Origin of the sequence: Sphaerotilus montanus, assembly GCF_013410775.1 — a bacterium.
Taxonomy (GTDB): Bacteria; Pseudomonadota; Gammaproteobacteria; order Burkholderiales; family Burkholderiaceae_C; genus Sphaerotilus; species Sphaerotilus montanus.
The window spans coordinates 3,039,840-3,151,759 of sequence record NZ_JACCFH010000001.1 but is presented as its reverse complement, the minus strand read 5'-3'; the positions used below and the strand labels follow the sequence as shown (position 1 = coordinate 3,151,759).

Sequence of the window (111,920 nt, the reverse complement as noted above, 5' to 3'; positions counted from 1 at the left end):
CGCGGTCGTCGCCGAAGCTGTTGCGCGCTTCGTTGCGGCACGACGAGAAACCTTCGAACGCTTCCTTGTCGTTGAACGCGACGCGCAGGCCCTTGCCGCCGCCGCCCGCCGAGGCCTTGATCATCACCGGGTAGCCGATGCCCTTGGCGATCTCGACCGCCTGCTCGGGCGTGTCGATGGCGTTGTTGTAGCCGGGGATGGTGTTGACCTTGGCTTCCAGCGCGAGCTTCTTCGAGGCGATCTTGTCGCCCATGGCCGCGATGGAATAGTGCTTCGGGCCGATGAAGGCGATGCCCTCCTCTTCGAGCCGCTGCGCGAACGCGGCGTTCTCGGACAGGAAGCCGTAGCCGGGGTGAACCGCCTGCGCGCCCGTGGCCTTGCACGCGGCGATGATCTTGTCCGCGACGAGGTAGGACTCGCGCGACGGCGCCGGGCCGAGCAGCACGGCCTCGTCGGCCAGCTCGACGTGGCGCGCTTCCTTGTCGGCCTCGGAGTAGACGGCGACCGTCTTGCGGGCGGTCTGGATGACGCGGCAGGCGATTTCGCCGCGGTTGGCGATCAGGATCTTGGTGAACATGTGCGTATCTCCTTGCCGACTCAGAGCGGGATGTTCCCGTGCTTGCGCCACGGGTTGTCGAGCTTCTTGTCCTTGAGCATCACGAGCGAGCGGCAGATGCGCTTGCGGGTCTCGTGCGGCTGGATGACGTCGTCGATGAAGCCACGCGCGCCAGCCACGAACGGGTTGGCGAAGCGGGCCTTGTATTCGGCTTCCTTGGCGGCGAGCTTCTCGGGATCGCCCTTGTCCTCGCGGAAGATGATCTCCACCGCGCCCTTGGCGCCCATCACGGCGATCTCGGCGTTCGGCCACGAGAAGTTCACGTCGCCGCGCAGGTGTTTGGACGACATCACGTCATACGCGCCGCCGTAGGCCTTGCGGGTGATGACGGTGACCTTCGGCACGGTGCATTCGGCATACGCGTAGAGCAGCTTGGCGCCGTGCTTGATGATGCCGCTCCACTCCTGCGAGGTGCCGGGCATGAAGCCGGGCACGTCCACGAAGGTGACCACGGGGATGTTGAACGCATCGCAGAAGCGCACGAAACGCGCCGCCTTGATCGACGACTTGATGTCGAGGCAGCCGGCCAGCACCTGCGGGTTGTTGGCCACGAGGCCGATCGTCTGGCCTTCCATGCGGGCGAAGCCGATGACGATGTTCTTGGCGTAGTCAGGCTGGATCTCGAAGAAGTCGCCGTCGTCGACGACCTTCAGGATCAGCTCCTTCATGTCGTAGGGCTTGTTCGGGTTCTCCGGCACCAGCGTGTCGAGCGAGTAGTCCAGCCGCGTGCCCGGGTCACCGCTCGGGCGCACCGGCGGCTTTTCCTTGTTGTTCAGCGGCAGGTAGTTGAAGAAGCGGCGCAGCATCAGCAGCGCTTCCACGTCGTTGTCGAACGCCACATCCGCCACGCCACTCTTGGTCGTGTGCGTGATCGCGCCGCCCAGTTCTTCAGCGGTGACTTCCTCGTGCGTCACGGTCTTCACCACCTCGGGGCCGGTGACGAACATGTAGGACGAGTCCTTCACCATGAAGATGAAGTCGGTCATCGACGGCGAGTACACCGCGCCACCCGCGCACGGGCCCATGATCATCGAGATCTGCGGCACCACGCCCGAGGCCATCACGTTGCGCTGGAACACTTCCGCGTAACCGCCGAGCGACGCGACCCCTTCCTGGATGCGCGCGCCGCCCGAGTCGTTCAGGCCGATCACCGGGGCGCCGACCTTCATCGCCTGGTCCATCACCTTGCAGATCTTCTCGGCGTGGGCTTCCGACAGCGCACCGCCGAACACGGTGAAGTCCTGGCTGAACGAGAAGGCCAGACGGCCGTTGATCATGCCGTAGCCGATCACGACGCCGTCGCCGGGGATCTTGTTATCGGCCATGCCGAAGTCCGAGCAACGGTGCTCGACGAACATGTCCCATTCTTCGAAGGTGCCTTCGTCGAACAGCAGTTCGAGCCGCTCGCGGGCGGTCAGCTTGCCCTTGGCGTGCTGGGCGTCGATGCGCTTTTGCCCACCGCCGAGGCGGGCCTTCGCGCGCTTGGCTTCGAGCATCTGTTGGATGTCATGCATGGAGCATCTCCTCGGTGATCAGGTCGGAAATCGGTTGGAAATTGGCTGGAAATCAGTTCAGCAGGTCGAGCAGGCGGCGCGCCGCGACGGACGCGGCCAGCCGGCCCGCGCGCACCTGTTCGGTGGTGTCGGCCAATTGGCCGCGCACCTCGGGATGGGCACGGAAGCGCGCACGCAGGCCCGCCTCGATGCGCTCCCACATCCACGCCAGGCTCTGCTGCTGGCGGCGCTGGTCGAGCCGGCCGCTGGCGGCCTGCAGTTCGCGGAAGCGGGTGACGGCCGCCCAGAACTCGGGCAGCCCGGCACCCTTGAGCGCGCTGAGCTGGAGCACCTGCGGCTGCCACAGCAGGTCACCGCCATGACCGTGTGCATCGCCATGGCCGCCGCCGTGGTGCTGGTGCATGCCGAGCAGGCGCAGCGCGCTGGTGATCTGGGCGCGGGCGCGGGTGGCGGCGTTCGGGTCGATGTCGGCCTTGTTGATGACGACCAGATCGGCCAGCTCCATCACGCCCTTCTTGATCGCCTGCAGGTCATCGCCGGCGTTGGGCAACTGCAGCAGGCAGAACATGTCGGTCATGCCGGACACCGCCGTCTCGCTCTGGCCGACGCCGACCGTCTCGATGACGACGACGTCGTAGCCGGCAGCCTCGGCGATCAGCATGGCTTCGCGGGTCTTCTCGGCCACGCCGCCCAGCGTGCCGGACGAGGGGCTCGGGCGGATGTAGGCATTCGGGTGCACCGACAGGTGTTCCATCCGGGTCTTGTCGCCCAGGATCGAGCCGCCGGAGACACTCGACGACGGATCGACCGCCAGCACCGCGACCCGGTGGCCTTGGCCGATCAGGTACAGGCCCAGCGCCTCGATGAAGGTCGACTTGCCCACGCCCGGCACACCCGAGATGCCCAGACGGAAGGCGTGGCCCGTGTGCGGCAGCAGCGCGTTCAGCAGCGCGTCGGCGCGCAGGCGGTGGTCCGGCCGGGTCGATTCGAGCAGCGTGATGGCCTTGGCCATCGCGCGCCGCTGCACGGTGGGCTGGTCGCCGACGATGCCCGCGGCCAGTGCCTGCTCGGCAGCCGGCAGGTGGGAAAAGTCTTCAGTCATCGCCACTAGTGGCCGGTCAGGGCCTGCGTCGTCAGTCGGAGTCGCTCGGCGGGTGGGCCGGGCGGCGGAAGTAGAGATCCCATTCGCCTTCGGCTTCCAGGATGAAGCCGTGGCGCTGGTAGAAACGGGTCGCGTCGGTGTGTTTCAGTGCCGTGACCGACATCGGCATGGCCTGCACATCGGCCTCGGCCAGCACCTGGCGCATCACCCAGGCACCGATGCCCTCGCCCTGCGCACTGGGGTGGATGTAGAGGTGGTCCAGCAGCAGGTCATGCGGCCGGGGAATCACCACCACGAAGCCCACCAGTTCCCCGTCACGCAGGATGTGCCGGGTGTGCGCCGGGTTGTAGCCGCGGCTCAGGCGCTCGCGCGCCCGTTGTGGATCGAAATGCCCCAGCCGGGTCAGACTCTCCCGCATCGCCGCCATCCGCAACGCCAGCAAGGCTTCGAAATCGCCTTCGCTGGCGGGAGTGAGTTGCAGTCGTGGTCGTGCAGCAGCAGGAGTGTTCATGGTCACCGAGGTGTCTGAGGGGGTACCTCAGGCCGCGGACACATGGGCGCGTATCTGCTCCAGAACATCCTTGGCCGAGGCCGGAATCGGCGTGCCGGGACCGTAGATCCCCTTCACGCCGGCTTCGAACAGGGCATCGTAATCCTGTTGCGGGATTACCCCACCCACGAAGACGATGATGTCGTCGGCGCCCTGCTTCTTCAGCTCGGCGATGATGGCCGGCACCAGGGTCTTGTGCCCGGCGGCCAGCGTCGAGACACCGACCGCGTGCACATCGTTCTCGATCGCCTGGCGCGCGCATTCTTCCGGCGTCTGGAACAGCGGGCCCATGTCCACGTCGAAGCCGAGGTCGGCGTAGGCGGTGGCCACGACCTTGGCGCCGCGGTCATGGCCGTCCTGGCCGAGCTTGGCGATCATCACGCGGGGGCGGCGGCCGTAGGTCTCGGCGAAATCGGCGATCTCGGTCTGCAGCTTTTCCCAGCCTTCGGCCGAGTCGTAGGCCGCGGCATAGACGCCGGTGACCTTCTGGATGTCGGCGCGGTGGCGGCCGTAGACGGCTTCGAGCGCATCGCTGACCTCGCCCACCGTGGCGCGCAGGCGCACGGCCTGGATCGCCAGGTCGAGCAGGTTGCCGGTGCCAGCGCGGGCGGCGTCGGTCATCGCGGCCAGCGCGGCCTGCACCGCCGCGGTGTCGCGGGTGGCGCGGATCTGCTGCAACCGGGCGACCTGACCATCGCGCACCATGACGTTGTCCACGTCGAGGGTGTCGATCGGGTCTTCCTTGGCCAGCTTGTACTTGTTGACGCCGACGATGACGTCCTTGCCGGAGTCGATGCGGGCCTGCTTCTCGGCGGCGCTGGCTTCGATCTTCAGCTTGGCCCAGCCGGAATCGACCGCCTTGGTCATGCCGCCCATCGCCTCGACTTCCTCGATGATGGCCCAGGCCTTGTCGACCATCTCCTGCGTCAGCGACTCCATCATGTAGGAGCCGGCCCACGGATCGACCACGCTGGTGATGTGGGTCTCTTCCTGGATGATGAGCTGCGTGTTGCGGGCGATGCGCGAGGAGAACGCCGTCGGCAGCGCGATGGCTTCGTCAAGCGCGTTGGTGTGCAGCGACTGCGTGCCGCCGAAGACCGCGGCCATCGCCTCGACCGTCGTGCGCACGATGTTGTTGTACGGGTCCTGCTCGGTCAGCGACCAGCCCGAGGTCTGGCAGTGCGTGCGCAGCATCAGGCTCTTGGGGTTCTTCGCGTCGAAGCCCTTCATGATCCGGCACCACAGCAGACGCGCCGCGCGCATCTTGGCGATCTCCAGATAGAAGTTCATGCCGATCGCCCAGAAGAACGACAGGCGGCCGGCGAAGGCATCCACGTCCATGCCCTTGGCGATGGCGGTCTTGACGTATTCCTTGCCGTCGGCGAGCGTGAAGGCGAGTTCCAGCGCCTGGTTCGCGCCCGCTTCCTGCATGTGGTAGCCGGAAATCGAGATCGAGTTGAACTTCGGCATGTGCTTGGCCGTGTACTCGATGATGTCGCCGATGATCCGCATCGATGGTTCGGGACCATAGATGTAGGTGTTGCGGACCATGAACTCCTTGAGGATGTCGTTCTGGATGGTGCCGCTGAGCTTGTCCTGCGAGACACCCTGCTCTTCCGCCGCGACGACATAGCCCGCCAGCACCGGCAGCACGGCGCCGTTCATCGTCATCGAGACCGAGACCTTGTCGAGCGGGATCTCGTTGAAGAGGATCTTCATGTCCTCGACCGAGTCGATCGCGACACCGGCCTTGCCCACGTCGCCGGTCACGCGCGGGTGGTCGGAGTCATAGCCGCGGTGCGTGGCCAAGTCGAACGCGACCGAGACGCCCTGACCGCCGGCGGCCAGCGCCTTGCGGTAGAAGGCGTTCGATTCCTCGGCAGTCGAGAAGCCGGCGTATTGGCGGATGGTCCACGGGCGCACCGCGTACATCGTCGCCTGCGGGCCGCGCAGGAAGGGCTCGAAGCCGGGCAGCGTGTTGGTGTTCGGCAAGCCCTGCACGTCTTCGGCGGTGTAGAGCGGCTTGACGGTGATGCCGTCCGGCGTGACCCAGTTCAGCGCGTCGACCTGGCCACCAGGGGCGGACTTGGCGGCGGCCTTGGTCCACTGGGCGAGCGAGGCGGGCTGGAATTCGGGGTTGTTCGAGGTGCTGTTCGACATGTTGTGTTCCTGGCGCTGGTTCGCTCATGATACATGATGCATAATTATGAATTCAATGTTGACGTTGCCCTGACACTCTTCTGACACACCGCCCGTGAACACTCCCGCCCTCGACACGGCTCTGGCCCCACGCGCCCTTTACCAGGACGTGGCCGAGCGCCTGCGCGAACAGATCTTCAACCGCGAGCTGGAGCCCGGCAGCTGGATCGACGAGCAGAAGCTCACCGCCGAACTCGGCATCAGCCGCACGCCGCTGCGCGAGGCGCTGAAGGTGCTGGCGGTCGAGGGGCTGGTGACGATGAAGGTGCGCCGCGGCGCCTACGTCACCGAGGTGTCCACCGACGATGTGCGCCAGGTCTACCACCTGCTCGCCCTGCTGGAGAGCGACGCGGCCGGTGACGTCGCCCGCAACGCCTCGCCCGAAGAGCTGGCCCAGTTGCGCAGCCTGCACAACCGGCTGGAGCTGGAGGTGCACCAGCGCGAGTTCTTCTTCGCCACCAACGAGGCCTTCCACATCCAGTTGCTGTCGATCGCCGGCAACCGCTGGCGCCAGCAGATCGTGGCCGACCTGCGCAAGGTGATGAAGCTCAACCGCCACCACTCGCTGTTCAAGCAAGGGCGGCCCGAAGAATCCCTCAACGAACACCGCGCCCTGATGGACGCGCTGGAGCGGCGCGACGGCGCGCTGGCCACGCGGCTCATGCGCGCCCATTTCGACAACGGCCTCGCCGCTGCTGCAGGCTGAGACAGGCTGTCGCAGCAGAACGGTGTGACATGTCTCAGCTTGAGGTCAGTTTGAAGTCGCAGAGTCCGCCCGCGCGTCACACTCCGCATCCCCAGTCCCCCGGTTTCAACACCCCGAAACTCTCCGCCATCCCGAGGAGCAAACCCCGATGAAGATCCACGAATACCAAGGCAAGGAAGTCCTGCGCCAGTTCGACGTGCCGGTGCCGCGCGGCTACCCGGCGTTCACGGTGCAGGAGGCGGTGGAAGCCGCACAGAAGCTGGGCGGCCCGGTGTGGGTCGTGAAGGCGCAGATCCACGCGGGTGGCCGCGGCAAGGGCGGCGGCGTGAAGGTCGCCAAGAGCCTGGACGACGTGCGTCGTCTGGCCGAGCAGATCCTGGGCATGCAGCTCGTGACGCACCAGACCGGCCCGGAAGGCCAGAAGGTGCGCCGCCTGTACATCGAGGACGGTGCGGACATCCAGAAGGAGTTCTACGTCTCGCTGGTGACCGACCGCCAGTCGCAGAAGGTGGCGTTCATCGCGTCTTCTGAAGGCGGCATGGACATCGAAGAGGTTGCGCATTCGACGCCCGAGAAGATCATCACCGAGGTGATCGATCCGCTGACAGGTCTGGGTGCCGAGCAGGCCGAGAAGATCGCCCGCGCGATCGGGCTGGAAGACGTGTCGATGGCGCAAGCCGTGGGTCTGTTCCAGAACCTGTACCGCTGCTACATGGACACGGACGCCTCGCTGGTCGAGATCAACCCGCTGAACCGCGACGGCAAGGGCAACCTGATCGCGCTGGACGCGAAGTTCAACTTCGACGCCAACGCGCTGTTCCGCCATCCGGAGATCGTGGCCTACCGCGATCTGGACGAAGAGGATCCGGCGGAAGTCGAGGCTTCGAAGTTCGATCTGGCCTACATCAGCCTGGACGGCAACATCGGCTGCCTGGTGAACGGCGCCGGTCTGGCAATGGCGACGATGGACACCATCAAGCTGTTCGGCGGCGAGCCGGCGAACTTCCTGGACGTGGGCGGTGGCGCCACGGCCGAGAAGGTCACGGAAGCGTTCAAGATCATGCTGAAGAACCCGGAGGTCAAGGGCATCCTGGTGAACATCTTCGGCGGCATCATGAAGTGCGACACCATCGCCGAAGGCGTGATCACGGCGTGCAAGGCGGTGAACCTGTCGGTGCCGCTGGTGGTGCGCATGAAGGGCACGAACGAGGACCTGGGCAAGAAGATGCTGGCCGAGAGCGGTCTGCCGATCATCGCCGCCGACACGATGGCCGAAGCGGCCACCGCCATCGTTGCAGCCGTCAAGTAAGGAACACAAGACATGAGCATCCTGATCAACAAGGACACCCGCGTCATCACCCAGGGCATCACGGGCAAGACGGGCCAGTTCCACACGCTGGGCTGCCAGGCGTACGCGAATGGCAAGAACGCGTTCGTGGCGGGTGTGAACCCGAAGAAGGCGGGCGAGAAGTTCTCGGACATCCCCATCTACGCCAGCGTCAAGGAAGCCGCGCAGCAGCAAGGCGCCACCGTCAGCGTGATCTACGTGCCGCCGGCCGGCGCCGCTGCGGCGATCTGGGAAGCGGTGGAAGCCGACCTGGATCTGGCGATCTGCATCACCGAAGGCATCCCCGTGCGGGACATGCTGATGGTGCGCAACAAGATGAAGGCCAAGGAAGCGGCCGGCGGCAAGAAGACGCTGCTGCTGGGCCCGAACTGCCCCGGCCTGATCACGCCGGAAGAGATCAAGATCGGCATCATGCCGGGTCACATCCACCGCAAGGGCCGCATCGGCGTGGTGTCCCGTTCGGGCACGCTGACGTACGAAGCCGTGGCGCAACTGACCGAGATCGGTCTGGGCCAATCCAGCGCGGTCGGCATTGGCGGCGACCCGATCAACGGGCTGAAGCACATCGACGTGATGCGCGCGTTCAACGACGATCCGGACACGGACGCCGTGATCATGATCGGCGAGATCGGTGGTCCGGACGAGGCCGAAGCGGCGATGTGGTGCAAGGTGAACATGACCAAGCCGATCGTGGGCTTCATCGCCGGCGTGACGGCGCCGGCCGGCAAGCGCATGGGCCACGCCGGTGCGCTGATCTCGGGTGGTGCGGACACGGCCGACGCCAAGCTCGCCATCATGGAAGAGTGTGGCTTCACCGTCACGCGCAATCCGTCCGAGATGGGCAAGCTGCTCAAGGCGCTGCTGAAGTGATCTGATCTGATGCCGTCACCGTCACGCCCGTCGGCGTGACGCCGCGACGAAGAAGGCCACCCGCGAGGTGGCCTTTTTTCATCCGTGCTCAAGGCGGATCCCGGACGGTCGATAGACCGGATCATGCCGCTCGCTCAACTGCTCAGAACCTTCACCATCCGCACACGGATGAACGCGGCCATCGCGCTCGTCGTGCTGCTGTTCATGTTCGTCGGCGCCATCGGCACCCTCGGAGGACGCCAGTTGCAGCAGCTCAACAGCGCGTTCACGGCGACCACGCTGCGCGATGTGCACCGGCTCGGCGACATCCACACCGCCATCGGCGCGCTGCTGCCCCACGAGAAGCAGGCCATCATCGACTACGAGGACGGTGTGTCCGTGCTCAAGGAACGCGAAGCCTGGAACGCGGCTGTCGCGACGACACGCAGCGCCCTGGTCGCACTGCAGGCGGATGCCTCCCCCGACATGGCACGCCTGTGCGGTCAGGCCCTTGAGCAGCTGGACCAGTACGCCCGGCTGACCAGGTCGGTGCTCGACCAGATCCAGGACGGCGGTTTCCAGACCGCCCGGGACGCCGACAAGGCCATGGCCCCGGCCAAGACCGCCATCCAGGCCATCGACCGGCACCTGGGCGACATCAGCCGGCTGGTCGACGACGAAGCCAGTCAGGGCAAGCTGAACTTCGACACCGCCATGCAGCACACGCTGTGGCTGTACCTGGGCACACTCGGCCTCATCATTGCCCTGCTGGCCCCGCTGACCTGGCTCAACGCGCGCTCCATCGTGCTGCCGATCGAGCAGGCACGGGCCGTTGCCGAGTCCATCACCCGCGGCGATCTGACACACCCGGTTCCTGTGCAGGGACGCGACGAAGCCTCGGCACTGACCGGCTCGCTGCGCGACATGCAGCAGTCCCTGCGGAACCTGGTGGGTCAGGTCCGCGGGACGGCTGACGACATCCGTCTGGCCAGCCACGAGATCGCCACCGGCAACCAGCACCTGAGCACACGCACCGAGCAGACCGCAGGCAACCTGCAGCAGACGGCCTCCTCCATGGAGGAACTCACCACCACTGTCACGCACTCTGCCGAATCGGCGCGGCACGCCAGCCAGCTGGCGGCCTCCGCGGGCGAAGTGGCCGGACGTGGCGGCAGCGTGGTGGCCCACGTGGTCACCACCATGGACGAGATCCAGGCCTCGTCCCGGAAGATCGCCGAGATCACGGGCGTGATCGACGACATCGCCTTGCAGACCAACATCCTCGCCCTGAATGCTGCTGTCGAGGCGGCACGTGCGGGCGAACAGGGCCGCGGCTTTGCCGTCGTGGCCAGCGAGGTGCGCAACCTGGCCAAGCGCTCGGCGGATGCGGCAAAGCAGATCAAGGGACTCATCGACCACAGCGTGGAGCAGGTCCGCGCCGGCTCGCGCCTCGTCGGGGACGCAGGCCGCACCATGACCGAGATCGTGACGTCGGTCCAGCGCGTCACCGAGATCGTCGACGCCATCACCGTGACCAGCACCCAGCAGGCCGGCGGCATCGCGCTGGTGAACGCGGCCGTGGTGGAGCTGGACCAGATGACGCAGCAGAACGCGGCCATGGTCGAGCAGTCCGCCGCCGCCGCCCAGGGCCTCCAGGAACAGTCGGAGCGGCTGGCCCAGGTCGTCGGAACCTTCCGGATCGATGCGGCGACTTGATCGGACTCAGCGGCCGTAGGTCGCCGTGAACGAGGCCTTGCCGAGCAGCTTGTCGCCCAGGCCCTTGTTCAGCACGAAGCCGTGCAACGCGGCGGTGCCGGTCTTCGGGATGCCCGCGGCCGCGTGCAGGTTGTCCACGCCCAGCGCGAAGACGGTGAAGATGTAGCGGTGCGGCTTGTCGCCCACCGGCGGGCACGGGCCACCCCAGTTGCCGTTGGCACCGGTCGCGCCGGTGTCGTGGAAATCCGTCATGCCGCCGCTGGCTCCGCCCGGCAGCCGCGACAACGAATTGCCCGCGCCCTGTGCCAGCGAGGTCACCGCGGCCGGGATGTTGTAGACGCCCCAGTGCCAGAAGCCGCTGCCGGTCGGTGCATCCGGATCGTAGACCTGGACCGCATAGGACTTGGTGCCTGCTGGCGGATTGGTCCAGACCAGCGCCGGGGACACGTTCTCGCCCTTGCAGCCGAAGCCGTTGAGCACGAACTTGTTGGCGATGGTGCTGCCCTCGGCGATGTCGGGGCTGGACAGCGTGAAGCTGCTGGCCGGCCTGGCCAGTGGCGAGAGCGACGGCATCGAACCCGAGCAGCCGGCCAGCAGCGCAGCAGCGGCGGCGGTGGCAAGCAGGACGGGCGAGAAATGGGTGCGTTGGCGTTGCATCGTGCAGAGTCTCCAGAGGCTGAAATCGGTTGCCGCGCATGGGCGTGGACATTCTGTCAGTCCCTGGCCGCCTGGCTCACCCCATGAACCCGAGGTCCTGCAGGGAGATTGATCAGGCACGGCCTGGCACGGAGGCATGGCAGGACAATGCAGCGCATGCATTACCTCCACACCATGGTCCGCATCACCGATGTCGATGCCTCGCTCCGCTTCTACCGCGACGCCCTCGGGCTGGAAGTGCTCTCGCGCCGCGACGTGCCGCAGGGGCGCTTCACGCTGATTTTCCTGGCCGCGCCGGGCAACGAGACGGCGCAGGTCGAACTCACCCACAACTGGGATCCCGAGGCCTACACCGGCGGGCGCAACTTCGGGCACCTCGCCTATGCGGTGGACGACATCTACGCCACCTGCCAGCGCCTGATGGACCACGGCGTGACGATCAACCGGCCGCCGCGGGATGGGCGGATGGCGTTCGTGCGCTCGCCGGACGGGATCTCGGTCGAGCTGCTGCAGCATGGGGCGGCGCTGGCGGTGGAGGAGCCCTGGGCGTCGATGCCGAATGTGGGGGTGTGGTGACCGGCTGATCGACAAGGGATTTGACTTTTGCTCGGTGATCAGACTGACGCACTACGCGTGGCCAACCACTCGCCATAGACAAACGCCACCCGAGCATCCGCCGCCAGCGCATCCAGCCGTGCCGCGTCCTCCATCACCGGACGCGCAGCTGCCCTCAGCATCGGCTCCCAGTGGTCCGCCACCAGAGCCGCCGTGTCCCGCAGCCAGACCCGCGCCGCGTCCGGCTCCAACCCCAGATGACCGGCCGCCGCCAGCAACTGCACGACGCTGGTACGCGCCGACCCATCCACACCTGTGGCCATCGACAACAGCGGCCCGTCCTCCGTCGGACCGGACAGGGTGGCCACAGCGGGCGTGATGTCGAACGCAGGCGCCAGCCGCCAGACCTCGCGCAGTTGCCCCGGCAGATCACCGCTTTCACGCGCCCAGATCCGCAGACGGTCGCCCAGGTTCAGATAGGAGCGTTGCGGATCGCCTCGAACTGCCTGCGGAGCCAATCGGAGCACGGTGTGCGCGCTTGCATAGAGGCGGCGCTGCGGCTGTTGGGGGTCACCCGCCCGGTCGAATCGCTCGACCAGCAGCACCTGGTGCGCGCCAAAAGTGTGCAGTTCCACCTCGGCCACCGACAGCCCGGCCATGCGCGCCAGCCGCATGGTGACGAACTCGCGTGCGGGCAGCGCAGGCCGGTCACCGCGTGACTGGATCTTGGCCAGCCACAGGCGCCCGTCATGCACGAGCGTGGCTTTCGGGCGCTCGCCGCCAGCGCTGGTGTCGAGATCCTCGTCGAGCCGGCGCAAAGCCCGGCTGGCCGGGGCCGCCGCGTCCAGTTCCTGCGCCAGCGATTGCAACTGGTCCAGCGCCTTGGGTTGCCAGTCCAGCTTCGCCGTGATGTCGGTGCAGACCTCGATGGCGCCCACACCGTCCGGCACACCGCGCTCCAGCAGTTCCAGCGGCGTGAGTGCCCTGCCAGCCTGGGCCTCCAGCCGATCGGCGCCATAGCCCGCCGGCTTGGCATCCCGGACGACGCCCGGCAATCCATCCGACGCCCCGAGCACCATGCCCCGCTTCTTGCGCGTCAGGCGCAGTTCGACCGGATCGAGCGCCACGGCATCGGGGCGCCCGAGGTAGTCCGGCAGATAGGCGAAGCGCGCACCGGGCCCGACGCCCGCCAGCTCGCCCGCCTGCACCGGCTCAGCGCGGCCCGGCAGCCAGACCCAGACCGGCACCGCGCCCATCACCCGCCCCCGAGCCGGCGCTCGACGAAGTTCACCGTTTCCGGATCACGCCGAGGGTCCAGCCAGTCCTCGACCTGATCGAGCAGGTTCAAGCCCTGCAGCACCTTGAGGAAGTTGCCCAACGCCACCCCGTCAGCGCCGGCTTCCAGCGCCCGCAGCGTGGACAGCGACACATCGGACAGGTGCGCCAGATCCTCCTGCGTCAGCTCGCGCAGCTTGCGGGCGCGGACCAGGCGCTTGCCCAGGCGATCAAGGCTGGCTTGAACCAGGATCGGGTGGGCTTCGGGGTGCGGGCTCGCGGGGTTGTCATGCCGACAATCTAAGGCAGGATGTGTGTCATCACAACGATTCAATGCATCAAACAGCTTGGATTCACCACATAAGAGAAGCCCGACCGGCTTGCGCTGATCGGGCTTCCTGTCGCAGGCGTTGACGCGCTGCGTGGGTACCCGCTTTCGCGGGTATGACGGGAATCGCCTTACTTCTTGCCCGGCGGCAGGTCCGTGTCCTCGGTCAGCCCGGCCCACGCCAGTTCCTTGTTGCCCTGCAGCGTGCCGGCGATGACTTCTGCCGCAACGTGTGCCTGTCGAATGATTATTCCCATTTAGGTATAGTTGTCCGATGATGACAATCCCCCGACGACTGCGATGGGTCGGCTCCGCGCACAAGGATCTGTGCGCCATGCCGGCCGATGTGCAGGACACCTTCGGCTTCGCGCTACATCTGGCGCAAGCGGGCGGCAAGCACACGCAGTCGAAGCCGATGAAAGGGTTCGGCGGCGGCGCCGGGGTGCTGGAGGTGGTCGAGGATCATCAGGGCGACACCTACCGGGCGGTCTACACGGTTCGATTCGCCTCCGCTGTCTACGTTCTGCACTGTTTCCAGAAGAAATCCGTGTCCGGCATCGCCACCCCGAAGCCGGATCTGGCGCTGATCGAAGCGCGACTGAAGGCCGTCATGGCTGCTGAAAAGGATGCCAAGCGATGAGCATGAACACCACACCCACTGAGACACACCCCATCATCGCCGACGATCTCGCCATCCAGGACGGCAGCACCAACGTGTACGCCGACCTCGGCTATCCCGACGACAAGGACATGCTCGTCAAGGCCGGTCTGGCGCAGGAGATCGCCCAGATCATCCGCAGCCGCCACCTGACCCAGCAACGCGCCGCCGACCTGCTGGGCATGACGCAGCCCAAGCTCTCGGACATGCTCAGAGGTCGGTTTCGCGGCATCAGTCAGGCCAAGATGATGGACTGCCTGAACCGGCTTGGGCGGGATGTGGACATCGTGGTCCGAAAATCGCCCCAGCGCGGGGTGCTGGGGCAGACGCACGTCGTGGTCGGTTGATGGGGTAAGCCGTGAAGCCCTGAGCTGTCGTTCACGTCAGCCATTCGCAGTCGCCACAGGACGGCCGTCGCTAGAGGGCACTTCTAGAAACCGGCCCGGCAGCCCTGAACCTGGTCTGAGCCTGCACAAATCCAGCTCAGACGAGCAGTGGATGACGGCGGCGAGCCCCTGTCCCCACCGTCGCGGTACCCCGCGACGGGGTTTTTCCCCTCACGCGGGCTGTGCGGACGCACCTGCGCTCTTGACCAGCCACACCAGCCTGCGCGCGTTGTAGGCCGCGCACTGCAGCGTGATCGCCAGCGCATTGCGCGCCAGCGTCATCGCCCGCACGCACTTGCCGCCCTGCTGGCTCAGCGCCGCAAAGACGTGCTCGACCCGTGCCCGCGTGCGGTTGATCGTCTTGTTGCGCTGCTTGAGCCGAACCTTGGCCGTCTGCCCTGGCTTGGCGCGACGTGCGATGCCGTCGGCCAGTCCGTGCTGCTGCAGCGTCTGACGGTTGGCCGCGCTGTCGTAGCCCCGGTCGGCCAGCAGCCGCTTGCGCGTGTTCGCCACCTGCAGCACGTCGGGCAGTTGCTGTCCGTCGTCCGCGTTGGCCGCCGTGATCTTCATCTGGCGGATCAGCTTGTAGCGTGCGTCCACGTTGCCGTGCAGCTTGTAGCCGTAGTACGCCTTGCCGTGCTTTTGCGTCCAGCGCGCGTCCCGGTCGGTGTGCGCCAGGCGCTTCTTGCTCCAGCCCTCGGGCGCCTCCCCCTTGTTCAGCGCCTCGCGCTCCCGGGCGTTGGCCTGCGTGATCGGCGCCTGCACGATGCTGGCGTCCACGATCTGCCCGCCCCTCGGGATGAAGCCGTGCCGCTGCAACTGCTGGCTCAACGCCTCGAAAATCGCCCGGCCTCCCAGCCCGCCTTCGGCCAGCCGCTGCCGGAAGTTCCACAGCGTGCGCGCGTCCGGAATGTTCAGCGCGCCGTCCAGCCGGCAGAACCGCTGGAAGCTCAGCCTGTCCAGCACCTGGTGCTCGCACTGCTCGTCCGACAGGTTGTACAGCCCTTGCAGGAACACCATGCGCACCAGCGCCTCGGTCGGGTACGGCGGGCGTCCGCCCTTGCTGCGGTCAGCGCGAGGGCAAGCCTTGTCCACCGCCGAGGCCATCGCCGCGAAGTCGATCAGTTCGTCCATCGCCGCCAGCGTCTGCACGTAGCCCTCCAGCTTGGCCTTGCGCTGCTGCACCACGAACAGGTCGTCCGCGGCCTCCTCAGGAAAGAAGCTCGATGGCTTGGTGCGGGGCGTGATCATGGGGCGGCATCTTGCCGCAGCGCGCGGCTCAGGTGGCGGTCAGGGTCGGTTTCTAGAAGTGCCCCATTGGCTGGTCCATGGGCAGTCGAATAGATACAGACTTGGTGCTCAATGCACTCTTGATGGCGCTGTGGCGCAGACAACCCCACGAATCAGTACTGGTGCATTCGGATCAGGGGTGCCAGTTCACGGGACATGCCTGGCAAACCTTTTCCTGATTAGCAACGATCCTCAGCATTCCCCCGAACGACCCGCTGAGCCCGAGGCTTGCACCGCGCGACATCGATGATGAGCCGAGCCACCAGCCCGCGCAGGTCGAACCGGCGGTTGAAGCGGTAGGCGAACGCTGCCAGATAGCTGCTGGCGTACTTGGGGTACTTGAACGCATGGAACGCACCCGACAACGTCGTCTTCAGGTTGCCCAGCACCGTGTTGACCCAGGTGAACTCGGGCAGCTCGCGCGGCTTGCGCTGGCCCACCACGATCGGCGTGTGCAGGCAGCCCGCGCTGGTGACCGCGGCGAAGCACCCCAGCCCGTCGCTGACCACCCGCGTTCCCGGCATCAGCGCCGCCTGCGCCCACTGGCCCACCGCCTCCAGCGTGAAGCCGCTCACCGGCGCGAGCTTGACGTACTGCGGATGCCCCTGGTCATCGACCGAGACCGCCGCCACGAACGGCACCTTGTTCTCCGAACCCCGGCCCGCCTTGCCGCCGCTGCGCTCTCCGCCAAGGTAGGCATCGTCGAGCTGCACCGTGCCGTCGAGTCGGTACTGGTCCACCCGCTCGGCCATCGCGTGCATGATCTTCTGGTGCATCAGCCACGCCGTCGGGTAGCTCACGCCCACCTGCCGCTTGAGCGCCAGCGCCGACAGTCCCGTCTTGGCCTGGCTGAGCAGGTAGATCGCCAGGAACCACGTCTTCAGTGGCAGCTTGGTGCTGGCGAACAGGCTGCCCGCGGTCAGCGATGTCTGGTGGCGGCAGCCGTTGCACTGGAACAGCTTGCGCGCCCCGTGGCCCACCACGTAGTGCGCCGCACTGCCGCAGCGCGGGCACTCGAAGCCCTGCGGCCAGCGCGCCTGCTTGACCGCCTCGGCGCATTGCTCTTCCGTGCCGAAGCTGGCCATGAACTCTGGCAGCGACATCCCCTGCTGGAACTGGATTCGGTTCATCGGCATGTGCTCGCTCCTGCGCTTGGTCTGTCTTCTACGCTACGCCTGATCGTCAGTTGGCACCTTGCTGAGAATCATTGCTAATCAGGTTGTTCCTTGCGGCAACGCGTTTATGAAGATTTTTTCACGGAGCAACATGCACAAACGCTCGTAAAGTGGTCCAGGACCCTCTGGCAGGCGCCACTCCATTAAGTCCGTCCAATTTTGGTCAGGGAAGTAAGCAGTCTGTGTAAGGACCCCGAGGTCAGTTTTACGATTGCGGCGTAACAACTTGCTCATGGCTCGGATTTACTGTGAAGAGTTCGTTTAGCTGGGCTCCCGACGGGATATTCGCGAAACCGTCAAATCGACCATTCTCCGCTATCAATCTTGCAGCTTCTAGAAGCCCGCCCCACGCTACACGTGACAACGCACCACCCAAGCTGATACGCCTCACGCCCAAATCAGCCAGTTCCTGAACCGAAAGATCGCTGTTCCATCCGACAAGCACATTTACAGGTTTGGGAGCTACCGCTGCGACAACAGCTCTAATTTCCGCACGTGTTTTGATACCCGGAGCATATAGACAGTCGGCACCAGCTTCTGAGTAGGCCCTTAGTCGGGCGATGGTGTCCTCCAAGTCAGGTTTACCGACGAAGAATTTTTCAGCTCGTCCGATGAGCATTGTCTGTCCCCCAGTCTCATCAATCGTTGCGCGAGCGACCATCATTCGCTGAACAGCTTCATTGAGATCTAGGACCGGCGTCGCAGCTTCACCGGTAGAGTCCTCTATTGATATCGCAGCTACTCCCGTCTGGACAGCCATACGAATATTCTCTGCCAACTTATCTAGCGTCTCAGCAAAACCGCTTTCGAAGTCAGCATTAACTGGCAAATTTGTGCTCTCAGCCATGTGACGCATGTGCCGTAGAACATCACTCAACTCTAACTGCCCATCGGTTAGGCCTTGTGACCACGCATAGCCCGCGCTGGTGGTTGCTATGGCTTTGAATCCAATCCTTTCGAGAGCTTTGGCTCCCCCGACATCCCAAGGGTTAGGCACTACAAAGCATCCTGACTTATGCATCTCGCGGAACAGTGTCCGCTTTTCTGAAGTGGTACGCGAAATCATCAAAGCTCCTTTTTGCGGTTTATTGATCTCGGCAGCCAGCGATCACGGAGTCTTGACGTCCAGCCGCTGGCTCCAATACACAGCGCAATTCCAACAAGTCGTGGATTCCGCGCAAGGTGATCGGCTTTACAACATAGCCTCGGCGCGATCATGCGGGGATTGTGGATCCGGATTCGGCGGGCGGTACCAGCGCGCCTCAAGACCAGAAGCACTTAGCACATGTTTGCTCAACCTGCCATCTGGCATCGACAGCGCGTCGCCCTGATCAGGGGTCATCCGTGTGGGAATAGGCGGCGTGTTCATATCAGCTTTCGGTACTGGACAAAGCCGCTCTTGTCGGCGATCTTGTCGTAGAGGTGCATGGCATCGGTGTTGGTCTCGTGCGTAAGCCAATGCACGCGGCTTGCTCCTTTCGCCTCGGCTGCGGCATAAACATAATCAATCAGAGCCCGTCCCACGCCCTTACCACGCAGTTCTGGCGAAGCAAACAGGTCTTGTAGGTATACGTAATCTCCCGCTGTCCAGCAACTACGGTGAAAGATGTAATGGACCATGCCGACCAGCACACAGTCTTGCTCGGCCACGGCGCAGTGCATGGGTTCTGCGGGATCGAGAAACCGGGCCCAAGTTGTCTGAGTCACAGCCTCAGTGAGGCTCGTCTTGTAAAAGGTTTGGTAACCCTGCCACAAGGGAAGCCACTGCGCATAGTCTTGTTCTGTTGCAATACGGATGTTCATGGTTTTCGTTCAGAGTAGGTCGAGTGGACTTACTGCCGTGCTGTCGGAAGGCCAGTGGGAACGCGAGATACCAGCCTCTGGCGGATGTCTACCAATGACATACATTGCATGCCATCCGGCTCAAAATTGTCTTCCGAGAGCCAGGTTTCCAATGCGGCTTTGATGACGGGCCACTCACTATCAATGATGGAGAACCACGCCGTGTCGCGTGAACGGCTCTTGTAGATCACTGCTTGACGGAAGATGCCCTCAAACGTGAAACCGAGACGCAGTGCTGCGCTGCGCGAAGGTGCGTTGAAGCTGTCGCACTTCCACTCAAAACGGCGGTAGCCGAGTGTCTCGAACACATGCTTCATCAACATGTATTGCACTTCAGTGGCGGCTGGAGTCCGTTGCAACAGGGGCGAGTAATAGACGTTGCCAACTTCCACCACGCCAGAGTTTGGATCGACACGCATCAAGGTGAGGTAACCCACGGCAGACTGGGTCTTACTGTCAACGATGGCAAAGAACAGAGGGTCTCGGCTTGATTGTATGGATTCCAGATATGCCATTAGAGCCCCCATTGTGGCGAAGGGTTCACTGAAGAGGTACGTCCAGTCGCGATCATCAGGAGCGGTCGAGAGGGCGGCAAACAGTTCGGGACCATGGCGCTTGGCGTTGATAGGCTCAAGGTGGCAGAACTGCCCTTGCAGGGTGGTGGGTGTTGGTGCCTGACGGGGCGTCCATTGGAGTAATGGATCACCGATCGACTGGTTGAATTCATTGAGGCGTGGCATGGTTTGGAAGCTTTGCAGAAGTGAGAAGAACATACTATAAGCACATCATGGCATGATATAAAGTGCCATAAACAATGCTTTTTATAGCGCCACGAACCATGAACTCTCAGCCTTCGCTGTTGGAAGCGCCTCTCGAGAAAAGCAGCACCGAGCCTTTGCAGCGACAACTATGTGCTCGCATCAAGAGTGCCATCGTGGATGGGCGCCTACCTGCGGGTGTGCGCTTGCCGGCCACACGGGTTCTCGCACAAACTCTAGCCATATCTCGCAATACTGTCAGCATTGCATATGAACAGTTACTGACTGAAGGCTATGTGTTGTCCGATCGCCAAGGCACGGTAGTCGCAACGCTACGCCCTTCTGTGTTCCCACACGCGCGTCGTCATGACCTGCCCCGCAGCGAGGCACTACTTTCCCATCCAAATCTGGCCGATCGTCTTAAGAGCCTGCGTCCCACAGCATCAGTGGCGGCCGACCTGACCGCCATGCGCCCGGGCGTGCCTGCACTCAACCAGTTTCCGCTGGCGCAATGGCGCAAGGCTTTGGACAACGTCACCCGCACTGACACACCCTACATGCTCAATTACGGTGACCCGTTGGGGCAAAGTGCACTGCGCTCTGCGATTGCCGAACATTTGGCGCTTACTCGGGGCGTGCACTGTGAAGCAGCGCAGGTGGTCATAACCGAAGGCGCGCAAGAAGCACTGGCGTTGTGCGTGCGCTTGCTTACCAATCCGGGTGACACGGTTTGGATGGAGGACCCTGGCTATCGGGGTGCTAAGTCCGCTTTCTACGCTGGTGATGTTCGCGTACGTCCCATGCGACTGGACACTGAGGGCTTGCAGTTCACCAGCAGTGACTGGCGCAATCACACGCCGCGGGTGGTCTACACAACGCCATCGCATCAATACCCTCTGGGCAACGTGATGTCGGTGGCGCGCAGACTTGCACTGATAGCAGCAGCGCAAGCGCACAACGCATGGATTATTGAAGACGACTACGACAGCGAGTTTCGGTTGGAGGGCGCACCCATAGGTGCCATGCAAGGTCTGGTGGATGACGCCCCAGTGCTATACGTGGGCACGTTTTCGAAAACTATGTTCCCCGCCTTGCGCTTAGGATTTTTGGTCTTACCCACCCGATTGCTCGCAAGGTTGGAATCGCCTTTGCGCGAACTGCTTCGTGGTGGCCACAACCACGAACAGTTAGCGATGGCGCAGTTCATCACATCCGGCCAATTTGCGCGCCATCTGGCCCGCATGCGCCGCTTGTACAGAGAGCGCCAGCAAGTCCTTCGGCATGCGCTTACACAACACTTGAGTGCGCCGCACAGTCTAGAGGGAGGACGTTGCGGATTGCATCTTTGCGTACGATTTGATGCGAAGTACCCTGATACAGCTGTCGCTGAAGCCGCTCGGCGCTACGGTATGGCGCCGCAAGCTCTGTCTGCCTTCGCGCTCTCAGCCACACCAGAAGACAACGGGCTGGTTTTAGGCTACGGCAACACGCCGATTGAGACCATGGGCTCGTTGGTATCTTGCTTGCGACGAATTCTTCACAGTGTCGAATTGAAGCCAAATTTCACTGGCTAGAAGCACGCAACCACACTGGAATTGAGCCGTCATCGTCCTCAAACACGTCCCAGATGCTGCTCTGCGGGGCCGATTTCGCAGCGGCCACCAACGTCTTCGCGAGTTCGCGCCGGGCAATGGTTCGCTTCATGTCTAGACGGTGCGTTGCCGGGGTGACTGCGATTGCACGTGCCTGACCCGTGGTGTCATCCGCGTTGACCAGCCGTGCCGCTCTCACAATGACGTAAGGCAGTCCACTTTGAGCCAGCGCGGCTTCGCGATCCACCACGTTTTTCTGCATTCCTCGCTTGGCAAGGTTGAGCAAATGCCAGACCCATGAAGGCTTGTTCGGTCCAATGACGGACAGCAGCACGATCTTGGGATGTTTGGTGTGTTGTTTGGCTGCATGGATTGAATTCATGAATCCGTCGAACATCAAGGATCGAACTTCCTGCCGGGATGCAAACCGCTTGTGAATGTCCGCCGTAAAGAAGACAGCATCGAAGTCTCCATCCAACGCTCGTGCTATAGCATTTGGATCGGTCACATCGGCGCTGTACGGTTCGATAATTTCTGTTGCGGGTAGCGGCTGTTGACGCCGACCGAAATTTGACAGTCTAGAACCGGAAGTGCCGATCCAAAATTGACAGGGGTGTTCCACTGTCCTGCTGAAACTTTCAGCAGGGGTTTTACAGGTGATCACCATGGACATGATTGGCAAGGTGCGGCGCATGAAGTTGCGCGACCAACTCTCTGACGGAGAGATTTGCAGACGAACGGGACTGGCCAGAAACACGATCAAGAAGTGGCTGAAGGCTCCCGGCGACATAACTCCGAAATACGAACGCAAGAAGGCTCAAGGCAAGCTCACACCGTTTGAGCCAGTGCTGGACCAAGCCTTGCGCACGGACGCGCACAGGGCCAAGCATGCGCGGCGCAGTGGCAAGGCGCTGTTTGCGCAAATTCAGGCGCAGGGATACCGGGGTGGCTACAGCGCCGTTACCGATTTCATCCGTGCATGGCGAGAAGAACGTGTCAAGGACCCCACCAAGGCTTTTGTGCCGCTGAGCTTCGAGCTCGGCGAGGCATTCCAGTTCGATTGGAGTGAGGAGGGCCTGTTGGTTGGTGGGGTGTTTTACAAGAGTATCCGTCCGGCCAAGTCACATTGAATGGTGAGGGCCGTGCGAGGATGCTTGTGTCCACGAACAAATGCGTGGACACATGGACACTTCTCAAATCGGAACCCAAGACGTTGCTGCAGCGGCCAAGCGACGCTGGCGGCGGCATTCTCCGGAATTCAAGGCGCGAGTGATCGAGCTGGCGCGGCAGCCTGGCGCATCGGTGGCGGCCGTAGCGCTGGCCAACGGCCTGAACGCCAACATGCTGCGCCGCTGGGTCCATGAAGCGGCGGCCGGCGGTGGCGCCTCGAAGGCCACAGCCACCAGCGTTGCGCCGGCGTTGGCGGGCTTCGTGCAGTTGCCGATGCGCGAAGCCGAGCATCACGCCGTGCTCGATGCCCAGCCGGTGCCGCCGACGGTACCCCGGCCCCCCGACATCACGGTGGAGATCCACCGCGGGGGCACCACGGTGAACGCCAGGCTGCCCATGGATGAGCGCAGCGCCGCGTGGCTGCGCGAGGTGCTGGGATGATCCGCGTCGATGCGGTGTGGCTGGCCGTGCAACCCCTGGACATGCGCCTGGGCACTGAAGCCGCGCTGGCCCGTGTGGTCGGCGTCTTCGGCGCCGCACACCCGAACCATGCCTACCTCTTCGCCAACCGGCGCGCCAACCGCATGAAGGTGCTGGTACACGATGGCATCGGGGTGTGGCTGGCGGCCCGGCGGCTGAACGCCGGCAAGTTCGTCTGGCCTGCCGACGCCGCGAGTACGCTGCAACTGACGCGTCCGCAGCTCGATGCCCTGGTGCTGGGTCTGCCTTGGCAGCGCCTGGGCGATGCGGGAATCATCCGCGTGATCTGAGCGGTTGCTGGCGTCATCGGCAATTGCCGAATGTGCCGATGCGCGAGGCACTCGGGCGCGGCAAGATGGCCGCCCATGATCAGCGCACAGCAACTGGACGCACTGGACCCGCCCACGCGGCAGGCGATGCTGTCGCTGTTGTCCGAACTGAAGGCCGAACTCAGCGCCAAGGACGCCCTGATCGCGCAACGCGACCGCGAAGCCGCCTTCAAGCAGGCGCTGATCGACAAGCTCACGCACGAGATGGCGGTGCTCAAGCGGCTGAAGTTCGCCGCCACCAGCGAGCGCTTCGCCAGCACCCTGGCGCCCGAGCAGAAGAGCCTGCTGGAGGAGACGCTGGACACCGACCTGGCCGAACTCGAACGGGAGATCGAGCGCGAGCAAGGCCTGGGTGACGACAAGGCCAAGGACAAGACCGGGAAGAAGACCCCCAAGCGCACCCCTCTGCCACCGCACCTGCCGCGCCACGACGTGCCGCACGAGCCGGCCGACACCCACTGTGGCTGCGGCCAGCCGATGCAGCGCTTCGGCGAGGACGTGGCCGAACGGCTGGACTACCAGCCCGGCGTGTTCAGCGTGGAGCGCCATGTGCGCGGCAAGTGGGCGTGCCGCTGCTGCGAGAAGATCGTGCAGGCGCCAGTGCCGGCCCACGTCATCGACAAGGGCATCCCCACGGCCGGTCTGCTGGCACACCTGCTGGTGGCCAAGTTCATGGACCATCTCCCGCTGTACCGGCAAGAGCACATCTTCGAGCGCGCCGGCCACCTGATCTCGCGCTCGACCCTGGCGCAGTGGATCGGCGAGTGCGGCGCGCAACTGCAGCCGCTGGTGCAGGCACTGGCCGACGAACTGCGCCGCCATGTCGTGCTGCACGCTGACGAGACGCCGGTGGCGATGCTCAAGCCGGCGCACCTGCGCGACGGCAAGACCCATCGTGCCTACATCTGGTCGTACTGCACCACGAGCGCGAACCCGACCAAGGCGGTGGTGTTCGAGTTCAGCGAGGGCCGCGGCGGCGAGAACGTGCGCGCATTCCTCCAGCTCGATACCCCGCAGGCCTGGCAGGGCACGCTGGTCACCGACGGCTTCAGCGGCTACACCGCCTGCTTCGACAAAGGAGTGACCTCGGCGCAATGCATGGCGCACGCCCGCAGGAAGTTCAACGACCTGTGGGCCAACCACCGCAGCCAGGTGGGCCGCAAGGCGTTGCGCTACTACCAGTGCCTGTTCAGGATCGAGCGCGAGATCGAAGCCCTGCCCAGCGGCGAGCGGCGACGCATCCGGCAACGCAAGTCACGCCGGGTGTTGGCCCTTTTCCACCGCTGGCTGCTGGCGCAGCGGCAACTGGTGCCGCCCGGTTCGGCCACGATGAAGGCCATCGACTACAGCCTCAAGCGCTGGAAGGAACTCACCCGCTTCGTCGAGGACGGCGACGTGCCGATCTCGAACAACTGGGTGGAGAACCACATCCGGCCGATTGCCATCGGCAGGTCGAACTGGTTGTTCGCCGGCAGCCTGCGGGCGGGCAAGCGGGCCGCGGCCATCATGAGCCTGCTGCACTCGGCGCGCATCAACGGGCATGAGCCCTATGCGTACTTCAAGGATGTGCTCGAACGGCTGCCAACGCATCCGGCCAGCCGGATCCGGGAGCTGCTGCCACATCGCTGGTCGCCTGCTTCCTGAACGGGGGTGTCGCTTCGTGTTGGCTGTCAGGGATGACTTGGCCGGACGGATACTTACAAGATGCAGGTGGCGCATCTAAAGCTGTGTGCCAGTCGTGCCTTCTGGCTGGTGGCCTACCCCGGTCAGGGGCACGAGATGCTGTTCGATGCGCACACCCGGTCATTCCATGCATTGGGCGGGGTTGCCAGGCGTGGCATCTACGACAACATGAAGACAGCAGTGGACAAGGTAAAGAAGGGCAAGGGCCGCATTGTCAACGCGCGCTTCTCGGCCATGTGCAGCCACTACCTGTTTGACCCGGATTTCTGCAACGTTGCTTCCGGCTGGGAGAAGGGCGTGGTGGAGAAGAACGTTCAGGACAGTCGCAGGCGAATCTGGATTGAGGCGGGCACCAGACGCTTTGGATCATTCGCCGAACTCAACGCCTGGCTTGGGGAGCGGTGCCACTCCATCTGGGCGGATACGGTACATCCGATCCACAAGCAGTTCACGGTGGCGGAGATGCTGGAACTGGAGCGGCCGCACCTCATGTCGATGCCTGTTCTGTTCGATGGCTATGTGGAGAAGCCTGCGCGAGTCAGTAGCACCTGCTTGGTCGCGGTGGCACGTAACCGTTACTCAGTCCCTTGTGAATGGGCCGGACACCTGGTGAGCACGCGGCTGTATCCAAACCGTGTAGATGTTGCCTGCGCAGAAACCATCATCGTATCCGTCCGGCCAAGTCATCCCTGACAGCCGACACGAAGCGGATGCTCCCGTTCAGGAAGCAGGCGACCAGCGATGCGGCAGCAACTCCCGGATCCGGCTGGCCGGATGCGTTGGCAGCCGTTCGAGCACATCCTTGAAGTACGCATAGGGCTCATGCCCGTTGATGCGCGCCGAGTGCAGCAGGCTCATGATGGCCGCGGCCCGCTTGCCCGCCCGCAGGCTGCCGGCGAACAACCAGTTCGACCTGCCGATGGCAATCGGCCGGATGTGGTTCTCCACCCAGTTGTTCGAGATCGGCACGTCGCCGTCCTCGACGAAGCGGGTGAGTTCCTTCCAGCGCTTGAGGCTGTAGTCGATGGCCTTCATCGTGGCCGAACCGGGCGGCACCAGTTGCCGCTGCGCCAGCAGCCAGCGGTGGAAAAGGGCCAACACCCGGCGTGACTTGCGTTGCCGGATGCGTCGCCGCTCGCCGCTGGGCAGGGCTTCGATCTCGCGCTCGATCCTGAACAGGCACTGGTAGTAGCGCAACGCCTTGCGGCCCACCTGGCTGCGGTGGTTGGCCCACAGGTCGTTGAACTTCCTGCGGGCGTGCGCCATGCATTGCGCCGAGGTCACTCCTTTGTCGAAGCAGGCGGTGTAGCCGCTGAAGCCGTCGGTGACCAGCGTGCCCTGCCAGGCCTGCGGGGTATCGAGCTGGAGGAATGCGCGCACGTTCTCGCCGCCGCGGCCCTCGCTGAACTCGAACACCACCGCCTTGGTCGGGTTCGCGCTCGTGGTGCAGTACGACCAGATGTAGGCACGATGGGTCTTGCCGTCGCGCAGGTGCGCCGGCTTGAGCATCGCCACCGGCGTCTCGTCAGCGTGCAGCACGACATGGCGGCGCAGTTCGTCGGCCAGTGCCTGCACCAGCGGCTGCAGTTGCGCGCCGCACTCGCCGATCCACTGCGCCAGGGTCGAGCGCGAGATCAGGTGGCCGGCGCGCTCGAAGATGTGCTCTTGCCGGTACAGCGGGAGATGGTCCATGAACTTGGCCACCAGCAGGTGTGCCAGCAGACCGGCCGTGGGGATGCCCTTGTCGATGACGTGGGCCGGCACTGGCGCCTGCACGATCTTCTCGCAGCAGCGGCACGCCCACTTGCCGCGCACATGGCGCTCCACGCTGAACACGCCGGGCTGGTAGTCCAGCCGTTCGGCCACGTCCTCGCCGAAGCGCTGCATCGGCTGGCCGCAGCCACAGTGGGTGTCGGCCGGCTCGTGCGGCACGTCGTGGCGCGGCAGGTGCGGTGGCAGAGGGGTGCGCTTGGGGGTCTTCTTCCCGGTCTTGTCCTTGGCCTTGTCGTCACCCAGGCCTTGCTCGCGCTCGATCTCCCGTTCGAGTTCGGCCAGGTCGGTGTCCAGCGTCTCCTCCAGCAGGCTCTTCTGCTCGGGCGCCAGGGTGCTGGCGAAGCGCTCGCTGGTGGCGGCGAACTTCAGCCGCTTGAGCACCGCCATCTCGTGCGTGAGCTTGTCGATCAGCGCCTGCTTGAAGGCGGCTTCGCGGTCGCGTTGCGCGATCAGGGCGTCCTTGGCGCTGAGTTCGGCCTTCAGTTCGGACAACAGCGACAGCATCGCCTGCCGCGTGGGCGGGTCCAGTGCGTCCAGTTGCTGTGCGCTGATCATGGGCGGCCATCTTGCCGCGCCCGAGTGCCTCGCGCATCGGCACATTCGGCAATTGCCGATGACGCCAGCAACCGCTCAGATCACGCGGATGATTCCCGCATCGCCCAGGCGCTGCCAAGGCAGACCCAGCACCAGGGCATCGAGCTGCGGACGCGTCAGTTGCAGCGTACTCGCGGCGTCGGCAGGCCAGACGAACTTGCCGGCGTTCAGCCGCCGGGCCGCCAGCCACACCCCGATGCCATCGTGTACCAGCACCTTCATGCGGTTGGCGCGCCGGTTGGCGAAGAGGTAGGCATGGTTCGGGTGTGCGGCGCCGAAGACGCCGACCACACGGGCCAGCGCGGCTTCAGTGCCCAGGCGCATGTCCAGGGGTTGCACGGCCAGCCACACCGCATCGACGCGGATCATCCCAGCACCTCGCGCAGCCACGCGGCGCTGCGCTCATCCATGGGCAGCCTGGCGTTCACCGTGGTGCCCCCGCGGTGGATCTCCACCGTGATGTCGGGGGGCCGGGGTACCGTCGGCGGCACCGGCTGGGCATCGAGCACGGCGTGATGCTCGGCTTCGCGCATCGGCAACTGCACGAAGCCCGCCAACGCCGGCGCAACGCTGGTGGCTGTGGCCTTCGAGGCGCCACCGCCGGCCGCCGCTTCATGGACCCAGCGGCGCAGCATGTTGGCGTTCAGGCCGTTGGCCAGCGCTACGGCCGCCACCGATGCGCCAGGCTGCCGCGCCAGCTCGATCACTCGCGCCTTGAATTCCGGAGAATGCCGCCGCCAGCGTCGCTTGGCCGCTGCAGCAACGTCTTGGGTTCCGATTTGAGAAGTGTCCATGTGTCCACGCATTTGTTCGTGGACACAAGCATCCTCGCACGGCCCTCACCATTCAATGTGACTTGGCCGGACGGATACGTTTCGAAGGCTATTTGTTCGTTCACAGGATCTCCCTTGGTGTTGCGGCGGCTGATGCAGAAAAGTGTACCTACGCACGATCTTGGCTCTGCACGCCGATTCAGTACAGAAATGGCAAAAAGCCCGACCGGCTCACACCGATCGGGCTTTTCTTCGCAGACGTTGAAGCGCTGCGTGGGTACCCGCTTTCGCGGGTATGACGGATCGCCTTACTTCTTGCTCGGCGGCAGATCCGTACAACTGCCGTGCGCGACCTCAGCCGCCATCCCGATCGACTCACCCAGCGTCGGATGCGGATGAATCGTCTTCCCGATGTCCACCGCGTCCGCGCCCATCTCGATCGCCAGCGCGATCTCGCCGATCATGTCGCCCGCGTGCGTGCCGACGATGCCGCCGCCGAGGATCTTGCCGTGGCCGTGGGCCTCGGGTGAATCGTCGAACAGCAGCTTCGTGAAGCCTTCGTCGCGGCCGTTGGCGATCGCGCGACCGGACGCCGTCCACGGGAACAGGCCCTTCTTGACCTTGATCCCCTGCGCCTTCGCCTGGTCCTCGGTCAGCCCGACCCACGCCACTTCCGGATCGGTGTAGGCCACGCTCGGGATCACGCGGGCGTTGAACGCAGCCGAGGCCAGTTCCTTGTTGCCCTGCAGCGTGCCGGCGATGACTTCCGCCGCGACGTGCGCCTCATGCACCGCCTTGTGCGCCAGCATCGGCTGCCCGACGATGTCGCCGATGGCGAAGATGTGCGGCACGTTGGTGCGCATCTGGATGTCGACGTTGATGAAGCCGCGATCGGTCACGGCCACACCCGCCTTGTCAGCCGCGAGCTTCTTGCCATTGGGCGTGCGGCCCACAGCTTGCAGCACCAGGTCGTAGACGCCTTCCGACTTCGTGCCGTCCAGCCCCTCGAACTGCACCTTGATGCCTTCGGGGGAGGCTTCGGCGCCGACGGTCTTCGTCTTCAACAGGATGTTGTCGAAGCGCTTGGCGTTCATCTTCTGCCAGACCTTGACGAGGTCGCGGTCCGCGCCCTGCATCAGCCCGTCGAGCATCTCCACCACGTCCAGGCGGGCGCCCAGCGTGCTGTAGACGGTGCCCATTTCGAGGCCGATGATGCCGCCGCCGACGATGAGCATCTTCTTCGGCACGGCCTTGAGCGCGAGCGCCCCGGTCGAGTCGACGATGCGCTCATCCTGCGGGAAGAACGGCAGGCGCACGGCTTGCGAGCCCGCCGCGATGATGGCGTGCTTGAACTTGACGACCTTGGCACCGCCCGCGCGCTCCGTGCCCGCGCCCGTGGTCTCTTCGACCTGGACGTGGTACGGGTCGAGGAACTGGCCGACGCCGCGCACGGTGGTGACCTTGCGCATCTTGGCCATCGCGGCGAGGCCGCCGGTCAGCTTGCCGATGACCTTGTCCTTGTGGCCACGCAGCTTGTCGATGTTCAGGCTCGGGGCACCGAACTCGACGCCCAGGTCACCCAGGTGCGACACCTCGTCCATCACGGCCGCGACGTGCAGCAGCGCCTTCGACGGGATGCAGCCGACGTTCAGGCAGACACCACCCAGCGTCGCATAACGCTCGACGATGACGACCTTCAGGCCCAGGTCGGCCGCGCGGAACGCCGCCGAGTAGCCGCCGGGGCCGGCGCCGAGCACGAGCAAATCGCACTCGACATCGGCCGCGCCGCTGTAGCTGCCGGCAGGACCAGCGGCGACCGCCACCGGAGCCGGCGCCGCGACCGGAGCCGCTGCAGCAGGTGCCGGGGCCGGCGCTGCGGCAGCAGCCGCCGCATCCGCGCTGTCCAGCACCAGGATCACGCTGCCCTGGTTCATCTTGTCGCCGATGGCAACCTTCAGCTCCTTGACCACGCCCGCATGGCTCGACGGAATTTCCATCGACGCCTTGTCGGATTCGACCGTGATCAGGCTCTGCTCGGCCTTCACCGTGTCGCCGGGTTTCACCAGCAGCTCGATGATCGCCACGTCCTTGAAGTCGCCGATGTCGGGGACTTGTACTTCGATCAATGCCATGTCAGTTCCTTCCGATCACAGCACGATGCGGCGGAAGTCCGCCAGCAGCGATGCGAAGTAGACGTTGAAGCGGGCGGCAGACGCGCCGTCGATGACACGGTGGTCCCATGACAGCGACAGCGGGAGCATCAGGCGCGGCTGGAACTGCTTGCCGTCCCACTTCGGCTCGATCTGGCTCTTGCAGACGCCCATGATCGCGACTTCCGGCGCGTTGATGATCGGCGTGAAGTACCGGCCACCGATGCCGCCCAGCGACGAGATCGTGAAGCAGGCGCCGCTCATGTCGGCCGGACCCAGCTTGCCGTCGCGTGCCTTCTTGGCCAGGTCGCCCATCTCCTGGCTGATCTGGACAATGCCCTTCTTGTCGCAGTCCTTGATGACCGGGACCACCAGGCCGTTGGGCGTGTCCGCCGCGAAGCCGATGTGGAAGTAGTTCTTCAGCACCAGCTGCTCGCCGTCGAGCGAGGAGTTGAACTCGGGGAACTTCTTCAGTGCCGCGACCGCCGCCTTGATCATGAAGGCCAGCATCGTGACCTTGACGCCGGACTTCTCGTTTTCCTTGTTCGTCGCCACGCGGAAGGCTTCGAGGTCGGTGATGTCCGCGTCGTCGTGGTTGGTGACGTGCGGGATGACGACCCAGTTGCGGTGCAGGTTGGCGCCCGAGATCTTCTTGATGCGCGAGAGGTCCTTGCGCTCGACCGGGCCGAACTTGGCGAAGTCCACCTTCGGCCAGGCCAGCAGGCCCGGGAAGGCGCCACCAGCCGCCGCGGCCGGAGCCGGTGCGGGCGCTGCAGCCTTCTGGGCCGCCGTCTGCACGGCACCCGCCATCACGCCCTTCACGAAGCCCTGGATGTCGGCCTCGGTGATGCGGCCCTTCGGACCGGAGCCCTTGACCTCGGCCAGCGGCACGCCCAGTTCGCGGGCGAACTTGCGCATCGACGGCGAGGCGTGCGGGAGGTCGAACTTCTGCACGGTCGGGTCGTGCGCCGGCACCGCCGCCACGGCAGCAGCGGGAGCCGCCACCGGTGCGGCAGCGGGCACGGCCGCGGCAACCGCCGGCGCGGCCACCGGCGCCGGCGCCGCCGCCGGAGCGGCCGGTGCAGCCGCACCCGCCACGCCGTCGAGCACGACGATCAGCGAGCCCTTCTTCACCTTGTCGCCCAGCGCGACCTTCAGTGCGCGCACCACGCCCGCGTGGCTCGACGGAATCTCCATCGACGCCTTGTCGGACTCGACCGTGATCAGGCTCTGCTCGGCCTTGACCGTGTCGCCGACCTTGACCATCAGCTCGATGACCGCGACTTCGTCGAAGTCACCGATGTCGGGCACGAACACCTCGACCGGACCCGCGGCAGCCACCGCCGCCACGGCCGGAGCCGGTGCGGGTGCTGCCACCGGAGCGGCGGCAGGCGCTGCCACCGGCGCAGCAGCGGGAGCGGGCGCCGCAGCGGCCGCGCCGGCCACCTCCAGCATCACCACCACGCTGCCTTCGTTCACCTTGTCGCCCAGCGCGACCTTGAGTTCCTTCACCACGCCGGCGTGCGACGAGGGAATCTCCATCGAGGCCTTGTCCGACTCCACCGTCAGCAGGCTCTGCTCCGCCTTGATGGTGTCACCCACCTTGACGAGCACCTCGATGATCGCCACGTCCTTGAAGTCGCCGATGTCCGGGACTTTCACTTCGATCAATGCCATGTCGTGTCTCCGTGTACTGGAAATGCTGGCGTACGGTCAGGCGTACAGCGGGTTGATCTTGTCGGCCTTGATGCCGTACTTGGCAATCGCTTCGGCGACCTTGGCGACCGGCACCGTGCCTTCATCGGCCAGCGCACGCAGGGCAGCGACGACGATGTAGTGGCGGTTGATCTCGAAGTGCTCGCGCAGCTTGGAGCGGAAGTCGCTGCGACCGAAACCGTCGGTGCCCAGCACCTTGTAGGCGCGGCCCTTCGGGACGAAGGCGCGGATCTGCTCGGCGTAGGCCTTCATGTAGTCGGTCGAGGCGATGACCGGACCGGCGTGCGGCTGCAGCTGCTGCGTGACGAAGGGCACCTGCGCCGGCTCCATCGGGTGCAGCAGGTTGTAGCGCTCGGCGGCCTGGCCGTCGCGGCCCAGCTCGTTGAAGCTCGGGCAGCTCCAGACGTTGGCGGCCACGCCCCACTCTTCTTCCAGCAGCTTCTTCGCGGCGATCGATTCACGCAGGATCGTGCCCGAGCCCAGCAGGTTGACACGCGGCGTCACCGCCTCGGCACCCTCTTCGAGCAGGTACATGCCCTTGATGATCTGCGCCTCGGTGCCGGCGGTCAGGCCGGGCATCGGGTAGTTCTCGTTCAGCAGCGTCAGGTAGTAGAAGACGTTTTCCTGCTTCTCGACCATGCGCTTCAGGCCGTCCTGCATGATCACCGCGACTTCGTGGGCGAAGGTCGGGTCGTAGCTGATGCAGTTCGGGATGGTGCCGGCGAGGATGTGGCTGTGGCCGTCCTCGTGCTGCAGGCCTTCGCCGTTCAGCGTGGTCCGACCGGACGTGCCGCCCAGCAGGAAGCCGCGCGCCTGCATGTCGCCCGCCGCCCAGGCCAGGTCGCCGATGCGCTGGAAGCCGAACATCGAGTAGTAGACGTAGAACGGGACCATGATCCGGTTCGACGTGCTGTAGCTGGTGGCCGCGGCGATCCAGCTCGACATGCCGCCGGCCTCGTTGATGCCTTCCTGCAGGATCTGGCCGGCCTTGTCCTCGCGGTAGTACATCACCTGGTCCTTGTCGACCGGGGTGTAGTTCTGACCAGCGGGGTTGTAGATGCCGACCTGGCGGAACAGGCCTTCCATGCCGAAGGTGCGCGCCTCGTCGACGAGGATCGGCACCACGCGCGGGCCGAGGGCCTTGTCGCGCAGCAGCTGCGTCAGGAAGCGGACATAGGCCTGGGTCGTCGAGATCTCGCGGCCTTCGGCGGTCGGCTCGATCACGGCCTTGAAGGTCTCCAGCGAGGGCACGGTGAAGCTCTCGTCGGCCTTGGTGCGGCGGTGCGGCAGGTAGCCGCCCAGCGCCTTGCGGCGGGCGTGCAGGTACTGCATCTCCGGGGTGTCGTCGGCGGGCTTGTAGAACGGGATGTTCGCCAGCTCGCTGTCCGGCACGGGGATGTTGAAGCGGTCGCGGAAGGCCTTGATGTCCTCGTCGATCAGCTTCTTGGTCTGGTGGACGGTGTTCTTGCCCTCGCCGACCTTGCCCATGCCGAAGCCCTTGACGGTCTTGATCAGCAGCACCGTCGGCTGGCCCTTGTGGTGGACCGCAGCGTGGTAGGCCGCGTAGACCTTCTGCGGATCATGGCCGCCGCGCTTGAGGTTCCAGATGTCGTCGTCGGACATCTTGGCGACCATTTCCAGCGTGCGCGGGTCCTTGCCGAAGAAGTTCTTGCGCACGTAGGCGCCGTCGTTGGCCTTGAAGGACTGGTAGTCGCCGTCCAGCGTGTCCATCATCAGCTTGCGCAGCGCGCCGTCCTTGTCACGGGCCAGCAGCGCGTCCCACTCCTTGCCCCACAGCAGCTTGATGACGTTCCAGCCGGCGCCTCGGAACTCGCCTTCGAGTTCCTGGACGATCTTGCCGTTGCCGCGCACCGGGCCGTCCAGGCGCTGCAGGTTGCAGTTGATGACGAACACCAGGTTGTCGAGGTTCTCGCGGGCCGCCAGGCCGATCGCGCCGAGCGACTCGACCTCGTCCATTTCGCCGTCGCCGCAGAAGACCCAGACCTTGCGGTTCTCGGTGTTGGCGATGCCGCGGGCGTGCAGGTACTTCAGGAAGCGGGCCTGGTAGATCGCCATCAGCGGGCCCAGGCCCATCGAGACGGTCGGGAACTGCCAGAACTCGGGCATCAGCTTCGGGTGCGGGTAGCTGGAGAGGCCCTTGCCGTCGACTTCCTGGCGGAAGTTGAGCAGCTGCTCTTCGGTCAGGCGGCCTTCCAGGTAGGCGCGGGCGTAGACGCCGGGCGACACATGGCCCTGGATGTAGAGGCAGTCACCGCCGTGGTTCTCGCTCTCGGCGTGCCAGAAGTGGTTGAAGCCGGCACCGAACATGTGGGCCAGCGACGCGAACGAGCCAATGTGGCCGCCGAGGTCGCCGCCGTCTTCCGGGTTGTGGCGGTTGGCCTTCACGACCATCGCCATCGCGTTCCAGCGCATGTAGGCGCGCAGACGCTCCTCGATCTCGATGTTGCCGGGGCAGCGCTCTTCCTGGTCCGCCTCGATGGTGTTCACGTAGCCGGTGTTGGCCGAGAACGGCATGTCGATGCTGCTCTCTCGCGCGTGTTCCAGCAGCTGCTCCAGCAGCTGGTGGGCGCGCTCGCCACCTTCGGCCTGGATGACCGCGGACAGGGCATCCAGCCACTCGCGGGTTTCCTGGGGATCGGAGTCGGGGTTGGCTGCACCGGGCAGGCCTTGGGGAATTGCAGACATGGTGTCTCCTCGTTCTGCAGCGTCAGGGGGTTGAGCGTCGATTCCCATCTGAATCGGCGTCCAGTTGCACCCCTCCATCGGGGTATGGGGCGGAAGTCTCGCACATTGGGCGACAGATTTCAAATGGCGCGCAACGTTTTCATTATGTGAAATACGCAGGGGCATTTACGGCAATTCAGCCGCAGGCTGGCCGCAACGATAATTCCCGGATGCCTCTGTCTCTTCCCAACCGTCCGCCCGCGCTGGGCGGCCGAACCCGACCGCTGCGGCGCCTGTGGTCCTGGTGGCGCCGCCAGTCACCTTCGCGTCAGGATCGCATGGCCACGCTGGGGCCCCTGCTGTCGGTGCTGCTCTTTCTCGCGGCCATCATCGCGGCATTCTGGTATTTGCGGACTGAAGAAATCGACCGGGAGGTCGAGTCCGTCAAGCGCGATGCCGAACTGGTGCAGCAGCAGATCCGCCTGCGCCTGATCGACAACCAGGAGCAGCTCGTGCGGCTGGCGCGCGAGGTGGTCACGCACACGATCGACCGGGATCAGCTGCTCGGTCAGGCCGAGGCCCTCGTGCGCGAGCGCCCGGAAATGGTCAGCCTGACCTGGCTGTCGCAGAACCGGCAGGTCGTGGCCCGCCACGTCTCGCCCGATCTGGTGGCAGCCATGCCGCGCCTGGGCACACCCGGCACCAGCGACCAGACCGAGGAGCCGCGCCAGCGCGCCACGCTGGACGCCTTCACCGACGCCAGAGAAACGCGCCTGCCGGTGTATTCGCGCCCCTTCCGGCACGCGGACCGCCTGATCGTCTTCCAGGTGCACGTGCCGCTGATCGACCACGGCAACTTCGCCGGCACGCTGGTGGCCGAATACGCCATCGATTCGCTGCTGCGCTACTTCGTGCCGGCCGAGGTGTCGCGCCGCCGGGTCATCTCGCTGCTGGATGCCGAGGACGAGGTGATGGTCAGCACCGTGAGCGGCCGGCCCGGCCGACCCAGCCCGGGCCTGACCTACACCGTGCCCTTCGCCCCGGTGGACCACGGCGTGACGCTGCGTGGCGAGGGCTACCGGACCTCGGTGGGCCTGGTCGGCAACACGCTGTTCTGGATGGTGCTGGCCCTGTCGGCGCTGACCTTGTGGATGCTGTTCGGCACCTGGCGCCACATGCGCCGGCGGCTGCAGATCCAGGGCGCGCTGGTGCAGGAGACCAACTTCCGCCGGGCGATGGAGAACTCCATGCTCACCGGCATGCGCGCGATGGACAAGGACGGCCGCATCACCTATGTCAACCCCGCCTTCTGCGCCATGACCGGCTTCACCGAGGCGGAGCTGATCGGCCGGATGCCCCCCTATCCGCACTGGCCGCCCGAGCGCATGGAAGAAAGCTCGCGCCTGCTCCAGCAGGAACTGGCCGGCCGCAGCCCCGCGGGCGGCATCGAGGTGCGGGTGCAGCGCAAGGACGGCACGCAGTTCGATTCGCGCATGTACGTCTCGCCGCTGATCGACTCGCGCGGCCACCAGACCGGCTGGATGACCTCGATGACCAACATCACCGAGGCCAAGCGCATCCGCGACCAGCTCACCGCCTCGCACGAGCGCTTCACCACCGTGCTCGAAGGGCTGGACGCGGCCGTGTCGGTGCTGTCGGTGCAGACCGGCGAGCTGCTGTTCGCCAACCGCACCTACCGGCTCTGGTTCGGCGGCGACGCCCACTGGCACACCCTGCTGGCCGGACGCCCGCCCAAGTCCGTGGACGAGCTCGGCGACGCCATCGACGGCATGACCGGCCTGCCCACCGCCGACCTGGAAGATGCGGGCGCCGATGCGCGCGAGGTCTTCATCGACCTGCAGCAGAAGTGGTTCGACGTGCGCGCCCGCTACCTGCAATGGACCGACGGCCGGCTGGCGCAGATGCTCATCGCCACCGACATCACCGCGCGCCGGCGCATGGAAGAGCAGACCGCCCACCAGATCGAGCGCGCCCAGGCCACCAGCCGGCTGGTGACGATGGGCGAGATGGCCTCCTCGGTGGCCCACGAGCTGAACCAGCCGCTGGCCGCCATCAACAACTACTGCAGCGGCATGCTGACGCGGCTGCGCGCCGGAACGCTGAAAGAGGAAGACCTCGTCTCCGCGCTGGAAAAGACCTCGAAGCAGGCCCAGCGCGCCGGCCAGATCATCCACCGCATCCGGCAGTTCGTGAAACGCAGCGAGCCCCAGCGCCAGGCCACCCGCGCCGCCGACATCGTCGACGACACGCTGGAGCTGGCCGGGCTGGAGCTGCGCCGGCGCAACGTGGCGATCCACAGCTATGTGGCGCAGCGCCTGCCGGTGCTGCAGGTCGATCCGATCCTGATCGAGCAGGTGCTGCTGAACCTGCTGAAGAACGCCGCCGAGGCCATCGACAACGCCCAGATGCCGCCCAAGCGGCGCACGATCGAGCTGCGTGTCGTGCCGCGGCACACCCCGGAAATGGGGGGCGTGATCGAGTTCAGCGTGACCGATGCGGGCCCGGGTCTGAAAGACGACGTCAACCACCGGCTCTACGAGGCCTTCTTCTCCACCAAGGCCGATGGCATGGGCATCGGGCTGTCGCTGTGCCGCGCGATCATCGAGTCCCACCAGGGCAGGATCAAGGCGGAGAACCTCTACAATGCCGAGAGCATCACAGGGTGTCGTTTCTCCTTCATGCTGCCCGTCGGCACCGCCGGCGATCCCTCCAAAACCTCAGAAATCCACTGAACCCGCATGAGCCTGATCCCCAAAAAAGGCACCGTCTACGTCGTTGACGACGATGAAGCAGTGCGCGATTCGCTGCAGTGGTTGCTCGAAGGCAAGGACTACCGCGTCAAGTGCTTCGACTCCGCCGAAGCCTTCCTGTCGCGCTTCGATCCCCGCGAAGTGGCCTGTCTGGTCGCTGACATCCGCATGGACGGCATGAGCGGCCTGGAGCTGCAGGACCGCCTGCTGGAGCGCCGCAGCCCGCTGCCCATCGTCTTCATCACCGGCCACGGCGACGTGCCGATGGCAGTGACGACGATGAAGAAAGGGGCTGAAGACTTCATCGAGAAGCCCTTCAAGGAAGACGAGCTGGTCGGCCTCGTCGAGCGCATGCTCGACCGCGCCCGCAGCGCCTTCTCGACGCACCAGGAGCAAGCCAGCCGCGACGCCCTGCTCGCCCGCCTGACGACCCGCGAAGCGCAGGTGCTGGAGCGCATCGTCGCCGGCCGCCTGAACAAGCAGATCGCCGACGACCTGGGCATCAGCATCAAGACGGTGGAGGCGCACCGCGCCAACATCATGGAAAAGCTCAACGCCAACACCGTGGCCGATCTGCTGAAGATCGCCCTCGGCGCCACGGCCGCGGCAGCCAAGGCCTGACCCGGCCGATCCCGCGTCGCACCACCCCGCACTGCAAGGCCGCTGTCCAGCGGCCTTTTTCATTCCAAGGAAACTTGTGCCCATGACCGCCCCCGCCCAGCTCATCGACGGCAACGCGCTGTCCAAGCAACTCCGCGCCGAAGTGGCGCAACGCGCCGCCGCCCTGACGGCCCGCGGCACGACGCCCGGCCTGGCCGTGGTCCTCGTCGGCGAGAACCCGGCCAGCGCCGTCTACGTGCGCAACAAGGTCAAGGCCTGCGCCGACAGCGGCCTGCACTCGGTGCTGGAGAAGTACGACGCGACGATGACCGAGGCCGAGCTGCTCGCCCGCATCGACGCGCTGAACAACGACCCGAGCATCCACGGCATCCTCGTCCAGCTGCCCCTGCCGAAGCACATCGACGACCACAAGGTCATCGAGGCCATCTCGCCGCTGAAGGACGTGGACGGTTTCCACATCGCCTCGGCCGGCGCGCTGATGGTGGGCGAGGTCGGCTTCAAGGCCTGCACGCCCTACGGCTGCATGAAGATGCTGGAGTCGATCGGCATGAAGGACCTGCGCGGCCAGCACGCGGTGGTGATCGGCCGCTCGAACATCGTCGGCAAGCCGATGGCCATGATGCTGCTGGCCGCCAACGCCACCGTCACCGTCACCCACAGCGGGACCAAGGATCTGGCCTTCCACACGCGCCAGGCCGACATCGTGGTCGCCGCGGTCGGCAAGCGCAATGTGCTGACGGCCGACATGGTCAAGCCGGGCGCGGTGGTGATCGACGTGGGCATGAACCGCAACGACGAAGGCAAGCTCTGCGGCGACGTGGACTTCGACGGCGTTCGGCAAGTGGCGGGCTGGATCACCCCGGTGCCGGGTGGGGTCGGGCCGATGACCATTACGATGCTGCTGGTCAACACGATCGAAGCCGCGGAACGCGCTGCTGCCAGCGCCGCCTGAGGCACACCGCCCAACGCACTCCATAACCATGACCGACACGACCTCCACGAACCCCCTGCTCTGCGCCCAACCGCTGCCCCTGTTCGACGCCATCCGGCCCGAGCACGTCACGCCGGCCCTCGATGTGCTGCTGACCGACGCCGAGGCGGCGCTCGAAACCGCCGTGGCACCCGACACCCTGGCCGACTACGACACGCTGTCGAAGGTGCTGTCGGTGGCGACCGAGCGGCTGGGCTGTGCGTGGGGGGCGGTCGGTCACCTGAAGGGGGTCGCGGACACGCCAGAACTGCGCGCCGCGTTCAACGAGAACCTGCCGCGCATCACCGAGTTCTATACGCGCCAGGGCGCGGACGAGCGGCTCTACGCCAAGTACAAGGCGATCGCCGCCAGCCCGTCGGCCGCGACGCTGAGCGCCCCGCGCCAGCAGGCGCTGTCGCACTGGCTGCGCGACTTCGTGCTGTCCGGTGCCGAGCTGCAGGGCGAAGCCAAGGCCCGCTTCGCCGCGCTCCAGGAGCAGATGGCCGACCTGGGCCAGAAGTTCTCCGAGCATGTGCTGGACGCGACCGACAGCTTCACGCACTACGCCACGACCGACGAGCTGGCCGGCGTGCCCGACGACGTGAAGGCCGCCACCCGCGCCGCCGCTGAAGCCGAAGGCAAGGACGGCCACAAGCTGACGCTGCACATGCCGGTCTACCTGCCGGTGATGCAGTACGCCGACAACCGGCTCTTGCGCGAACAGCTCTACACCGCCTACGTCACCCGCGCCTGCGAAGCCGGCCCCGCCGAGCGCGACAACGGCCCGGTGATGGCCGAACTCCTGCGCCTGCGCCAGGAAGAGGCGACGCTGCTGGGCTACCCGAGCTACGCCGACGTGTCGCTGGTGCCCAAGATGGCCGAAAGCCCGGCGCAGGTGCTGACCTTCCTGCGCGACCTCGCCCGCCGTGCCCGTCCGTATGCCGAGCGCGATCTGGCCGAGCTGCGCGAGTTCGCGGCGACCGAGCTGGGGCTGACGGACCTGCAATCCTGGGATTCCGCCTACGCCAGCGAGAAGCTCAAGGAAGCCCGCTACGCCTTCAGCGACCAGGAAGTGAAGCAGTACTTCACCGAGCCGAAGGTGCTCGACGGCCTGTTCCGCATCATCGAGACGCTGTTCGAGGTGGCGATCCGCCCGGACACGGCGCCGGTCTGGCACCCGTCGGTGCGCTTCTACCGCATCGAGCGCGCTGGGCAACTCATCGGCCAGTTCTACCTCGACCCGTATGCCCGCCCCGGCAAGCGCCCGGGCGCCTGGATGGACGACGTCAAGGGCCGCTGGCTGCGCCCGGACACCGGTGTGCTGCAGACGCCGGTCGCGCACCTCGTCTGCAACTTCTCGACGCCGGTCGGCGACAAGCCCGCGCTGCTCACGCACGACGAGGTGCAGACCCTGTTCCACGAGTTCGGCCACGGCCTGCACCACCTGCTGACGCAGGTCAGCGAGCTGGGCGTGTCGGGCATCTCGGGCGTGGAGTGGGACGCGGTCGAGCTGCCGAGCCAGTTCATGGAGAACTTCTGCTGGGAGTGGGAGGTGCTCAAGCACATGACCGCCCATGTGGAGACGGGCGAGCCGCTGCCGCGCGTGCTGTTCGACAAGATGACGGCGGCCAAGAACTTCCAGAGCGGGATGATGACGCTGCGCCAGGTGGAGTTCTCGCTGCTCGACATGCGCCTGCACGCCGAACCGGGCAGCGACGCGCGTGTCCAGCAGATCGTGGACGAGGTGCGCGGCGAGGTGGCGGTGATGAAGCCGCCCGCGTTCAACCGTTTCCAGCACACCTTCTCGCACATCTTCGCGGGCGGCTACTCGGCCGGCTACTACAGCTACAAGTGGGCCGAGCTGCTGAGCGCGGACGCCTGGAGCGCGTTCGAGGAAGAAGGCGTACTGAACCCGGAAACGGGCCGCCGCTACCGGCGCGAGATCCTGGAAGCAGGCGGCGCGCGGGATGCGATCGACAACTTCAAGGCGTTCCGTGGGCGCGAGCCGAACATCGACGCCTTGCTCCGACACCAAGGGATGGCAGGATGAACCAGCACATGAAGCGCTTCGCTGCACTGACCGCCGGGGTGGCACTGGCCACGCTGGCCAGTTGCGCCTCAACCCCCAGCACCCCGCTGCCCACCGTCCCCGCCGTCGATCTGGCCCGCTACGCCGGCGCCTGGTACGAAGTCGCTTCGCTGCCCAACCGCTTCCAGAAGCAGTGCGTGGCCGACACCCAGGCCCGCTACCGCCAGACCGGCGCCGACATCGAGGTCGTCAACCGCTGCCGCACCGCCGATGGCAAGGTCGACGACATCACCGGCGTCGCCAAAGTCGTCCCCGACAGTGGCAACGCCAAGCTGCGGGTGAGCTTCTTCCGGCCGTTCTACGGCGACTACTGGATCCTCGCGCTGGGCGGGGGTGCGGACTACGGCTGGGTGCTGGTGGGCGAGCCGACGCGCAAGTTCGGCTGGGTGCTCTCGCGCACACCCACCATCGCGCCGGCCGATCTGGAAGCCGCCCTGGCCCGCGCCGAAGCACTCGGCTACGCGCGGTCGGCGTTCAAGAACACGCCGCAGACCCGTCCGCTGGATTGACGTGGACGGCGGTACCAGGCAGTTCGAACTTACGATGGCGGCAGCCTGCGTTTCACGCACGACACGCACTTCACGAGGATCGACATGTCTGCCTTGATGCACCTGATCTACAGCAGCGCCGCCACCCAGGTCTTCACCCCGGAAGACCTCGCGGCGCTGCTCGCGCTGGCCCGAAAGAAGAACGCCTCGCTGGCCGTCACCGGCATGCTGCTGCACATCGACGGCAGCTTCCTGCAGGTGCTGGAAGGTGAGCCGGAGGCCGTGGACGGCATCTTCCGCACCATCTCGGCCGACCCGCGCCACACCCAGATCGTCACCATCATCCGCGAGCCCATCCCGCGCCGCGCCTTCAGCGACTGGAGCATGGGCTTCGCCGAGGTCACGGCCGAGGAGCTGGCCGATCTGGACGGCGCCAACGACTTCTTCACCGGTGGCGCCTGCCTGACCCGGCTCAACTCGGGCCGCACCAAGAAGCTGCTGGGCGCGTTCAAGGAGGGCCGCTGGCGCAGTCGCCTGTCGAGCGCCTCGATGGCGGCATCGGCCGCCCGCCGCGAGCCGGCCCTGCGCGAGCGCCCACCGATCTCGTTCGCCTTCCAGCCCGTCTACGACGCCAGCGAGCACACCATCGTCTCGCACGAGGCCATCGTCTGCGGACCGGATGGCGGCCCACCCGACGCTGCCCTGAACCAGTGCCACACCGCCCAGGACCGCGCGCGGCTCGACATGGAAGCCCGCGTGCTCGCCATCGGTCTGGCGGCCCGGCTGGCCCTGCCCACCGGCCTGACGCTGAGCCTGCGCGCCCACCACGCCGACCAGGCGGCCCAGGCGCTGCGCTCGGTGCTCGACACCGCCACGCAGTGCGGCATCGAGGCCGACCGCATCACCATCGCCATCGACCAGGACCAGCTGATCGGCGATCCGATCGCCTTCGCGTCGATCATCCAGCAGTACCGCGGTGCCGGCCTGAAGATCTGCGTCGACCACTTCGGCGCCGGCCGCTCGGGCCTGAGCCAGGTCGAGACCTACCAGCCCGACAGCATCGCGCTGGACGAGAACCTGGTGCGCGACATCGCCTCGAACGGACCGCGCCAGGCCATTGCGCGGGGCATCATCCAGACCTGCGACGACCTGGGCATCGACGTGATTGCCCGGCACGTGTGCATCCCGGCCGAATACGACTGGTTCCGGCAGGAAGGCGTGTCGCTCTTCCAGGGGCCGCTGATCGGCGCGCCGAAGTTCGAGACACTGACGCGCGATCTGCCCTCGCCGGCACAGTGGCTGCCATGACCCGCCTGCCGCAGTTCACGTTTGCCTTCCAGCCGATCGTCAACGTGGTCAGCGGCGAGATCGCGTCCTACGAGGCCCTTGTGCGCGGCCCGAATGGCGAGCCGGCGTGGCAGGTGCTGACCCAGGTGGGGCCGCTGGACCTGCATGTGCTCGACCTGCAGCTGCGCATCGAGGCCATCCGGCTGGCGTCGATGCTCGGTGGTCCGTGCAACCTGAACCTGAACCTCATGCCGCGCAGCCTGGACCTGTCGGCAGAAGCCATCACCTCCACGCTGGAGATGGCCGAACGCTGCGGCATGCGCGCCGACCACATCACGCTGGAGATCACCGAGGGCGAGATAATCGACGACCTGAAGCGGTTCGCCGAGATGGTCAACAACCACCGCAGCTCCGGCGTCCACTTCGCGATCGACGACTTCGGGGCCGGCTACGCGGGCCTGAACCTGCTGGCCGAGTTCCAGCCGGACTCGATCAAGCTGGACATGTCGCTGGTGCGCGGCATCGAGAGCCGCGGCCCGCGCCAGGCCATCGTGCGCGGCATCCACCGCACCTGCACCGACCTGGGCATCGACGTCATCGCCGAAGGCGTGGAAACCGAGGCCGAGTACTGGTGGTTCCGCCAGGAAGGCATCGAGCTGTTCCAGGGCTACCTGTTCGCCCGGCCGGGCCTGCGGCAGATGCCCCTGGCCTTCTACCCGCCGTCGGCCTGAGCCACTCAGCGCCTGCGCGCGCCGCGGGCCACCTGCTCGCACACCGCCAGCGTCTCCACCGCCACATCGTCCCAGGTGCGGCTCATCGCCGCGGCGATCGCCGGGCGGTCCCACGGCTGGTCGAGCGCCTGCCGCAGCGCCTTGGCCAGCGCCTCGGCGTTCTTCGGCGGGATCAGGATGCCGTTGTCCGCATGCAGGATCTCGCGCGTGCCGCCCACGTCGGTCGCCACCACGGGACGCCCGCACGCCACGCCCTCCACCACCACGTTCGGATAGCCCTCGCTCCAGCTCGGCAGCGTCAGCACGTCGGCAGCGTTGATCCACTCGGCGACCTGCTCGGGCGCCTGACCACCCGGCAGATGGACGCGCTCGGTCAGCCCGGTCGACGCCACCAGCGCCATCAGCTCCGCCTTCATCACGCCGTCGCCGACGAGGGCGAGCGTCACCTTCGGGTCGTCCTTGGCGAGTTGCTGGAAGGCGGTGATCAGCTCGCGCATGCCCTTGGCTTCGACGAAGCGGCCGACGTAGACGATCATCTTCTCGTCCGGCTTCACGCCCCACTTCGCGCGCAGCGACGGCTGGTCGAGCGGCTTGAAGACGGCGGTGTTGAAGCCGTTGATGATGGTGTGGACCCGCTCGGCTGGCGCGCCGAACTCGCGGATCGCGTACTGGCGCATCGCCTCGCTCACCGTCAGCAGCGCGTCGATGCCGCCGATGGTGCGGCGTGTCATCTTCTCGTTCACGCCCGAGCGGACATGGATGTCCGAGCCCAGCGCGCCGACGATGCACGGCACCCCCAGCGCCCGCGCCGTGCGCATCGCAGCGAATCCGTCCGGATAGACCCAATAGGCCAGCACCAGATCCGGCTTGAAGCGGCGCACCCGCGGCGTCAGCGCCAGGCTGGCGATGTGGCCGTTGTAGCCGCGGCTGACCACCGGCACGCCGGGAAAGGTGAAGGCCTCGACATCGCAGCCGTCCAGCGTGTAGTCCGGGCCGACCGAGCCGTAGATGAAGCTGCGCGGCTTGAACCCGGGGATGCGCGGGTACTGCATCGTCTGGAAGAAGGTCTTCACCGTGGCGAGCTTGCCCAGCGAGCGGGCGGTTTCGTGGATGTAGCGGCCCCGCGTCTGGTCGTGCGGAACGGGCAGCATGGGAGTGACGAGGGCTATGCGCAGCATCTTGGGCTCAGGCAGCAGAGGAATCGGACAGGCGGAGATTGTCGGGGCAAACCATGACAGCGCTCGCCGGACACGCTCAGCGGCGCAGCGTCGGACTGTCGAGGACCAGGGCGGAGGCCTCCAGCCGGACGGCACCCGGGGGCGGCGCCGTCGCCGCGAACACGCGATCGAGGGGGCCGACGATGACCGTGCGCAGGCGCTCCGGCGTCCAGTGCCGCCGGGCAAACGCCTGGACCTGGACCGGAGTGACCGCCTCCAGCCGCTGCGACCAGCGGGCGAGGTGGCCGGAGGCGACGCCCAGGGCCCAGTCGTCGCCGATGCGGGCGACCATGCCGCTGGTGGTGTCGAGCTGCCGGGCGAACTCCCCGATCAGCGCGGCCCGGCGTGCCGCCAGTTCGGCCGGGGTGACCGGCTGCTGCGCCAGACCGAGGAGCTGGCGCTGCATCAGCGCGGCCACTGCGGCGGCATGGACGTGCCCGGTCTGTGCCGCCGCGATGAACAGGCCCGTCAGGCGCTGCTGCTCGACCCGCCCGCTCACCCCGTAGGACAGGCCGCGCCGGATGCGCACCTCCTGGTTGAGCCGGGCCGAGTAGCCGGCGCCCATCACGGCGACCGCCAGGGTTCCGATGGCGTGGTCGGGCGCCTCGGTGCCGACGAACGGGGTGCACAGCAGCACGCTGCTCTGGGCCGCAGCAGGCAGGTGGACCAGCAGGGTCGGTGCCAGTACCGGGGCCGGCGCCTCCGATGGGGCCTCGCGGGGTTCGGCCGGCGGTGGCTCCGTGCCCAGGCGCCAGTCCTCCAGCACCGGTCCGACCACCGCCCGCGCGCCGGCCAGATCAATGTCCCCCGCCAGCACCACGGCCACCCGGTCCGGCCGCACCCAGCGGCGGTGCAGCGCCACGACATCCTCGCGCCGGACGGCCATCACGCTGTCCGCCGTGGTGACCTCGCCCCGGGCATCGGGCCCCCAGGCCGTGCGGTGCGCGACCATCGCCGCGAGTGCCGCCGGATCCTGCCGCCGCAGGGCCAGCGCATCGCGCATCTGCGACCGCACGCTCTGCAGGTCCGCCGCGGCCAGCAGCGGGTGGCGCAGCAGATCGGCCAGCAGCGCCAGCGCGGCCGGGATCCGGGGCGTGAGCACCGTCATCTCCAGCGCGATCAGCCGTTCCTCGACGCGCACGGAGACAGCCCCGCCCAGCGCCTCGGCCTGCCGGGACAGCCCCACGCCATCGACCGCGCGGCCGTGCCGCAGCGCCCCCCGGGTCAGCAGTTGCGCCAGCAGCTCGGCACAACCCCGGCGACCGGGTGGATCGAACGCCGGTCCGCAGCGCACCAGCAGCGCCACGCTGGCCAGCGGCAAGCCTGGCCGTGGCGAGACGATCAGCGTCAGACCGTTGTCGCCCGCCACCTCCTCGAAACGCGCAGGCACCTGCAGCGACAAGGCCGGGCCGGGCTCCGGCAGCGGTGGCGGCGGCGGGGCAGCCGGCCGGTCGATGGCCCGTGTGGCCGGCGGTCCGGCCGCAGCCGTCGGACGGGGACGCGCCACCGGTGCAGCGCATCCGCTGGCAGCCGAACCCAGTGCCACCGCGCCACCACGCACCAGCCAGCCCCCGAAGGTGCGCCGCTTCATGCCGGACCGCCGGACACGGCCGCAGACGGCCCCTGCACGTAGCGCAGCGCCACCGCGTGCGCGGCCAGCACGTGGGTGCGCAGCACGCGCTGCACGTCCTCGGCACGGACCGCCTGCAGCTGCGCCAGCTCCACATCCACCGCACCCGCGTCCTGCCGCCGCACGATGGACCAGCCGACCGCCAGCGCACGGCCCTCGGCCGTCTGCCTCGCCACCAGCGCCTCAGTGAGCAACTGCGTGCGCACCTTGTCGAGTTCGCCGATCGGGATGCTGCCGTGGGCCAGCCGGTGCACCGCCCGCAGCAGCGCGGCTTCCAGCTGCGGCAGCCGGGGATCGCTGCGCGCATCGCCACCGACCACGGACGGGCCCGCGGCGATCGCCCAGGCGCTGAGCATGCCGGCGTCGGCGTGGAGATCGACACCGAAGCCCGCACTCTGCGCCAGCCGGCCCTGCTCGACCAGCCCGACCGAGAGGCGGGACGAATCCCCCTGCCCCAGCAAGGCGCCCGCCACGCGCAGCGGCGCGGCATCCGGATGCGCCGCGGCCGGGGCCTGCCACAGCAGCGCCAGCGCCGGCGCGGGCACCTGGGGCGCGGACAGGGTGAGCCCCTGCCCGCGCTCGCGGCGCGGCTCCCGCAGCGACACCCGCGGCACGGGGGTGTCCGGTGCGGTGAGCGGGCCGAAGTACCGGTCCACCCAGGCGTGGATCCGGGACGGGTCGATGTCGCCCGCCACGATCAGCGTGGCGTTGTCGGGCCGGTAGTAGGTGGCGTGGAAGCGCTGCACATCGCCGAGGGTGGCCGCGTTCAGGTCCTCGACCCGGCCGATCACCGGGTTGCGGTAGGGATGGACCCGCCACAGCGCGGGCGCCATGGCGTTGAAGAGCCGGCCGTAGGGATCGACCAGCACCCGCTGGCGGAACTCCGACGCCACCACCGCCCGCTCGCTGAGGAACTGCGGCTCGGTGACCAGCAGCTGCGCCATGCGCTCGGCCTCGGCCCAGAGCAGGCGCTCGACGTGGTTGGCCGGCACGACGTTGAGGTAGGCGGTCGCGTCCTCGGTGGTGAAGGCGTTGTTCTGGCCGCCCACATCCTCGGTCAGGCGGTCGAACGCCTCGTCCGCGAGGTGGCGGGTGCGCTTGAACATCATGTGCTCGAACAGGTGCGCGAAGCCCGAGCGGCCGGGCGGGTCGTCCTTGCCCCCGACCCGGTACCAGACCTGGAGCGCGGCTGTGCCCGACCCGGCGCGCCCGGCGACCGGCTCGTCCGGCAGCAGCACCACCTGCAACCCGTTGCGCAGCACCCGCACCTGCGGCGACAGCGGCGGCACCCGCACCGTGGCCAGCGGCGCCTGCGCCTGCACACCCGCCAGCCCGCCACTGGCCAGCAGGACTGCCCCCTGCCGCAGCAGGCGACGCCGCCCCGCCGGCCGGGCGTCAGGGTGCGCCAAGACCGGTGTCCAGTGCATGGTGGAAACGCAGCCCGTTGCGGCCATCGCGCTTGGCCTGGTACATGGCGGTGTCAGCGCGGCGCATCAGCGTGGCCTCGTCCTCGCCATCGTCGGGGAAGACGGCGATGCCGATGCTGAAGGAGACGTGCAGACTCGCCCCACCGATCCGGTACGGCTGCGCCACCCCCCCCAGGATGTGGCGCGCCACCTCGGCCGCGTCTTCGGCCGTGCCGATCTGCGGCAGCAGCACCACGAACTCGTCGCCACCCAGCCGGCAGACCGTGTCGCTGGCCCGCACGGCACCCAGCACGCTGCCGGCGACCTGGCGCAGCAGCTCGTCGCCCACGTCATGGCCCTGCCGGTCGTTGATCTGCTTGAAGTGGTCGAGGTCCAGGAACATCAGCGCCAGACAGCCCCCGCTGCGCCGGGCGAGTTGCAGCGCCTGCTGCAGGCGGTCCTGCAGCAGCAGGCGGTTGGGCAGACCGGTCAGCGCGTCGTGCTGGGCCTGGCGCGCCAGCGTGCGGGCGAGTTCGTGCGCGGTGGTCGTGTCCTGGAAGGTCGCGACCGCGCCGATCAGGGCGCCGCTGTCCGGATCCCGCATCGGGGTGATCGTCTCGCGAATGACGCGGCTGCTGCCGTCCCGGTGCTGCAGCCGGGCGGCCTGGCCATTGACGCAGTGCCCGTCACTCAGACAGGACAGCACCGGATCAAGCAGCGGCTCCCCGCTGTCCAGATCGCGCCGGTGCACGACCGTGCCATAGAACTGGCCCACCACCTGCGTGGCGGACCAGCCGGTCATCGCCACCGCGGCGGGGTTGAAGCTGACGATGCAGCCCCGCTCGTCGGTACCGATCACCGCGTCCCCGATGCTGGCCAGCATCACCGACATGCGCTGGAACTGCACCGCCAGCTGCTCGGCGAGCCGCTTGCGGGTGACGTCCTCGACGATGGCCAGCGAGCGGACCACGCGCCCGCGCGCGTCGCGCTCGCCGGTCGAGGACAGCAGCACATCGACCAGCTGGCCGTCCCGGCACACCATGCGCAACTCGATGTCGCGGATCTCGCCGGTGCGCATCAGGACCGGCCAGGCCTGCTGCAGCATCCGCTGGCGCGACGGTCCATCCAGGAATTCGGTGGCCTGGCGCCCCACCACCTCGTCGACCGGATAGCCCAGGCGCTCCAGCCAGCGCTGGCTGACGGCCACGATGCGGCCCTCCGTGTCGATCGAATGCAGCATCGCGGGCGTGTGCTCGTAGAGCTGTCGCAGGCGCTCGCGTTCACGTTCCAGCGCGCGCTGGCGTCCGCGGGCCGACTCCATCGCCGCGGCCAGCAGCAGCGGCGGCAGCAGCGCGGCGAGCAGGGGCACGTGCAGCAGCAGGGTCTGCCAGTCGCCATGGACCGGGGGCAGCGTCAGACCACCGCGGGCAATGGTGGCCCCGACGGTCAGCGAGACCAGCCAGACCTGCAGCACGACGTCCAGATAGCGCAGGCGCATGGCCGCCCCCAGCATCGGCAGCCCCAGGTAGACAAACGGGAACGGCAGATGCGGCAGGGCCAGCACCACGGTACCGACGGACAGTCCCATCAGGGCCACCGTCTCCCCGGTCACCAGATGCCTGGCCAGCGACCGCACGCCCTCGCCGCCTTCCCGGTGCACGAGCAGCGACAGCCCCAGCGGCAGCAGTGCCGTGGTACCGATCAGGCTGCCCTCGAACCAGGTCAGCCAGAGCTGCGTGGCGGACTGCGGAGTCACCCCGGTGCCCCCCAGCAGCAGCACGGCCAGCGTCGCACCGGACAGCGCCGGCAGCAGCACGGCCCGCCACCAGACCCGCCAGCCCGCCAGCGGGCTGCGGTGGATCTGGCGCCAGTCCGGGCTGCGGGTCAGCAGCCAGCCACCAAGCACCATCTCGCCCAGATTGGGTGCGGCATACAGCACGGCCGCGCGCAGGTCCGCCCCGGCCAGGCCATTGGCGAAGAGCAGTCCACCGGTCAGTGCAGCCAGCGTCGCCCACCAGCCCCGGCGGCCCGACTGCAGCAGGCAGCACGCCCCGAAGGCATTCGCATACCAGAGCGTGGCCATGCCGACCTCCCGGCACGACAGCGCGATCGACAGGCCCGCCAGCGCCGCACAGCCAGCCGCCACCACCAGCCCGCGCCACCAAGGCTGCAGTCCAGTGTCGCGATCTGCCGTGATCTGCGGCTCTTCTTTCCATTCCGACATGACCCGACGCCCCCCGACGCGTGCACGATTCAGCGACGAACCCGGCCGCGCCGGTCGGGCAGCCGCGTCGGCGGCCCCTCGACTGGTGCGGCAGGGGCCGGTGATTCTGGCGCCTGCGGCGTGTGTCCGGCGGCATCGCGCAACGCCAATGCGTGTTCATACAACGCATTGCGCGCACTGCCCGTCACCTGGGCCGTCAGCGACACCGCCTGTTTGAGGGGCAACTCGGCCATCAGCGTGCGCAGCAGGTGGTCGGTGGAGACGGCGCTGGCGTCGTCCGGGGCCGCCTCGGTGGCTCCACGCGCGTGCAGCACCAGCACGAACTCGCCGCGCCGGTGGTCCGCGTCCGCCGCCAGCCAGGCCGGGAACGCGGCGCAGTCCAGCGTGTGGATGTCCTCGAACTGCTTGGTGAGTTCGCGGCAGACGGTCAGGCGGCGGGTCGGCAGCACCTCGGCCAGCGCATCGGCCAGGGCTTCGATGCGGTGCGGCGCCTCGAACAGCACGCAGGTCCCCGGATCACCGCCGAGCGCGCGCAGTTCCTGCACGCGTGCCGCGGCCTTGGGCGACACGAAGCCGACAAAGCGGAACCCGCCGCCCGCCACATCGCCCGCCGCGCTGAGCGCCGTCACCACGCTGCTCGCACCCGGCAGCGGCACCACGCGGAATCCCGCCGCCCGCACCGCAGCCACCAGCCGCGCGCCCGGATCGGAGATGGCCGGCGTGCCCGCATCGCTGACATAGGCCACGCGCTCGCCGCGGGCCAGGCGCTCGATGACCTGCGGTGCGGCCGACTCCTCGTTGTGCTCGTGCAGCGCGATCAGCGGCCGGTGCAGCCCCAGGCGCTGCAGCAGCCCGGCGCTGACGCGCGTGTCCTCGCAGGCGACGGCATCCACGAGCGACAGCACGTGGATGGCGCGCAGGCTCATGTCGGCCATGTTGCCGATGGGGGTGGCGACGACATACAGTGCCGAGGCAGGGTGCTGCTGGTGCCCCGCGGCCGCGCTGGCAGCTTGCAGGATCAGGGGGGAAACGATGGTGTCGAGACTCACGGGCAGCAATCGCGAAGAACGCAGGGACAGGAAGGACGTCGGCGATGCCGGCGAGGACCGCGCCTTGGCGCATCTGCAACAGCAGGGACTCGTGCTGTTGCAGCGCAATTATCGGGTCGCCGCCGGGCCATCTGCCCGTGCCGGTGAAGTGGACCTGATCATGCGTGACCGGGACCGTGACGGCACGCTGGTGTTCGTCGAGGTCCGTCGGCGCGGCAGCTTCGACCACGGCGGCGCGGCCGCCAGCGTGACACGGTCCAAGCAGATGCGGATCATCTTTGCCGCACGCCACTACCTGCAGCGCCATTGCCGGGTCTGGCCGCCGTGCCGGTTCGACGTGGTCGCCATCGACGGCGACACGCTGACGTGGCTGATCGCGGCCTTCGATGCCGGTTGATGGCGGTTGATGCACATGGATCAGACGCTGAAATCGAACGTGCATCCGGCTGGAATATCATCGGCCATGCTTGAGCAACGCATACAGCAACAGTTTTTCGACAGCGCCGACCTGAAATACGCCGCCGCGGAGGTGCTCACGCGCCCCGTGAGCGATGCGGCCCAGGTCCTGCTGAACGCCATCACCTCGGGGGGCAAGGTCCTCGCGTGCGGCAACGGCGGCTCCGCGGGGGATGCACAGCATTTCGCCGCCGAGTTCGTCGGCCGCTTCGAGCGCGAGCGCCCGGGGCTGGCCGCACTGTCGATGTCCACCGACACCTCCATCCTGACGGCGATCGGCAACGACTACGCCTTCGACCAGATCTACGCCAAGCAGGTGCAGGCGCTGGGCCAGCCGGGGGACGTGCTGCTGGCCATCACCACCAGCGGCAATTCGGCCAACATCCTCGAAGCCATCGACGCGGCGCACCAGAAGGACATGGTCGTCGTGGCCCTCACGGGCAAGGGCGGCGGCAAGGTGCCCGGCGCGCTGAACGAAGGGGACATCCACATCTGCGTCCCGCACGACCGCACGGCCCGCATCCAGGAGGTGCACCTGCTGGTGATCCACTGCCTGTGCGATGCGGTCGATGTTTCACTGCTTGGAGAATGACCTGATGGCATTGCCGCTGAACCACACCCGCCTGTCCCGCCCCCTGTCGACGCTGATCGCCGCAGCAGCCCTGTGCACCTCGCTGGCCGGCTGCGCGCCGCTGCTGGTCGGGGGCGCGGCCGTCGGCGGGGCGATGGTGGTGACCGATCGGCGCAGCTCGGGCGTGCAGCTGGAAGACGAGACGATCGAGCTCAAGGCCGGACAGCGCATCCGTTCCGTGGCCGGGGAACGCTCGCACGTCAATGTGACCAGCTACCAGCGCCAGGTGCTGCTGACCGGCGAGGTCTACAACGAAGCCGACAAGGCTGCCATCGAGGCCGCCATCGGCAAGATCGACGGCGTGAAGTCGGTGGTCAACGATCTGGCCGTGATGTGGCCCAGCTCCACCAGCGAGCGCTCGCGCGACCTGCTGCTCGTCGGCAAGATCAAGGCCACCTTCGTCGACGCGGCCGGGCTGGCATCGAACGCCTTCACGGTGGTCGCCGAGCGGGGAGTCGTCTACCTGATGGGCCGCGTGACCGAGGAAGAGGCCACCCGGGCCATCGAACTGGCCCGCGCCGTGCCCGGCACCGTGAAAGTGGTGCGGCTGGTCGACGTGATCACGCCCGAGCAGCTCAGGAACATCAAGGGCCGCTGAACAGCGACCCGAAGCGCCCGCTCAGCGCAGGCGCCGGACCAGGCTGGAGGTGTCCCAGCGCCGGCCGCCCATGGCCTGCACCTCGGCGTAGAACTGGTCGACCAGCGCCGTCACCGGCAGGCGTGATCCATTGCGGCGCGCCTCGTCCAGCACCAGACCCAGGTCCTTGCGCATCCAGTCGACGGCAAAGCCGAAGTCGAACTGGTCGTCGACCATGGTCTTGCCGCGGTTGTCCATCTGCCAGCTCTGTGCCGCGCCCTTGCCGATGACGTCGAGCACCTGCTTCATGTCGAGGCCGGCGTTCTGGCCGAAGGCGATGGCTTCCGACAGGCCCTGCACCAGCCCGGCGATGCAGATCTGGTTGACCATCTTGGCGAGCTGGCCGGCACCACTCTCGCCCAGCAGCGCGATGGCGCGCGAAAACGCCATCGCCACCGGCCGCATCGTCTCGAACGCTGCTGCGTCACCGCCGCACATGACGGTCAGCACGCCATTGACCGCGCCCGCCTGGCCACCAGACACCGGCGCGTCGATGAACTGCCCGCCCTGTGCCACCGCCAGTGCCGACAGCTCGCGCGCCACATCCGCCGAGGCGGTGGTGTGGTCGACCAGCAGTCCGCCCGGGCGCAGGCCCGCCAGCGCGCCGTCCGCACCCAGGACGACCGAGCGCAGATCGTCGTCGTTGCCGACACACAGGAAGACGATGTCCGCCTGCTGCGCCGCTTCGCGCGGCGTCAGAGCCATCGCGGCGGACAGGCCTTCGCCGGCGTGCTGCGCCACCCAGACTTCGGCGCGGGCCGCGGTGCGGTTGTAGACGGTCACGCGGTGGCCAGCGCGGGCGAGGTGGCCGGCCATCGGGCCACCCATCACGCCCAGGCCGATGAAGGCCACGGTCTGGGGAGGGACAGAGTCGTAGAGTTTGGTCATGTCGGGTCAATAGCGGCGTTCTTCAGCGATGCTCAGGCCGCCGGTGTCGGTGGACTTGCCGGCGCGGGCACGCATGCTGTTGAGCTTGATCTGCAGCCGCAGGTCATTGACCGAGTCGGCGTTGCGCAGGGCATCTGCCTCGGTAATGTAATAGCCTTCGTAGAGGTCGAAGAGGGCCTGGTCGAAGGTCTGCATGCCGTGCTCGCGGCCCTTCTTCATCACCTCCTTGATCGCCGAGACCTCGCCCTTGAAGATCAGGTCGGAAATGAAGGGCGTGTTGAGCAGGATCTCGACCGCAGCGATGCGCCCGGCTCCGTCCTCGCGCGGGATCAGGCGCTGCGAGACCATCGCCTTCAGGTTCAGCGACAGGTCCATCAGCAGCTGGTCGCGGCGCTCTTCGGGAAAGAAGTTGACGATGCGGTCGAGCGCCTGGTTGGCGCTGTTGGCGTGCAGCGTGGCCATGCAGAGGTGACCGGTCTCGGCGAAGGCGACGGCATGCTGCATCGTCTCGCGGTCGCGGATCTCGCCCATCAGGATCACGTCGGGGGCCTGGCGCAGCGTGTTCTTCAGCGCGGCGTCCCAGGTCAGCGTGTCGATGCCGACCTCGCGCTGCGTGATGATGCAGTTCTTGTGCGGGTGCACGAACTCGACCGGGTCCTCGATGGTGATGATGTGGTCGCAGGCCGCCTCGTTGCGGTGGTCGACCATCGAGGCCAGCGTCGTGCTCTTGCCCGAGCCGGTGGCGCCGACCAGGATGACCAGCCCGCGCTTGACCATCGTGATGTCCTTCAGGATGCTGGGCAGCCCGAGCTTGTCGATGCTGGGCAGGTCTTTCGGGATGGTCCGCAGCACCATGCCGACCTGCCCCTGCTGGACAAACGCATTGACGCGGAAGCGCCCGATGCCCTGTGGCGAGATCGCGAAGTTGCATTCCTTGGTGCGCTCGAACTCGGCCGACTGCTTGTCGTTCATGACCGAGCGGGCCAGCGCCATCGTGTGCTGGCTCGACAGCGGCTGCGGCGAGACCTTGACGACCTTGCCGTCGACCTTGACGGCCGGCGGAAAGTCGCAGGTGAGGAACAGATCCGATCCGCCGCGCGAAACGAGCAGACGCAGCAGATCATTGATGAATTTGGAGGCCTGGTCGCGTTCCATGGTGGAGTTCGTCGGGGGGGGTGGAACGGCGTCAGCCGGGGAAGTTCTCGGGCGAACGGGCCTTGGCACGCGCTTCGGCAGGCAGGATCTGGCCGCGCCGCAGCAGGTCGGCGAGGTTCTGGTCGAGCGTCTGCATGCCCTGGCCCTGGCCGGTCTGGATGACGGAGTACATCTGCGCCACCTTGGCCTCGCGGATCAGGTTGCGGATGGCGGGGGTGCCCAGCATGATCTCGTGGGCCGCGATCCGGCCGGTGCCATCGCGGTTCTTGCACAGGGTCTGCGAGATCACCGCCATCAGCGACTCCGACAGCATCGCGCGCACCATGTCCTTCTCGTCGCCAGGGAAGACGTCGATGATCCGGTCGATGGTCTTGGCCGCACTCGACGTGTGCAGCGTGCCGAAGACCAGGTGGCCGGTTTCCGCGGCGGTGAGCGCCAGACGGATCGTCTCCAGGTCGCGCAACTCGCCCACCAGGATCGCGTCGGGATCTTCACGCAAGGCCGAGCGCAGCGCCGCGGCGAACGACTTGGTCTGCGTGAACACCTCGCGCTGGTTCACCAGACATTTCTTGGATTCGTGGACAAACTCGATCGGATCCTCGACCGTCAGAATATGGCCATACTCCGATTCGTTGAGGTGATTCACCATCGCCGCCAGCGTCGTGGACTTGCCGGAACCCGTCGGACCCGTCACCAGCACCAGCCCGCGGGGTTTCAGCGCCAGCTCGCCAAACACCTTGGGCGCATTGAGGTCTTCCAGCGTCAGAATCTTGCTCGGGATGGTCCGGAACACCGCTCCAGCCCCGCGGTTCTGGTTGAACGCATTGACCCGGAAGCGCGAAAGGCCTTGAATCTCAAAGGAAAAATCGCACTCCATGCTCTCCTCGTAGCTCTTGCGCTGCGAGTCGTTCATGACGTCGTAGACCATCTCGTGGATGCGCTTGTGCGGCAGCGGATCGACGTTGAGCCGGCGCACGTCGCCATGAACGCGGATCATGGGCGGCATGCCGGCCGACAGATGCAAGTCTGACGCCTTGTTACGAACCGCGAACGTCAGCAGCTGTGTGATATCCATGCATTTGCTCCTACGGACCAGACGGCCAGTTTGCCGACTTTTCCGAAGGGAAAAGTGACGAAAAATGAAAACTTCGATCCGGACGATTATGACGACCATCACGAGCAACGTACAAGCCACACAAGTGCGGCTAAATCAGGCTTGTTTCACGGCCGGGCGACACCCTGAAACAGTACACCTTCTGGCCGTGAGCAAGTTGCATCCGGCCGAGGCGGTCCGCCAGGCCCACGCGGCCGGACTCTGCGCCTTCGGCGAGAACTACGTCCAGGAAGGCCTCGACAAGATCGCCGTGCTGGCGGACCTGCGCCCCGTGCTGGCGTGGCACCTGATCGGGCCGCTGCAGAGCAACAAGACCCGCGCCGTGGCCGAGGCCTTCGACTGGGTCCACAGCATCGACCGCCTGAAGACCGCCCAGCGCCTGAGCGAGCAGCGCCCCGACCACATGCCACCGCTGAACGTGTGCCTGCAGGTCAACATCAGCGGCGAGGACAGCAAGAGCGGCGCCGCACCGGCCGAGGTACCCGCGCTGGCCCGCGCCGTGGCCGCCCTGCCCCGGCTGCGGCTGCGCGGACTGATGTCGATCCCCGAACCCGAGCGCGACCTGGAAGCGCAGCGCCGCCCGCACCGGGCGCTGCGGGAGCTGTTCGACCAGCTCAACGCCGAAGGCCTCGGCCTGGACACGCTGTCGATGGGCATGAGCGCCGATCTGGAGGCCGCCATCCTCGAAGGCGCCACGCTGGTGCGCATCGGCACGGCGATCTTCGGTGCCCGCACGCCTTGAGCGGCTCTTGAACTTGGCGTGAACGACCGCACGTTCGAGCGGCCGGGAGGTACTGTATCCGCCTCTGCGGCGTTCGCAGCGCCTGCTGCCTTGCAGTCTGGAAAGGAAGGTTGTCCATGATCAAGATCGATGAACTGCGCGAGGGCTTCGGCTCGTTCTGGGGCTCGGTGTCCGAGGGCTGGGACCGGCTGCGCCACACGGCGGCCGGCGCGCTGACCCGCTTCAAGCCGGGCGAGCAGACCGCCCTGCCCGACCGCGGCCAGATCGACGACCCGCTGCACTTCCCGGCGCAATCGTGGTCGATGCTCGGCGGCGACGTGTTCGAGGACGAGCAGCGACTGGTCGTGCGCATCGAGGCGCCGGGCATGGAGAAGGACAACTTCGCCATCGAGATCAGCGGTGACACGCTGGTGGTGCGCGGCGAGAAGCGTTTCGAGGGCGAGACGACCGAGGGCCGCTGGCGCGTGCTGCAGTGCGCCTACGGGGCGTTCCAGCGCACCGTGCCGCTGCCGGCCGCGGTGCGCGGCGACGAGGCCAAGGCCAGCTACCGCAACGGGGTGCTGAAGATCGACCTGCCCAAGGTGCAACCCGGCAAGCCGACCTCGGTGAACATCAAGGTCGACTGAGCCCCACCACGACCCGACACGGCGGCGCTCACACCGCGATCGCCGCCGTGTTCTTCACCTCTTCCATCACCACACCTGATTAGCAATGATCTTCAGCAAGGCCCTAGCCGACGATCAGGCGTAGCGTAGAAGGCAGACAAAGCGCAGGAGCGAGCACATGCCGATGAACCGAATCCAGTTCCAGCAAGGGATGTCGCTGCCGGAGTTCATGAGCAGCTTCGGCACGGAAGAGCAATGCGCCGAGGCGGTCAAGCAGGCACGCTGGCCCCAGGGCTTCGAGTGCCCGCGCTGCGGCACTGCGGCGCACTACGTGGTGGGCCAGGGCGCACGCAAGCTGTATCAATGCAACGGCTGCCGCCACCAGACTTCGCTGACCGCGGGCAGCCTGTTCGCGAGCACCAAGCTGCCGCTGAGAACGTGGTTCCTGGCGATCTACCTGCTCAGCCAGGCCAAGACGGGGCTGTCGGCGCTGGCGCTCAAGCGGCAGGTGGGCGTGAGCTACCCGACGGCGTGGCTGATGCACCAGAAGATCATGCACGCGATGGCCGAGCGGGAGAGCCAGCACCGGCTCGACGGCACGGTGCAGCTCGACGATGCCTACCTCGGCGGGGAGCGCAGCGGCGGCAAGGCGGGTCGGGGTTCGGAGAACAAGGTGCCGTTCGTGGCGGCGGTCTCGGTCAATGACCAGGGGCATCCGCAGTACGTCAAGCTCGCGCCGGTGAGCGGCTTCACGCTGGAGGCGGTGGGCCAGTGGGCGCAGGCGGCGCTGATGCCGGGAGCGCGGGTGGTCAGCGACGGGCTGGGGTGCTTCGCCGCGGTCACCAGCGCGGGCTGTCTGCACACGCCGATCGTGGTGGGGCAGCGCAAGCCGCGCGAGCTGCCCGAGTTCACCTGGGTCAACACGGTGCTGGGCAACCTGAAGACGACGTTGTCGGGTGCGTTCCATGCGTTCAAGTACCCCAAGTACGCCAGCAGCTACCTGGCAGCGTTCGCCTACCGCTTCAACCGTCGGTTCGACCTGCGCGAGTTGGTGGCTCGGCTCATCATCGATGTCTCGCGGTGCAAGCCTCGGGCTCAGCGGGTCGTTCGGGGGAATGCTGAGGATCGTTGCTAATCAGGTCACCACATAGGTCCGCGTCTCGCGCACGCCGGGCAGGGCCCAGATCACCGAGCCGATGAACGCGCGGTACGCGGCCATGTCGGCCACGCGGGTCTTGAGCAGGTAGTCGAAGCCGCCCGCGACCAGGTGGCACTCCAGGATCTCGGGCCGCACCTGCACGGCCGCACGGAAGGTGTCCATCACGTCCTGCACCGTGCGGTCGAGCAGCACCTCGACGAACACCATCAGTCCGGCACCGAGCCGGGCCGGATCAAGCCGGGCCTCGTAGCCGAGGATGTAGCCGTCGCGCGTGAGGCGGCGCACGCGCTCCAGCACCGCCGTCGGCGACAGGTGCACGGCCTCGGCCAGCTTCAGGTTGGAGATGCGTCCATCGGCCTGGAGCAGTGCGAGGATGCGGCGGTCGATCTTGTCGATGTCGGTGCTCATGGAAAAATATTATCCAATCAATGGCCATTTGATTGGTGAGTTATTCATCTTCATGGCGAATAAGCTGGAGATCTGCGCAACACCACGCCGAGACCTCGCACCATGACCACCGCCCCAGCCAACAGTTTCTCCGACCGCCTGCCCGTCCCCGTGCGCGACGAAACCGCACAAGTCTCCCGCCTGCTGGGCGAGTTGCAGGGCCACGTGGACTGGTCCGCCGTGATCGCCACCGGCACGCCGTGGGTGGACGCCGTGCGCCGCCAGCCCGCGCCGTTCTGGGCGATGGAGTCGCTGCTGCGCGAGTACCCGATCTCCAGCGCGGAGGGGTTGGCGCTGATGCGGCTGGCCGAGGCGCTGCTGCGGGTGCCGGACACCGAAACGGCGCTCGCGCTGACCGCGGACCAGCTCGGCCGCGCCGATTTCTCGGGCCACGCTGCGGACGGGCAGGCGCACCCGATGCTGTCCGGGCTGGCGTCGCAGGCGATCCACCTGTCCAAGAAGCTGCTGCCCGAGGATGGCGATGCGCCGAACGGCGGCGGGTTGCTGCAACGGCTGGGCGCCAAGACGGTGGTGGCCGCGACCGTGCGGGCGATCCAGCTGCTCGGGCGGCAGTTCGTGCTCGGCCAGTCGATCGGCGAGGCGCTGACCCGCGCCGACGCCAACCGCCGCGAACACGCGCTGATCCGCCACAGCTTCGACATGCTCGGCGAAGGCGCCCGCACCGACGCCGACGCGCTGCACTACGGCCGCGCCTACGCCGACGCGATCCGCGCCATCGCCAGCAAGGGCCGCCCGGCCCGGCCCGAGGATGGTGACGGCATCTCGATCAAGCTCTCCGCGCTCGACGCTCGCTACGAGCCGGCGCAGTTCGCCACCGTGACCGAGCGGCTGATGCCCCGCCTGCTCGACCTCGTGAACGCCGCCGCCGCCGCGAACATCAACCTCACCATCGACGCCGAGGAGTCCGAGCGGCTGGAGCTGTCGCTGGTCGTGCTGGACCTGCTGGCGGCCCATGTCGCGGCCACGTTCCCGCAATGGCAGGGGCTGGGCCTGGCGGTGCAGGCGTACCAGACCCGCGCCCCCGAAGTCATCGACGAAGTGACCGCCATCGCCCGCCGCCACGGGCTGCGCTTCATGGTGCGGCTGGTCAAGGGCGCGTACTGGGACGGCGAGATCAAGCGCGCACAGGAACTCGGCCTGCCCGGCTACCCGGTCTGGACCGACAAGCGCCACACCGACCTGAGCTATCTCGCCTGTGCGCAACGCCTGCTGGCCGCGCCCGAGATCTACCCACAGTTCGCCACCCACAACGCCGGCACCATCGCCGCGATCCTGGAGATGGCCAAGGCGCACGGCACGCCCTTCGAGCTGCAGCGCCTGCACGGCATGGGCGAAGGCATCTACCGCGAGGTGATGAAGCGCCCGGACGCGCCGCCGCTGCGCATCTACGCCCCGGTGGGCGAACACCGCGACCTGCTGGCCTACCTCGTGCGGCGGCTGCTGGAGAACGGCGCGAACTCGTCGTTCGTGCATCAACTGGCGGACGAGGCCGTGACGCCGCAGATGCTGCTGGCCTCGCCGCTGCGGGCGCCGTCGCGCTCGGTGCTGCCGATGCCGCTGCAACTGTTCGGCGCGGCGCGGGCGAATTCGAAGGGCGTGGATCTGGCCGCCGAACGTGAGCGGCTGCCGTTGCTAGCGTCGCTGGCGGTGCCGATGCCCGCGGCGCCGAATGACACGAGCGTCGCAGGCGCCGCCGCCGCGATGGACGCGCTGCACGCCGCCCAGCGCGGCTGGAACGCGACACCACTGACCGAGCGCTGCGCCGTGCTGCTGCGCGCGGCCGATGCGCTGGAGCGGCGCACGAGCGAATTCGCCGGCCTGCTCGCTCAGGAAGGCGGCAAGACGCTGGGCGACGCGGTGGCGGAAATCCGCGAGGCGGTCGATTTCTGCCGCTACTACGCCGAGCAGGCCGCCGCCCGGCTCGCCCCGCAGACGCTGCCCGGCCCGACTGGTGAGCGCAACGAACTGCGGCTGCACGGCCGGGGCGTGTTCGTCTGCATCAGTCCGTGGAACTTCCCGCTGGCGATCTTCGCGGGCCAGGTGGTCGCGGCGCTGGTCGCCGGCAACACGGTCGCCGCCAAGCCTGCCGAGCAGACGCCGCGGGTCGCGCAGCGCTTCGTCGAACTGCTACACGACGCCGGCCTGCCGCGCGCGGCGCTGGCGCTGGTCTGCGGCCCCGGCGAGACGGTGGGCGCGACGCTGGTGGCGCATCGGCGCCGTGCGGGCGTGTGCTTCACCGGCTCGACGCAGGTGGCCAAGGCGATCAACCGCACGCTCGCGCAGAGCGCCGGCCCGATCGTGCCGCTGATCGCCGAGACGGGCGGGCTGAACGCGATGCTGGTGGACTCCAGCGCGCTGCCGGAGCAGGTGGTGGACGCGGTGGTCCAGAGTGCGTTCCGCTCGGCGGGCCAGCGGTGTTCGGCGCTGCGGCTGCTGTGCCTGCACGAGAGCGTGGCGGACAAGGTGCTGGAGATGGTCGCGGGCGCGATGGCAGAGCTGGTCTGCGGCGATCCGGCGGAGGCGGCGCAAAGCTGGGCGGTCGATGTCGGCCCGGTGATCGACGCCGAGGCGCACGCTGCTCTGAGCCGAAACATCGCCCGGCTGGAGCGCGAGGCACGGCTGATCGCCCGCACGCCGCTGCCCGAGCGGCTGGCCGGCACGCACATCGCGCCGGTCGCGTTCGAGCTGAAGTCGATCGGCGAGATGCGCGAGGAGCTGTTCGGGCCGGTGCTGCACGTCGTGCGCTGGCGCGGCGCGGTCGATGCGCTGGTGGACGAGGTAAACGCGCTCGGCTATGGGCTGACGCTAGGCGTCCACACGCGCATCGACGACCGGGCGATGCGGATCGCCGAGCGGGCGCGGGTCGGGAATGTCTATGTGAACCGCAACATGATCGGGGCGGTGGTGGGCGTGCAGCCGTTTGGCGGGGAAGGTCTGTCCGGGACGGGGCCGAAGGCAGGCGGACCGCACTATCTCTATCGGTTCTGCGGGGAGCAGACGGTGACGGTCAATACGGCGGCTGCCGGGGGGAACGCGACGTTGCTTGCTGGCTTGTGAACTGACCCACCCCCACTGGACGCCGAGATCCGGATCAGACGAGCCCGCCGAGGCGCAGCGAGGCGCGCAGCATGTCGTTGATGCGCGTCTGCCACCCGTCGCCGCTGGCGCGCAGCGCGGCCAGCACATCGGCATCCAGGCGCAACTTCACCGGCTCCTTGGTGATGGCCTGCGTGGTGCCAGCAGGCCGTCCACGGCGGCGCGCCACGATCTGCTCGGGCGTGTGGGCCAGCCCATGCCCGTCCCGCGCCTCCTTCAGCGACTCGCGCAGCCCCGGGAGCGTCTGCCCCGCGTCAGCCTCGATGGCGGCCGCCACCTTGTCGATGTCCAGTGTCTTCAGCGTTTTCATGTTCAGCTCCTCGTCAAGATGTCTTTGGGCTTGACGTTCGTGCGCTCGGCCTTGGCGTAGACCATGACCAGCAGCACCACCTCGTCACCCACCAAGTGGAAGTAGATGACCCGCGCCCCGCCGCGCTTGCCCATGCCGGGACGGTCCCAGCGTACCTTGCGTGCCCCGTCGGCACCTGGGATCACGTCGCCTGCGTCGGGGTGTTCCGCGATCCAGTCAATGAACGCCTCGCGATCTGCCGCACGCCACACGGCGGCGGCCTGTTTCTGGAAGGTCGGCGTTTCGATGACAGTACGCATGCATTAAATGTACACCCAAATAATATGTACTCAAATCTTGATGTTCAGTTCAGATCAGGAGAGAGCTTGCACCGAAAAGACTCAGCGGCAGCAGCGCGCCACATCATCGGCTCCGAGACCGAGACGCTCCCCTCGCTAAACTGATTCCATGACACACCCCACCGCCTCCACCCACCCCACCCTCGCCTTCATCGGCGGCGGCAACATGGCCACCGCCATCCTCGGCGGCCTCGTCCGCAGCGGCACCCCTGGCGCGAACCTGATCGTCCTCGACCCCAACGCCGAGCAGCGCGTCCGCCTGGAGCGCGACTTCGGCGTCCGCACCCTCGCCGCAGCCGACGCGACGCTGGCCGAAGCCGACGCCGTCGTCTGGGCCGTCAAGCCGCAGAGCTTCAAGGACGCCGCCGCCCCGTGCGCGCCCTTCGTCGGCGGCGCGATGCACCTGTCCGTGATGGCCGGTATCCGCAGCGACGCCATCGCGCAGGCCACCGGCTCCGACCGCGTCGTGCGCTCCATGCCGAACACGCCCGCGCTGATCGGCCAGGGCATCTCGGGCCTCTACGCCCGCCCCGCCGTCAGCGCCGCCGAGCGCGCCCAGGTCGAGTCGCTGCTGGCCCCGACCGGCGACGTGGTGTGGGTCGAGCGCGAGGTCGATCTGGACGCCGTGACCGCGCTGTCCGGCTCCGGCCCGGCCTATGTGTTCTATTTCATCGAGGCGATGGTCGCCGCCGCCGAGCGCATGGGCCTGACCGCCGAACAAGGCAAGCAGCTCGCACTCGCCACCTTCGGCGGTGCGACGGAACTGGCGCGCCGCTCGGACGACACGCCGGCCACACTGCGTGAGCGCGTCACGTCCAAGGGCGGCACGACCTACGCCGCGCTGACGACGCTGCAGGCGCGGGGCGTGCAGGACAGCTTCATCGCCGCGATGCTCGCCGCGCAAGCCCGAGCGCGCGAACTGGGCGACGAGTTCGGGCGCTGAACACCGGGGAGCCCGCGCTCACCAGTCGACGCTGCGCGGCCACAGCCGTCGCCGCAGCGCCGCCAGATCCTCGGGTGTGTCGACGTCGGTGACATGGGCCACCCGGTCGGTGACCAGGCGCTGCACGGCATCACCGGCACCGGCCAGCCAGTCGCGGACACCCTGCGCAGGGGGCAGGCGGTCCACCGCTGACGCGGCCTCCCAGGACAGACACACCGGGTGCCCGCGCACACCGTCGACCACCGGCACCAGCGCCTGCACGGCGGGCGGTCGTGCGCGCCAGGCGTGCAGCAGGAGCACGATGTCCGCGTCCGTCAGGAGGGGTAGATCGGCCACCAGCAGCAGCAGGTCACGCCGCAGCCGGGGCATCTGGCGAGCGCGGTGGTCCTGCACCGCCAGCCGCTGCGAGCACGCCAGCGGCGCGCCCGGCACGCCCTGCCAGACGACACGTACACCACAGCGCTGCGCCAGCGGCAGCAGCCGGTCGGCGTAGGGGCCGATGACGGCGCCGATGTCGTCGATGCCCGACTGGCGCAGCGCGTCCACCAGCCGCTCGAACAGGCTCAGCCCGTCGATGCGCAGCGCGAACTTGGGCACCCCACCCAGCCGCCGCCCCAGACCTGCGGCCAGCAGGATGGCCGCCGGTGTCGGCGCCGGATCGGGAACGCGCTCCTCCCCCACGCTCACCCGCCCACCGCGCAGACCGACGTCCCGTGGCCAGACTCGCCTTCGGACGCGGCCTTGCCCTCGGCCACCGCGCGGGGTGCGGGTTGCCGGACACCGTTTTTCACCGCCACCACCTCGGCCATGATGGACAGCGCGATCTCGGACGGCGTCTTGCTGCCGATGTACAGGCCGGCTGGCCCGTGCAGCGTGTCCAGCGCCGCCTCGTCCAGGCCGAAGTGCGTGCGCAGTCGCTCGCGCCGCAGCAGGGTGGTGCGCCGCGAGCCAATGGCGCCGACGTAGAAGGCCTCGGACTGCAGCGCGTCGATCAGCGCCAGGTCGTCGAGCTTCGGGTCGTGTGTCAGGGCGACGACGGCGGTGCGGGCGTCGGGCTGCAGCCGCAGGATCAGGTCGTCGGGCATCTCGTGGCTGAGCATGGCACCTTCCAGCGACCAGCCCGCGCGCTGCGCCTCGCGCGGATCGCAGACGATGACCTCGAAGTTCAGGCCCAGCGCCATCTGGCCCATGCAGCGCGCCAGGTCACCCGCCCCGATGAGGATCAGCCGGTGGCGCGGGCCGAAATGGGTCACCAGCACCCCGTCGGCGCAGTGCGGCAGGCCGTCGCGGCGACCGGGCTGCAACGTGACCGCGCCGGTGCGCAGGTCGAGTCGCCGCTCCGTGCTGCGCCGCTGCTGGCAGGCCAGCAGCAGTTCAGACAACTGGCTGTGCGCAGCCACCGGCTCCAGCACCAGCTCCACCGTGCCGCCGCAAGGCAGGCCGAAGCGGTGCGCCTGGTCGGCCGAGATGCCGTAGCGCAGCGTGGCGGGGCGACCACCCGCGCAGACGGCGGCCAGCCCCTCTTCGCGGACGCGCCGGACCAGGTCGTCCTCGATGCAGCCGCCCGAGACCGAGCCCGCCATCTCGCCGTGGCCGCTGATGGCCATCAGCGAGCCGGGCGGTCGGGGGGACGAGCCCCAGGTGCGCGTCACCGTCACCAGCACGACCAGCTGGCTTGCCGCGTGCCAGTCCCGGGCGGTGCGCAGGACCAGGGTATCGAGGTCTTCCATGCCTGCGCCCCTCAAGTCAGCCGGAAGGGCAGTTCGCGCAGCGGCTTGCCGGTCAGGCGGCTCACCGCGTTGGCGAAGGCGGGCGCCAGCGGCGGCAGGCCCGGCTCGCCCATGCCGGTGGGCGGCTCGGCGCTGGGCACGGTGTGGACCGCGATGGTGGGCATGTCGGCGATGCGCGCCACCGTGTAGTCGCCGAAGTTCTGCTGCTCGACCACGCCATCCTTGAGCGTGATGGCCGCCCCCGGCAGGCACATGCCCAGCCCCATCAGCGCAGCGCCCTGCACCTGCGCTTCGACCGTGCGCGGGTTGATGACCAGGTTGCAATGCACCCCGGCCGTGACCTGGTGCAGCACCGGCTGGCCGTCCTTCATCGACGCCTCGACCACATAGGCCACGACGGAATCGAAGGATTCGTGGACCGCCACGCCCCAGGCACGGCCGGCCGCCAGGCGTTTCTGGCCGTAGCCGCTCCGGTCCACCGCGAGCTGCAGCGCGGCGCGGTGGCGCGGGTGCGTGCTGCCGAAGAGCTTCATCCGGTAGGCGACCGGATCCTGCCCGGTCTCGCGGGCGATCTGGTCGATCAGCGTCTCCATGACGAAGGCGGTGTGGGTGCTGCCCACGCTGCGCCACCACAGCACCGGCACGTTCACCTTCGGGTGGTGCACCGTCAGCCGCATCGGCAGCGGATACGGCGCCCGCATGCCTTCCACGGCGGTGTGGTCGATGCCGTTCTTGACCATGCCCGCCTCGAAGGGACTGCCGGTGAGGATGGACTGGCCGACGATGACATGGTCCCAGGCCAGCACCTGGCCGGCCGCGTCGAAGCCGATGCGCGCGCGGTGCAGGTGCATCGGGCGGTAGTAGCCGCCGCGGATGTCGTCCTCGCGGCTCCAGAGGGTCTGGATCGGCGCACGCACCCCGGCCGACTGCGCCGCTTTCGCGATGGTGCAAGCCTCGACCACATAGTCGCTGCTGGGGATGGCGCGTCGCCCGAAGCCTCCACCGGCGGACTGCACCTGCACACGCACCTGCTCCGGCTTCAGTCCGAGCGTGCGGGCAGCCGCCATGCCGTCCAGACCGGGCATCTGCGAGCCGACCCAGAGCGTGGCGCCTTGGGCGGTGAACTCGACGGTGCAGTTCAGCGGCTCCATCGGCGCATGGGCCAGGTACGGGAAGACGAACTCGGCCTCGATCGTCTTCGGGGCCTGGGCCAGCGGCGCCATGTCGGCGTCGAAGTGGCGCGGGCCGGGCTGGGCCGCCAGCGCGCGGTACTGGGCGAGCTGGCGGGTGCTGTCCACCTTCTCGACCGCGCTGGTGTCCCAGTCGAGCTGCAGCGCCTGGCGGGCCTGCTGGGCCGGCCAGTAGCCGTCGGCGATGACCGCCACGCCCTCGGCACCACGGTCCAGCGGCACCCGCAGCACCGCCTTCACGCCCTGGATAGCCCGCGCGGCGCGGTCGTCCACCGAGCGCAGCCGGGCGCCGAACACGGGTGGCCGCGCGACCACGGCCGTCAGCTGGCCGGGCCGGCGCACGTCGATGCCGAAGTCCTGCCGGCCGCTGCTCTTGGCGACGGCGTCCAGCCGCGTGGTGGGCTGGCCGATGAGGCGGAACTGCTTCGGGTCCTTGAGCGTGACGCTGGCGGGCACCGGCAGCGCCATCGCCGCCTCGGCCAGCGCGCCGTAGCCCAGGCGCTGCCCCGCTGCGCCCAGCACCGCGCCGTTCTGCGTGCGCAGGCTGGCGGCATCGACACCCCAGCGCGCCGCGGCGGCTTGCACCAGCATCGCCCGGGCCCGCGCGCCCAGCTCGCGGTACTGGGTGAAGCTGTGCTTGATGGCCGTGGAGCCGCCGGTCAGGTGCATGCCCCACAGCGGGTCGGCGTAGGCCGGGTCGTTGGTGCCCAGCTGGCTGCGCACCAAGGACCAGTCGGCATCCAGCTCCTCGGCCAGGACCATCGGCAGCGCGGTCTGCACGCCCTGGCCAAATTCCAGCCGGTTGACCGTGACGGTGACCGTGCCATCGGGCGCGATGGCCACGAAGGCGCCGGGCTGCTGCACCGGCTTGAGCGCGGCCTCCGCCGCCGTGCCCTGGGCCTGCGCCAGCAGCGGGAACATGCCCAGCGCGAAGCCACTCGCAGCCCCCAGCTTCAGGAAGGCGCGGCGCGGCAGACCCTCGGCGGACGCGGCGTCGTGGTCACGCGCCAGCAGGTGCTGCAGGGCGCGCGGGAGTTCGTGCATCGGGTGGGTCGCATGGTTCAGCATGGCGGGATCTCCTTCAGGCCAGGGCACGTGCGGCGTCGGCCACGGCGGCGCGGATGCGGGCATAGGTGCCGCAGCGGCAGACATTGCCGGCCATCGCGGCATCGATCTCGGCGGCGTCGGGCTGCCGACCACGCGGCAGCGACTTCAGAAATGCGGTGGCGCTCATGATCTGGCCGCTCTGGCAGTAGCCGCACTGGGCGACGTCGTGCTGCACCCAGGCATCGCGCACGGCGCGGCCCACGCGGTCGTCCCCGGCGGTGACCGCCTCGATCGTGGTGACGGCACGGCCGGCCACGCTGGACACCGGCGTGATGCAGGAGCGCACGGCCTGCCCGTCGACATGCACGGTGCAGGCCCCGCACTGGGCCACGCCGCAGCCGAACTTGGTGCCGGTCAGGCCGAGGCTGTCGCGCAGCGCCCAGAGCACCGGGGTGGAGGGATCGACATCCAGCTGCTGGGCGCGGCCGTTGACTTGCAGGGGGATCATCAGGTTCTCCTGGACACGGGAGGGCAAAGCCGAAAGCCGCAGTGTCGGCCCGGACACGGTCCCTGCGTTAGCCTGAATGTGCGCGATGCTTGCCTGATCCTCCGAGGGCCCTGCATGGACAGACCCGCCTCGCTACCATCGTGCTCAGCGCCGTTTGCACCTCTCCGCTGTCCTGACATGCCTGATCCTTCATCCCTGCCACCGCTCACCGACACCCGGGCCTCGCTGGCCCGACGCATCCTGGCGCAGACCACGGCCGGTGTCCTGCACCAGCCACCGGCCCTGCCCGGGCTGCTGATGTTCCGCGTCGACCAGCCGCACCTCGACGCCTGCAGCGTCTACGAGCCGTGCGTGGCGCTGATCGTGCAAGGCAGCAAGCGCCTGCTGCTGGGCGACGAGACCCTGTACTACGGCGAAGACCGCTACCTGATCGCGACGATGGATCTGCCGGTGCGGACGGCGGTGCTGGAGGCCAGCCGCGCCCAGCCCTATCTCGCGGTGGCGCTGCGGCTGGACTGGCGCGAGATCGCCTCGCTGATGCAGGAGCTGCCGCCGGCGCCCGCACAGACCCTGGCCAGCGACGGCCGGGCGATGAGCACCGGCGCCGTCACCGCACCGCTGCTGGACGCCTTCGACCGCCTGCTCGCGCTGCTGGACCACCCGGACGACCTGGCCGCGCTGGCACCGCTGGTCCGGCGCGAGATCCACTACCGGCTGCTGACCGGCGAGGCCGGCGCCCGGCTGCGCCAGATGGCCACCGTCGACACCCAGAGCCACCAGGTCGCACGGGCCATCGCGATCCTGAACACCCGTTTCGCGGAGGCCCTGCCGGTGGAGACCCTGGCACGGGAAGCGGGCATGGGCCTGTCGACCTTCCACCAGCATTTCAAGGCGCTGACCGCCATGAGCCCGCTGCAGTACCAGAAGCAGCTGCGCCTGACGGAAGCGCGGCGACTGATGCTGTCCGAGCGCCTGGACGCCTCGACAGCGGCCTTCCGCGTCGGCTACGAGAGCCCGTCCCAGTTCAGCCGCGAATACCGGCGCCTCTTCGGTACGCCGCCATCGAAGGACATCGCCGACAGGCGCGGACAGCCGCTGGTGTCCACCTCGGCGCTCGCCTGAATCAGCGCTCTGCCGCCACCTCCGCCGCCACCCGCGCCGCCTGACTCAGCAGGTGCGCGCGGAACACCCGCGCCACCGGACTGAGCGCCCGGCCCTGGCGGTGCACCACATGCCACTGGCCCGAAATCGGGAAACCCGCCACTGGCAGCACCTGCACGCCATGTTCGCGCGCCCGCCCGTGCAGCGTGTGCGCCGACAGCACCGACAGCCCCAGCCCGCCCGCCACCGCCTCCTTGATCGCCTCGTTGCTGCCCAGCTCCAGCCGCAGATTCGGGCGGAAGCCGGCAGCACGGAAATGGGCATCCGCAGCCATGCGCGTGCCCGAGCCCCGCTCGCGCAGGATGAAGCGCTCCTCGCGCAAGTCGTCCAGCGTCAGCGCCCCCCGCTGCGTCAGCGCATGGCCGGCGGACGCGATCAGCACCAGCGGATTCGACAGAAACACCGCGTCATCGAGCGCCAGATCGGCCGGCGGCATCGACATGATCGCCAGATCGTCGCGCTGCTCGCGCAGGCGCTGCACCACACCGTCGCGGTTGAGCACCTCCAGCCGGATGTCGATGTCCGGGTACTGCGCACAGAAGCCGCCGAGCAGCCGCGGCACGAAGTACTTCGCCGTGCTGACCACCGCCACCCGCAGCCGCCCGCTCGCCAGGCCCTTCCAAGCGGCGAGCTGCTGCTCCCAGTCGACCCACTCGTCGAGCATGCGCCGGGCGGTGGCGGCCAGCGCCTCGCCCGCCTCGGTGAGCTGCACGCGCCGACCGACCAGCGTGTAGAGCGGCAGCCCGGCTGCGTCCTGGATCTCGCGCAGCTGCATCGACGCGGTCGGCTGCGTCACGTGCAGCGCGCGCGCGGCGGCGCTGACACTGCCCTGCTCGGCCAGCGCGAGGAAGAGGCGGAGTTGCCGGAAAGTGGTGTTCATAGAAAAAACTCTATGTTGTGACGCACAAGAATCGATTTTTACTGATGCCATGTCCTCCCTAGCATCGGGGTCATGACCACCACCCTCCGGAACACCCTGATGAACACCCCGCGCGATGTGCTCGACCACTGGATGCAGGCCGTCAACCGCGGCGATGTCGACGCCCTGCTCGGCCTGTACGACCCGCAGGCCGTGCTGATCCCGACCTTCTCGAACCGGCTGCTCGACACGCCCGAGAAGCTGCGCGACTATTTCGAGAAGCTGGGCGCCCGCGAGGAACTCAGCATCGCGCTGCATGAGAAGACGCTGCTGGTGCAGGAACTGCCGGGGCGGCTCTTCACGCTGGGCGGCATCTACAACTGGCGCTTCCTGGTCGATGGCGAACTGCTGAACTTCGAGGCACGCTTCAGCTACGTCGTCGATCTGGCCCGGCCGCGGCCGATCCTGCACCACCACTCGTCGCAGATCCCGCGCATGTTGTGAGCGGCAGCGGGGGTGCGCGGCGGGGGGTGCTGACAGCCCGCACCTGCGGGGGTCTCGTGCTTACCCGGATGGTCAACGCTGACCCGACGTGCAAGCCCGGCGTCAGGTCCAGCGACCTCCATGCACAAAACGCATGAAATCCCCTGAAACCACCCCCCAGCCTTGACTACAGTGGCACCGATGACGCGCCACCCGGGCTCCACCAGATCCCGACCGTGGCGCGATCTTCATCCAACTCGCATCAACGAGGCCACAACATGCAAGAACCCCTGTCCTACGTCACACCCGGTCCGCACAGCGCCTGGGGCACCTACCTCCTCCAGGTCGACCGCGTCCTGCCCTACCTCGGCGCGCTGGCCCGCTGGTCGGAGACGCTCAAGCACCCGAAGCGGGCGCTGATCGTCGACGTGCCGATCGAGATGGACAACGGCACGGTGCGCCACTTCGAGGGCTACCGCGTGCAGCACAACCTCAGCCGCGGACCCGGCAAGGGCGGCGTGCGCTACCACCCGGACGTGACGCTGGAGGAGGTGATGGCGCTGTCGGCGTGGATGACGGTGAAGAACGCCGCGGTCAACCTGCCCTATGGCGGCGCAAAAGGCGGCATCCGGGTCGATCCGCGGCAGCTCTCGCACAAGGAGCTGGAGCGCCTGACGCGCCGCTACACCAGCGAGATCGGCTTCATCATCGGCCCGCAGCAGGACATCCCCGCGCCGGACGTGGGCACCAACCCGCAGATCATGGCGTGGATGATGGACACCTACTCGATGAACATCGGCGCCACCGCCAGCGGCGTCGTGACGGGCAAGCCGATCCACCTCGGCGGCTCGCTGGGTCGGGTCAAGGCCACGGGGCGCGGCGTGTTCGTGACCGGCCGCGAAGCGGCGCGGCGCATCGGGCTGAACCTGGATGGCGCGCGCGTCGCGGTGCAGGGCTTCGGCAACGTCGGCTCGGCGGCGGCGGAGCTGTTCACCAGTGCGGGCGCCAAGGTCGTCGCCGTGCAGGACCACACCGGCACCATCGCCAACCCGAACGGCATGGACATGGCCGACCTGATGGCGGTCGTGCGGCGTGACGGGGGTGCCGGGGCCTACACCGGCGCCGAGCGCATCGACGACGAAGCGTTCTGGGACACGGACTGCGACATCCTGATCCCGGCCGCGCTCGAAGGCCAGATCACCGTCGCCCGCGCCAACCGCCTGAAGGCCAAGCTCGTGCTCGAAGGCGCGAACGGCCCGACGATGTTCGACGCGGACGACGTGCTGACCGAGCGGGGCATCCTGGTCGTGCCGGACGTGATCTGCAACGCGGGCGGTGTCACGGTGTCCTACTTCGAGTGGGTGCAGGACTTCTCGTCGTTCTTCTGGACCGAGGACGAGATCAACGTGCGCCTGGACAAGATCATGGTCGAGGCCCTGCGCAAGATCTGGGACATGGCCGACCGGCACCGCATCACGCTGCGCACCGCGACGTTTGCCGTGGCCTGCGAGCGCATCCTGATGGCACGGCAGGAGCGCGGGCTCTATCCGTGAGCCCGCGGTACCGCGTGCGCCGATACGTCTGAAACTTGCGTTTACGCCATCTTCACATCTGAAAAATTCGTACCGGCACGAGAATTTCCCGGGTCCGTTCCAACCACTCCACCCCTCAGGAACGGACCCGGGAGACCTCGCATGCACACCCTTCGCCTCGCCGCCACAGCCGCCAGCCTGCTGCTGGTCACCGCCTCTGTCCACGCCGCCGTCGTCGATGGCATCGACGTCCGGCTGACCACGGCCAGCCCGGTGGTGCAGGGCGATGTGGACGTGGTGGTGCGGGTCACGATCACCAACACCAACGCGCGGCCGGTCGTGCTGCACCCCTGGCAACTGCCCGGCAGCGAACACGACGGCTCGCTCTTCGAGGTCACCCGCGACGGGCAGCCCGTCCCCTACACCGGCGCGCTGGTCAAGCGGGCAGCACCCGGCCCCCGCGACATGCTGCGGCTGAATCCCGGCACCACGGTGAGCTATGACATCGAGCTGACCGCTGTCTACGAACTGGAGCAGAACGGCCGCTACGACATCACCTACCGCAGTGGCGGTGTCCATGCCAGCCAGGCCACGCCGGCGCTGCAGTCGGACACGCTGTACCTCTGGCTGGAAGGCCGGACGCCGCAGCCCTCGGCCTCCGCGGCGCTGGCGTCTCAGGCGCTCGCCGCCGCCGCGGGCAGCATCAGCTTCACCGGCAGTTGCTCGGCGACCCGCAAGACCACCCTGCAGAACACCGTCACCGCCGCCAGAAGCTACGCCGCCAACGCCGTCACCTACCTGAACGGCACGCCGTCCACGGCCCGCAAGCGCTACGTCAAGTGGTTCGGCACACCGACGACCGCGAACTGGGCGGTGGTCAAGAAGAACTTAACGGCCACCCAGGACGCCTTGAACAACAAGCCCCTGGTGCTGGACTGCTCCTGCAAGCAGACCGGCGTCTACGCCTATGTCTACCCGTCGCAGCCGTACAAGGTCTACCTCTGCGGCGCGTTCTGGGGCGCGGCGATGACCGGCACCGACTCGAAGGCTGGCACACTGATCCACGAACTGACCCACTTCACCGTGGTGGCTGGCACCAGCGATTACGCTTACGGCCAGTCCGCCGCCGCCTCGCTGGCCATCAGCAGCCCGGCCAAGGCGATCAAGAACGCCGACAGCCATGAATACTTTGCGGAGAACACCCCTGCCCTGCCATGACGACACGCCCGTGGCCTTGCCCGCACCGCTCCAGCGTGGCCGTGCCCGCTGCATGGCGGTCGCACTGGTGGCGGCCATGAGCGTGGGCGCCCCACCATCGGCGGCGGCGGATGTGTCCACCGCCGCATCCGATCCACTGGCGGCCTTGCACTGCACGCTGGCGGTGGAGACAGCGGCCACCGGCGGGCCGGCACTGAAGGCGACCGTGCACAACGCCGGCACCCGCAGCCTGCGGCTGCTGCGCTGGGGCACGCCGTTCGAAGGCACGTGGCGCGCACCGATCGTCCGGATCGAGCGCGATGGTCAGCCGCTCGACTACCAGGGCCCGATGGTCAAGCGCCGCGCCCCGCAACTGCGCGACCACCTGACGCTCAAGCCGGGTCAGACCGTGCAGGCCGTGCTGCCGCTGGCCCCCGCCTGGGTCATCGACACCCCGGGGCAATATCGGCTGTCCGCCGCCTGGATGTGGCAAGGCCAGGTGCTCGCCAGCGGACCAGGCCACGCCACCACCACACTGGCGCCGACCGACGCCGTGTGCACGCAGGTGCAGTTCAGCCGTCCCTGAGCAGGCGCGGGTCGAAGCTGAAAGGCTGGTCGTCGGTGATGCGCACCTGCGCGATCGCCGGATGCAGCGGGTTCAGCAGCAGATTGCGCTCGATCGGGATCACGGCCGAGGGCACGCTCAAGGCGGCCGTGCGTCGGCTCGCCAGCCACTCGGCGCCGAGCAAGGCCAGTTCGTCCGGTGCCGGCACCGCCAGCCAGCGGACCGGCAGCGCCGCGGTCTCGGCCCGCTCGATCAGCAAGTCGTCCGGCAGCTCCAGCGTCAGCAGGCGCAGGTCATCAGGCGCATCGAGCGGATCGACGTGGACCAGCACTTCCAGCGCGGCCAGTGCAGCCGAACTCGCCGTGTAGACGATGGGCCGCCCGCGCCGATGCCAGCGCCCGCCCACGTACAGACCGCCGACGCCGTCCAGCGCCGTCGTGGCAAACGGCTGGCGGCAGATACGCCAGACCTTCACGGACACGCCGGCATCAGCTGAAGATGCCGTGGTTCAGGCGCAGCAGCACGTCCTCGATCTGGTGGGCGCCGATGTCCGTGTCGAGCAGGTCGAAGGGCACTTCGCCGCCCAGCGCCCGGTTCGGCGACTTGAGCCAGCGGCGCGCCTTGTCGGCATCGCCCAGCACCTCGGTGGCCATCTCCACGGCGCGCGTCAGGCGGTAGAGCCGGTCGGACTCCTGCGGCGTGAAGCGAAGTTCGGTCTTGCGGCGGGCCAGCGTGCGCAGCGGGATGCCGAGCACCTGCGTCATCTGCTGCGGGGCCATGTCCAGCTGAGACGCCACCGACTCGAAGACCGAGAACGGCAGCCCCTGGCGCACGGCGTTGCGGGCATCGAGGAGCGTGTTTGCCATCTGGCCATCCTACCACTGCCAAACGGCAAAATGGTGTCGCTGCATGCCATTTGCGCCGGGTCAACTGCGCGCACCAGCCAGTCTGATAGGGTGCGCGCCTCGGCGCGGTCCGCGCGCCCCGTGTCCCCGAAGAACGACGAGGAAACCACCATGTCCGCCACGCCTGCCACCCCCGCGATCGCCTGGAACGACGAACTGCTCACCCGCCAGCCCCAGATGGACGCCACCCACCGGGAGTTCGTCGAGCACCTGGTCCAGGTCGAATCGGCACTGGGTCAGTCGGACACGGTGCTGCTGCCGCGCTATGACGCGCTTGTGGCGCACACCGTCGAGCACTTCGCGCAGGAGGACCGCTGGATGGCCGCACTCGGTTTCGCGCCGCAGAACTGCCACTCGATGCAGCACACGCAGGTGCTGGCGGTGCTGCAGGACGTGCGTCGCCAGCATGTGGACGAGGGCAAGACCGACCTGATCGGGCGCCTGCTGCCGGAGCTGATGCAGTGGTTCGAGAACCATGCCCAGGCGGCGGATGCCGGGCTGGCCGGCTACATGGAGGAAGTGGGCTTCGACACGGTGACCGGCGCCATGGCCCGGCCACCGGTTGCCGCCGAGACGGCCGATGCGGGCTGTGGCAGCGCGACCTGCTGACCCGCGCCACGCCCCCCGCACCGTATCCGCTCAGGACGCCACGGAGCCGCTCGGTACCGACGCGCGGGCCGACGCCGAACGCTGGCCCGGTTGCACCAGGCGGATCCAGTTCGGGCGGTTGTAGAGGAAGGCCAGCCCGATCCGGTTGGCGAGGTGGAAGGCCCCCATCGCGATGCCGATCACCGAGACCATCGAGATGGTGGCGACCAGACTCGGGCTGCGGCCGATCGGCGAGGCCTGCAATGCCGGCACGATGACGATCATCGGCAGGTAGAAGCCGAGGTAGATCGCGATCGAGTTCTTGCCCAGGGTGTTGAGCCAACCCGCCCACGGGTGCGACGACACCAGCGACGCGATCACCACCACCGCGCTGATGCCCATGAAGCCGGCCAGCAGGTTCACCGACAGGTACTCGGTCAGCGCCAGCTTGACCAGCACGGCATTGACCACGGCCCAGACCAGCAGCCCGGCGATGGCCGGACGGCGGTGTTCGCGCGCCCAGTCGGCCAGCGCGAAGAAGCGGCCGGAGAAGACGTGCCCGACGTAGAAGAACAGGAAGAACATGCCGAAGCGGTCGACGTGGTAGATGCCCGTGTGCAGCGGGAACACGAACATCAGCACCGCCGCCGGCAACATGATCCAGACCGGCACGTGGCGCAGCAGACGCGTCGCCACGAAGTACACCGACAGCATCATGATGAACCACAGCATGCCGAACGGGTCGTACAGGTGGTAGAGCAGCGCACTCACGGCGTCGGCCAGATTGGCCGGTGCTTCATGGCCGAGCAGCCAGGTGATCGGCAGCACGATCACGGTCCAGAGCACGAAGAAATACAGGTAGTGCACGACCTTGGTGTCGAGGTAGTGCTTCCAGGGACGGTCGATCACCTGCGACAGGAACAGCCCCGAGATCAGGAAGAAGTCCGGCATCCGGAACGGCTTGGCGAACACGACGAAGTAGCCGAGCCAGCCGGCCTGCCCTTTCGCCACATGCCCCTGCATCGTCCCGGCAATCCACATGGCGACCACGGCGACGATGCAGAACCCCTTGGCGAAATCGACCCAGTCGTACCGGCTTCGGGGATCGGAAGGACGTGCTTGGCTCATGGCGTGGATCCTGGCTGAATGTGCAGGGCGCCAGTCTAGAAGGCCGGCAAGGGGGGATGCCCCCCCGCATTTGCACACCTGAACGCACCATGATGCGAAGCTGAATGCAATATTTACAAATCAGTCGTGACTTACGCCCTGGACACCATCCTCATCGCCGGATGTTGAAAATTCGTCATCCGGATCCTCGGATTCAGCCTCGCCGGCCAGCGGTGTCGCACCACGGCGGCCCTTGCGCGCCTTGCGTTCCTGCCGCGCCGCTTCGGCAATCGCCGCCTCGGCCGCCCAGACCAGGAACTCCTCCGGGGTTTCGAGCGTGATGCGCCCGAGGATGCCGTTGCGGTAGTCGTGGATGACGATCTCTGCCGCTTTCTGCAGATTGATCTTGCCGCCACCCAGCACGGCGCCCCGCTTGCGGCCGATGGCGGCCAGCAGTTCCTCGTCGTTGAGCGCCGTGGTGTCGGTCAGCTTGTAGCGGGCCTCGACCTGCCCGGCGTAGTCGCGACGCAGGGTCGCCAGCAACTCGACCGCCACCAGTTCTTCGTCCAGTGCGTTGCGACCGACCGCACCGGTGGCCGCCAGGTTGTAGCCGCCCTTCTCGATCGTGATCTTCGGCCAGAGCATGCCGGGCGTGTCGTAGAGGTAGAAGTCGCTCGCCAGCGCGATGCGCTGCTCCAGCTTGGTGATGCCGGGCTCGTCGCCGGTCTTGGCCGCGCGCTTGCCGACCAGCGTGTTGATGAGGGTGGACTTGCCGACGTTGGGGATGCCGCAGATCAGCACGCGCATCGGCTTGGCCATGCCGCCCCGCAGCGGCGCCAGGGCGCGGCAGGCGGTGATCAGGCGCTGGGCGGGCGCGGTGATGCTGGCGTCCAGGCCGAGCGCCTGCGTCTCGGGCAGGCTGTTGTAATGCGCCAGCCACAGCTCGGTGCGCGCCGGGTCGGCCAGGTCCTGCTTGTTGAGCACCTTGAGCGCCGGCTTGCCCTGCGTCAGTTGCGCCAGCAGCGGATTGGCGCTGGAGCCGGGTGCACGCGCGTCGAGCAATTCGATCACCACGTCGATGCCGTCCTTGACACGCGCGGTGATGGCCTTCTTGGTCAGGTGCATGTGACCGGGAAACCACTGGATGGACATCTGCAAAATCTTTCTGTGTCGAGGAACGGGGGGATGAACGGGATGCGGAACAACGGGAGAATAACGGGATGAAAACCTACACCCTAGAAGTCCAGCGCTACAAGGCCGCTGCCAGCCACCACGGGCTGGTCAACATCAAGTTCGACGGCCTGCTGGTGCCGCGCCCGACCCCGGAGGGCCAGGAGCCCGCCCATGTGCTGAGCATGAGCGAAGCGGATGCGCGCTCGCTCATGCTGCTGCTGAAGTCACAGTTCACGGAAATCGACAAGCGCAAGGCGCGCAGCCAGCGCTGAACCCGGCGCGGGCGGCCTTGGCAGCGGCACGCAGACCTCAGCCGCGGGTCGGCGTGATCTGCTCGGCGTAGTCGTAGAGCGCGCCGAGGATCTCCTGGGCCCGCTCGTCGTCCTCGTGCGCCTGGCCGAGGGTGTCGATGCGCTCGAAGAACTGCGCCACCGTCTGGGCACCGCCCTGCCCGTCCAGCAACCGCGCGGCGCAGTGGGCCTGCCAGCGCTGGCGTTCGGTGTCGGTCAGGGTCTCGGGGAAATTCCGGGCCCGGTAGCGCCAGAACAGCTCGTCCAGCCGCGGATCGTCAAAGGCTGGCGCACGGCCCGCGGGCAACTGGTCCGGCTTCAGCCCGCGCAGGCGCACAAGGCGGCGGCGGTCCTCGTTGTCGAGAAAGCCGCCGTAGAGGTCTTCATCCACATCGGGCGCCGGCGCACCCTCCACCACCGGCCGGGCATAGACCTCCTGCCAGATCCCGCCCAGCGTGCGCACCTGCGCCGCAGCGGTGTCCGCGTGGCGCAGGCACTGGGCCATGTCGATGCCCCAGTGGGCTGCACGCTCGGGAGACAGCGTCTTGAGGTTGGCGATCACGACCGGCGACTTGTTGAGGTGGATGGTCTTGATCGGCAGCCGCGTGAGACCTTCGGGCAGCGCGTCGGCGCGGGTGAACAGGCGCTCGCGGATCTGCGCCGCGCTCAGGCCCAGCAGTTCGGCCGGGTCGTGCGCCAGATCCCAGACGATCAGCTCGTTCTTGTTGGTCGGGTGCGTGGACAGCGGCCAGACCACCGCCAGGTTGCCACGCTCGGCACCGTACATGCCCGAGACGTGCAGGAAGGGCTGCCCCTGGCGCTGTGCACGGTCGATCTCGGCGGCCACGGCGTCCTTCTTGCGCAGCGCGAGGCAGAAGTCGAACAGCCGCGGCTGCCGGTCGCGGATCAGGCGGGCCAGCGCGAGCGTGGCGCGCACGTCGGACAGCGCGTCGTGCGCCGCTTCGTGGGCGATGCCATTGGCGGCGGTCAGGTGTTCGAGCTTGAAGGACGGGCGGCCGTCTTCATGGCGCGGCCAGACGATGCCCTCGGGGCGCAGGGCCCAGGCACAGCGCACGAGATCGACCAGGTCCCAGCGCCCGCAGCCGTTCTGCCACTCGCGCGCGTACGGATCGATCAGGTTGCGCCAGAACAGGTGGCGGGTGACCTCGTCGTCGAAGCGGATCGAGTTGTAGCCCAGGCCGATGGTGCCGGGCTGGGCGAGCTGCTCCTCGATGGCGCGGGCGAAGGCGTGTTCGGGCAGGCCCTGCTCCAGACAGTGCTGGGGGAGGATGCCCGTCAGGAGACAACTCTCGGGATCGGGCAGATAGTCCGGCGCGGGCTGGCAGTGGAACATGACCGGCGCACCGATCTCCTGCAGCTGCGCATCGGTGCGGATGCCAGCGAACTGGGCGGGGCGATCGCGTCGGGGCACACGCCCGAAGGTTTCGTAGTCGTGCCAGAGGAATGTGGAATCAGCCATGGGCGGCACCTTAACCGATCAGGAAAACGCCGCAGATCAGAGCCCGTCGGCGCGGCGCACGAAACTGGCGAAGCGCGGCACGCCGTGGCTGGTCTGGCCGCGGAACCGGTACACGATGAGGGAGCCGATGGGAGGTGGCGTGCGCCGCTCCTCGTCCGTGAAGCCGGAGCCGACCAGGAAGACGACACCATCGGCGTTGCGCACCTGCAAGGCACCGAGCATCCCCGCCAGACGGCCCTGCCCCGGCGTATAGCCGATCACCTGCGCATCGTCATCGTGCACCGGCTTGAGCTTGAGCAGCACCTCGCTGCGCCCGCCAAGGTTGGGCGCATCGGCCCGGTGCAGCATCAGGCCTTCGCCACCGACGTCGAGCACTTCCCGCAGACGCTCCCGCAGTTCCGCCCGGTCGGCCACCACGACCTGATCGACCGCATGCAACTGCGGCCACTGCGCCAGTTCGACCACCTGCCGGATGCGGGCGGCCCGTTCATCGAACCGTCCTCCGGCGCGCTGCATCTCGAACACCATGTAGTGCACCTGGCTCCAGGCCCCGTGTTCGGGCCTGCGCTTGCGCACCAGCGACGACACCTCGTCGAAGCGGCCACGACCGAGCCAGAGTTCTCCGTCCAGGGCCTCGTTCGGCAGGCGCGCCAGAAAATCCTTCGGCGCATCCAGCACCTGGCCAGTGCGGGTGCGCAGCGCCCGTCCATCCCACAGGGCACGGACCCCGTCGAATTTCTCGCTCACGAGGAATCCATCCGGATCGACATCGGGATCTGCCGTTCGCGCCAGCAGCACACCCGAGGACTGCCCGATGCGCTCCGGCACCACCGGCTGGGTCTGGGCAACCACCTCCCAGATGGCCCCCAGCCAGGTCACCAGCCCACCAAGACCTGCCACCAGCAGCCCCCGACGACGACGCATTTCGCCCATGATCGACATGTTCAAGCTCCCCTGCTCCGTGAAAGTTCAGTCCTGCGCATTTTTCATTTTTCTCTCTGCCATGCATCATGAATCGAACCATTCCGTACCACACCAGTTCCGAGGGGGGAGAAATGGGGGACAGGGAAAACACGCAGTGACAGGGCTTCAGGCTCCACGTCATGCAGGGCATCTACACTCGGCAGAGTGAGCCGGAAGAACACACCAGATCGTGACCTTGGAACGCTCCGGGCCACGCATGCAGCACGCCCTCGAATCGACGGGGTCGTGCAGGCGACTCGATCGGCTACAACACCAGATTGATCCAGCAACCTTGAGGGTAGAGAAGCAATGAAAGTCACCGTCATTGGCACCGGCTACGTCGGATTGGTGACAGGCGCGTGCCTGTCGGAGATGGGCAACCACGTGGTGTGCCTGGACGTGGATCCGGCCAAGATCAAGATCCTCAACGACGGCGGCATCCCGATCCATGAACCCGGCCTGCTCGAAGTCGTGCGCCGCAACGTCGCCGCCGGCCGCCTGGAGTTCACCACCGACATCGAACGCTCGGTCGCCCACGGCACCATCCAGTTCATCGCGGTCGGCACCCCGCCCGACGAGGACGGCTCGGCCGACCTGCAGTACGTCACCGCCGCCGCGCGCAACATCGGCCGCTCGATGACCGACTTCAAGGTCATCGTCGACAAGAGCACCGTGCCGGTGGGCACGGGCGACAAGGTGCACGCCGCCGTCGCCGACGAGTTGGCCAAGCGCGGCCTGCCGGAGATGGAGTTCGCCGTCTGCTCGAACCCGGAATTCCTGAAGGAAGGCGCGGCCGTCGCCGACTTCATGCGCCCGGACCGCGTCGTGGTCGGCGCCGAGGACGAGCGCGCCATCCTGCTGATGCGCGCGCTCTACCAGCCCTTCGTGCGCAACCGCGACCGCCTGTTCATCATGGACGTCAAGAGCGCCGAGTTCACCAAGTACGCCGCCAACGCGATGCTGGCCACCCGCATCAGCTTCATGAACGAGCTGTCGCGCCTAGCCGAGAAGGTGGGCGCGGACATCGAACTGGTGCGCGTGGGCATCGGCAGCGATCCGCGCATCGGCACGCACTTCCTGTACGCGGGTGCGGGCTACGGCGGCTCGTGCTTCCCCAAGGACGTGAAGGCGCTGGCCATGACCTCGGCCGAGATGGGCATCCCCTCGAAGATGCTCAAGGCGGTCGAGGAGGTCAACGAGGAGCAGAAGATGGTCCTCGTCGACAAGGTGGTCGCCAGGTACGGCGAAGACCTGTCGGGCAAGACCTTCGCGATGTGGGGCCTGGCGTTCAAGCCCAACACCGACGACATGCGCGAGGCACCGAGCCGGGTCATCATCGGCGAGCTGCTCAAGCGTGGCGCGAAGGTGCAGGCCTATGACCCCGTGTCGGCCGCCGAAGCGCAACGTGTCATGACCGGCTGGGACGGCCTGAGCTATGCCGACGGGCAGAAGCAGGCCCTGGAAGGCGCCGATGCGCTGCTCATCGTCACCGAGTGGAAGGAGTTCCGCACGCCCGACTTCGAGGCCATCCGCGACAGCCTCCAGGACAAGATCGTCTTCGACGGCCGCAACCTCTACGAGCCGGAGCTCATCCGTTCGTTCGGGCTGACCTATCTCTCCATCGGCCGGAACTGACGCGCCCGATGGCGGGACGAGAAACGGGCGCCGAGGCGCCCGTTTCTTCATCGCAGCAGCGCCTGACCGAAGCAGGTGTACGTCGTGACGCTGTAGGGCACCGTGAGCGTGGAGCTGCCGCTCATCGACGGCACGCTGCGCTCGCTCCAGTGCACCCCGCAGCCCACATCCACATTGCGCAGCACGGCGTACTGCACGTTCAGCCCCAGGCTGCTGGTGCGGTCGCTGGCGGAGGAAGGCAACACGCCGTTGCCGATGGTCAGCGAGTTGTCCAGGGAGCGGCGGGCATGCGAGAGACTGCCGGTCATGGCGACCTTGGACGTGACCTCCCATTGCGTGGTCAGCCCGAGCGTCGTGGTGATCGCGCTGTTGGAAGCGGCGACGTTGATGGCGCCGGTCGTGAAGTCGTAGGCGCCATTGCTGGCGTCGCGCGTCAGGTTCAGGCTGGTCGAGAGCTTGCCGGTGGGCTTCCAGTTCCAGCCCAGCGCACCAGTCCAGCTGTTCGTGCTGCGATCCGCGAGCGACTGGTGTTCCTTCGTCAGGCTCACACGGCCATTGAACACGCTGGCACCACCAGGGTTGATGATGGCCGAAAAGTCCAGGTCGTTGCGACGGACCTCGTTGCCGGTGTTCGGGTAGTCGACATTGGCGTGCCGCAGACCGGTCCGCAGGGTCAGGCCGCTGGCTGGCGTGACGCGCACACCGGCATTGAGCGACGCCTGGTTGACGTTGTTGCGGGCGTAGGTGGTTTCGGAATAGCGTGCACGCGACAGGGCCGCACCCGCATCGAAGCTCCACATGGTGACCAGCCCGAGGGTGGCCTGGGCACTGGCACTGTGGACGGTCAGCAGATTGCGCAGTCCGCTGGACAGCGCGGCCGCATCCGTCGGCAGGCTCTGGCGCGAGGAGAGCGCCACATTGCCCGACAGCCGCTCGACAGTCTCCCAGTCCAGGCGCGTGTCGAGGGCGTAGTCGGTGTTGTTGAGCGTGCTCAGCTTGCTGTAGCGGTTCGCATTGGCACTCAGGGTGGCCGTCAGTCGCTGGCGGCTGATGGGCTGGTCGAGGCCCAGGCGCACGCCGGTCGAGGAGATCGTGTCGGACTTGGCCAGTGCGTCCGTGTTCAGGAACACGTTGCTGTTGTGCGTGAACCGCTGCGAGACACCGAGGTAGTACGGGCTGGTCTCCGCACGGGCACTGCCGGCGACCAGGCAGGCCAAGCCGGCCAGTGTCAGCGCCAGCGGGCGCACGGAAAACTGCTGCGGTAGAGTCATCTTGAACATGGTCCGGCCTGTCATGTGGGTGGGATAGTGGGAGGGATGAAATCGGAAGTCAGTAGGCACTGCGATCGAAGAGCATTTGCCGGACCGTCCGCGCGATGATGCGCAGATCCAGTCCAAGCGACCAGTTGCGCAGGTACTCCAGATCGTAGTGCACCCGGGCGGCCATCTTCTCGACCACATCCGTCTCGCCGCGGCAGCCGTTGACCTGGGCCCAGCCCGTGATGCCGGGCTTGACCTTGTGGCGCACCATGTAGGAGCGGATGATCGGCCGGTACTGTTCGTTGTGGGCCACCGCGTGCGGCCTGGGGCCGACGATGCTCATGCGGCCCTGCAGCACATTGACGAACTGGGGCAACTCGTCCAGAGAGGTGCGGCGGATGAAGGCACCGAACGGGGTGACCCGCGGATCACCCTTGGTGGCCTGGGTGACCTGGGGGCCGTTTTCCATCACGCGCATCGAGCGGAACTTGTAGACCACGATCTCGTCGCCATCGAGACCGTTGCGCCGCTGCCGGAAGATGACCGGTCCGGGCGAACCAAGCTTCACGCCGATCGCCACCACCAGCAGCACCGGCGCGATCAGGACCAGGATCAGGCTCGCCAGCACGATGTCCGTCAGGCGCTTGACGAGTCCGTTCAGCCCCACGAACGGGCTTTCCAGCAGGCTCACCACCGGCACGCCATCCATGTTGCGCATGCGGCCCTGGATCACGTTGACACCGAACACATCCGGCACCAGGTAGATCGACACGGCCGCGTCCTGCAGCACCGAGATCATCTGGCGGATGCGGGGCTGGTTGCTGAGCGCGAAGGTGATGTAGGCATCCCGGATGTGGTGCGCGCGGATGAGCGCCGGGAGGTCCTCGAGTCCGCCGAGCAGCCGCTCGCGGACCCGCTCGTCACAGCGGTCCGGATGCCGGTCCTCCACATGGCCGACCAGGTCGTGCCCGTACGGCGCCCGCGCCAGGATTGCCTCGGCGATCCTGGCTCCCAGCGGACCGCCACCGATGACCAGCGCCGGACGCCGGTGGGCCGGTTGCGCCGCGAACCGGCGCATGAGCCAGCGGCCCGCCAGCACGAACGCCAGTTGCGCCACGGGTGTGCTGACGACCCAGACCACCGCCACATCCAGGCGGAAAAACTGCAGGCTGTCGGACGCATGGCCACACAGGAAGAGGATGGCCACCACGGCCGCCCAGGCCGTGACGATGTCGACGGCCGAATTCGAGGGTCGCTCGTAGAAGCGGTTGGTGCCCGGAAACATCAGCGTCATGGTGAACACGCCAAGCAGCAGCACCGGGCGGTCCACCGACTGGCTCAGCCACAGCGACGACAGCAGCAGGCACAGCACCGCCAGCAGCGGCTCGGCCAGCGCCGCCACGAAGACCGGCACCGATTGCGGCGCCCTGGGGAACACGCTGCCGGAGTCGGCAGGACCCGCGGTCATGGCAGGCCCCATGCCCGCCTCGAACGCACGGAGCCCGCGAAGCCGCTCGGGCACCCGGGTGTCAACGGCATCGGGAACGGACTGGTCGAGGTACATCGGACGGCATGGCAGACAGCCCGCAGAGTGGAGCTTCTATTGTCCACAGAGAAAATGTCCGCTTTTTTCAGCCTGGCAAGCAGTATCGGCACTAGTGCCGTGAACCCCCCCTCATGTCAGGGGATCAGGGGATGGCTCCACCGCGGCGCCCAGGCGTGCAGCCACCGGATCAGCTCCTCCGGTGTCATGGCGCAGGCGAACAGGTTGCCCTGCATCTCGTCGCAGCCCAGGCGCAACAGCACATCCCGCTGCTGCGCCGTCTCGACCCCCTCGGCCACCACCTTCAGATCCAGCGAGCGCGCCAGGGCGATGACGGCCGTGACGACCGCCGCACTCTGTCGTTTCACGCCCAGATCGCACACGAAGGACCGGTCGATCTTCAGCTCGCTGATCGGCAGCTGGGTCAGGTAGGCCAGCGAGGAGTAGCCGGTGCCGAAGTCGTCGATGGCAATTTCCACGCCGATCTGGGTCAGGCGGTGCAGGTCCGGAATGACGCGGTCCAGGTTCTGCATCAGGCCCGTCTCGGTGATCTCCAGCGCCAGTGCGCGCGGCGCCAGCCCGTGGCGCTCGGTGGCGGTGCGCACCAGATCGATCAGGTCCGAGCGCTCGAAGGCCCGGCTCGGCAGATTCACCGCCACGCTCAGCTCCACGTCGTGCACATCGCGCCAGACGCCGATCTGGCGGGCCACCTCGCCGATGGCCCATTCGCTCATGGACACGATCAGGCCGGTCTCCTCGGCCAGCGGGATGAACTCGCCGGGCTGCACCAGCACGCCGTCGCGCCGCCAGCGCATCAGCGCCTCCACGGCCACCACGGTGGAGGTACCGACACGGACCTTGGGCTGGTAATGCAGCACCAGCTCGTTGCGCTCGATCGCCTTGTGCAGCGCGCTTTCCAGCTCCAGCCGCTCGCGGCCCTGTCCCGCCAGATGCGGCCGGTAGACCTGCATTGCGTTGCGACCGCCGGACTTGGCCGCATACATCGCCACGTCCGCGTTGCGCAGCAGGTCGACCACGCTGATCCCGTCGCGCGGAAACAGGCCGATGCCCACGCTCGCGGTGACGAAGTACTCGCGCCCGCCCAGCACCACCGGCTCGCGCATCGCCTGCAGGATGCCCTGCGCCACATGCACGGCCTGGGCCTCGTCGATCACTTCGGGCAACAGCGCGACAAACTCGTCACCGCCCAGCCGTCCCACGGCTTCCAGCGAGCGGTGCGAGCGCAGCACGGTCGCATCGATGCTCATGTCGGCGATCTGGTCGCAGTGGTGGACACAGGTACGCAGGCGCCGGCTGATCTCCACCAGCAGCTCGTCACCCTGCCCGTGGCCGAGCGTGTCGTTGATGTTCTTGAAACGGTCGAGGTCGATCAGCAGCAGCGCGAAGTCGTGGCCCATCCGGCGCGCCTGCTCCAGGGCGCGCTCGGCGCGCCAGATCAGCTGGCGCCGGTTGGGCAGCCCGGTGAGCGCATCGAAGTTGGCCAGATGCCGGATCTTGTCCTCGATGAGACGCCGGTCGGTCACGTCCTGGATGATGCCGGCGTAGGCACACAGCCCGCCCTGGTCGTCGAACTCGGGCTCGGCCTCGACGTGCACGATGCGCTCGCGCCCGTCCGGCAGGCGGATCGTCACATCGCTGTCGAGCACCGTGCCATGCCGCACGACATCGCGCAGCAGCGGCGCCATCGCTCGGCGGGCGCCCGGCACCAGCAGCCGCATCATCTCCGGCACCGACAGCGGCGCGCGCGGTCCGTGGCCGATCACGCGCAGCGCCTCGGGTTCCAGCTGCATGCCACCGCCGAGGCGCCAGTCGAAGCTGCCCATGCGGGCCAGATCCTGGGCACGGGCCAGCTTGGCGCGGCTGCGCAGCAGCTCCATCTGGATGTGCGAGGTGCGCAGCAGATAGCGCAGGCGCCCTGCCAGCAGGCTCCAGTGGTGCGACTTGACGAAGAAGTCGGTCGCGCCCGCGTCGAAGGCCCGCTCGATCGAGGCCTCGTCGTCGAGCCCGGTGAGCATGAGCACCGGCATCAGCTCGAAGCCGGGCAGGTCACGCAGCGCCTCGCAGGTCCGGAACCCGTCCATGCCGGGCATGACCGCGTCGAGCACCATGACATCGGGGGACCAGTCGGCCAGCATGCGCATCGCCGCCAGTCCGCCGGTGGCCTCGTGCACCGTGAACCCGCGCTCGCGCAGCGCTGCACCGGTCAGCAGCAGGTTCACCTCGTCGTCGTCGACCAGCAGGATGCGCGGCTGGCGGTCGGCGCCGGGCGCCATGGCGGGATGCTCTTGGTTCAATCGTGGATCCTGCTCAGTCGGTCTGCATGGACAGGCGGTGTCGCACACCCTCCTGCACACGCTGCATCTCGTTGCGCAAGGCCTCAAGGCGCGGCAACAGTCCGGTCATGCCGGTGCCGCGCCGCAGCGCCTGCTCCATGTCCGCGCACAGTGCGGACAACTGCAGCGCCCCCAGGCTGTTCGCCGACGACCGCAGCGTGTGGGCCACGTGCAGCACCGACGCCGGGTCCAGCCCGAGCGGACCGGCCCCGAGCATCGGCATCAGCCGGCTGATCGACGCGTCGAACGCCTGCATCACCCGGCGCACCAGCTGGTTGCGTCCACCGGGATCGAGATCGTGCAGGCGCTGCAGGGCAACCGCATCCAGCAGCGGCGGGGCTGGCGACAGCGGCGGATCGTCTTCCAGCGCCAGAAAGAGGGTGGGCTCGGGCGGAGTCTGCAGACCGTCGGAGAAGTGGCCCCGCTCGCCGAACCCGGTCAGCGCGCCGGGCGCGGTGCGGGCGGCGGCTTCGATGTCGCGCTGTCCGCGCCGGCCCAGCCGGTTGCCGACATAGCGCCCGAGCACCGCCAGCAGCTGGCCTTGCCGGTAGGGCTTGGACAGGTAGGCATCGAAGCCGAGCGACAGGAACCGCTCCTCGTCCCCCTCCAGGGCATTCGCCGTGACGGCCACGACCGGGGTCTGCGCCGGCGTGAGGAAGGTGAAGCGGGGCGTCGGGCCGCGCCGCAGCCACTGCAGCGCCTCCACACCGTCCATGCCCGGCATCTGGATGTCCATCAGCACGAGATCGAACAGGTCCTCGCACAGGGCACCCAGGCCCTCCAGTGCCGACCCCGCCACCCGCACGCTGCAGCCCATGCGCTGCAGCATCTGGTTCATGACTTCCTGGTTGACCGGGTTGTCCTCGACCACCAGCACCGAGGCACCGAGCTGCGGCATGCGGACCTCGCCCTCCTGGCGGGCGGCGGCGATACCGAGGATGGCCTGGCGCAGCTCGGCCTTGCGCACGGGCTTGTGGATGAAGCGGACAAACCCGGCCTCCTGCGCGACCCGCACATCGTCGGGCGCGGCCACCGAGGACAGCAGCACCAGCTGCGTCCGGCCGATCAGCCCCTCTGCGCGCAGGCGCTGCGCCAGCTCGATGCCGTCCATGCCCGGCATGTGCCAGTCGATCAGCGCCAGATCGAAGGGCGACTCGTCCAGTGGCAGCGTGCGCAACAGCTGCAGCGCCTGCGCGCCATCACCGACCAGCGTCACGCGCAGGCCCCAGGCGGTCAGCATGTTCTCCAGCACGGTGCGGTTGGTGGGATGGTCATCGACCACGAGCACGCGGATGCTGGGCATGGTGGTCGCGTCCCCCAGCCCCTGGGTCAGCGACGAATCGCCACTGCCGGCGCTCACCGGCAGCGTGAAGCTGAAGGCCGAACCGACACCCGGCTGGCTGCGCACGGTGATCGCCCCGCCCATCAGCTCGACCAGCTGGCGCGAGATCGCCAGGCCGAGCCCCGTGCCGCCATAGCGCCGCGACAGGCCGACGTGGACCTGCGTGAAGGCGTTGAACAGGCGCGGCAGCATGTCCGTCGCGATGCCGATGCCGGTGTCCTGCACCGTGAACACCAGCAGCACGTTGCCCGCAGCCGACGCGGGCGCGTGGTTCAGATCGACGGTGATCTCGCCGTGCTCGGTGAACTTGATCGCGTTGGACACCAGGTTGGTGAGCACCTGGCGCAGACGCAGCGGATCGGCCAGCACCGTCGCCGGCAGGCCGGTCGCTTCGCGGAAGCTCAGCTCCAGACCCTTCTCGTGCGCGCGCGGCGCCAGCAACTCCAGCGTGTCCTCGACCACGCTGCGCAGCGAGAACTCCGACGGCGCCAGTTCCAGCTTGCCGGCCTCGATCTTGGCGAAGTCCAGCACGTCGTTGATGATCTCCAGCAGGCTCTCGCCGGAGCGGTAGACCGCCTGCGCGAAGCGGCGCTGGCGGTCGTTGAGCGCCGTGCCCAGCAGCAGCTCGGTCATGCCGAGGATGCCGTTCATGGGGGTGCGGATCTCGTGGCTCATCGTCGCCATGAACTGGCTCTTGGCGCGCGAGGCCGCCTCGGCCGCGTCGCGCGCCGCCTGCAGCTGCAGCTCGCGCTCGCGCTCCTCGGAGACATCGTCGATCAGCCCGTAGACCCGGATCTCGCCGTCCTGCAGCACGCGGGTGCGCGTGCGCTGGCGCAGCCACCGCACGCCGCGCTGCGGATGGCGGATGCGCACGGTGACGTCGGTGCTGACCGAGTGCGGCTCGTCCAGCCGCTGCTGCTCCAGCAGGGGCGTGTCTTCCGGCAGCACCCGCAGCGGCAGCAGTTCCGCATGCGGCAGCACCTGGGACGCCACCAGCCCGAGCATGTCGTACACGCGGGCGCCGATGTAGAAGTAGCTGTCCCGGTGCGGATCGGTGACGAACACGCCCTCGTCGATCGACTCCACCAGCTCGCGGTAACGCTCCTCGGACTCGCGCAGCTGCTGGGCATCGCGGCGCTGCTGGGTCACGTCGCGCAGCTGGCAGATCACCACCGTCGGGCGCCCCAGCCGGTTGCGCACGGCAACGTAGCGGGCGCTGATGACGCGGTCCCCGTCGGCGGCGGGTCGCTCGAACTCGTGCTCGATGGCATCGTGGCTGTCCACCGCCCGCGTCAGGCAGGCCTGCACCCGCTGCTGCACGCCGTGCCCGAGCAGCTCGTCCAGATCCCAGCCGCCGACCTGCGCGCTGTGGGCCGAGAACTCCAGCTCCGCGTGCCGGTTCAGCGAGACGACCCGGAACCGCTCCGCGTCCAGCACCACCAGGCTGATCGGGATGTGCTCGGTCAGCACCGCCAGCAGCGCCCGCCCCTCGTCGATGCCGAACTCGCGCTCCTTGCGGTCGCTGATGTCGCGGCAGACGCAGACCACCTGCGGCCGCCCGGAGGTTTCATCGACAACGACCTGGGCGTCGATTTCCAGCCAGTAGGGATCGCCCGGCAGCATGTCGTCGCGGCCACGCCGGGCAACGAATTCACGCACGAAGTCGTCGCCGCGCACCAGGCAATCGCGCAGCAGCAGCGCCAGCCGGGTGTCGTCGGCGTCCCCGAGCAGCACGTCCCAGAGGGTGCGGCCGCAGATCTTGCCGGGCGAGTGGCCAGTCGCCTGCACGAAGGCCGGATGCGCCCACTCGATGATCCCCTCCGCATCCGTGATGACCGCGCCACGGCCAACCCGTGCCGCCAGCAGGGCCACCCGCGCCAGCCGCTGGGCCGAGAGTTCCGCATCGCGCACCTGTTCGTCCCGGGCCGCCAGATGCCCGAGGTGCAGGCCGACCAGTTCGAGCAGCTGCCGCAGCGCGGGCGTCGACTCGGCAGGGTTGTGGAACTCGATGGCGGCGACGGCGCATTGCCGGTGCACCACCGGCAGCGCCAGCACCTCGCGCACTCCGTCCGGGCGCCAGGGCAGCTTCGGCTGTGCCGGCGCCAGCACGGCCAGCACCGGCCGCAGCAGCGCCAGCGCCGTGCCCAGCGGGGCCTCGCTGGCATGGGTGGTGGCCATCTGGCCGAGATCGATCAGCTCTTCGGTGGCGCTGTCGCGCAGCACCCAGGGCTGCACCAGTGCGCCCTCCTCGCTCCAGTCGCTCACGCGCAGCAGGCAGGATCCGCTTGCCCGCAGCCACAGGCGCAGCACGGGCGCCACGAGGCACAGGCCCTCCTGCAAGGTCACCGCCAGATGCAGGCGGCGCGACAGCAGGAGGGCCTGGGTCTGGGCCTGCGCGTCCGAGATGCGCGGGAGGACATCGGCATCGGTGTCGCCCGAGACCGTGATCAGCCCGTCCGGCGCCTCCAGCGCACCAGGGGTGCTCACGCAGATGTCGAGCGCCCACGGGTGGTCGGTCGTGCGGGCATCGTCGGTCGGCGGCAGCATCAGCGCCGCGTGCACCGCGGGCGCCAATGTCACGTCGGTGGAGGGCATGGCAGGCTTGGGCAGGGTTGGTCAGATCGGAGGCGCAAGCATAGGTGCAGCCCGGCCTGTGCCCGACGCACCGGTCGACTCAACCGCGCAATTTCGCCGAAGTCTCGCGCAGGGTGTCCGACTCGTTGCAACGGTGCCGGCTCGTCAGGAAACCAGTCCCTACAATCCTTGACATGTCGTCACCCCCCGAGTCCGGATGGCGCCCTGCGACACGGGCCATCCTGTTGTGTCTGGCTGCACTGGCCCTGCTGGTATCGACGCAGTGGCTGGCCCAGTCGCTGAGCCCGTCCACCGCGCAAGCGCGGCTCGGCTGGGCGATGGCCCTGCTGGGCATCGGCCTGGCGACCATGGGCTGGGTCGTGCACCGCAGCGCCCGAACGTCCACGCTCTCCGCTGCGCACCTTGCCGCACCCGCCGCCGCGCCCGACGGGCTGCGGCTCACCACCGCGCAGTCGCTCGCGCTGCAGACCCGGCTGCTGCGCGGCCTGCCCGGACCGGCGCTGCTCGTGCGCACGGGCGATGCCGCACCGCAGGTGCTGGCCTCCAACAACGCGGCCCAGGCCACCTTGCCTGCCGCCGATTCACCCGCGCTCGGGCGGATGGTGAGCGAGTGGCTGGCGCAGAGCCTGACCCAGACACACGACGCCGGCGTGCAGCGCCTGGACCTGCCGGGCCACTGCTGCATCCTGTGGATGCCGCCCTCCACGCCGGCCGTGGAGCCTCCTGCGATCGACGCTCCACCCACGCCAGCCCCGCCCCCCATGCGCGATCCTGCGGACGACGACCGCTCGGCCATCGTCTACACCGTCTCGCACGACCTGCGCGCGCCCATCCGCGTGATCGAGGGCTTCACCCGCATCGTGCGCGAGGACTACGGCCACCTGCTCGACCGCGTCGGCAACGACCACCTGGAGCGCGTGCTCGGCGCCGCGGCGCGCATGAACAGCATGATCGATTCGCTGCTGGCGCTGTCGCGGCTGTCCACGCAGGCGATCGAGCCGGTCCCGGTCGACCTGACCGACCTCGCCACCCAGGTGATGGCGGAGCTGCGCCAGCAGGCACCCGAACGCCAGGCCGAGATCCGCATCGAAGCCGGACTGGCCACGCGGGGAGACCCGGTCCTGCTGCGCGCGATGCTGGACAACCTGCTGGGCAATGCCTGGAAATACGCCTCCCGCCGCGAAGTCACCCGCATCGAGTTCGGCACCACGCACGGGGCAGGTCGCCCGGAATTCTTCGTCCGCGACAACGGCGCCGGTTTCGACATGCGCTTCGCCGGCAAGCTGTTCGGCGCTTTCCAGCGGCTGCACGGCGCCACCGAGTTCCCCGGCACGGGCGTCGGTCTGGCATCGGTGCGCCGCATCATCCGCCGCCACGGGGGCGAGATCCGGGCCGAAGCCGCCGTCAATGAAGGCGCGACCTTCTACTTCACGCTCGGCGGAGCAACGCGCTCAGAGTGAGCCCGGCAGTGCCAGCTGCTCCAGCGCCTCGACCATCGCGGTGCAGGTCCGCTCCAGCGCACGCCCTTCCTGGAGAGACAGTCGCTGCAGCCGCTCCAGCGCCGGCCCGCGTGCCAGCGAAAAGCGGTGCATCACGATGCCGACAGCCATCGCCACCACCGTCGGCAGCGCAGGCGCGTCGGGCGTCGCCTCGACCTCTGCGCGCACGCCGGTCTCCGGCTGCGGCACCACCGCCGCCTCGGCCTCCAGTGCTGGCGCACCGCTGCGCTGGCGCACCTCGTCCAGCGCCGACGCCACCGCCGGCACCAGCTGCGCGATGTCCAGCGGCTTGACCAGCAGCGCCAGCGCCCCGAGTGCCTGGATGCGCGCCAGCGTCGCCTCGTCCGAGAACGCCGACAGGAACATGAACGGGATCTGCAGCGCCTCGCGCAGGTAGTGCGCCACGTCGTAGCCGCTCATGCCGTCCATGCGGATGTCGAGCAGCGCCAGGTCGGGCCGGTGCTGGCGGGCCAGCAGGATGGCGTCGTCGCCGTTGTCGGCGTCGAGGATGTCGAAGCCGGCGTGCTTCAGGCCATGCACGACCGTGGCCAGCACGAGCCGGTCGTCGTCCACCACCAGAATCCGCCCGCGCGGGGAAGTTGCCGACTTGTCTGACACCATGAACATCCTGGGTGGATTGAAGGGAAAACCAGAACAGGATTGTCGCGCAGGTCGCCTCTGGCGGTACCGCCCCGCCTCAAGGGGTTGCGCTTTCGGGCCGGACCACCGGCGGCGCCAGCCGCACCGCCGCGACCACCTGGTCCTGCTGCTGCGTCAGTGACAGCGTGGCGCTGCGCCGCGGCAGCAAGGCACTCACCAGCCCCAGACCCGAGACGGTGTCCGGCCGGCGGTCGAGCCGGAATTCCGCCGGCAGCCGTCCCTGGTTGCCGATCTCGACCCGCACCGCCTGCGGCTCCAGCAGCAAGCGGCACACCACCACCGAACCGGCCGGGCTGTGCTTGACCGCGTTGGTGAAGAGTTCGTTGAGGGCCAGCGCGATCGGGATCGATTCGCCCTCGGGCAGCAGCCAGCGCCAGCCGGGCTCGCCTTCGACCGTCAGCGCGATCGTGCGGCCGAAGGTGCGCTGCACCGACTGCGCGATCGCCTCGATGACGCTGCGCACCGCCAGCAGCCCGGTGTTGCCGACCTGCAGCCCGTAGACCTGGGCGATCGCCTGCACCTGCCCGACCACCTCGGCGATGATGGGCTGCACCTGCGGATAGCGCACCACCGCCTGCTGCATCAGGCCCGCCACGCCCTGCAGGTTGTTCTTGATGCGGTGGTGGACCTCCTGCACCAGCATGTCGCGCCGCGCGATCGCCGCTTCCAGCTCGGCCCGCTGCGCCTCGCGCTGCGTGGTGACGTCGGTGGCCACCATCAGGAGCTGGTCGACACGGTCTTCGGAACGCGCCAGCGGCAGGAAGCGGGCGTCCCAGATCTCCACGCGCCCGTCGCGTTCGATGCGGTATTCGCGCGGCGTGACCACCTGCGGATGCGCCAGTGCCTCGTCGATGTCGGACTGCAGGCTGGCGCCGGCCACGGGCGGATGGATCTGGACCAGCGAACGCCCGACCGCGGCGGGCGCCGGCAGGCCGCACAGTGCCGCCGCTGCGCGGTTGATCTGCAGCACCCGCAGCGTGGCCGCGTCGCAGACCGTGATGGCCATCGGCGCCGCCTCGATGATGCGTTGCAGCGAAGCCTGCGCCTCGGCGATGCGTGACTCGGCCTGGCGGCGCTGGTCGATGTCCATCAGCGCGAAGGTCATCTCGCGTCCCCCCTGCAGCCCCAGCGTCGCCACCGCGTTGCCGACCACCCAGAAGGTGCGCGCATCCCGCGCCTGGACCCGGCACTCGAACTGCAGCGCCTCCCCGTCGCGCAGCTCGCCGAACAGCGGCACCGTGCGCCGGAAGGGATGCCCAGCCTCGTCGGTGGCCACGATGTGCAGCGGCTGGCCCATGAAGTCGCCCAGGTCGCCGCCGAACATGCGGCGCGCCGATCGGTTGAGCCAGGAGATGCGGCCCTGCTCGTCCGCGGTGACGATGCCGACCAGCACCGAATCGAGCACGGCGCGTGTGCGGTCCGCCTGCTGGCCGAGCACGCCGGCCATGCGCTCGTGCTCGCCGGCCAGGTGCGCGAGTTCGGCCTGCTGCGTCTTCAGCCGCGTGATCTCGGACAGCACGACGATCGCCAGCGGCTGGCGCCCGGCCGGGCCGGTGCGGCGGATGGTGACGGCGTACCAGTGGCGTGCGCCGTCCTCGTCCTCCACGACCACCTCGGTCTCGTACTGCTCGCCCCGGTCGAGCACCGCGTCCAGCTGGTCGAGCGCGCCCTGCGCCCCGCCCGCCAGCAGCCGGCGGATGGTGCCGCCGACCGCCGTCCCCGGCGCCAGACCCAGCATGCGCTCGAAGCGGCTGTTGCACTGGAAGAGCACCTCGCCGTGCAGCGAGGCGATGCCGGCCGGCGAGCTTTCCAGGATCGTCGACAGCTCGCCGAGCAGCTGCTCCGCCCGCGCCTGGGCCAGATCGCGCTCGTCCTCGGCCGAGCGGTCTTCGAGCATGCACATGTAGCGCCGGCGCCCAGCCCGGACCTCGTCACAGCGCAGCAGCGCCCGCACCCAGCGCGTCTGGCCATCCGCATGCGGCAATGCGCCTTCGCTGCTGACCCAGGCACCGCCCGGCGCCATCGGCTGCGCCATCGCGCCCTGCGTCCAGCTCAGCAGCGCCCGCAGCGGCGCCGAGGCCTCGCTCAGGTCCACCAGCGGCCCGCCGGCCAGCGCCTCGAAACCCTGGTTCGCACGCAGGACCAGCCCGCGGTCATCGAACAGCGCCATGCCCATCGGGCTCAGGTCGAACCAATGGTCCAGTTCGCGCGAGAAGCGCTCGGCCTGCTCGCGCGCCGCGTGCTCGGACGTGGTGTCCTGCAGCACCGTCATCAGCAGCCGGCGCCCGCCCATCACCCCGCCTCCCGTGGCGTACCGCGTCGACCGGACCCAGCGGGCGCGGCCATCGCTGTCGATCAGGCGCGACTCGCGCAGTGCCGGGCCGATGGACTCGGCCGCCTCGCGGTCAAGCCGGTCGCGGTCCTGGCGGGTGATGTCGCGTTCGTCGGACGGGCTCAGCGCGATCGGGTCGGTGCCGATCAGCGCCTCGCGCGTGCGGCCCGTGAGGGCGAGGAACGCGTCATTGACGTCCAGCAGGCGGAAGTCCTCGTCCTGGAGCATCGCGGGAAACGGCGCAGCCCACAGCATCGCGCGCAACTCGCGCAATGGCCGCTCGATCAGCGTCAGCGGCATGCGGGACGGCGCCGAGGCGGTACTTTCCGGCGGCAGGCACAGCACCCAGGGACCACTGTCCAGACGCGACAGCACCGGGCCGGATCCGGCGCCGCTGCCGGGCGGAAAGTAGGCATCGATCCGCCCGCCGGCCAGCACGGCGCGCAGGCGGTCCTGCAGCGGCTGGCCCAGCGCAGGGCCGAGATCCGCGAGGTTCATGCCGGGTTCGCAGGGCAGGTGGCGCAGGGCGGCCTGGTTGGCGTGGACCAGCCGGGCCGAGTCATCGAAGACCAGCACGGACTCGACCAGGGCATCCAGCAGGGCAAGGGGCAGCTTCATGCCGCCAGTGTAAGCAGCGCACCGAGGCGCGCAGGAGTGCCGGACGCTCAGCCGAGCTGGAAGGCGCTGGCCAGTGCGTGCAGCAATGCGCGGTTGACGTGGCGCATCTGGAAACCATGCCGCGACACCGTCTCGCGCACATCGTGGCCGCTGCCACCTTCGAGCGTGCGCACGAGGTCGAGTGCGGCGTGGTACGGCCCGCGCTCCTCGGCCAGCGCCTGGTAGACACCATCCGGCACCGGCAGCGTGCGCAGCAGCTCGTTGAACGGACGCTGGAACATGCGGTCCAGCAGCGAGAACACGCCGCAGATGAACATCTCGTTGCGGAACTCCGGGCTGCAGTCCTCGCCCGCCAGCGCCTCCATCAGCAGGCCGCGGCGCACCGCGGCGTACATCACCGGGCGCTGGTTCTTGTCGCTGCCGGCCGTCACCAGCAGCAGCGACAGCCAGCGCTTGAGCCGCTGGTAGCCCAGCAGCATCACGGCGTGCGAGAACGAGGTGACCTCCACCGTGAGGCCGAACACCGGCGAGTTGATGTAGCGCATCAGCTTGAAGGCCAGCGCCGGATCGAACTTGAGCGTCGCCTCCAGCTGCGCCAGCGGCGCCTGCTCATGGACCAGGTGGATCAGCTGCAGCGTGACCTGCAGGTCTGGCCGCGGCGCACCGCCGGACCGGGGCACCATGACCGTCTCTTCGACCGGCCAGCCCAGCACGGCCACCGCGCCGCGCCGGAACGCGCCTTCCATCTGCTCGATGGTCTGGACTCCTTCCTGGAAGAAGCCGATCGAGCGCGTGACCCCGGCAGGCACCGGGCCGCCGTCCAGACGCCGTTCGTCGGCGAGGTCGATGATCGCGTACTTGAACGCGCCGAGCAGTGCACGCGGCAGCGGCTGGTCCGGCCGGCCGGACAGCAGCAGCGTGTTGCCGTTGTCGGCGAGTTGCAGGATGGAGTCGCGGTGCACTGGATCGCAGGCCATGAACTTCGGCACTTCGATCATCACGTTCGCGGAGGGCTGCACCATCAGCAGATCGGCCAGCAGGCCCTCGCAGCGCACCGACAGCACGACCTGCGGCCCGTCAGCCGGCCAGACCTGGCTGACCGCCGTGAGCAGTTCGCCCACCGGCAGCCAGCGGGCATGCCCGAGCGGGAACACCGACAGCCGCGTGGCCATCACGTTGCGCTGGCTGTCGATGATCGGGCAGTAACTCAGGGCCACCTGCCCGAGGATGGGAGCGTCCGGGGACTGCATGGTGGTGGGGGACACGCGCCGTGTCAGTTGCTGATGTAGTCGAACAGGGAGATCTTGCGCACCATGGAGTACGACTGGAGCGCCGCCTGGTAGGCCGTCTGCTTGGTGGAGAAATCCGAGATGCCCTGGACCATGTCGAGATCCTCGGCGTCCGAGCGCAAGCCCTTGTCCGACAGCACGCGCGCCTGCGTGCGCTCGTCAAGTCCGTCCATCTGGTTCAGCGTCTCGCCAGCATGGGAGCGCCCGACCTGCAGGTTGGCCAGCACCTGGTCGAGGTCCCGCAGACCGCGGTTGACCGCCTGTGCACGGTCACCGGCATTCGGCGGCACAGTGGCAGTCGACCCCAGCACGTCGATGACCCGGTCCAGCGCGTCGAAGACACTCAGGCCCGGACTGGACGGCTCGATGGTGAACTTGTCCCCGGCCACCGCCGCGCCCGTGATGTTCACGCTCATGCCGGGCAGACCGGCGATCGGCGTGCCAGACGCATAGCCATGGCTGTTGCTGGCCGCATCCGGAACCGGCGTGCTGAGGCCATCGCTGCCGATGAGGTTCACGCTGTAGCGCGTCGGCGTGTCGAACGTGATTTCGTAGCGCTGCCCGTCGGTCAGCGTGAGCGCGGCAGGATCGCTGACCTGGCCCGCGCTGACCCAGGCGGTGCTGCTCGGGTCCACCTGGCGGTCGGTCTCGAACACGCCGTTGCCGGTGCGGGCCTTCAGCCAGAGCGCCTCGCCATCGACCGACATCGGGAGGTCCTCGGACAAGGAGCCGGCCGCCTGGCCCGGCGTGCCCTGGTACTCGACACCGATGCCCGCGTTGGCGAACGGAACATGGTCATTGCCCTGGCCCCCGAACACGTGATGGCCGGTACCGTCTTCGGTATTCGCCACCGACAGCAGTTGCCCCTTGAGCTGCTTCAGGCGGTCAGCCAGCAGCGCACGGTCGGAGTCGTTCATGGCGCCATTGCCGGCCTCGACCAGCGTTTCGCGGGCGGTCTGCACCAGGTCGATGGCGTTTCCGATCGACGACTCGGCCACCGACATCGCGTTGCGGCTGGCACCCAGCGTACGCAGCAGGCCTTCGCTGCGGGTCTGGTCGGCCAGCGCACGTTCGGCGCGGGCGGCCCCGGCGGGATCGTCGCTGGCGCGGCTGATGCGCTTGCCGCTGACCATGCGTTCCTGGGCCTTGGTCAGGTCTTCCTGGCGGCGCATCAGGGACGAGAGGCCGAGCTGCTGGTTCAGGGCCGAAGCGATGCGAGACATGTCGATCTCCGATTCAATGCAGATTCAAGCGCAAGCGCAAGCACGATGGGCATTCATGCGCTCAGTTCATGATCGACAGCATGGTGTCGAACAGCTTCTGCGCCGTGCCCAGCACCTTCGCGGCGGCCTGGTAGCTCTGCTGGTACTGCAGCAGATGGGCGGCTTCTTCTTCGAGGTTGACCCCGGTTTCCGAGCCGAACTGGGCCTTGTTCAGCTCCGCCAGACTGCTGGAGGACGCCGAGTCCGCGGTGGCCCGCTGCACCCGCACCCCCAGATCCGAAATCAGATGGGCATTGGCATTGCTGAAGGTCTTGCCATCGATGTTGGCGGCCTTGGCCAGGTTCTGCATCACCAGGGCGTTGGCATTGCCCGAGCCGGAAGCCGTCGCTCCGGCTCCCGCGAGCTGGCGCGGATCGGTGATGGCGACCGTGGTGGAACTGGAGGCCGCGCTGACCGGTTCGAGCAGGAACCGGTCCTGCGCAGACATCGGTGCACCGCTGACATCGAAGGTGAATCCGTCCACCTGCGCGCCACTGTCCAGGCCACTGAAGACGGTCCCGTCCGACTGGCGCGTCACCTGGTAGCGCGTGTTGTCCGCCGGGTCGAGGCGCAGGCTGTAGTCACTGGCCTGCAGCTGGCTGCCCTGCCCGGCCACCCGGTTGATCGACACCCTGGAAGCGGGCTCGCCACTGCCGTCGCGCGCATTGAAGGCCGAGGCCCAGACCTTGGGTTCACCGACGCTCAGCAGGGATTGGCCGACCGCACCATCGAGGTCGGTGCCCTGGGCATGCTGGGTGTTGACGCTGTCGGCCAGCGACGTCGCCAGCAGGCCAAGTTGTGCGCGGGCATCGACCAGATCCTCGTTCTGGAACTGGAGCAGGCCGGACATCGATCCCCCGCCGATCGAGCGGCTCGTCAGTTCGCGATCGTGTCCGTTCAGATCGACCACCAGGCGCGTGCGCTCCGGCGCGCTGGCGTCCGGCACCGCCTTCAGGTCGTGGCTGGTGGTGCCCATCACCAGCGGCTGGCCACCACCGACGAACAGGCTGACCGAACCGTCCGGCTTGCCGTCCTGGCCGCGGTTGTCCACACGGTTCACTTCGATGTGCTGGCTGATCTGCGCGATCAGCTGGTCGCGCTGGTCCAGCAGATCGTTCGGCTGGTCCTTGGCGTTGCCTGTGCCGGTGAGCTGGCCATTGAGCTTGGCGATCTGCTCGGTCAGGCCGTTCACCACCGAGACCTCGTCGCCGAGCTGCTCGGTGACCGAGGTCTGCAGGGCATCGAGGTGCTCGCCGGTGCTGCGAAACCGCGAAGTCAGGTTCTCGGCTGCCGACAGCACGACCTGGCGCACCGATTCGTCCTTCGGTGCCGCCGCCATGTCACCAAACGAGGCGAACAGCCTGGACGCCGCCTGCCCCAGACCCTGCTCGCCCAGGGCGTAGCCGTCTTCGAGCTGGGTCAGCATGTCCACGCGGGTGCTGTCGGCCGAGGCCTGGGCCTGGGTCTGGTTGTTGCGGGCGGTGAGAAAGCGGTTCGCGGCCCGCTCGATCGTGTCGACGCTGACACCGCCACCGATGTAGCCGACGCCGGTGCTGCGTCCGGCCACCGTCGTGAGCCTGGTGGACTGGCGCGAATAGCCCTCGACGGCGGCATTGACGATGTTGTGGCTGGTCGTGCTCAGCTGGGTCTGTGCGGCGAACATGGCCTGCACACCCACCGTCATCAAGGAGTTCGTGCTCATGGTGGTCGGCTCGGAGATTGGTTAGGCCTGGATATCGGCAGCCAGGCCGGTTCGCCCAAGGCTGCGTTGCAGGCGTTGCGTGGTCTGGATCACGCGGGAGAGCTTGGCAGCGTAGTTCGGGTCGGTCGCGTAGCCCGCCCGCTGCAGTTCGCGGGCAAAGGCACTCGGGTCGTCGGTGGCCCGGCGGGCCGCGGCGTAGCGCGGGCTGGTGCCGATCAGCTTCGCGTAGTCGCGGAAGCTGTCCTCGTACGAGCTGTAGGCGCGGAACTGCGCCTGCACCTTGCGCGGCTCGCCGTCGATGACCTCGGTGGTCGTGATGGTGACGGACGGACCATTCCAGCCGGGCCCCGCCTTGATGCCGAACAGGTTGTACGAATTGCTGCCATCGCGGCCGCGGATCTCGCGCCGGCCCCAGCCCGTCTCGTGCGCGGCCTGGGCGATCATGAAATCGGCCGGGATGCCGCTTTCGGCGGACACGCGGGCCGCAGACTGCGCCTGGGCGCTGACAAACTGCTGCGCGTTGCTGCCGTAGGGCGTGACGGCCTGGACCGCATCGGACTCGGTCGCACCGGACAGGGCCGACACGGCGTTGCCGGTGGCCGCACCCGGCGTACTGGCACGCAGGCCGGGCAACGGCAGGAAGCGCGGATGGCCAGGCGCAGGGTCGGCCGCCGAGGCCACCCCCATCTGACGCTCCAGCTGCCGGGCGATCGCCGCGGCCAGTCCACCCGGCTGGCCGGACAGCTGCATCGCGTACTGCTGGTCGAGCATGTCGCCGCCCATCGCGGTGGCCGAGTTGGAGAGCATGCCGCTGTCCATCGTGGTCGCGCGCATGCTCTTCATCAGCTCCTGCATGAACAGGGCCTCGAACTGGCGCGAGACTTCCTTGATCGTATCGGCCGGGTTGCGGGCCGCCGCGCCGCGCAATGCGTCGAGCGAGGCGCCGCCGGCGGCAAGTTGCTGGGTGGAAGACGGGCGTTGCATGTCGATCTACCTTCTGTCGCCTCAGATGACTTCGATTTCTGCGCTCAGCGCACCAGCGGCCTTGATGGCCTGCAAGATGGCCAGCAGATCCGCGGGTGACGCACCCAGCGAGTTGAGTGCCTTGACCACCTCGGTCAGCTTCGTGCCGGCAGGCAACTGCACCAGCGCCCCGCCGTCCTGCTGCATGCGGATGTCGGTGCGCTCGGTCACGGTGGTCTGCCCGCCGGACAGCGGCCCGGGCTGGCTGACCACCGGCGTCGAGCTGATGGACACCGACAGGTTGCCGTGGGCCACGGCGCAGGCCCCCAGCGTGACGGCCTGGTTCATCACCACCGAGCCGGTCCGGGCATTGACGATGACCTTGGCCGCTGGGGCCGCCTGCTCCAGCGACAGGTTCTCGACGTCGGCCATGAAGCTCACGCGCTGGTCCGGCGTCGGCGGCATCCTGACGCGGATCACGCGACCGTCCATGGCCGACGCCGTTCCTGCGCCGAAGCGGGCATTGATGACCTTGGCCACTTCGCGGGCGGTGTTGAAGTCGCTGCTGTTGAGGTCGAGCTGCAGGAACTCGCCCTGGGCCAGCGGATTGCCGACGGCACGCTCCACCGTCGCGCCACCCGGGATGCGCCCGGCCAGCAGGTGGTTGACCTGCACCTTGGAGCCCCCCGCGGAGGCACCGGCGCCGGCCACGATCAGGTTGCCCTGGGCCAGCGCGTAGATCTGGTTGTCGGCGCCGCGCAGCGGCGTGCCGATCAGGGTGCCGCCACGCAGGCTCTTGGCATTGCCCAGCGACGACACCGTCACGTCCAGCGGCTGGCCGGGCTGCGCGAAGGCCGGCAGCGTGGCGGTCACCAGCACGGAAGCGACGTTCTTGAGCTGCATCCCGGTGCCCTGCGGGATGGTGACGCCGAGCTGCTGCAGCATCGCGTTCAGGCTCTGCGTGGTGAACGGGGTCTGGGTGGTCTGGTCACCCGTGCCATCCAGGCCGACGACCAGCCCGTAGCCCACCAGCTGGTTGGGGCGCACCCCCTGCACGCTGGCGACCTCCTTGATGCGCACGGCAGCCTGCGCCTGCGCCGGCGCCATGGCACCCAGCAGCACCACCGCGACACAGCCGAGGCGGAGCCGCAGCCAGCGCAGCGATCGGAGGTTCAGAAAGGGCATGGACATGGGTCAGATCGGCATCAGGTTGAGGAAGTACCGCGACAGCCAGCCGATCTGCTGGGCATCGGCCTGGCCGCCCCGGCTTTTCTGCTCGACGCGGACATTGGCGATCTGGGCCGAGGCCACGGTGTTGCCCGGCTGGATGGAGCGCGGATCGATCTGGCCCGAAAAACGCAGCACGTCGACGTTGTCGTTGACGCCGATCTGCTTCTCGCCCGTCACGATCATGTGGCCGTTGGGCAGGACCTCGACCACGACGGCCGTGATGGTGCCGCTGAAGTTGTTGGTGTTCTCGGTGCCCCCCTTGCCGCTGAAGGTATTGGCGCTCTCGCCCCCCACGCCGAGCTTGCCCAGCGCCGAGGCAGGCAGCAGCGGCACGGCACTGATCGATCCCGACAGCCCGCCCTTCTTCTCGATGCTGCTGGTCGAGCGTGCACTGGCACTGACACGCTCGACGATCTGCACCAGCAGCGTGTCGCCGACCAGGCGGGCGCGGTGGTCCTCGAACAGCGGGCGGTACTGGGCGTGCTGGAAGATGGCCCCGTTGTTGAGCACCGGCCGCACGGTCGGGTAGGGATGGACCGGCTCCGCTGGCACCAGATCGACCTTGGCGACGGTGGGCATGAGCTGGCAGCCGGACAGGCCACCGGCCAGGACCAGCGCCGCCAACATCCCGCGGCTGGTCACAGCTGCGTCAGACGCTGGAGCATCTGGTCCGAAGTGGTGATGGCCTTGGAATTGATCTCGTAGGCGCGCTGGGTCTGGATCATCGCCACCAGCTCCTCCACCACGTTGACGTTGGAGGTCTCGATGAAGCCCTGCGAGAGGGCGCCCATGCCGTCCGAGCCGGGCGCTGCGGCCACGGGCGTGCCGGACGCAGCGGTTTCCGTGAAGAGGTTCTGACCGCGCGGCTCCAGGCCCGCCGGATTGACGAAAGAGGCCAGCGTGAGCTGCCCCACCGCCTGCGGTGCCGCCTGGCCAGGCATGGCCACCGACACCTTGCCGTCCTGCGCGATGGTGACCGACTGCGCATTCGGCGGAATCGTCACGCCGGGCTGCACGAGCTGGCCGTTGTTGGTGACGAGCTGGCCGGTGGCGTTGAGCTGGAAGGCGCCGTCGCGGGTGTAGCCGGTCGTGCCGTCGGGCATCTGGATCTGGAAGAAGCCGTTGCCCTTGATCGCCACGTCCAGCGAGTTGGTCGTCTGCTGCAGCCCGCCCTGGCTGAACTGGCGCGAGGTGGCGACCGTGCGCACGCCCAGGCCGACCTGCAGGCCGGTCGGCAGCTGCGTCTGCTCGCTGCTGGCAGCCCCCGTCTGGCGCAGGTTCTGGTACATCAGGTCCTCGAACACCGCGTGCGATTTCTTGTAGCCGTTGGTGGCGACGTTGGCGAGGTTGTGCGAGATGACGTCCAGCTGGGTCTGCTGGGCTTCCATCCCGGTCTTCGAAGTCCACAGGGAGCGCATCATGGTGGGGGTCCTTGGTTCAGTTCAGGGACAGCAGCTGCTGGGCCTGCTGCTCGTCTTTTTCGGCGGTCTGCATCGACTTCATCTGGGCCTCGAACTGCCGGGCCGCGGCGATCATCGCGACCATCGTGCTGACCGCGGAGACGTTGGAGCTTTCGAGCGCGCTGTCCTGCACCTGGGCGGCGGGGTCGGCATCCAGATCACCGGCCGGGCCACGGAACAGGCCGTCCTCGCGGCGCTGGAGCGGCGTCTCCGGAGTGACCAGCTTGAGCCGGCCGACCGGCGCGGGCACGCCACCCGGCACACGGGCGCTGACCGTGCCGTCGCCCGCGATGCTGACATCGGCGTTTGGCGGCACGCTGATCGGGCCACCACCGCCGATCACGGTCAGGCCGGTGCGGGTGACCAGCGTGCCCTCGGCGCTGACTTCGAGCGATCCGGCGCGGGTGTAGGCCTCGGTGCCGTCCAGGCCCTGCACGGTCAGCCAGGCGTTGCCCTTGGTGGCGACGTCCAGGCTGCGGCCGGTGGCCACCACATTGCCCGGCGCCGGGTTGTAGCCGGTGGTGGTTTCCAGCGCGTAGGCACGGGTCGAGGCACCGTCGCCCAGCACCGGCACGGCACGGAACGACTGCAGCTCCTCGCGGAAGCCGTTGGTGGACACGTTGGCGAGGTTGTTGGCCAGGACGTCCTGGCGCTGCATCGTCGCCTTGGCGCCCGACATCGAGAGGTAGATGCGGCGGTCCATGGTGGTTCAGCCCGTGTTCAGCGCAGGTTGACCAGGGTCTGCAGGACCTGGTCCTGGGCCTTGATCGTCTGCGCGTTGGCCTGGTAGAGGCGCTGCGCGGTGATCATGTTGACCAGCTCGCCCGTCATGTCGACGTTCGACTCCTCCAGCGCGCCGGACTGCAGCACCCCCAGCGTTCCTGAACCGGGGGCGCCTGACAGGGCCGCGCCCGATTCAGGCGTGCCCATCCAGGCATTGCCACCCACAGCCCGCAAACCCTGCGCATTGCGGAAGCTGGCCAGTTCCAGTTGACCGGCGCCACGGGTCAACCCATTGGAATAGCGTGCGTTGATGACACCATCGGCGTCGATCGTCAATCCAGTCAGCTGCCCCGGTGCATTGCCGTTCTGGCTCGATTCCGAGATGGTGAATCCAGTACCGAACTGCGTCACGTCGCTCATGTCGAACTTGATGCCAGCAATCGCGGCATGGCTGGTATCCATGGGTATGTCAGGAAGCGTAATCGACCCCAATGCTGTCCCATCGGACAACTTGGGATGAAGCCCTGCCGAATCGAACGTCAGACCTTCGATGATCGGCTTGGCCGGGATTGCATCCCCGAGAACCTTTCCACCAACCGCAGCATAGATATTCCATTGGTCCTTGCTCCCCACAGTCGCCGCAGCCGACTTCTGAAAATAGAATTCCACAGTCGCCGGCTGGCCCTTCGCGTCATAGGCCTGCACTGAAGTAGCGTTGTTGTAGGTGGTCGCGTCATCCAGCTTGATGCTGTCGGTCGCTGGCACAGTCGGGGTCGGCATGGTGACCTTGCTGCGTGAATCCAAATTGAGCGCCATGGAAATTTTGCCCGTTTCCTTGGGGTCCAGCCCTCCGGTCGGAAACTGCAGATCGGTCCGCACACCCGTCTGGATAGCACCCTGCGGATCGACACCATAGCCCTGCACACGCTGGTTCTGCCCATTGACGACAAAGCCTTGATTGTCGACCTTGAATTGGCCATTGCGCGAATAGAGCAGGTCACCGGAGCTGGATTTGAGCTGGAAGAATCCATCGCCATTGATCGCCACATCCATGGAGTTGCTGGTCGACACCAGGCTGCCCTGGGAAAACTGTTGGGCAATGTTCGCCACGCGTACACCGATGCCCACATTGCCCGACCCACCGACAGAATTGGCGTACACGTCGGCAAACTCTGCACGGGATGATTTGCTGCCGTAGGTACCGGCATTGGCAATATTGTTGCCGATCACCTCCAGATTCTTGCTGGAGGAATTCAGACCGGAAAGTCCTTGCTGGAAACTCATGGGGATGCTCCTGGAACAGAATGTGACGCAGAGACGCGAGGAGGGTTGTCGGAATCAGCCGCCGAAGGCGCGCACGTCGCGGTAGGCGACGGTGCCGCCGCTCTTGAGCTGCAGGCTGAGACCGCCGGTGGCGGTCGAGCTGACGGCGCTGACCTGGTCGCGCATCAGGGTGGTGGCCGCGACACTGGCCGTGCCGGAGGTCGCGGTCACGCGGAAGCGGAAGCCCCCAGCGTCGGTCACGCCCTCGGCCGGCGTCCAGTCGAAGCTGTGGCGGCCGCCTGTCTCGGCGCCCATGTCCAGCGTGTCGACCACCCGGCCGGCACTGGAGAGCACCTCGACCTTGACCGCATCGGCCGCACCACCCAGCTCGAAATGCCCCGTGCCGCTGCCGCTGCTGACGTCGATCGTGTTGCCGGGCACCACGACCGAGTTGCCGACCAGCGACGCCCCCTGCATCGCCTGCATCTGCAGCAGCTGCGCCGACATCGCCTTGATGCTCTCGTTGACAGTCCCGAGGCCCGACACCGTGTTGATCTGCGCCATCTGGCTGGTGACCTGGGCGTTGTCCATCGGGTTGAGCGGATCCTGGCTCTGCATCTGCGTGACCAGCAGCTTCAGGAACTGGTCGGAGGCCTCCTGCATCTTGGAGGCCGTGGTGCTGGCGGTGCTGCTGTTGAGCTGGCTGTAGGCGGTCGAGGCGTCGGTCGCCTTGGTCGCGGTGGAGGTCGTGGTGGCCATGGTGTGGAAGATCCTTGCGGCGGTGATCAGCCCTGGCCCATCTGCAGCGTCTTGAGCAGCAGGGTCTTGGCGGTGTTCATCACTTCGATGTTGTTCTGGTACGAGCGCGAGGCCGAGATCATGTTGACCATCTCCTCGACCGGGTTGACGTTGCTGTAGGTGACGTAGCCGTTGCCGTCGGCGTTCGGATTGCCGGGATCGTGGACACGGCGTCCGTCCGCGGTGTCTTCGCGGACCTGCGCCACCTTGACGCCTGCTGCGCCGTTGTCGCCCATCGGCACGGTCTGGAAGACCACCTGGCGCGCCTTGAAGCTCTTGCCATCCGGGCCGGCCGCCGTGTCGGCGTTGGCCAGGTTGGTGGCCACCGTGTTGAGCCGCTGGCTCTGTGCGCTGACGGCGCTGCCGGCGATGTGGAAGATGTTGAACATCGACATGGTTGCCCCTTTCACTGGCCCTTGATGGCGTCGAGCATGGTGCGCAGGCCGCTGTTGATGAACTGCAGCGTGGCCTGGTACTTGACCGCGTTGTCGGCGAAGCTGGCCCGCTCGCGGTCCATGTCCACCGTGTTGGCGTCCAGGTTGGTCTGGCTCGGTGCGGCGTAGAGCATCTGGCTGTCGCGCATGGCGGCGGACGCGCCCCCCGTGGCGAGGTGACGCGCGTTGGTGCCGGCCAGCAGGGCCGGTGCACCGATCGTGGCGCCCGAGCCTGTCATCTGCTGCAGCGTCTTGGCAAAGTCGATCTCGCGGGCCTGGTAACCCGGCGTATCGGCATTGGCGATGTTGCTGGCGATCAGGCGCTGGCGCTCCGAGCGCAAGGTCAGCGCCTGGGTCTGGAATTCGAGTGAAGCGGATAGGCGGTTCAGCATGGCAGTGTCGGCAGCAGCGGCAGCGGGTTCGACCACGGGGACCCGGTGTCGATGCAGACCCGCACCGGGGGCTCGGAGCCGATTCTTGATGCGCGGTGCTGCGCTCGCTCCCACGAATAGGGCAACCAGCGCGGCCCATCTTGCAGGCTAGCGGCGGTCAGGTGACTCCTACAGTGGACAGCACCATGATCAGCCTGCCTCTGCTCCGCCAATCCTCTGCCCCCGGCTCTGCCCAGGCACCCGAGCCCCTGGGTGCCGATCGACACCGACGACCATCGCGTCTGGTGGTGGCCCTGGCCTTGACGGCGGGACTGGCCATGGTCGCCGCGACCGCATGGGCCGACACGGTGCCGGACGGCACCCTGCCGTCCGCGCTGTCCCTGCGGGTTGTCGAGGTGACACGCTCGGCCATGGCGGATGCGGGGGACGCCCGCATCGAGGTGCTCCCCGGCCAGCTCGATCCGCGGCTGCGTCTGGCACCGTGCCAGCAGATCGACGCCTACCTGCCACCCGGCAGCACGCCCTGGGGACGCACCCGCGTGGGGCTGCGCTGCACGAGCGGGCCGGTCGCCTGGAACGTCTACCTGCCGGTGACCGTGAAGGTCTGGCGCAAGGCGATCGTCAGCACGACCGCCCTGCCCGCCGGCACGGCACTGTCGGCCTCCGACCTGCAGCTCGCCGAAGTGGATGTGGCCGGTAGCAGCAGCCCGGTCTACACCGAAACGTCACGGCTGCTCGGTCGCCGCCTGATCAACCCGGTCGGGCCGGGCCTGCCTGTCCGCGGTGACAACCTGCGGGTGCGCCAGTGGTTTGCTGCCGGGGACAAGGTGACACTGGTCTACAAGGGCGACGGCTTCGAGGCGTCGACCGACGGACAGGCGATCAACTCGGGCCTGGAAGGCCAGTCGGTGCGGGTCCGTGTGGGCTCGGGTCAGGTCATCACGGGAATGCCGACCGGAGAAAACCGCGTCGAGGTGCGCTCATGAGCCGCAAGGTCCGACGCGACGCCGCCCGGTCATCAAAAGTGGAAATAGACGCACCGGAACCCGTCAATTCAACCCGCATCTGCACAAATCTGCTCGAAAACCGCTCGTACGGGGGAGGATTTCCCGAAGCTGCACTCCATCCCGCTAAAGTGGCTGGCGCGACCACCGATATCAGACTCAACGCCCGTCAACCGGGCCTGATTCGGCTCGAAGGAGTACGTGATGAAGATCGGCAATATCGCCCAGACCTCGGCGACGGCCCCCGTCAGCCTCGGCACCCCCCCCCGTGCGGCTGAAACGCCACATGAGGCCCCGGAAGTTTCGGCGCCCGAAGACACCGCCAGCACCAAGGTGGAAGTGTCTGAAACCGCCTCGACCCTGCTCGAACGCGCCCCGGACGACTTTGACAGCGAAAAAGTCGATCGCATCCGGCAAGCCATCTCCAATGGCACCTACAAGGTCAATGCCGAAGCGATCGCCGACCAGTTGCTCACCAACGCACAGGATCTGCTGGGCCACCTCGGCCAGAAGCCCTGAGACCGCTGTCCGGCCTGACCGGGCAGCGTGTCGCATCGATCCATCGACCTGACACACCTGCCCATGAACACCCTGAATCTGCGCCCTGCCCCCGTGCATTGCCCCGACGCCGCCGATCTGGAGCGTCTGCTCTCGGCGGTCGAGGGCGATCTGGATGCCCTCGGAGATTCGCTGCGCCTTCGGGACAGCACGCGCATCGAGCGCCATTCCGGCGATCTGCGCGAGGCGCTCACCCGGGCCCTCGACGGCTTCACGCGTGCCTCCCGGTCCGGCCAGATCCCCGCCGCGCTGCGCGCCAGGCTCGTGAAGGCCAGTGGTCAGGTGGCCGTGCAGCGCGAGTCGCTCCTGCGCGCGACCGTGGCGCTGGACGGTGCCCTGGAAGCACTGCTGCCGCGCGAGGATGCCGTGGTCTACGGCCGGCTCGACAGCCGCAGTTCAGCGCTGTTCACGCACTGACGGCACCTGCAGTGCCGCGACGATGATGCGCCGCACCAGATCCACATCCACCGACTGGCTGTAGCGGAACTTGAGGATGCGCATGCCCTTGCCGGCGCCCTCCAGTTGAGGAAATTGCTCGACCAGCAGCGCACCCTGGAAGAACTGCAGGTGCGCCTGGCCCTTGTGCGGCAGCAGCGTCACCAGGGGACTGCCCCGGACCAGGAACATCAGACTGCCCCAGCGCACCGCCTGGTCAATGTCCGGTGCCGCCGCCAGCACGGCCTTGTGCAGCGCCATGGCCGTGGCCACCTGGCCCGGTGGCAGCGAATCGAAGAAGCTGGCCACCATGGCTGCCGGTCGCGCGAGATGTCGCATGTCGGGACGGGGTCTGTCGCGCTCAGGTCCTGGGCAGGGTCACCCCCGTCTGGCCCTGGTACTTGCCGCCGCGGTCGCGGTAGCTGGTCTCGCAGACCTCGTCGCTCTCGAAGAACACCACCTGCGCGCAGCCCTCGCCCGCGTAGATCTTGGCCGGCAGCGGCGTGGTGTTCGAGAACTCCAGCGTCACATAGCCTTCCCACTCTGGCTCGAACGGCGTCACGTTGACGATGATCCCGCAGCGGGCATAGGTCGACTTGCCCAGGCACACCGTCAGCACGCTACGCGGGATGCGGAAGTACTCGACCGTGCGCGCCAATGCGAAGCTGTTCGGCGGAATGATGCAGACGTCGCCCTTGAAGTCCACGAAGCTGCGCTCGTCGAAGTTCTTGGGATCGACCACCGTGGAATGCACGTTGGTGAAGATCTTGAATTCGTCCGAGCAGCGGATGTCGTAGCCATAGCTGGACGTTCCGTAGCTGACGAGCTTGCGGCCATCGGGCGCGTAACGCACCTGAGCGGGCTCGAACGGCTCGATCATGGCGTGCTGCTCGGCCATCCGCCGGATCCACTTGTCGCTCTTGATGCTCATGTCGTTGTCAATTTCGGGGTACGCAGGGCGGGGGCGTGATTTTATGGGTATCTGGTGCCAGTGCCGACCTGTATCAGAGGAGATTCACGCGAAGTGGTTCCTTCTGACCCAAGCCGACAGCGCATCCACCAGCGCCACCAGCCCGATCATCGCCAGCAGCACCGTGCAGGCCTCGCGCATCTGGAACAGGCTGAGGTGGAAACTGAGTATCTGGCCCAGCCCCCCTGCGCCGACCACGCCGAGCACGGCCGCGGCGCGGATGTTGTTCTCCCAGCGGTAGAGGCTGTAGGCCAGCCACTGCGCCGAGACCTGCGGCAGCGTGGCGAACAGGAACACCTGCACCACGCCCGCGCCGCGGCTGCGCAGCACCTGCGCCGGCTCGGGCGGCACGTTCTCCAGCGCCTCGGCCAGCAGCCGACCCAGCACGCCGGTCGTGTGCAGCGCCAATGCCAGCGTGCCCGGGAGCGGCCCCAGTCCGGCCGACACCAGCAGCAGCGCCGCCCAGACCAGCTCCGGCACCGCACGCAGCAGGTTGAGCACCGCGCGTGCCGCCCCATGGACCAGCGCCGCCGACACCCCGCCCGCCAGACTCGCCGGCACCGCCAGCAGCAGCCCGAAGAGTGCCGCCAGCCCGGTGCCGAGCAGCGACATGGCCAGGGTTTCCAGCGTCGCCCAGCCGGTCTTGCGCAGGAAGGCCGCGCCGGTCTCCGGCGGAAAGAAGCTGGCGAGGAAATGCCCCATCTGCCCGAGCGCCTGCGGACCGAGGAAGTCCGACCAGCGCAGCGACAGGCTCCAGAAGCTCGCGCCCACCAGGGCCAGCAGCGCCAGACCCAGCACGGGCAAGGCGCGGCTGCGCAGCGGACGCGGCGGCAAGGGCAGCGACTCCCGGCTCATGCCAAGCCCCGGCGGATCCACGCGCTCACCCGGTCCGACAGCGCCACCAGCGCCATGAAGACCAGCAGGATCGCACTCACCTCGCCGCCCGCGAACATCTTGGCCGCGTTGTCGAGCTGCTGCCCGAGCCCGCCCGCACCGACGAAGCCCAGTACCACCGACGAGCGGATCGCACATTCCCAGCGGTAGACCGTGTAGCTCGCCAGCTCGTTGGCGGAGGCCGGCAGCGCCGCGTACAGCCAGGTCTGCAGCCGCCCGGCGCCGTGGCCCAGCAGCGCCTGCGCGGGAGCGGCATCGGCGCTTTCCAGGATCTCGGCCCAGACCTTGGCCAGCATCCCCCCGTAGGCGATGGCGATGGCCAGCACGCCCGCCGTCGGCCCCAAGCCCACGACCCGCACGAACACCAGCGCCCAGACCAGCTCCGGCACCGAGCGCAGCACCACGGTGAACGCGCGCACGCCCTGCCGCAGCCA

103 protein-coding genes and 3 pseudogenes (2 of these 106 cut by a window edge) are annotated in these 111,920 nt (G+C 67.8%); 41 read left to right on the top strand and 65 right to left on the bottom strand.

The window, feature by feature from the left end; genetic code table 11:
• The 5 genes in view from BDD16_RS14425 to scpA are tightly spaced (at most 52 nt apart) and all read right to left on the bottom strand, a layout consistent with a single transcriptional unit that may run on beyond the window.
• On the bottom strand, positions 1 to 577 hold the 5' portion of the coding sequence (locus BDD16_RS14425; protein WP_179634581.1) for an acetyl-CoA carboxylase biotin carboxylase subunit. It extends 1,490 nt beyond the left edge of the window; only the first 577 of its 2,067 coding nucleotides appear in the window; the start codon lies at positions 575 to 577; the stop codon falls past the left edge of the window.
• 20 nt (positions 578 to 597) lie between these two features.
• Positions 598 to 2,130, bottom strand: coding sequence for an acyl-CoA carboxylase subunit beta (locus BDD16_RS14420; protein ID WP_179634580.1), 1,533 nt, complete (start codon positions 2,128 to 2,130; stop codon positions 598 to 600).
• Between the two features lie 52 nt (positions 2,131 to 2,182).
• Positions 2,183 to 3,232: a methylmalonyl Co-A mutase-associated GTPase MeaB gene (gene meaB, locus BDD16_RS14415; RefSeq protein WP_179634579.1), complete on the bottom strand. Its 1,050-nt coding sequence runs from the start codon at positions 3,230 to 3,232 to the stop codon at positions 2,183 to 2,185.
• 31 nt (positions 3,233 to 3,263) lie between these two features.
• Positions 3,264 to 3,743: a GNAT family N-acetyltransferase gene (locus BDD16_RS14410; RefSeq protein WP_179634578.1), complete on the bottom strand. Its 480-nt coding sequence runs from the start codon at positions 3,741 to 3,743 to the stop codon at positions 3,264 to 3,266.
• A 27-nt stretch (positions 3,744 to 3,770) separates the two neighbouring features.
• Entirely contained in the window at positions 3,771 to 5,942 is a 2,172-nt protein-coding gene (scpA, locus tag BDD16_RS14405; RefSeq protein ID WP_179634577.1) for a methylmalonyl-CoA mutase, read from the bottom strand.
• Between the two features lie 94 nt (positions 5,943 to 6,036).
• Between scpA and BDD16_RS14400 the strand changes: the two genes are divergently transcribed.
• From BDD16_RS14400 to BDD16_RS23325, 4 genes are all read left to right on the top strand, one after another.
• Positions 6,037 to 6,687 carry a GntR family transcriptional regulator gene (locus BDD16_RS14400; RefSeq protein WP_179634576.1) on the top strand — a complete coding sequence of 217 codons (651 nt, stop codon included), beginning with the start codon at positions 6,037 to 6,039 and terminating at the stop codon, positions 6,685 to 6,687.
• Between the two features lie 148 nt (positions 6,688 to 6,835).
• Positions 6,836 to 7,996 (top strand): ADP-forming succinate--CoA ligase subunit beta, encoded by a 1,161-nt coding sequence (sucC, locus tag BDD16_RS14395; RefSeq protein WP_179634072.1) that lies wholly within the window; start codon positions 6,836 to 6,838, stop codon positions 7,994 to 7,996.
• Between the two features lie 12 nt (positions 7,997 to 8,008).
• Positions 8,009 to 8,905 (top strand): succinate--CoA ligase subunit alpha, encoded by an 897-nt coding sequence (gene sucD / locus BDD16_RS14390; protein ID WP_179634071.1) that lies wholly within the window; start codon positions 8,009 to 8,011, stop codon positions 8,903 to 8,905.
• Between the two features lie 123 nt (positions 8,906 to 9,028).
• Positions 9,029 to 10,600 (top strand): methyl-accepting chemotaxis protein, encoded by a 1,572-nt coding sequence (locus tag BDD16_RS23325; protein ID WP_179634575.1) that lies wholly within the window; start codon positions 9,029 to 9,031, stop codon positions 10,598 to 10,600.
• A gap of 6 nt (positions 10,601 to 10,606) precedes the next feature.
• Here the strand turns inward: BDD16_RS23325 and BDD16_RS14380 are convergent, their stop codons facing one another.
• Positions 10,607 to 11,173, bottom strand: a complete 567-nt coding sequence (locus BDD16_RS14380; RefSeq protein WP_179636166.1) for a YbhB/YbcL family Raf kinase inhibitor-like protein — start codon at positions 11,171 to 11,173, stop codon at positions 10,607 to 10,609.
• A 240-nt stretch (positions 11,174 to 11,413) separates the two neighbouring features.
• Between BDD16_RS14380 and BDD16_RS14375 the strand changes: the two genes are divergently transcribed.
• Positions 11,414 to 11,833, top strand: coding sequence for a VOC family protein (locus BDD16_RS14375; protein ID WP_179634574.1), 420 nt, complete (start codon positions 11,414 to 11,416; stop codon positions 11,831 to 11,833).
• Positions 11,834 to 11,871: 38 nt separating this feature from the next.
• Here BDD16_RS14375 and BDD16_RS23320 read toward each other — a convergent pair whose 3' ends face one another.
• The 3 genes from BDD16_RS23320 to BDD16_RS23205 all read right to left on the bottom strand — a co-directional run bounded on the left by BDD16_RS23320 (position 11,872) and on the right by BDD16_RS23205 (position 13,672).
• A complete protein-coding gene (locus BDD16_RS23320; RefSeq protein WP_179634573.1) occupies positions 11,872 to 13,068 on the bottom strand; it encodes a type II toxin-antitoxin system HipA family toxin in 1,197 nt (398 codons plus the stop codon).
• Positions 13,068 to 13,421, bottom strand: coding sequence for a helix-turn-helix domain-containing protein (locus tag BDD16_RS14365; protein WP_246332557.1), 354 nt, complete (start codon positions 13,419 to 13,421; stop codon positions 13,068 to 13,070). Before BDD16_RS14365 ends, BDD16_RS23320 begins: the two co-directional genes overlap by 1 nt.
• A 125-nt stretch (positions 13,422 to 13,546) precedes the next feature.
• A complete protein-coding gene (locus BDD16_RS23205; protein WP_257645066.1) occupies positions 13,547 to 13,672 on the bottom strand; it encodes a hypothetical protein in 126 nt (41 codons plus the stop codon).
• A gap of 17 nt (positions 13,673 to 13,689) precedes the next feature.
• Between BDD16_RS23205 and BDD16_RS14360 the strand changes: the two genes are divergently transcribed.
• Both BDD16_RS14360 and BDD16_RS14355 read left to right on the top strand, forming a co-directional pair.
• Positions 13,690 to 14,055 carry a type II toxin-antitoxin system RelE/ParE family toxin gene (locus BDD16_RS14360; protein WP_218897817.1) on the top strand — a complete coding sequence of 122 codons (366 nt, stop codon included), beginning with the start codon at positions 13,690 to 13,692 and terminating at the stop codon, positions 14,053 to 14,055.
• 2 nt (positions 14,056 to 14,057) lie between these two features.
• On the top strand, positions 14,058 to 14,420 hold the full coding sequence (locus BDD16_RS14355; protein ID WP_179636163.1) for a helix-turn-helix domain-containing protein: 363 nt from the start codon (positions 14,058 to 14,060) through the stop codon (positions 14,418 to 14,420).
• A 210-nt stretch (positions 14,421 to 14,630) separates the two neighbouring features.
• Here the strand turns inward: BDD16_RS14355 and BDD16_RS14350 are convergent, their stop codons facing one another.
• Positions 14,631 to 15,710: an IS5 family transposase gene (locus BDD16_RS14350; protein WP_179634572.1), complete on the bottom strand. Its 1,080-nt coding sequence runs from the start codon at positions 15,708 to 15,710 to the stop codon at positions 14,631 to 14,633.
• 65 nt (positions 15,711 to 15,775) lie between these two features.
• Between BDD16_RS14350 and BDD16_RS14345 the strand changes: the two are divergent.
• Positions 15,776 to 15,922 (top strand): annotated as a pseudogene (locus tag BDD16_RS14345) (DDE-type integrase/transposase/recombinase); the annotation flags it as partial.
• Between the two features lie 6 nt (positions 15,923 to 15,928).
• Here BDD16_RS14345 and BDD16_RS14340 read toward each other — a convergent pair.
• From BDD16_RS14340 to BDD16_RS14325, 4 genes are all read right to left on the bottom strand, one after another.
• The gene (locus BDD16_RS14340; protein WP_179632313.1) at positions 15,929 to 16,885 is read right to left on the bottom strand and encodes an IS1595 family transposase; all 957 of its coding nucleotides are present in this window, start codon (positions 16,883 to 16,885) and stop codon (positions 15,929 to 15,931) included.
• A gap of 244 nt (positions 16,886 to 17,129) precedes the next feature.
• A complete protein-coding gene (locus BDD16_RS14335; protein WP_310734001.1) occupies positions 17,130 to 17,987 on the bottom strand; it encodes an isocitrate lyase/PEP mutase family protein in 858 nt (285 codons plus the stop codon).
• Positions 17,988 to 18,289: 302 nt separating this feature from the next.
• On the bottom strand, positions 18,290 to 18,727 hold the full coding sequence (locus BDD16_RS14330; RefSeq protein ID WP_179634570.1) for a GNAT family N-acetyltransferase: 438 nt from the start codon (positions 18,725 to 18,727) through the stop codon (positions 18,290 to 18,292).
• Between the two features lie 29 nt (positions 18,728 to 18,756).
• Positions 18,757 to 19,506 (bottom strand): GNAT family N-acetyltransferase, encoded by a 750-nt coding sequence (locus tag BDD16_RS14325; protein ID WP_179636162.1) that lies wholly within the window; start codon positions 19,504 to 19,506, stop codon positions 18,757 to 18,759.
• 98 nt (positions 19,507 to 19,604) lie between these two features.
• Here BDD16_RS14325 and pdxR point away from each other — a divergent pair, with 98 nt between their 5' ends.
• Complete coding sequence (pdxR, locus tag BDD16_RS14320; protein ID WP_179634569.1) at positions 19,605 to 21,098, top strand: MocR-like pyridoxine biosynthesis transcription factor PdxR; 1,494 nt, start codon at positions 19,605 to 19,607, stop codon at positions 21,096 to 21,098.
• Here pdxR and BDD16_RS14315 read toward each other — a convergent pair.
• Positions 21,088 to 21,789 (bottom strand): NAD(P)H-binding protein, encoded by a 702-nt coding sequence (locus BDD16_RS14315; RefSeq protein ID WP_179634568.1) that lies wholly within the window; start codon positions 21,787 to 21,789, stop codon positions 21,088 to 21,090. The two genes, pdxR and BDD16_RS14315, sit on opposite strands and share 11 nt — an antisense overlap.
• On the opposite strand from BDD16_RS14315, the pseudogene BDD16_RS14310 reads away from it, so the two are divergent.
• From BDD16_RS14310 to istA, 5 genes and pseudogenes are all read left to right on the top strand, one after another.
• Positions 21,782 to 22,213, top strand: a pseudogene (locus BDD16_RS14310) (IS21 family transposase); the annotation flags it as partial. The gene BDD16_RS14315 and the pseudogene BDD16_RS14310 overlap by 8 nt on opposite strands.
• Before the next feature lie 85 nt (positions 22,214 to 22,298).
• A complete protein-coding gene (locus BDD16_RS14305) occupies positions 22,299 to 22,727 on the top strand; it encodes a transposase (RefSeq protein WP_179634565.1) in 429 nt (142 codons plus the stop codon).
• Positions 22,724 to 23,056 (top strand): IS66 family insertion sequence element accessory protein TnpB, encoded by a 333-nt coding sequence (tnpB, locus tag BDD16_RS14300; protein ID WP_179634566.1) that lies wholly within the window; start codon positions 22,724 to 22,726, stop codon positions 23,054 to 23,056. The genes BDD16_RS14305 and tnpB (BDD16_RS14300) overlap by 4 nt, the downstream gene beginning before the upstream one ends.
• 75 nt (positions 23,057 to 23,131) lie before the next feature.
• On the top strand, positions 23,132 to 24,739 hold the full coding sequence (tnpC, locus tag BDD16_RS14295) for an IS66 family transposase (RefSeq protein WP_179634567.1): 1,608 nt from the start codon (positions 23,132 to 23,134) through the stop codon (positions 24,737 to 24,739).
• Positions 24,740 to 24,793: 54 nt separating this feature from the next.
• Positions 24,794 to 25,444 (top strand): annotated as a pseudogene (gene istA, locus BDD16_RS14290) (IS21 family transposase); the annotation flags it as partial.
• A gap of 54 nt (positions 25,445 to 25,498) precedes the next feature.
• Here the strand turns inward: istA and tnpC (BDD16_RS14285) are convergent.
• The 6 genes from tnpC (BDD16_RS14285) to aceE form a co-directional block, all read right to left on the bottom strand.
• Positions 25,499 to 27,106 (bottom strand): IS66 family transposase, encoded by a 1,608-nt coding sequence (tnpC, locus tag BDD16_RS14285; RefSeq protein WP_179634567.1) that lies wholly within the window; start codon positions 27,104 to 27,106, stop codon positions 25,499 to 25,501.
• A gap of 75 nt (positions 27,107 to 27,181) precedes the next feature.
• Positions 27,182 to 27,514, bottom strand: a complete 333-nt coding sequence (tnpB, locus tag BDD16_RS14280) for an IS66 family insertion sequence element accessory protein TnpB (RefSeq protein WP_179634566.1) — start codon at positions 27,512 to 27,514, stop codon at positions 27,182 to 27,184.
• Entirely contained in the window at positions 27,511 to 27,939 is a 429-nt protein-coding gene (locus BDD16_RS14275; protein WP_179634565.1) for a transposase, read from the bottom strand. The genes tnpB (BDD16_RS14280) and BDD16_RS14275 overlap by 4 nt, the downstream gene beginning before the upstream one ends.
• 287 nt (positions 27,940 to 28,226) lie before the next feature.
• Complete coding sequence (gene lpdA, locus BDD16_RS14270; RefSeq protein WP_179634564.1) at positions 28,227 to 30,050, bottom strand: dihydrolipoyl dehydrogenase; 1,824 nt, start codon at positions 30,048 to 30,050, stop codon at positions 28,227 to 28,229.
• Positions 30,051 to 30,065: 15 nt separating this feature from the next.
• A complete protein-coding gene (gene aceF, locus BDD16_RS14265; protein WP_179634563.1) occupies positions 30,066 to 31,745 on the bottom strand; it encodes a dihydrolipoyllysine-residue acetyltransferase in 1,680 nt (559 codons plus the stop codon).
• Positions 31,746 to 31,781: 36 nt separating this feature from the next.
• Positions 31,782 to 34,490, bottom strand: coding sequence for a pyruvate dehydrogenase (acetyl-transferring), homodimeric type (gene aceE / locus BDD16_RS14260; RefSeq protein WP_179634562.1), 2,709 nt, complete (start codon positions 34,488 to 34,490; stop codon positions 31,782 to 31,784).
• Positions 34,491 to 34,699: 209 nt separating this feature from the next.
• Here aceE and BDD16_RS14255 point away from each other — a divergent pair, with 209 nt between their 5' ends.
• From BDD16_RS14255 to BDD16_RS14225, 7 genes are all read left to right on the top strand, one after another.
• The gene (locus tag BDD16_RS14255) at positions 34,700 to 37,222 is read left to right on the top strand and encodes a PAS domain S-box protein (RefSeq protein ID WP_179634561.1); all 2,523 of its coding nucleotides are present in this window, start codon (positions 34,700 to 34,702) and stop codon (positions 37,220 to 37,222) included.
• Between the two features lie 6 nt (positions 37,223 to 37,228).
• Complete coding sequence (locus tag BDD16_RS14250) at positions 37,229 to 37,861, top strand: response regulator transcription factor (RefSeq protein WP_179634560.1); 633 nt, start codon at positions 37,229 to 37,231, stop codon at positions 37,859 to 37,861.
• 82 nt (positions 37,862 to 37,943) lie between these two features.
• Positions 37,944 to 38,813, top strand: coding sequence for a bifunctional methylenetetrahydrofolate dehydrogenase/methenyltetrahydrofolate cyclohydrolase FolD (gene folD / locus BDD16_RS14245; RefSeq protein WP_179634559.1), 870 nt, complete (start codon positions 37,944 to 37,946; stop codon positions 38,811 to 38,813).
• Positions 38,814 to 38,841: 28 nt separating this feature from the next.
• Positions 38,842 to 40,881 carry a M3 family metallopeptidase gene (locus BDD16_RS14240; RefSeq protein WP_179634558.1) on the top strand — a complete coding sequence of 680 codons (2,040 nt, stop codon included), beginning with the start codon at positions 38,842 to 38,844 and terminating at the stop codon, positions 40,879 to 40,881.
• A complete protein-coding gene (locus BDD16_RS14235) occupies positions 40,878 to 41,429 on the top strand; it encodes a lipocalin family protein (RefSeq protein WP_246332554.1) in 552 nt (183 codons plus the stop codon). Before BDD16_RS14240 ends, BDD16_RS14235 begins: the two co-directional genes overlap by 4 nt.
• An 84-nt stretch (positions 41,430 to 41,513) precedes the next feature.
• Complete coding sequence (locus BDD16_RS14230) at positions 41,514 to 42,716, top strand: diguanylate phosphodiesterase (protein WP_179634557.1); 1,203 nt, start codon at positions 41,514 to 41,516, stop codon at positions 42,714 to 42,716.
• Complete coding sequence (locus tag BDD16_RS14225) at positions 42,713 to 43,426, top strand: EAL domain-containing protein (RefSeq protein ID WP_179634556.1); 714 nt, start codon at positions 42,713 to 42,715, stop codon at positions 43,424 to 43,426. The genes BDD16_RS14230 and BDD16_RS14225 overlap by 4 nt, the downstream gene beginning before the upstream one ends.
• Before the next feature lie 5 nt (positions 43,427 to 43,431).
• On the opposite strand, the gene BDD16_RS14220 is transcribed toward BDD16_RS14225, so the two are convergent.
• From BDD16_RS14220 to rsmI, 5 genes are all read right to left on the bottom strand, one after another.
• Positions 43,432 to 44,604, bottom strand: a complete 1,173-nt coding sequence (locus BDD16_RS14220; protein WP_179634555.1) for a glycosyltransferase — start codon at positions 44,602 to 44,604, stop codon at positions 43,432 to 43,434.
• 76 nt (positions 44,605 to 44,680) lie between these two features.
• Entirely contained in the window at positions 44,681 to 46,234 is a 1,554-nt protein-coding gene (locus BDD16_RS14215; RefSeq protein ID WP_179634554.1) for a M16 family metallopeptidase, read from the bottom strand.
• Positions 46,231 to 47,682, bottom strand: a complete 1,452-nt coding sequence (locus BDD16_RS14210; protein ID WP_179634553.1) for a M16 family metallopeptidase — start codon at positions 47,680 to 47,682, stop codon at positions 46,231 to 46,233. Before BDD16_RS14210 ends, BDD16_RS14215 begins: the two co-directional genes overlap by 4 nt.
• Complete coding sequence (locus BDD16_RS14205) at positions 47,669 to 49,903, bottom strand: diguanylate cyclase domain-containing protein (RefSeq protein ID WP_179634552.1); 2,235 nt, start codon at positions 49,901 to 49,903, stop codon at positions 47,669 to 47,671. Before BDD16_RS14205 ends, BDD16_RS14210 begins: the two co-directional genes overlap by 14 nt.
• Before the next feature lie 29 nt (positions 49,904 to 49,932).
• Positions 49,933 to 50,952 carry a 16S rRNA (cytidine(1402)-2'-O)-methyltransferase gene (gene rsmI, locus BDD16_RS14200; RefSeq protein ID WP_310732888.1) on the bottom strand — a complete coding sequence of 340 codons (1,020 nt, stop codon included), beginning with the start codon at positions 50,950 to 50,952 and terminating at the stop codon, positions 49,933 to 49,935.
• On the opposite strand from rsmI, the gene BDD16_RS14195 reads away from it, so the two are divergent.
• The 3 genes from BDD16_RS14195 (at position 50,936) to BDD16_RS14185 (ending at position 52,637) form a co-directional block, all read left to right on the top strand.
• The gene (locus BDD16_RS14195; RefSeq protein WP_179634551.1) at positions 50,936 to 51,349 is read left to right on the top strand and encodes a YraN family protein; all 414 of its coding nucleotides are present in this window, start codon (positions 50,936 to 50,938) and stop codon (positions 51,347 to 51,349) included. The two genes, rsmI and BDD16_RS14195, sit on opposite strands and share 17 nt — an antisense overlap.
• 66 nt (positions 51,350 to 51,415) lie before the next feature.
• The gene (locus BDD16_RS14190) at positions 51,416 to 52,000 is read left to right on the top strand and encodes a phosphoheptose isomerase (RefSeq protein ID WP_179634550.1); all 585 of its coding nucleotides are present in this window, start codon (positions 51,416 to 51,418) and stop codon (positions 51,998 to 52,000) included.
• 4 nt (positions 52,001 to 52,004) lie between these two features.
• The gene (locus BDD16_RS14185; RefSeq protein ID WP_179634549.1) at positions 52,005 to 52,637 is read left to right on the top strand and encodes a BON domain-containing protein; all 633 of its coding nucleotides are present in this window, start codon (positions 52,005 to 52,007) and stop codon (positions 52,635 to 52,637) included.
• Positions 52,638 to 52,658: 21 nt separating this feature from the next.
• Here the strand turns inward: BDD16_RS14185 and BDD16_RS14180 are convergent, their stop codons facing one another.
• From BDD16_RS14180 to BDD16_RS14170, 3 genes are read right to left on the bottom strand one after another with little or no spacing between them, the layout of a single operon-like run.
• Entirely contained in the window at positions 52,659 to 53,564 is a 906-nt protein-coding gene (locus tag BDD16_RS14180; protein WP_179634548.1) for an NAD(P)-dependent oxidoreductase, read from the bottom strand.
• 6 nt (positions 53,565 to 53,570) lie between these two features.
• A complete protein-coding gene (locus BDD16_RS14175; protein ID WP_179634547.1) occupies positions 53,571 to 54,719 on the bottom strand; it encodes a PilT/PilU family type 4a pilus ATPase in 1,149 nt (382 codons plus the stop codon).
• 31 nt (positions 54,720 to 54,750) lie between these two features.
• Positions 54,751 to 55,794 (bottom strand): type IV pilus twitching motility protein PilT, encoded by a 1,044-nt coding sequence (locus tag BDD16_RS14170; RefSeq protein ID WP_179634546.1) that lies wholly within the window; start codon positions 55,792 to 55,794, stop codon positions 54,751 to 54,753.
• Positions 55,795 to 55,882: 88 nt separating this feature from the next.
• Between BDD16_RS14170 and BDD16_RS14165 the strand changes: the two genes are divergently transcribed.
• From BDD16_RS14165 to BDD16_RS14155, 3 genes are all read left to right on the top strand, one after another.
• A complete protein-coding gene (locus BDD16_RS14165; RefSeq protein WP_179634545.1) occupies positions 55,883 to 56,575 on the top strand; it encodes a YggS family pyridoxal phosphate-dependent enzyme in 693 nt (230 codons plus the stop codon).
• Between the two features lie 116 nt (positions 56,576 to 56,691).
• Positions 56,692 to 57,201, top strand: a complete 510-nt coding sequence (locus tag BDD16_RS14160; protein WP_218897815.1) for an Hsp20/alpha crystallin family protein — start codon at positions 56,692 to 56,694, stop codon at positions 57,199 to 57,201.
• Between the two features lie 157 nt (positions 57,202 to 57,358).
• A complete protein-coding gene (locus BDD16_RS14155; protein ID WP_179632657.1) occupies positions 57,359 to 58,315 on the top strand; it encodes an IS1595 family transposase in 957 nt (318 codons plus the stop codon).
• On the opposite strand, the gene BDD16_RS14150 is transcribed toward BDD16_RS14155, so the two are convergent.
• Positions 58,316 to 58,747: an Lrp/AsnC ligand binding domain-containing protein gene (locus tag BDD16_RS14150; protein WP_179634544.1), complete on the bottom strand. Its 432-nt coding sequence runs from the start codon at positions 58,745 to 58,747 to the stop codon at positions 58,316 to 58,318.
• Between the two features lie 102 nt (positions 58,748 to 58,849).
• On the opposite strand from BDD16_RS14150, the gene BDD16_RS14145 reads away from it, so the two are divergent.
• Positions 58,850 to 61,864, top strand: a complete 3,015-nt coding sequence (locus BDD16_RS14145) for an L-glutamate gamma-semialdehyde dehydrogenase (protein ID WP_179634543.1) — start codon at positions 58,850 to 58,852, stop codon at positions 61,862 to 61,864.
• A gap of 34 nt (positions 61,865 to 61,898) precedes the next feature.
• Here the strand turns inward: BDD16_RS14145 and BDD16_RS14140 are convergent, their stop codons facing one another.
• Together BDD16_RS14140 and BDD16_RS14135 are read right to left on the bottom strand one after the other, a co-directional pair.
• Positions 61,899 to 62,213 carry a BrnA antitoxin family protein gene (locus BDD16_RS14140; RefSeq protein ID WP_179634542.1) on the bottom strand — a complete coding sequence of 105 codons (315 nt, stop codon included), beginning with the start codon at positions 62,211 to 62,213 and terminating at the stop codon, positions 61,899 to 61,901.
• A 2-nt stretch (positions 62,214 to 62,215) separates the two neighbouring features.
• The gene (locus tag BDD16_RS14135) at positions 62,216 to 62,512 is read right to left on the bottom strand and encodes a type II toxin-antitoxin system RelE/ParE family toxin (RefSeq protein WP_179634541.1); all 297 of its coding nucleotides are present in this window, start codon (positions 62,510 to 62,512) and stop codon (positions 62,216 to 62,218) included.
• A 148-nt stretch (positions 62,513 to 62,660) separates the two neighbouring features.
• On the opposite strand from BDD16_RS14135, the gene proC reads away from it, so the two are divergent.
• Complete coding sequence (proC, locus tag BDD16_RS14130) at positions 62,661 to 63,494, top strand: pyrroline-5-carboxylate reductase (RefSeq protein ID WP_179634540.1); 834 nt, start codon at positions 62,661 to 62,663, stop codon at positions 63,492 to 63,494.
• Between the two features lie 18 nt (positions 63,495 to 63,512).
• Here the strand turns inward: proC and BDD16_RS14125 are convergent, their stop codons facing one another.
• The 4 genes from BDD16_RS14125 to BDD16_RS14110 are packed head-to-tail and all read right to left on the bottom strand — an operon-like array spanning position 63,513 to position 67,969.
• Complete coding sequence (locus tag BDD16_RS14125) at positions 63,513 to 64,181, bottom strand: nucleotidyltransferase family protein (RefSeq protein WP_179634539.1); 669 nt, start codon at positions 64,179 to 64,181, stop codon at positions 63,513 to 63,515.
• Positions 64,178 to 65,224: an XdhC family protein gene (locus tag BDD16_RS14120; RefSeq protein WP_179634538.1), complete on the bottom strand. Its 1,047-nt coding sequence runs from the start codon at positions 65,222 to 65,224 to the stop codon at positions 64,178 to 64,180. Before BDD16_RS14120 ends, BDD16_RS14125 begins: the two co-directional genes overlap by 4 nt.
• 11 nt (positions 65,225 to 65,235) lie before the next feature.
• Positions 65,236 to 67,482 (bottom strand): xanthine dehydrogenase family protein molybdopterin-binding subunit, encoded by a 2,247-nt coding sequence (locus BDD16_RS14115; protein WP_179634537.1) that lies wholly within the window; start codon positions 67,480 to 67,482, stop codon positions 65,236 to 65,238.
• Positions 67,483 to 67,495: 13 nt separating this feature from the next.
• On the bottom strand, positions 67,496 to 67,969 hold the full coding sequence (locus BDD16_RS14110) for a (2Fe-2S)-binding protein (RefSeq protein WP_179634536.1): 474 nt from the start codon (positions 67,967 to 67,969) through the stop codon (positions 67,496 to 67,498).
• Between the two features lie 177 nt (positions 67,970 to 68,146).
• Here BDD16_RS14110 and BDD16_RS14105 point away from each other — a divergent pair, with 177 nt between their 5' ends.
• A complete protein-coding gene (locus tag BDD16_RS14105) occupies positions 68,147 to 69,091 on the top strand; it encodes an AraC family transcriptional regulator (protein WP_179634535.1) in 945 nt (314 codons plus the stop codon).
• Between the two features lies 1 nt (position 69,092).
• Here BDD16_RS14105 and BDD16_RS14100 read toward each other — a convergent pair whose 3' ends face one another.
• On the bottom strand, positions 69,093 to 70,010 hold the full coding sequence (locus BDD16_RS14100; protein ID WP_179634534.1) for a LysR family transcriptional regulator: 918 nt from the start codon (positions 70,008 to 70,010) through the stop codon (positions 69,093 to 69,095).
• Between the two features lie 72 nt (positions 70,011 to 70,082).
• On the opposite strand from BDD16_RS14100, the gene BDD16_RS14095 reads away from it, so the two are divergent.
• From BDD16_RS14095 to BDD16_RS14080, 4 genes are all read left to right on the top strand, one after another.
• Complete coding sequence (locus BDD16_RS14095) at positions 70,083 to 70,493, top strand: nuclear transport factor 2 family protein (RefSeq protein ID WP_218897813.1); 411 nt, start codon at positions 70,083 to 70,085, stop codon at positions 70,491 to 70,493.
• 257 nt (positions 70,494 to 70,750) lie between these two features.
• The gene (locus tag BDD16_RS14090) at positions 70,751 to 72,025 is read left to right on the top strand and encodes a Glu/Leu/Phe/Val family dehydrogenase (protein WP_179634533.1); all 1,275 of its coding nucleotides are present in this window, start codon (positions 70,751 to 70,753) and stop codon (positions 72,023 to 72,025) included.
• A 141-nt stretch (positions 72,026 to 72,166) separates the two neighbouring features.
• Positions 72,167 to 73,222 carry a M35 family metalloendopeptidase gene (locus tag BDD16_RS14085; protein WP_179634532.1) on the top strand — a complete coding sequence of 352 codons (1,056 nt, stop codon included), beginning with the start codon at positions 72,167 to 72,169 and terminating at the stop codon, positions 73,220 to 73,222.
• Positions 73,185 to 73,787, top strand: coding sequence for a hypothetical protein (locus BDD16_RS14080; protein ID WP_179631891.1), 603 nt, complete (start codon positions 73,185 to 73,187; stop codon positions 73,785 to 73,787). The genes BDD16_RS14085 and BDD16_RS14080 overlap by 38 nt, the downstream gene beginning before the upstream one ends.
• On the opposite strand, the gene BDD16_RS14075 is transcribed toward BDD16_RS14080, so the two are convergent.
• Both BDD16_RS14075 and parS read right to left on the bottom strand, forming a co-directional pair.
• Positions 73,774 to 74,247: an RES family NAD+ phosphorylase gene (locus BDD16_RS14075; protein WP_218897811.1), complete on the bottom strand. Its 474-nt coding sequence runs from the start codon at positions 74,245 to 74,247 to the stop codon at positions 73,774 to 73,776. The genes BDD16_RS14080 and BDD16_RS14075 overlap by 14 nt on opposite strands.
• Before the next feature lie 7 nt (positions 74,248 to 74,254).
• Positions 74,255 to 74,632: a type II RES/Xre toxin-antitoxin system antitoxin gene (parS, locus tag BDD16_RS14070; RefSeq protein ID WP_179634530.1), complete on the bottom strand. Its 378-nt coding sequence runs from the start codon at positions 74,630 to 74,632 to the stop codon at positions 74,255 to 74,257.
• 150 nt (positions 74,633 to 74,782) lie between these two features.
• Here parS and BDD16_RS14065 point away from each other — a divergent pair, with 150 nt between their 5' ends.
• Positions 74,783 to 75,280 carry a hemerythrin domain-containing protein gene (locus tag BDD16_RS14065; RefSeq protein WP_179634529.1) on the top strand — a complete coding sequence of 166 codons (498 nt, stop codon included), beginning with the start codon at positions 74,783 to 74,785 and terminating at the stop codon, positions 75,278 to 75,280.
• 30 nt (positions 75,281 to 75,310) lie between these two features.
• Here the strand turns inward: BDD16_RS14065 and BDD16_RS14060 are convergent, their stop codons facing one another.
• Positions 75,311 to 76,387, bottom strand: coding sequence for an acyltransferase family protein (locus BDD16_RS14060; protein ID WP_179634528.1), 1,077 nt, complete (start codon positions 76,385 to 76,387; stop codon positions 75,311 to 75,313).
• A 120-nt stretch (positions 76,388 to 76,507) separates the two neighbouring features.
• Positions 76,508 to 77,518, bottom strand: coding sequence for a ribosome biogenesis GTPase YlqF (gene ylqF / locus BDD16_RS14055; RefSeq protein ID WP_179634527.1), 1,011 nt, complete (start codon positions 77,516 to 77,518; stop codon positions 76,508 to 76,510).
• 68 nt (positions 77,519 to 77,586) lie between these two features.
• Here ylqF and BDD16_RS14050 point away from each other — a divergent pair, with 68 nt between their 5' ends.
• Positions 77,587 to 77,811, top strand: a complete 225-nt coding sequence (locus tag BDD16_RS14050) for a hypothetical protein (protein ID WP_179634526.1) — start codon at positions 77,587 to 77,589, stop codon at positions 77,809 to 77,811.
• A 37-nt stretch (positions 77,812 to 77,848) separates the two neighbouring features.
• On the opposite strand, the gene sbcB is transcribed toward BDD16_RS14050, so the two are convergent.
• Together sbcB and BDD16_RS14040 are read right to left on the bottom strand one after the other, a co-directional pair.
• The gene (gene sbcB, locus BDD16_RS14045) at positions 77,849 to 79,309 is read right to left on the bottom strand and encodes an exodeoxyribonuclease I (RefSeq protein WP_179634525.1); all 1,461 of its coding nucleotides are present in this window, start codon (positions 79,307 to 79,309) and stop codon (positions 77,849 to 77,851) included.
• A gap of 36 nt (positions 79,310 to 79,345) precedes the next feature.
• Positions 79,346 to 80,251, bottom strand: a complete 906-nt coding sequence (locus BDD16_RS14040; protein WP_218897810.1) for a DNA ligase — start codon at positions 80,249 to 80,251, stop codon at positions 79,346 to 79,348.
• A 330-nt stretch (positions 80,252 to 80,581) separates the two neighbouring features.
• On the opposite strand from BDD16_RS14040, the gene BDD16_RS14035 reads away from it, so the two are divergent.
• Positions 80,582 to 81,907 carry a UDP-glucose dehydrogenase family protein gene (locus BDD16_RS14035; protein WP_179634524.1) on the top strand — a complete coding sequence of 442 codons (1,326 nt, stop codon included), beginning with the start codon at positions 80,582 to 80,584 and terminating at the stop codon, positions 81,905 to 81,907.
• Positions 81,908 to 81,954: 47 nt separating this feature from the next.
• Here the strand turns inward: BDD16_RS14035 and BDD16_RS14030 are convergent, their stop codons facing one another.
• From BDD16_RS14030 to BDD16_RS14015, 4 genes are all read right to left on the bottom strand, one after another.
• Positions 81,955 to 83,187: a porin family protein gene (locus BDD16_RS14030; RefSeq protein ID WP_179634523.1), complete on the bottom strand. Its 1,233-nt coding sequence runs from the start codon at positions 83,185 to 83,187 to the stop codon at positions 81,955 to 81,957.
• Positions 83,188 to 83,236: 49 nt separating this feature from the next.
• Complete coding sequence (locus BDD16_RS14025) at positions 83,237 to 84,634, bottom strand: undecaprenyl-phosphate glucose phosphotransferase (protein ID WP_179634522.1); 1,398 nt, start codon at positions 84,632 to 84,634, stop codon at positions 83,237 to 83,239.
• Positions 84,635 to 84,846: 212 nt separating this feature from the next.
• Positions 84,847 to 87,003 carry a putative bifunctional diguanylate cyclase/phosphodiesterase gene (locus BDD16_RS14020; protein ID WP_179634521.1) on the bottom strand — a complete coding sequence of 719 codons (2,157 nt, stop codon included), beginning with the start codon at positions 87,001 to 87,003 and terminating at the stop codon, positions 84,847 to 84,849.
• Between the two features lie 34 nt (positions 87,004 to 87,037).
• Positions 87,038 to 91,000 carry a PAS domain-containing hybrid sensor histidine kinase/response regulator gene (locus tag BDD16_RS14015; RefSeq protein ID WP_179634520.1) on the bottom strand — a complete coding sequence of 1,321 codons (3,963 nt, stop codon included), beginning with the start codon at positions 90,998 to 91,000 and terminating at the stop codon, positions 87,038 to 87,040.
• Positions 91,001 to 91,173: 173 nt separating this feature from the next.
• On the opposite strand from BDD16_RS14015, the gene BDD16_RS14010 reads away from it, so the two are divergent.
• A complete protein-coding gene (locus BDD16_RS14010; RefSeq protein ID WP_179634519.1) occupies positions 91,174 to 92,460 on the top strand; it encodes a sensor histidine kinase in 1,287 nt (428 codons plus the stop codon).
• Here BDD16_RS14010 and BDD16_RS14005 read toward each other — a convergent pair.
• The 14 genes from BDD16_RS14005 to flgB form a co-directional block, all read right to left on the bottom strand.
• The gene (locus tag BDD16_RS14005) at positions 92,452 to 93,117 is read right to left on the bottom strand and encodes a response regulator (protein WP_310733995.1); all 666 of its coding nucleotides are present in this window, start codon (positions 93,115 to 93,117) and stop codon (positions 92,452 to 92,454) included. The genes BDD16_RS14010 and BDD16_RS14005 overlap by 9 nt on opposite strands.
• Before the next feature lie 79 nt (positions 93,118 to 93,196).
• Positions 93,197 to 96,109, bottom strand: coding sequence for a PAS domain S-box protein (locus BDD16_RS14000; protein WP_179634518.1), 2,913 nt, complete (start codon positions 96,107 to 96,109; stop codon positions 93,197 to 93,199).
• A 47-nt stretch (positions 96,110 to 96,156) separates the two neighbouring features.
• Complete coding sequence (locus BDD16_RS13995; RefSeq protein WP_179634517.1) at positions 96,157 to 97,359, bottom strand: EAL and HDOD domain-containing protein; 1,203 nt, start codon at positions 97,357 to 97,359, stop codon at positions 96,157 to 96,159.
• 23 nt (positions 97,360 to 97,382) lie between these two features.
• On the bottom strand, positions 97,383 to 98,621 hold the full coding sequence (gene flgL / locus BDD16_RS13990; RefSeq protein WP_179634516.1) for a flagellar hook-associated protein FlgL: 1,239 nt from the start codon (positions 98,619 to 98,621) through the stop codon (positions 97,383 to 97,385).
• A gap of 61 nt (positions 98,622 to 98,682) precedes the next feature.
• Positions 98,683 to 100,362 (bottom strand): flagellar hook-associated protein FlgK, encoded by a 1,680-nt coding sequence (flgK, locus tag BDD16_RS13985; RefSeq protein ID WP_179634515.1) that lies wholly within the window; start codon positions 100,360 to 100,362, stop codon positions 98,683 to 98,685.
• A gap of 21 nt (positions 100,363 to 100,383) precedes the next feature.
• Positions 100,384 to 101,346, bottom strand: coding sequence for a flagellar assembly peptidoglycan hydrolase FlgJ (gene flgJ, locus BDD16_RS13980; RefSeq protein WP_179634514.1), 963 nt, complete (start codon positions 101,344 to 101,346; stop codon positions 100,384 to 100,386).
• 21 nt (positions 101,347 to 101,367) lie between these two features.
• Positions 101,368 to 102,516, bottom strand: a complete 1,149-nt coding sequence (locus tag BDD16_RS13975) for a flagellar basal body P-ring protein FlgI (protein WP_375139075.1) — start codon at positions 102,514 to 102,516, stop codon at positions 101,368 to 101,370.
• A gap of 3 nt (positions 102,517 to 102,519) precedes the next feature.
• Complete coding sequence (locus BDD16_RS13970) at positions 102,520 to 103,182, bottom strand: flagellar basal body L-ring protein FlgH (RefSeq protein WP_179634513.1); 663 nt, start codon at positions 103,180 to 103,182, stop codon at positions 102,520 to 102,522.
• 11 nt (positions 103,183 to 103,193) lie between these two features.
• Positions 103,194 to 103,976, bottom strand: a complete 783-nt coding sequence (flgG, locus tag BDD16_RS13965; protein ID WP_179634512.1) for a flagellar basal-body rod protein FlgG — start codon at positions 103,974 to 103,976, stop codon at positions 103,194 to 103,196.
• Between the two features lie 16 nt (positions 103,977 to 103,992).
• Complete coding sequence (locus BDD16_RS13960; protein ID WP_179634511.1) at positions 103,993 to 104,718, bottom strand: flagellar basal body rod protein FlgF; 726 nt, start codon at positions 104,716 to 104,718, stop codon at positions 103,993 to 103,995.
• A gap of 17 nt (positions 104,719 to 104,735) precedes the next feature.
• On the bottom strand, positions 104,736 to 106,022 hold the full coding sequence (gene flgE, locus BDD16_RS13955) for a flagellar hook protein FlgE (protein WP_179634510.1): 1,287 nt from the start codon (positions 106,020 to 106,022) through the stop codon (positions 104,736 to 104,738).
• 54 nt (positions 106,023 to 106,076) lie between these two features.
• Positions 106,077 to 106,760, bottom strand: coding sequence for a flagellar hook assembly protein FlgD (locus tag BDD16_RS13950; protein WP_179634509.1), 684 nt, complete (start codon positions 106,758 to 106,760; stop codon positions 106,077 to 106,079).
• Between the two features lie 26 nt (positions 106,761 to 106,786).
• Positions 106,787 to 107,194, bottom strand: coding sequence for a flagellar basal body rod protein FlgC (gene flgC, locus BDD16_RS13945; RefSeq protein ID WP_179634508.1), 408 nt, complete (start codon positions 107,192 to 107,194; stop codon positions 106,787 to 106,789).
• A gap of 11 nt (positions 107,195 to 107,205) precedes the next feature.
• Positions 107,206 to 107,625, bottom strand: coding sequence for a flagellar basal body rod protein FlgB (gene flgB / locus BDD16_RS13940; RefSeq protein WP_179634507.1), 420 nt, complete (start codon positions 107,623 to 107,625; stop codon positions 107,206 to 107,208).
• 185 nt (positions 107,626 to 107,810) lie between these two features.
• Here flgB and flgA point away from each other — a divergent pair, with 185 nt between their 5' ends.
• The 3 genes from flgA (at position 107,811) to BDD16_RS13925 (ending at position 109,604) form a co-directional block, all read left to right on the top strand.
• The gene (gene flgA, locus BDD16_RS13935) at positions 107,811 to 108,611 is read left to right on the top strand and encodes a flagellar basal body P-ring formation chaperone FlgA (RefSeq protein WP_246332553.1); all 801 of its coding nucleotides are present in this window, start codon (positions 107,811 to 107,813) and stop codon (positions 108,609 to 108,611) included.
• Positions 108,612 to 108,833: 222 nt separating this feature from the next.
• Positions 108,834 to 109,148 (top strand): flagellar biosynthesis anti-sigma factor FlgM, encoded by a 315-nt coding sequence (gene flgM, locus BDD16_RS13930; RefSeq protein WP_179634506.1) that lies wholly within the window; start codon positions 108,834 to 108,836, stop codon positions 109,146 to 109,148.
• Between the two features lie 63 nt (positions 109,149 to 109,211).
• Positions 109,212 to 109,604 carry a hypothetical protein gene (locus BDD16_RS13925; RefSeq protein WP_179634505.1) on the top strand — a complete coding sequence of 131 codons (393 nt, stop codon included), beginning with the start codon at positions 109,212 to 109,214 and terminating at the stop codon, positions 109,602 to 109,604.
• Here BDD16_RS13925 and BDD16_RS13920 read toward each other — a convergent pair.
• The 4 genes from BDD16_RS13920 to BDD16_RS13905 all read right to left on the bottom strand — a co-directional run.
• The gene (locus BDD16_RS13920) at positions 109,584 to 109,961 is read right to left on the bottom strand and encodes a DUF1801 domain-containing protein (RefSeq protein ID WP_179634504.1); all 378 of its coding nucleotides are present in this window, start codon (positions 109,959 to 109,961) and stop codon (positions 109,584 to 109,586) included. The two genes, BDD16_RS13925 and BDD16_RS13920, sit on opposite strands and share 21 nt — an antisense overlap.
• 22 nt (positions 109,962 to 109,983) lie before the next feature.
• On the bottom strand, positions 109,984 to 110,553 hold the full coding sequence (gene dcd, locus BDD16_RS13915) for a dCTP deaminase (RefSeq protein WP_179634503.1): 570 nt from the start codon (positions 110,551 to 110,553) through the stop codon (positions 109,984 to 109,986).
• Positions 110,554 to 110,637: 84 nt separating this feature from the next.
• Positions 110,638 to 111,447 carry a phosphonate ABC transporter, permease protein PhnE gene (gene phnE, locus BDD16_RS13910; protein ID WP_179634502.1) on the bottom strand — a complete coding sequence of 270 codons (810 nt, stop codon included), beginning with the start codon at positions 111,445 to 111,447 and terminating at the stop codon, positions 110,638 to 110,640.
• Positions 111,444 to 111,920 carry the 3' portion of a PhnE/PtxC family ABC transporter permease gene (locus tag BDD16_RS13905; RefSeq protein WP_179634501.1) on the bottom strand. 363 nt of this gene lie beyond the right edge of the window, so 477 of the gene's 840 nt are visible here — the last part of the coding sequence; its start codon lies off the right edge, out of view — the gene reads right to left on this strand; it ends in the stop codon at positions 111,444 to 111,446. Before BDD16_RS13905 ends, phnE begins: the two co-directional genes overlap by 4 nt.

Bases quoted from the DNA above. Each gene is read 5' to 3' on its own strand.
- BDD16_RS14420 (WP_179634580.1), bottom strand. From the start codon at position 2,130: ATGCATGACATCCAACAGATGCTCGAAGCCAAGCGCGCGAAGGCCCGC.
- meaB (WP_179634579.1), bottom strand. From the start codon at position 3,232: ATGACTGAAGACTTTTCCCACCTGCCGGCTGCCGAGCAGGCACTGGCC.
- BDD16_RS14410 (WP_179634578.1), bottom strand. From the start codon at position 3,743: ATGAACACTCCTGCTGCTGCACGACCACGACTGCAACTCACTCCCGCC.
- scpA (WP_179634577.1), bottom strand. From the start codon at position 5,942: ATGTCGAACAGCACCTCGAACAACCCCGAATTCCAGCCCGCCTCGCTC.
- sucC (WP_179634072.1), top strand. From the start codon at position 6,836: ATGAAGATCCACGAATACCAAGGCAAGGAAGTCCTGCGCCAGTTCGAC.
- sucD (WP_179634071.1), top strand. From the start codon at position 8,009: ATGAGCATCCTGATCAACAAGGACACCCGCGTCATCACCCAGGGCATC.
- BDD16_RS23325 (WP_179634575.1), top strand. From the start codon at position 9,029: ATGCCGCTCGCTCAACTGCTCAGAACCTTCACCATCCGCACACGGATG.
- BDD16_RS14380 (WP_179636166.1), bottom strand. From the start codon at position 11,173: ATGCCGTCGCTCTCGCCACTGGCCAGGCCGGCCAGCAGCTTCACGCTG.
- BDD16_RS14375 (WP_179634574.1), top strand. From the start codon at position 11,414: ATGCATTACCTCCACACCATGGTCCGCATCACCGATGTCGATGCCTCG.
- BDD16_RS23320 (WP_179634573.1), bottom strand. From the start codon at position 13,068: ATGGGCGCGGTGCCGGTCTGGGTCTGGCTGCCGGGCCGCGCTGAGCCG.
- BDD16_RS23205 (WP_257645066.1), bottom strand. From the start codon at position 13,672: ATGGGAATAATCATTCGACAGGCACACGTTGCGGCAGAAGTCATCGCC.
- BDD16_RS14360 (WP_218897817.1), top strand. From the start codon at position 13,690: ATGATGACAATCCCCCGACGACTGCGATGGGTCGGCTCCGCGCACAAG.
- BDD16_RS14355 (WP_179636163.1), top strand. From the start codon at position 14,058: ATGAACACCACACCCACTGAGACACACCCCATCATCGCCGACGATCTC.
- BDD16_RS14350 (WP_179634572.1), bottom strand. From the start codon at position 15,710: ATGATCACGCCCCGCACCAAGCCATCGAGCTTCTTTCCTGAGGAGGCC.
- BDD16_RS14340 (WP_179632313.1), bottom strand. From the start codon at position 16,885: ATGCCGATGAACCGAATCCAGTTCCAGCAGGGGATGTCGCTGCCAGAG.
- BDD16_RS14330 (WP_179634570.1), bottom strand. From the start codon at position 18,727: ATGAACATCCGTATTGCAACAGAACAAGACTATGCGCAGTGGCTTCCC.
- BDD16_RS14325 (WP_179636162.1), bottom strand. From the start codon at position 19,506: ATGCCACGCCTCAATGAATTCAACCAGTCGATCGGTGATCCATTACTC.
- pdxR (WP_179634569.1), top strand. From the start codon at position 19,605: ATGAACTCTCAGCCTTCGCTGTTGGAAGCGCCTCTCGAGAAAAGCAGC.
- BDD16_RS14315 (WP_179634568.1), bottom strand. From the start codon at position 21,789: ATGTCCATGGTGATCACCTGTAAAACCCCTGCTGAAAGTTTCAGCAGG.
- BDD16_RS14305 (WP_179634565.1), top strand. From the start codon at position 22,299: ATGGACACTTCTCAAATCGGAACCCAAGACGTTGCTGCAGCGGCCAAG.
- tnpB (WP_179634566.1), top strand. From the start codon at position 22,724: ATGATCCGCGTCGATGCGGTGTGGCTGGCCGTGCAACCCCTGGACATG.
- tnpC (WP_179634567.1), top strand. From the start codon at position 23,132: ATGATCAGCGCACAGCAACTGGACGCACTGGACCCGCCCACGCGGCAG.
- tnpC (WP_179634567.1), bottom strand. From the start codon at position 27,106: ATGATCAGCGCACAGCAACTGGACGCACTGGACCCGCCCACGCGGCAG.
- tnpB (WP_179634566.1), bottom strand. From the start codon at position 27,514: ATGATCCGCGTCGATGCGGTGTGGCTGGCCGTGCAACCCCTGGACATG.
- BDD16_RS14275 (WP_179634565.1), bottom strand. From the start codon at position 27,939: ATGGACACTTCTCAAATCGGAACCCAAGACGTTGCTGCAGCGGCCAAG.
- lpdA (WP_179634564.1), bottom strand. From the start codon at position 30,050: ATGGCATTGATCGAAGTACAAGTCCCCGACATCGGCGACTTCAAGGAC.
- aceF (WP_179634563.1), bottom strand. From the start codon at position 31,745: ATGGCATTGATCGAAGTGAAAGTCCCGGACATCGGCGACTTCAAGGAC.
- aceE (WP_179634562.1), bottom strand. From the start codon at position 34,490: ATGTCTGCAATTCCCCAAGGCCTGCCCGGTGCAGCCAACCCCGACTCC.
- BDD16_RS14255 (WP_179634561.1), top strand. From the start codon at position 34,700: ATGCCTCTGTCTCTTCCCAACCGTCCGCCCGCGCTGGGCGGCCGAACC.
- BDD16_RS14250 (WP_179634560.1), top strand. From the start codon at position 37,229: ATGAGCCTGATCCCCAAAAAAGGCACCGTCTACGTCGTTGACGACGAT.
- folD (WP_179634559.1), top strand. From the start codon at position 37,944: ATGACCGCCCCCGCCCAGCTCATCGACGGCAACGCGCTGTCCAAGCAA.
- BDD16_RS14240 (WP_179634558.1), top strand. From the start codon at position 38,842: ATGACCGACACGACCTCCACGAACCCCCTGCTCTGCGCCCAACCGCTG.
- BDD16_RS14235 (WP_246332554.1), top strand. From the start codon at position 40,878: ATGAACCAGCACATGAAGCGCTTCGCTGCACTGACCGCCGGGGTGGCA.
- BDD16_RS14230 (WP_179634557.1), top strand. From the start codon at position 41,514: ATGTCTGCCTTGATGCACCTGATCTACAGCAGCGCCGCCACCCAGGTC.
- BDD16_RS14225 (WP_179634556.1), top strand. From the start codon at position 42,713: ATGACCCGCCTGCCGCAGTTCACGTTTGCCTTCCAGCCGATCGTCAAC.
- BDD16_RS14220 (WP_179634555.1), bottom strand. From the start codon at position 44,604: ATGCTGCGCATAGCCCTCGTCACTCCCATGCTGCCCGTTCCGCACGAC.
- BDD16_RS14215 (WP_179634554.1), bottom strand. From the start codon at position 46,234: ATGAAGCGGCGCACCTTCGGGGGCTGGCTGGTGCGTGGTGGCGCGGTG.
- BDD16_RS14205 (WP_179634552.1), bottom strand. From the start codon at position 49,903: ATGTCGGAATGGAAAGAAGAGCCGCAGATCACGGCAGATCGCGACACT.
- BDD16_RS14195 (WP_179634551.1), top strand. From the start codon at position 50,936: ATGGTGTCGAGACTCACGGGCAGCAATCGCGAAGAACGCAGGGACAGG.
- BDD16_RS14190 (WP_179634550.1), top strand. From the start codon at position 51,416: ATGCTTGAGCAACGCATACAGCAACAGTTTTTCGACAGCGCCGACCTG.
- BDD16_RS14185 (WP_179634549.1), top strand. From the start codon at position 52,005: ATGGCATTGCCGCTGAACCACACCCGCCTGTCCCGCCCCCTGTCGACG.
- BDD16_RS14180 (WP_179634548.1), bottom strand. From the start codon at position 53,564: ATGACCAAACTCTACGACTCTGTCCCTCCCCAGACCGTGGCCTTCATC.
- BDD16_RS14175 (WP_179634547.1), bottom strand. From the start codon at position 54,719: ATGGAACGCGACCAGGCCTCCAAATTCATCAATGATCTGCTGCGTCTG.
- BDD16_RS14170 (WP_179634546.1), bottom strand. From the start codon at position 55,794: ATGGATATCACACAGCTGCTGACGTTCGCGGTTCGTAACAAGGCGTCA.
- BDD16_RS14165 (WP_179634545.1), top strand. From the start codon at position 55,883: ATGACGACCATCACGAGCAACGTACAAGCCACACAAGTGCGGCTAAAT.
- BDD16_RS14160 (WP_218897815.1), top strand. From the start codon at position 56,692: ATGATCAAGATCGATGAACTGCGCGAGGGCTTCGGCTCGTTCTGGGGC.
- BDD16_RS14155 (WP_179632657.1), top strand. From the start codon at position 57,359: ATGCCGATGAACCGAATCCAGTTCCAGCAAGGGATGTCGCTGCCGGAG.
- BDD16_RS14150 (WP_179634544.1), bottom strand. From the start codon at position 58,747: ATGAGCACCGACATCGACAAGATCGACCGCCGCATCCTCGCACTGCTC.
- BDD16_RS14145 (WP_179634543.1), top strand. From the start codon at position 58,850: ATGACCACCGCCCCAGCCAACAGTTTCTCCGACCGCCTGCCCGTCCCC.
- BDD16_RS14140 (WP_179634542.1), bottom strand. From the start codon at position 62,213: ATGAAAACGCTGAAGACACTGGACATCGACAAGGTGGCGGCCGCCATC.
- BDD16_RS14135 (WP_179634541.1), bottom strand. From the start codon at position 62,512: ATGCGTACTGTCATCGAAACGCCGACCTTCCAGAAACAGGCCGCCGCC.
- proC (WP_179634540.1), top strand. From the start codon at position 62,661: ATGACACACCCCACCGCCTCCACCCACCCCACCCTCGCCTTCATCGGC.
- BDD16_RS14120 (WP_179634538.1), bottom strand. From the start codon at position 65,224: ATGGAAGACCTCGATACCCTGGTCCTGCGCACCGCCCGGGACTGGCAC.
- BDD16_RS14115 (WP_179634537.1), bottom strand. From the start codon at position 67,482: ATGCTGAACCATGCGACCCACCCGATGCACGAACTCCCGCGCGCCCTG.
- BDD16_RS14110 (WP_179634536.1), bottom strand. From the start codon at position 67,969: ATGATCCCCCTGCAAGTCAACGGCCGCGCCCAGCAGCTGGATGTCGAT.
- BDD16_RS14105 (WP_179634535.1), top strand. From the start codon at position 68,147: ATGCCTGATCCTTCATCCCTGCCACCGCTCACCGACACCCGGGCCTCG.
- BDD16_RS14100 (WP_179634534.1), bottom strand. From the start codon at position 70,010: ATGAACACCACTTTCCGGCAACTCCGCCTCTTCCTCGCGCTGGCCGAG.
- BDD16_RS14095 (WP_218897813.1), top strand. From the start codon at position 70,083: ATGACCACCACCCTCCGGAACACCCTGATGAACACCCCGCGCGATGTG.
- BDD16_RS14090 (WP_179634533.1), top strand. From the start codon at position 70,751: ATGCAAGAACCCCTGTCCTACGTCACACCCGGTCCGCACAGCGCCTGG.
- BDD16_RS14085 (WP_179634532.1), top strand. From the start codon at position 72,167: ATGCACACCCTTCGCCTCGCCGCCACAGCCGCCAGCCTGCTGCTGGTC.
- BDD16_RS14080 (WP_179631891.1), top strand. From the start codon at position 73,185: ATGAATACTTTGCGGAGAACACCCCTGCCCTGCCATGACGACACGCCC.
- parS (WP_179634530.1), bottom strand. From the start codon at position 74,632: ATGGCAAACACGCTCCTCGATGCCCGCAACGCCGTGCGCCAGGGGCTG.
- BDD16_RS14065 (WP_179634529.1), top strand. From the start codon at position 74,783: ATGTCCGCCACGCCTGCCACCCCCGCGATCGCCTGGAACGACGAACTG.
- BDD16_RS14060 (WP_179634528.1), bottom strand. From the start codon at position 76,387: ATGAGCCAAGCACGTCCTTCCGATCCCCGAAGCCGGTACGACTGGGTC.
- ylqF (WP_179634527.1), bottom strand. From the start codon at position 77,518: ATGTCCATCCAGTGGTTTCCCGGTCACATGCACCTGACCAAGAAGGCC.
- BDD16_RS14050 (WP_179634526.1), top strand. From the start codon at position 77,587: ATGAAAACCTACACCCTAGAAGTCCAGCGCTACAAGGCCGCTGCCAGC.
- sbcB (WP_179634525.1), bottom strand. From the start codon at position 79,309: ATGGCTGATTCCACATTCCTCTGGCACGACTACGAAACCTTCGGGCGT.
- BDD16_RS14040 (WP_218897810.1), bottom strand. From the start codon at position 80,251: ATGTCGATCATGGGCGAAATGCGTCGTCGTCGGGGGCTGCTGGTGGCA.
- BDD16_RS14035 (WP_179634524.1), top strand. From the start codon at position 80,582: ATGAAAGTCACCGTCATTGGCACCGGCTACGTCGGATTGGTGACAGGC.
- BDD16_RS14030 (WP_179634523.1), bottom strand. From the start codon at position 83,187: ATGTTCAAGATGACTCTACCGCAGCAGTTTTCCGTGCGCCCGCTGGCG.
- BDD16_RS14025 (WP_179634522.1), bottom strand. From the start codon at position 84,634: ATGACCGCGGGTCCTGCCGACTCCGGCAGCGTGTTCCCCAGGGCGCCG.
- BDD16_RS14020 (WP_179634521.1), bottom strand. From the start codon at position 87,003: ATGGCGCCCGGCGCCGACCGCCAGCCGCGCATCCTGCTGGTCGACGAC.
- BDD16_RS14015 (WP_179634520.1), bottom strand. From the start codon at position 91,000: ATGCCCTCCACCGACGTGACATTGGCGCCCGCGGTGCACGCGGCGCTG.
- BDD16_RS14010 (WP_179634519.1), top strand. From the start codon at position 91,174: ATGTCGTCACCCCCCGAGTCCGGATGGCGCCCTGCGACACGGGCCATC.
- BDD16_RS14000 (WP_179634518.1), bottom strand. From the start codon at position 96,109: ATGAAGCTGCCCCTTGCCCTGCTGGATGCCCTGGTCGAGTCCGTGCTG.
- BDD16_RS13995 (WP_179634517.1), bottom strand. From the start codon at position 97,359: ATGCAGTCCCCGGACGCTCCCATCCTCGGGCAGGTGGCCCTGAGTTAC.
- flgL (WP_179634516.1), bottom strand. From the start codon at position 98,621: ATGTCTCGCATCGCTTCGGCCCTGAACCAGCAGCTCGGCCTCTCGTCC.
- flgK (WP_179634515.1), bottom strand. From the start codon at position 100,362: ATGAGCACGAACTCCTTGATGACGGTGGGTGTGCAGGCCATGTTCGCC.
- flgJ (WP_179634514.1), bottom strand. From the start codon at position 101,346: ATGCAACGCCCGTCTTCCACCCAGCAACTTGCCGCCGGCGGCGCCTCG.
- BDD16_RS13975 (WP_375139075.1), bottom strand. From the start codon at position 102,516: ATGTCCATGCCCTTTCTGAACCTCCGATCGCTGCGCTGGCTGCGGCTC.
- BDD16_RS13970 (WP_179634513.1), bottom strand. From the start codon at position 103,182: ATGTTGGCGGCGCTGGTCCTGGCCGGTGGCCTGTCCGGCTGCCAGCTC.
- flgG (WP_179634512.1), bottom strand. From the start codon at position 103,976: ATGATGCGCTCCCTGTGGACTTCGAAGACCGGGATGGAAGCCCAGCAG.
- BDD16_RS13960 (WP_179634511.1), bottom strand. From the start codon at position 104,718: ATGGACCGCCGCATCTACCTCTCGATGTCGGGCGCCAAGGCGACGATG.
- flgE (WP_179634510.1), bottom strand. From the start codon at position 106,022: ATGAGTTTCCAGCAAGGACTTTCCGGTCTGAATTCCTCCAGCAAGAAT.
- BDD16_RS13950 (WP_179634509.1), bottom strand. From the start codon at position 106,760: ATGGCCACCACGACCTCCACCGCGACCAAGGCGACCGACGCCTCGACC.
- flgC (WP_179634508.1), bottom strand. From the start codon at position 107,194: ATGTCGATGTTCAACATCTTCCACATCGCCGGCAGCGCCGTCAGCGCA.
- flgB (WP_179634507.1), bottom strand. From the start codon at position 107,625: ATGCTGAACCGCCTATCCGCTTCACTCGAATTCCAGACCCAGGCGCTG.
- flgA (WP_246332553.1), top strand. From the start codon at position 107,811: ATGATCAGCCTGCCTCTGCTCCGCCAATCCTCTGCCCCCGGCTCTGCC.
- flgM (WP_179634506.1), top strand. From the start codon at position 108,834: ATGAAGATCGGCAATATCGCCCAGACCTCGGCGACGGCCCCCGTCAGC.
- BDD16_RS13925 (WP_179634505.1), top strand. From the start codon at position 109,212: ATGAACACCCTGAATCTGCGCCCTGCCCCCGTGCATTGCCCCGACGCC.
- BDD16_RS13920 (WP_179634504.1), bottom strand. From the start codon at position 109,961: ATGCGACATCTCGCGCGACCGGCAGCCATGGTGGCCAGCTTCTTCGAT.
- dcd (WP_179634503.1), bottom strand. From the start codon at position 110,553: ATGAGCATCAAGAGCGACAAGTGGATCCGGCGGATGGCCGAGCAGCAC.
- phnE (WP_179634502.1), bottom strand. From the start codon at position 111,447: ATGAGCCGGGAGTCGCTGCCCTTGCCGCCGCGTCCGCTGCGCAGCCGC.